Raw genomic sequence first — 115,343 nt, forward strand, 5'->3', positions numbered from 1 at the left:
CAAATAGTAAAAACTCGTACTGAGCACTATGGAGTACCAGATAGAATGGGATTAGTAGTTGGCCGTCTTCAAGGTCATCAAAAAGGCTTTGGTTTTGTAATAGCGGAAGAGGAAAGGCCAGATGTGTTTGTACCATCATCATATATGAATGGTGCTATGCATGGAGATAAAGTTGTTGTAAAGATAACCAGAGAAGAGAATAAAGGAAAAAAATGCGAAGGGGAAATAATAAGAATTCTTGAACGAGCACATAAGACTGCAATAGGAATTTTTGAAGATAGCAAAAACTTTGGATTTGTTGTTCCTGAGGAAAAAAGAATATACCAAGATATATTTATACCTAAAGAATGTAAAAATGGAGCAAAAACTGGAGATGTAGTAATTGTAGAAATAACTACATGGCCAGATAAGAGGAGAAATCCAGAAGGAAAAGTTAAGGAGATACTAGGTAAAAAAGGTGATAAAGGAATTGATATATTAACCATAATTAAAAAATATGGTTTACCAGAGGAATTCCCTCCAAAGGTAGAGGCATATGCAGATGGAATACCAGATGAAATACCAGAAGAAGAATACAAAAAAAGAAAAGATTTGAGAGACTTAACGATTGTAACTATAGATGGTGAGGATGCAAAAGATTTAGATGATGCGATATCCATTGAAAAACTGCCTAACGGTAATTACTATCTCGGAGTTCATATAGCGGATGTATCTAATTATGTAAAAGAAAAGAATCCTTTAGATAAAGAGGCTTTAAATAGAGGAACTTCAGTTTATTTAATAGATAGAGTAATACCTATGCTTCCTAGAAAGCTATCAAATGGTATATGCAGTCTTAACCCTAGAGTTGATAGACTTACTTTAAGTTGTTTTATGGAAATAGACCAAACCGGCAAAGTTGTTGATCATGAAATTGTAGAAAGTGTAATAAAAACTTGTGAAAGAATGACATATACCAATGTAACAAATATACTTACAGATCAAGATCCTGAACTTATGAAAAGATATGATTATTTAGTAGATACTTTTAAACTTATGGAAGAATTATGTGGTGTTTTAAATAAAAAGAGACTAGGCCGTGGAGCTATAGATTTTGATTTTGAAGAATGTAAAATAATTTTAGACGAAATGGGTAAGCCAGTAGATATTAAGCCATATGAAAGAGCCATAGCAAATAGAATAATTGAGGAATTTATGCTTGTATGTAATGAAACTATAGCAGAGCATATGTTTTGGGTTAACATGCCTTTTGTATACAGAATTCACGAGGATCCAGATGAAGAAAAGCTTGCTCATTTTAGTGAGTTTATACACAATTTAGGATATGCTGTTAGATTTGGTGAAGAAGTACGTCCTAAAACACTACAGAGTATAATAGAAAAAGTAAAAGGTAAAAAGGAAGAAACAGTAGTAAGTACTTTATTGCTTCGTTCCATGAAGCAAGCAAGATATTCACCAGATTGTGTAGGTCACTTTGGTCTTGCGGCTAAATATTATTGTCATTTTACATCACCGATAAGAAGATATCCTGACCTTATAATTCATAGAATAATAAAGGAATTTATAAACGGCCAAATAGATGAAAAGAGATCTAAGAGATTACTTGCAGAAGTAGAGTATGCGTCAAAGCAATCTTCAGAAACAGAAAGAACAGCTCAAGATGCAGAAAGAGAAGTAGATGATCTGAAAAAGGCTGAGTATATGAGTGAAAGAATAGGTGAGGAATACGAAGGTATAGTATCTTCGGTAACAAACTTCGGAATGTTTGTTGAACTTCCAAATACTATAGAAGGTCTTGTACATCTTAGCACTTTAGATGACGATTACTATATATATGATGAGAGGCACTTAAGCTTAATTGGAGAAAGAACTAAGAAAATATATAAACTTGGCGATGAAGTGAAAATAAGAGTAGCAAGAGTAGATATGTTTGCTCATGAAATATACTTTGAAATCGTTAAAGGAGAGGAAGAAGATATAGCAAAAGATGAGTACACAACAGATGGAATAGGAAATAGCGACTTAAACAGTGAAAATGTCAAAATGAACAACTATCACGTTGATCAAACAGCAGCTGATAAAGATAAAGAAGAAAATACATTAAAACAGGCATCAATGTCACCTATAGGTGCAGATGAATACACAACAGATGGAATAGGAAATAAGGATTTAAATAATGAAGGAGAATCAGCGGTAGTATTGACAGAAGAATTTCAAAGAAAATTAAGATAAGGACTATAGATGGGTTAAAATAGCTTTTTGTGAAGTGTTCTTTTAATTAAATGCAATAATAAAAGGTTTAATACTGAAAAAATTGAATTCAGTATTAAACCTTTTTTATATAAGTTTCTAAAAAACTTAATATATATTTTATGAATCTCGGTTGCTAAGATAAGCCTATTTAATTACTATGTATTTACTAGTTGTTATTGGTTTTTAATTTTTTGATAAGAGCATAAGTTCTTATATTGGATTTAAGCTTTGCTATAAATATATCAGTATCAATAGGTTTGTTAATATAATCATTTGCACCTGCGTTAAGCATATTAGATAAAATTTTGTTATTAGTAAGTGAAGAAAGCACTATTATGGAAGAATCAATATTATCTCTTCTTATTTTTAAAATAATATTTCTACCGAATTCTTTTTCAAGGACTATATCTATAAGATATAAGTCATATTTTTTATTACTCTCCATTAAACTTTTCCCAGAAGAATAAAAATCTATATTTGTTATAGCATATTTAGATAAAATGTCTTTTACTACAGTAAGATCAAATTTATTATCATCTACTATAGCTATACTGGCTTCTCTTAAGCTTTGTATTAACTTGTCTTCTGCGAGCATAAATTGAATATGTTTTAGTAGTTCATCCGATAGACAATCTTTAGTTATATAATCTGAAACACCTAGATTTAAAACTCTTTTTTTAGTTTCTTCTACATCACTACCAGTTACGACAAACACAGGTATATGGCTTTTAGTACCAGTGTCAATGGTTCTCATAAAGTTTTCAATAGTATCATCAGGTATAAGCAAAGATGTTATTATTAGATCTATCTTTTGATTAGAATCATGAAGTGTTTTATAAACTTCCTCAGCTGTACATACGGAAATGTAGTTAAACCCATTTTCCAGTAATGTATTTCGAACTATTTTCTTAATAAAATCACTTTGTTCCATATGTAGTATAGTATACATAATTATCTCCCACCCCCTATTTTGTTTATGTGTTAAGATTATATCATAGAGTTGCTAAGTAATGGAAATAAGTTTTTAACGAACTGAACTTCATAATAACAGAGGCTTGACATAAACTTACTTATATTATATAATTTAGTACTACGAATAAAATCTAAAGTAGGTGTTTTTATGGCTAAAAGTACATCAAACAATAAAACTCTAGCTGAAAACAGAAAAGCAAGGCACGATTATTTTATTGAAGAAAGTATGGAAACAGGTATTGAGCTTGTTGGAACAGAAGTAAAATCTATAAGATTAGGTAAAGCAAATTTAAAAGATAGCTATGCTGAAATAAGGAATGGAGAAGTGTATGTTTGCAATATGCACATAAGCCCATATGAGAAGGGAAACATATATAATAGGGACCCCCTTAGGGACAGAAAACTACTCCTTCATAAAAGCGAGATTGCTAGACTTTTAGGATTTACTACTCAAAAAGGTTATACACTAATTCCACTATCCTTATATCTTAAGAGTGGAAGAGTAAAAGTTAACTTAGCAGTAGCTAGAGGTAAGAAGAATTATGACAAAAGAGATGCTATGCTTGAAAAAGCAGCTAAGAGAGATATAGATAGGCAGATGAAAGAAAAATCAAGATATTAAAATTCATTAGACATATTAGTTTTATTAAAGAATATATATGATTAATAGTAATCTAAATTAATTTCTATGACTTACAAATAGGGTTTAATTATGTAACATTTACTATTGATTAATAATTAAATTTGATGTAATATGTAATCATCAGGTAATGATACTGATGAATCATTGAAAACTTAATATGAGTTTAAGTTTGCGTAAAAATATATACAGTTAAGATATTTAGATTCTGTAAGTTAGATGTATATTATTAATCTAACTCTTAATTCTTAACTCCTAACTATAAAATATGGGGGCGTACTTGGTTTCGACGGGGGTGCGTTGTATTTAGGAAGCGAGTCGAGGGAGCCTGTGGGCCCGCGTTAAAAAACTACGGGATTAAAGATAAACGCAAACGATAATTTTGCATTAGCAGCTTAGTCTGCTACGTCCTACCTTTGAGTCCCGCGGCTTAGGATAGGGCGTCGATAGCGGGGTACCGAGCTCTACAAAGCTTTGAGTAGAGAACGGAAATTATGAAGCTACTGAAGCCAGCAGCCTGTCCTTAGGCGTCTGGTGAAGGGAAGTTTAAACTAAGGACTGCACTCGGAGATGCCTAGGTATTACTGCTTTCGGACGTGGGTTCGACACCCACCGCCTCCACCAAATAAGAACTATAATTTTGATACATATAGAAAGCCCTTGATTTCAAGGGCTTTCAGTGTTTTTTGAGTGAAAATGCAGGGCGAAAATAGAGCTGGGAGACATGAAGGTATGGATTGAAATGGAATAAATGCACACCCTGTGGATTTTTAAGTAATTAAAATCAAATAATTCAGAGGTAAGTTTTTCAAAACTAAAGAAAACTATTGTTATTTTTTTATAACCATGTATAATATCAATGTAAGTGGTTTGTTAATATCTGAAGATATTAACGAACGGGTAGGGAGAGGGCGACAACATAAAGAGGAAAACTAAATATGCTACATGAAAAGATAAAAAGACGATTTGAGTTAAATGAAAGTGATGTTTCTATAAAGAAAGAACTCATGGCAGGAATTATTTCTTTTTTTACAGTAATCTACATCATTGCAGTTAACTCGTCAATTTTATCAGAAGCAGGAATACCTGTTGAAGCCGGTATGGTTGCAACAATTGCAGCATCATTTTTGGGATGTATGGTAATGGGTTTTTGGGCTAATGCACCTATTGTTCTAGTTCCTGGTATGGGAATTAATGCTTTATTTTCTTATACAATTGTTAAGTCTATTGGGCTCAGTGCTAGTGAGGCTTTAGCGGTTGTATTTGTTTCAGGAGTATTATTTACACTGATTGCATGTACACCACTTGTAGAAATTATAGCAGATTCTATTCCACATTCTTTAAAGGAAGCCATTACTGTTGGATTAGGGTTATTTTTAACTTTGATTGGATTGGAAAAGGGCGGACTAGTTATAAGAGGTAGCAATTCTATACTTGCGCTTGGACATTTAGGAAATCCGTATGTGCTTGCAACTATTATTACACTAGTTATCACAATAATCTTATTTATAAGAAATGTACCAGCAAACTTTTTAATAAGTATATTGATAGGTACAGTTGTGGCAGTAATATTAGGTGTTGTGCAGTTAAAGGATTTTAGTGGCACACATTTTAATGTAAGTAGTTACAGTAAAGTGTTTGCATCCATGTCATTTGCTAGTATTGGCTCCTATAAATTCTGGATGTCAGTATTCTCTTTAACTATGGTTTTAGTATTTGAGAGTATAGGATTAGTTCATGGACAACTTACATTGCTAACGCAACCCCAAAAGTATAAGCGTTCAATGCAAGCTGTATCAATATCAACTATATCATGTGGATTTCTTGGGACTAGCCCAACTGTCCCAGCGGTTGAAAGTGCAGCAGGAATTGCTGCCGGTGGCAAAACTGGAATAACATCCATTACAGCTGGTTGTTTATTTTTGATGGCAATGTTCTTTCTTCCTGTAATTAAAATTATTCCAGGAAGTGCTATAGCGCCAGTATTGGTTACTATAGGAGCTTTAATGCTTCAAAATGTAAAGAACATTGATTTTTCTGATTTATCAGAGGGAATTCCTGCTTTCTTAATAATAGTAATGATACCATTCACTTACAGCATTTCCGATGGAATAGCTTTTGGTTTCATTGCATATCCTATTTTAAAGTTAGTATTAGGTAAGGCAAAGAATGTATCAGTACCACTTTATATAATTGCCAGCCTATTTTTAATGAACTTTATTTTACAACGCTAAGATAAAAAAGTTAAATGTTTAAAGCCTTCTTAAAGTATACGCATAATTAGCGGGATATTTTAAGAGGGCTTTTTATATAGAGAGAATTAGACAATTAATAATTAATCCACCTATGAAATCATACTTTAGGCTGATTGCAAATCTTATAATTACCTATACAAGGCATTGGTTATAGGATAAAATTAATATATAGCCTATAAAAAGATTAAATTTTGAAGGAGAGACACCAATGTCTAAAGTCGTAGAAAGATTTATTAAATATGTAAAATATGACACTAGATCTGATGAAAATTCCGCAACAATTCCTACTACTCCAGGACAATTAGAACTAGCCAAAGACTTAGTAAAAGAGTTAGAACAGATTGGAATGGAAGATGTTTGTTTAGACAAGAATGGCTATATAATGGCAACATTACCAGCCAATATTGACAAAGACATTCCCATAGTAGGATTTATTGCACATATGGATACTAGTCCAGAAGTTTCAGGAGCAAATGTAAATCCTAAGTTTGTAGAAAATTACAGTGGTGAAGATATAATACTAAATGAGGAGCAAAATGTAATCCTCTCTCCTAAAGAGTTCCCGGAATTAAAAAATTACATTGGTAAGACATTAATTACAACAGACGGTACAACACTTCTTGGTGCAGACAACAAAGCAGGAATCGCTGAAATTATGACTGCTATGGAATTTTTAATACAGAATCCACAGGTTAAACATGGAACTATCAAAGTTGCCTTTACCGTTGATGAAGAGGTTGGAAAAATAGCAGAGTACTTTGATGTTGAAAAATTTAATGCTGATTTGGCTTATACCCTTGATGGAGAATCTATTGGCGGATTAGAATATGAGAATTTTAATGCAGCTAGCATAAAAATAACTATAAACGGAATAAGTTATCATACAGGAAAAGCCAAAGGAAGAATGATAAATTCTATAAGTATTGCATCAGAGTTAATGAGTATGTTTCCAAAAGAAGAAACTCCAGAAAATACAGAAGAATATGATGGATTTTATCATATAGGATCAATTAGTGGTAGAGTAGAAGAAACAAAGATTCAGTATTTTATAAGGGACTTTGATTCAAAAAATTTCGAGAGAAGAAAGCAGTTCATTATTGATCTAGTTCAAAATGTAAATAAAAAGTATGGTGAAGGAACGGCTGTAATTGAGATTACCGAGCAGTATAAAAACATGAAAGAAAAAATAGAAGCTGTAAAGTATATTGTTGATATAGCTATTGAGGCTATGAAAGAAGTAAATGTGTTTCCGGATGTTCGACCAATAAGAGGAGGAACGGATGGCGGTAAACTCTCTCACATGGGACTTCCTACACCAAATATATTTTCAGGTGGACATAATATACATAGCAAATATGAGTATATCCCGACATATGCCATGGAAAAGGCCGTAGAGGTAATACTTAAAATAGTTGAACTATTTGCGGAAATATAAAAAATGTTTGGGAGATGTGAAAAATGATATTAAACTATAAGCATATTAAGGCTAAATTTATGATCCCAAAAAAGAAATGTAAAATCATTTACAGAGATAAATTGTTAAATAAGTTAGATAAAGCTTTAAATACAAAGCTTACTATTATATCAGCTCCAGCAGGAAGTGGAAAAACTACTTCCGTTATTTCCTGGATAAGTTTGAGAAACTTATCTGACAATACAATATGGGTTTCCTTAGATGAAAGAGATGACAACCCAGAGGTATTTTGGAGCTGTTTTGTTGCAGTAATTGAGGAATTAAAGAATAATGGTATTAAATGTGATGCAATAAACTTTGATGATCAAGATGTCTCAATTGAATCAATAATAGAAGCACTGTTAAATAGTATTTCATTGATAAACAAGGATTTAATATTTGTAATGGATGATTTTCATTGTATAAAAAACAAAGATATTCTTTTAGGGATTAAGCATTTCATCGATAGTATTTCTGATAATATTCATCTTATAATAACCAGCAGAACAAAGCCGAATATAAATATCTCAAAATTAAGATTAGATGGGGAAGTAACTGAAATAGATAGAAACGAATTGAGTTTTTCTTTAGATGAAACTTCGGAGTTTTTAAGTAATATGGGAGTACAAATACCAGAGGAAGGTGTAAAGACGTTAAATGAACGCACAGAAGGTTGGATAGCGGGGCTACAGATTGCTGTATTATCTATGCAGGAAAAAAAGGACATGATGGAACTGGCTGAAAGCTTTTGTGGAAGTAATAAATATGTACAGGATTATTTTTGTGAAGAAGTTTTTAATAATCAATCAGAGGAAACGATAGAATTTCTATTAAATACATGTATTTTAGATGAGCTAACAGCAGATTTATGTAATGCAGTTAACTGTCAAAAAAATAGTCAACAAATTCTTGAGAAAATATATGAGGAAAATTTATTTATTGAAAAATTAGATTGTGACGGGAAATCCTTTAGGTATTATAGGCTTTTTAAAGAGTTTTTAATTAATAAGGTAAGTGGATTAAATAAAGATAAAATTTATGAGGCTAGTAACAGAGCTGCTGAGTGGTATGAGGGAAATGGACTCATAAATAATGCTATCAATCAGTATGTAAGAGTAGAAAATTTTCAACAGGTAGAAAAGCTAGTAGAAGAAGAATGTATAAAAAAGATTTTAAGCAATGATTATTTTTATGTAATGTATTGGTTAGAAAATATGCCGCAAGATATTATCATAAAAAATCCAAGACTTTGTATAACTTATATGTATATACATATATACGATGATACTAATTATAATAAATACTTAGAGCTTACTGAAAAGATAATCGAAAGCTATGTGGATGGAGAATATAGGAATGAGTGCTTAGGAACATTATCTATTGTTAAGGGAGACAAAAGTCTCATAAGATCAGAATATAAAAAAAGTATAAAATATTATGAAGATGCACTAGGCTATTTGAAAAATGACGTATTCTGGAGCGCAATAATAAACTTAAAGCTAGGAATAGCGTACTTTTATTCAAAGGATTTTGTTTCTGAGAGAAAAAGCTTTGATCAAGCAGCGCTTCTGAGTCAATCTTATCAAGATACTAGCCTGAATTTAGTAATAAATAGAGCGATAATTTTTACAAAATTCTTAAGAGGTCAATTGATTGAATGTGAAAATATATGTAATGAATGTTTAAGTAATAATGTAAGTGACGAGCTGAAAGAACCTTCGTTGATGGCAATTTTTTATATAATATTAGCATTAGTGTATTATGAAAAGAATGAAATTATTAAGGCAGAAGAATATGTACTAAAAGGTATAAAATTTGCGGAGAAACAAGGGGATTTCTATACTCACTATTACACATTATGTTTAGGGCACTATGTTTATCAAGGAATACTTATGCAAAAAGGCAGTAAAGGCGAAATAGATAAAATTAATGAAAAAATAGAGGAATTGTCACAAAAATATAGCGATAATAAACTGCTAGATAGGTATCACTTTCATAAGTTAAAGGATTATTTTGAGATATTCAAAATGGAAAGATTCATGGAATACGACAAGATCAATCTTGTAGAAAAGCGTGTTACAATAATGGACTTTAGATTTACAGAGGAAATCGTTGTCTTTGCAAAGATGCTTATATTTAAGGGTAAACATGATGATGCATTAATGCTATTAAATAAGGTTTTAAATTCCGATAACGAACAAGATAACAAATATTTAAGCATAAGAGCCCATATTTATAGAACAGAAATCTTTTGTCAGAAAGATCAATATGAAAATGCCACAAAGGATTTAAGAGAAGCTTTAAACATTGGATATGAGAATGGATTTGTTAGAGTATTTCTATTTAAGCATTTAAAAATAAGTAAAATATTATTGAAAACTATAAAAGCTATGAAATTTAACAAAGACTATCATAAGATGGGAGAATACCTAAATAAGATATTGGCTCTGTATTCAACTAAAGAAAATAATGAACTAATAAGTAAGAGAGAAAAAGAAGTTCTAATGCTTATAGAAAATGGTGCAAAAAACTCAGAAATAGCTCAAAAATTATTTATCTCAGAAAGTACAGCCAAAAGTCATATACTGAATATATTCAGTAAATTAGGTGTTCGCAACAGAATACAAGCCGTAGCAAAAGCTAAAGAAATAGGAATCATTTAGAACACACTTCTAATTAAACACACTATAGGAAATAACTAGAAAGTCAACTTTCGGTCAATTAACTCCTATAGTGTGTTTTGTAAATTCAGCATTTTTCGACATTAATATTTGTAGTCAGCTAAAAGTATGAGTTCGTATAATATGTATTTCAACCTATTGATTCATACTTTGAGATGATTTAGATAATTAAAAAAAATGTTATAGTATATAATACATTGACAATAAATTAACATAACTTAAAAAAGTTCTGCAGAGCTTTGCAAACCAATATTTAACAATAAACAACAGGCATAATAAAATCTTACTAAAAATTAAAAAGAAATTGCAATAACCAAGGAGGATAAAATATGGCTTCAAATGCAAGTTCAACTAAAAAGTTAACGTTGATATCATTAGTATTAATGATTTTCACTTCTGTTTACGGATTTAATAATATCCCAAGATCCTTTTATAAAATGGGATATGCTGCAATTCCATGGTATATCTTATCAGGAATAGCATTCTTTATTCCTTTTGCATTAATGATGGCTGAGTTTGGTGCAGCATTCAAAGATGAAAAGGGTGGAATCTACTCATGGATGGAAAAGTCTATAGGACCTAAATTTGCATTCATGGGAACATTCATGTGGTATGCTTCTTATGTAATTTGGATGGTAAACGTTGCATCAGGTTTATGGGTTCCAGTTTCAAATGCTATATTTGGACAAGATACAACAAAGAACTGGCATTTACTTGGACTATCTGGACCAAAGACTCTAGGAATATTAGGAATACTATGGATAATATTTGTAACATATGTATCAAGTAAAGGTTTAGATAAAATCAAAAAAGTAACATCATTAGGTGGTACTGCAGTTGCAGCACTAAATATAATTGTTTGGATTGGTGCTATAGCAGTACTTATAGGAAATCATGGACAATTAGCACAACCAATCGAAGGATTAAAATCCTTTACACAGTCACCAAATCCTAAATTTGTTGGAAATACAATAGTTTCATTAGCATTCGTAGTTTATGCAATATTTGCATATGGCGGTATAGAAGTTGTTGGAGGTCTTGTTGACCAAACTGAAAATGCAGAAAAAACATTCCCTAAGGGTGTTATTATATCAGCAGCGGTAATAACAATAGGATATTCAGCAGGTATATTCTTAGTTGGTATATTCACTAACTGGTCAAGCGTTATGAACACAGAAGGCGTTCACTTAGGAAACGCAAGTTATGTTGTTATGGCTAACCTAGGATACGCACTTGGTACTGCTTTTGGAGCAAGCCAAGCTACTGCTACTATGATGGCTCATGGCGTTGCTAGATTCGTTGGACTTTCAATGTTCTTAGCGTTATCCGGTGCATTCTTTACACTAATGTTCTCTCCATTAAAACAATTAATTGAAGGAACTCCAGCTAAATTATGGCCTGGAAAAATGGGAGAACTTAAAGATGGAATGCCAATAAATGCTATGTGGATTCAAGCAATTATAGTTTGTGCAATGATATTCCTAGTAGCTTTCGGTGGAGACTCAATGTCTAAATTCTTTGACATACTTGTTGCTATGACTAACGTAGCGATGACTCTACCATACATGTTCTTAGCTGGTGCTTTCCCAGCATTTAAGAGAAAGTCAGAAATCAAAAAGCCATTTGAAGTATTTAAAACTCAAGGAAGTGCTAATTTATGGACTTTGGTAGTTATATTAACAGTAGGCTTTGCTAACATATTCTCAATAATAGAACCAGCTATAAGTGGCAATATAGAAATCACGGTTTGGAGTATAGCTGGACCAGTATTCTTCTCATTAGTTGCATGGATAATGTATAGCAGTTATCAAAAGAAAAATATTGGACAAAATAAAGATATAGATAGTGCAATATAATCATAATTTAAAGTATAGAGGGAGTTTTTACTCCCTTTATTTTTAAAAAATATTATTTTAGGGGGTAATTTATATGAGCAAAGAGTTAACAAAAAAATATGAATATGCTTGGGATAAGTATTCTGATGATGAGTTAAAAAGTTTATTTGACCTATCTGAAGGATACAAAGAATTTATGTCAAAGTGCAAAACTGAAAGAGAGTGCGTACATGAATTTATAGCCAGAGCAGAAAAGGCTGGATTTAAGAATTTAGAAGATGTCATAAAGCAAAAGGGCTCATTAAAAGCTGGCGATAAAGTTTATGCTAACAACATGGATAAAGCCTTAGCTATGTTTACCATTGGAACAAATGCTTTCAGCCAAGGAATGAGAATATTAGGAGCGCATGTGGACTCACCAAGGATGGATTTAAAACAAAATCCATTGTATGAAGATACTGATTTGGCTTTATTTGAAACCCATTATTATGGAGGCATAAAAAAATACCAATGGGTGACTCTTCCTCTTGCTATACATGGAGTTGTTGTTAGAAAAGATGGCACAAAAGTAAATATTGTTATTGGAGAAGATGAAAAGGATCCTGTTGTGGGAGTATCTGATTTATTAATACATTTAGCAGCAGATCAGATGGATAAAAAGGCCAACAAGGTAATTGAAGGTGAAGACTTAAATGTATTAGTTGGAAGTATGCCAATTAGTGATAAGAATGCAAAGGATAGAGTTAAGCAAAACATATTAAGATTGTTAAATGAAAAATATGACATAACAGAAGAAGATTTTGTATCTGCTGAGCTTGAAGTAGTTCCAGCAGGAAAAGCAAGAGACTTTGGACTAGATAAGAGCATGGTTATGGCATATGGACATGATGATAGAATATGTTCTTATACTTCTTTTGAAGCTATGTTAAAAATGGAAAATCCAGAAAAAACTTGTGTAACTTTGTTAGTTGACAAAGAAGAAATAGGAAGTGTTGGAGCTACAGGTATGCATTCAAGATTCTTCGAAAATACAGTAGCTGAAATTATGGAGTTATGTGGAGAATATAGCGACATAAAGCTAAGAAGAACATTAAGAGATTCTAAAATGCTTTCATCAGATGTAACTGCTGCTTATGATCCGAATTTCCCATCTGTTATGGAGAAAAAGAATACTGCATATTTGGGAAAAGGTATAGTATTCAATAAGTACACAGGATCAAGAGGCAAGGCAGGTTCAAATGATGCTAACCCAGAGTATATAGCAGAAATAAGAGCTATCTTAGATAAGCACAATGTAACATGGCAGACTTCAGAGCTTGGAAAGGTTGATCAGGGAGGCGGTGGTACTATAGCTTATATATTAGCTGAGTACGGAATGAATGTTATAGATTGTGGTGTTGCTCTTCACAATATGCATGCTCCTTGGGAAATTGCAAGTAAAGCAGATATATATGAGGCTGCAAAAGGATATGAGGCTTTCTTAAAAGAAGTGTAGTAGGTAGCTAAATAACGCATTTGTATAAGTATATTTAAAATAAAAACGTGGTGTATCAATTTTAAAAATTGGAGCACCACGTCTTTTATTTTTATTTACTAAAACTTAATAAGAAATGTTACAGAAAATTTGTTATAATAGATTAAATTACAGGTATTATATTTAGCTATAGATTGGAGATGTTTTTATGCACTTTACAAACTATAACTCTATATCCTTTGCCAGCAATAAAAATAACGAAGATATAGTTTTTGCTTCTAGCACCTATGGATGGGTAATTGATGGAGCAACTGGACTTGCTAAAAAGAACGCTACAGGTTGTTCTAGTGACGCAGCTTGGTTTGTTAAAGCCTGGGATGAGTACCTTAAGAAGAATATAGATAATATTTCTTTGAATCTAAAACAAATAATAAATAATGGTATGGAATTTGTTGAAAGGGAGTTCTATAAACTAGATAAGACGAATTCAATAGACAAACTTAACATACCCTCTGCATCTATTGCTCTTATACGAATTAATAACAATAAAATTGAATATTTTTTACTTGGAGATTGTACACTAATAGCTGAAAATGTTGATGGTGAGCATATTAAGATAAAAGATAAAAGTGTAGAAAAACTTGATGGTATTGCAATAGAAGAGTTAAAAAGATATATAGAAGAGGAAGGTTTAGATTTTAGTGAAGCCAGAAATAGAGTGAATAATTTATTAATTAAACATAGATTATTAAAAAATACTCCTGAAGGTTATTGGGTTTTAGAGTTTAATAGGGAAGCTATTGATAATGCTATCATAGGGGAGTTGGAATTTGAACAATATAAAAAGATTCTATTAATGTCTGATGGCTTTGCAGCGATTGCGGATGTCTACAAACATATCGAATATTCAAGAATTATCCGAGCAGTAGAAGAATTAGGCTTAAACAGAGTATATGAAATTATAAGAAAAATTGAAAATGAAGATATTGATATGAAAAAATATCCTAGATTAAAAGTAGGTGACGATTCATCGGCAATTATTTTTTACTAATAATAAGGATGATTTCTATTTTTGTAGAAATCATTCTTATTTTGTATTATAGTTGTTTTCCTTGTGAGAAAATAGTGGTATAATTATAATAAAATTGAAATTTAGGAAGGTATATTACTTTATGCTAAAGATAACTATAGTCGAGCTATTATTTAGAGCTATTCCTGAATCATTTCTATTTATATGGACAAGCTATATTTTCGCGCATCTAAGTATTGAAAAAAAGAAATATTTTATATCAAGTGTTCTTTCTGCTGTAAGTATATACTTAATAAGACTATTACCTATTAATATTGGTGTTAACATTATTATTACTTCTGCAGTTTATATCCTTATAACTGCATCAATAAATAAAATACCTATTATAAAAGCAATATCATCTATAATGATCTCTTCAATACTATTATCGATGTGTGAATCTTTAAATGTATTTGTTTTAAATTGGCTAAAAGTTGATATGCAAATAATAGTAGACAAACCCTTAATAAAAATACTATATTTTACTCCTTCACTAATGTTATTTGGAAGTATTATTTTATTATTATATATATTAAAATACAGAAAGAAGGAAGATGATTAGAGGAATGTTTTTAATTGAAAGAATTTCAAATAAAGTAGGATACAAAGTTGCTTCTTCATTAAAATTAGACAAGGATCAAGAAGAGATTATTGCCTATGGAGCATTTTGTTTGATGCAGGTTTTATGGGCTATTTTTTGGGTTGTATTATTTGGAACAATCTTTAATGTATTAACAGATGCTCTAATTATTACCTTTGCTATTGCATTGCTAAGAAAATATTCAGGGGGAGCTCATTTTAGTTCTCCAAATAGTTGTGCAATAATTGGAGGAGTTGTCTGTACAACTTTAGCATTAATCGTTAATAAAATATTACCGCTATTCGATATTAAAATATTAATTGTTATAGGAGCCATATGTTTAATGGGTTCATACTTCATTGTTAATAAGCTTGCTCCTGTAGATAGTTCCGCTAAACCAATAAGAAAAGTTGAAACAAGACAACGTTTAAAAAGACAATCTATTTTAATCCTTAATGTACTGCTTATAATCATGGTTATATTATTATTTGTTCATTTTAAATATAACAATAGCTTTTCATTAGAAAGTGCAGAATCAATATGCATAGCCATTCTATGGCAGGTCTTAACACTTACATCTATAGGACATCAAATTTTTAACAAAATAGATAACTTTTTAAAATTTAAAAAAGGGAGGAACTAAAATGAAAAAGAAATTTATGAGAATTATCATGGGGTTAGGAGCTAGTGTACTTACACTTTTTGCTCTTTCAACATCAGCATCAGCATGCTTTATAGCATCATATCAACCTAAAGAGCCAAAATGTCTTAGAGAAGAATAATACTGTATAATATAAGGATCGTATTTTCGGTCCTTATATTATTAATAATAAAAATATGTGGGTGTGAGAATTATGGATAACTTTGAACATAGTAGAGAGAAAAATATAAATGATATTATATCTGTTGTAAAGTTAGCGTCATTACTTTTTTGTGCAATAATTGTTTATAATAGAATCTTGGTGAAGGATCAAGTAATTACGAGTACCATGGCTGATAATTTTAGCATAGTTGTATTTGGCGTAATAACAGGAGTAATAATGGTTATTTATTGGATATGGGCATTTCTTTCAACAAATAAAGCTTTGTCTAAATACAGTAAAGAAATCGAAATTGTCGAAAACTTTATATTTATCCTAATATTCTCGATTCTTATTGTTAAATCAGACGCTTATTTAAGCCAGTATAAATTTTTATTCTTATTTATAATTATTACATCAACTTTGCAATTAGGTATGAAGTATGGGATGGCTACTGCTATAGTTTCATCTATAATAATATTAATGATAGATTTAATATATGGTCCTAAAGGTCCTATTAACATGTATTTTGAAAATGATTTAATTTTAGCAGGTGTTTTTATTTTGACAGCTTGGCCCTTAGGATACTATGTGAAAATTGAAAATGAAAATATAAATAGAAAAAATGAGCAACTTAAAGAACTGAATAAGGAGTTAAATAAAAAGGATAGACAACGTAAATATATGGAAGGAGTACTCCTAAAAAACGAAGCTTGTTATAATCTGCTTATTCAGAATTCCAGAGATGCTATTTTTGTTCATCGTGATTATAAATTAATATTTTCAAATGAAGGTGCGGCAAAACTTATTGGTTTTATGAATGCAGAAGAGTTAATCGGAAAATCAATTTTGGACTTTATCCCCAGTGATGAAAAAGATAGCATGAAAGAAAAGTTTCTAAAGGTATATGATGAAAAAGCCACTATGCTGACTTTTGAAGATAAAATAGAAAAAAATAATGGGGAGATAGCTGTTGTACAAAATACATCTACCTATTTTATATATGAAGGTAAACCAACAACACTAAGCATATTTCGTGACATTACACCGGAAAAACAAGTAGAAAAACTACAAAAAGATGTAGAAAAGAATATAGAGTTATTAAAAGAAACCCGTGAATTTAATAAGTTTATCACAGAATTTTTCTCCAATATTTCTCACGAATTGAAGACTCCTTTAAATGTTATATTTGCTGCTGTACAGGTATTAAGTTTATACAATAATACTGGTGAAGGATTCAAAGATAAACAAGATAAGTATTTAGAAGTTATGCGGCAAAACTGCTATAGGCTTATGAGATTAATTAATAATCTATTGGATGTGACTAGAGCAGATTCAGGATTTCTTAAACTTAATGCTCAAAATTATAATATTATAAGTGTTGTAGAAGACATAACATTGTCTGTCGCTTCCTATGTAGAAGATAAAGGAATAAGTCTTATATTCGACACTAATGTAGAAGAAAAGGTAATGGCCTTCGATCCATATAAAATCGAACGAATTATTCTTAATCTGCTTTCAAATGCAATTAAGTTTACTAATCCTGAAGGTGTAATATATGTAAATATAATTGATATGGAGAGCAGTGTTACTATTTCTGTAAGGGATACTGGTGTAGGAATACCAGAAGACAAGCTTCAAGTGATATTTGAAAGATTCGGGCAAGTGGATAAAACATTAAGTAGAAATCGTGAAGGAAGTGGTATTGGGTTGTCACTTGTTAAGTCCTTTGTAGAAATGCACGGTGGAAAAATTCATGCTAAAAGTAAATTAGGCGTAGGAAGTGAGTTTATTATTGAGCTTCCTGCAGTGGTTTTAGAAGAAAATGAGGACGAAGGTTTTACGCACGAAACAAACACTGAAAGAATTAATATCGAGTTTTCTGATATATATAAATAACGATTACTGGGAAATTGTAGGTATATGCCAGTTAATTATTATAAATCTAAATAATATGTTTGACATCCTCGACAAATTTTGATATTTTCTTAGAGGAATATATTATTAGAGGAGGTACTCATGAGTACGAGTCAGACGCAAAATGTTAAAATTTTAAACTGTGATCCTTCAGCATTAGGCCTATTTGGACTAGCTATGGTAACCCTTGTAGCATCATCACAAAAGTTAGGGTTAACACAAGGAACTTCTTTTGTATTACCTTGGGCAATTTTTCTTGGTGGTTTTGCACAACTATTTGCTTGCTTAAATGATTCAAAAAGACAAAATGTTTTTGGAACAACTGCCTTTGGAGCATATGCATTCTTTTGGTTTGCAGTAGGAACTTCATGGATGATTAAAGGCGGAGTATTTGGACAAACTTTAGCATCTACAGTAGATGCTAAACAACTAGGATTTGCTTATATAGGATATTTAATATTTACTATATTTATGACTATAGGAGCGGCTGAAACAAATAAAATATTGTTTATAATATTTTTCCTTATAAACTTTTTGTTTTTAGGTTTATCACTTAGCGCATTTGGAATTATGCCTGAGTTTTCACACGAATTAGCTGCGTACTCAGAGTTATTTATATCAATTTTTTCTTTTTATGGTTCTGCAGCATCAGTTTTAAATCCACACTTTGGGAGAACGTTCTTACCAATAGGAAAACCTTTTGGAATATTTAAAAAGTAAGATAAAGCACCACATTGAGTATTTTTCTTAATGTGGTGCTCATTTTAATTATTTCAGTTTTGTTCCTTTTTCATCTTGAACTATTAAGTTTCTTTTCATAAGTCCACCTAAGGAATTTTTAAAGTTATTTTTACTTACATGAAAAGTATCATATATTTCATCTGGTGAACTCTTATCATTAAAAGGCATAAAACCACCGTGATCTTTTAGATATTCTAAAATAGTGTCTTGAAGTTCAGTTCTTTGAATCTTTCCAGCTTTTCTTGGAGTAAGGCCTAGTTTCCCATCTTCATAAATTTTGATTACAGTTAGATCAAGTATATCTCCATGGTTTATATCGCTATAGTATTCATTTTTTAAAATAACACCTTTATACATATTATCAACAGCTACCATAACGCTTTTGTTAGTTTGGAAACCATAAACTGTTCCAGTAACAGAATCTCCTATGTTGTATTTATCAGTGTCCTCTAAATATCTATCTATATCAGTAGTAGCAGCTATTCTTCCGGTCTTATCTAAATAGATATAAAATAAATAAGATTTATCATTTAGTAATCCATAAAGCTTCTCTTTAAATGGTACTAATATATCCCTTTCCAGGCCAAAGTCTACAAAGCTTCCTATTTTAGTAGTAGAAACTACTTTAAGATAAGCTAACTCTCCAGCTGTAGCTAAAGGCTTCTTTAAAGTAGCAATTAATCTATCCTTTGAATCTCTGTATATGAAAGCTTCCACTTCGTCGTCTATATTAAGTTCATTGCCTAGCGCACTCTTGTTTGGAAGCAAGATATCATCACCAGTACGTCCTGTACCTGCATCTAAGTAGTATCCAAAGTCTGCTTTTCTCACAACTTTTAATTTATTAAAATCACCTATGTTTATCAATAGTTATTACCTCACTTTGCTATGTTTATATTAATATTTTTCTCAGTACTTCTTATTTTAACACAATTTATCAAATTTATATTAATAATTTAAGGTATTAGTAGATAAAAATCAAGTTTATTGCCAAATTTTCGTATAAGGTTATAACTGAAGAATATGTCTAAAGTATGACAACTAGAGAAATATATACCTTATAGTAATTGGCGAATATTTATGAAACGTTAATAAAAAATGAACCAATCTGTTTATAACAGAATTGGTTCATTTTTTATGCCCGCAAGTTAATTTCTCTATATTAGAATTTATAAGCTTAATTTGATAAAATGATCGAGGATATTACAAATTTTACTTCAATTTTATATATTTTTATGCTACGAGTATATTATAAAAACTTGTGGGTAACAGGCAATAATATATACGTGATATTGAAGTAGTAAAGAGGGGTAACATGTATCAAAAATTCTTTATCTAATAAGATCTGGTGTTTTATTTACAATATAACAAGAAAGTTTAGAATTGTTATGCTTCAGCTTACAAATACTATTTTTAATGATTCTATGAAGAATAATTATAGATATTACAATATAATTCTATATTATAAAGACAAAATCCAGTAAAGGTGCTATAATATTTCCGTAAAAAGAGAGGTGGGAATTTAAAATGAGTGATATAGCAGGAAAAGGTTGCGAAGTGCTAGTTCCATACGAAGAACGAAAACCACTTCAGGAAATAGAACGAAGTATTACTAAAAGATACAGAAAACATATATGGTCAAAATTTGTAAAAGCAGTTAAGGACTTTAAACTAGTAGAAGATGGTGATAAAGTTGCAGTAGCTGTCTCCGGTGGTAAGGACAGTATACTGATGGCTAAGCTATTTCAAGAGTTAAAGCGCCATGGGCAAATGAACTTTGAATTGGAGTTTATTGCTATGGATCCAGGTTACCATCCAGACATAAAAAAACTATTAATTGATAATTGTGAGTATTTAAATATACCAATTCATATTTTTGAATCGGGAATTTTTGACGTAGTAGACAAAATTGCGCAGGATTATCCATGTTACATGTGTGCAAGAATGCGTAGAGGATCTCTATACAATAAAGCTAAAGAATTAGGCTGCAATAAACTTGCGCTAGGACATCATTTTAATGATGTTATTGAAACTACATTACTAAATGTACTATATTCAGGGAACTATAAAACTATGATGCCTAAGTTGAAGTCTACAAATTTCGAAGGACTTGAGCTTATTAGGCCACTTTACTATGTTCACGAGGATTATATTAAACGATTTATTCAAAACAGTGGCATTTGGCCATTAAATTGTGCATGTATGGTTGCTGCTGAAAAGATAGGAAACAAGAGATATGAAATTAAGGATTTAATTGAATCTTTAAAGAAAAATTTTAAGGACGTAGAAAAGTCTATATTCAGATCTGCACAAAATGTAAACATGGACTCTATCTTAGGATGGGAAAAGGGTGGAAAAGACTATTCATTTCTAGATTTTTATGATGAAGAGTAGCATTGGAGGGACAGTATGCTAAGAATATGGGGAAGATTGATTAAGGACGGTAAGGCTCTAAAAGATGATGTTGTTACAGCTGATATAGACGGAAGCTATCAGGATAACTTAAAGTTCTGTATAACTGAGCTTTGTAACAAATTTGACATATCTAAGCCCTACTGGCTGCCTAGCAACTTAGATGAATACAACAGAAGAAGTAAGACTAGTTTTAACCACTATAATTTTGTTGAAGAGCTGGATTTTGATAAGTTAGTAATAGAAGAATTAGATAATGAAGAGTAATAAGCCGCACCTATAGAAGAGGTGCGGTCTATTTGTATATTTAATAGAAAATTTCAAATTATATATTGAATTATTACAAATTAGTTGCTATACTAATCATTAGTAAGATAATTAAAATAAACTATTAGGGGGAATTTAATATGTCAAAAAATCCAAGAGAAATATTAAATAATTTTGTTGGAGGATTAGAATCCTTTGGAGCAACTAATAAAGAAGGCGTAGATGCTTTCATGAATTTACTTGGAACAGCTTATAAACCAGGAAAATTAGAGACAAAAGCAAAGGAATTAATAAGTGTTGCTATTGCAGTATACAATCGTTGTGAATATTGTATAGTGTTCCATGCATACAAAGCATTAGAAGCAGGCGCAACTCGTGAAGAAATAATGGAAGCTGCTATGGTTTCAGTTGCATTTGGAGGCGGCCCTACTATGGCTTACAGTGTTACATTATTAAAAGACAGCATAGATGAATTCGAAGGGGATTTCAAATAGTATAGTGGTAAAAAGACGAAAGTTAACTTAAACTTCGGGATATATTTATAGCTCTTTGTTGCGTAAATACTTTTTAATGAGTCTAAAGCTTGTATTGGAGAAAAACTAAGAATTTAGATAAACTCGCTACACTCAAACAGTATCTAATTTCTAAGTTTTTCTCCAATCCTTCGCTAAGACTCATAGAAAAAGTATTTAATCTTACTGCAGAACTATAAATATATCCCTTCGTATAAGTTAACTTTCTAGTTTTTAATCTCATAGGTATTTAACTCTGATACATGATTTAACTAAGGAATCCACAGGGGCATGTATGATGGTGTCCCTTGCGAATACCGCTACTTAGTTAAGCACCCAGGTTGAATATCTATAATAACTATTCCAAAGTTATTCATATAATTGGAGGTAAGTGATGTTAGATATAGTATTAGATAAGTTAAATGGACACGCTAAGGATGGTAAAGTATGCAGAATGTATATAAGTGTTGGGGACACAATTAATGCTGATGATAACATTTGTGATGTAGAAAGTAAAAAGGGGAGCTCAACTTTTAAATCTAACTTTTCAGGTGTTATAAAAAGCATAGAGATTTCAGAGGGAGACACTATAAGCTTAGGAACTGTAATAGCTAAAATAGAAGGAGAAGCTGTCGGGGTTAAAGAGGATAACAAAAAGATAGACAGTACCTCTAGTACTAAAAGTGCCTCATCTTTTAATTATTTCGCTGGATTAATGAAGCCTAAAAAAGAAGAAATAAGCTGTGATATAGCTATAGTTGGGGGAGGACCTGGTGGATATGTAGCTGCTATTGAAGGTGCTATGCTGGGAGCAAATGTAGTATTAATTGAAAAAGAAAATTTAGGTGGAACTTGTCTTAATCGTGGATGTATTCCAACTAAAACCTTAGTAAGGTCAGCAGAGGTATATGACAGCTTATGTAGAGCAGATGAATTTGGTCTAGTAGCAGAAAATGTATCAGTAAATATGAAAAAGATAATTCAGCGTAAAAACAATATAGTAGAAGAATTAAGAAATGGAATTCAATTTATACTTGAGAAACGTAATGTAAGAATCATAAAAGGTGAAGGTAAATTAGTAAAAGAAGATAGCCTATTTGTAAAAGAAAATAACACAGAGATAACTATTAACGCTAGAAATATAATATTAGCAACAGGTTCAAAAGCTGTGAAACTTCCAATACCAGGTGCAGATTCAGAAAACGTTATAACCAGTAATGAAGCTCTGAATTTGGATAAGCTTCCTAAAAAGTTAATAATAATAGGCGGCGGCATAATAGGTATGGAATTTGCATTTATGTACTCCAAGCTAGGTGTAGATGTATATGTGGTAGAGTATTTTGATTCAATACTAGCAACCTTAGATAAAGATATATGTGATGAAATAACTGTAATAGCAAAGGATAACAACATAAAGTTATATACTGGTTGTAAGGTCGAAGAAATATTAAAAGGCGAAGACAACCAATCAATAGTAGTATTCTCAAAAGAAGATACTAAAAAATATCTATCAGCAGATAAAGTTTTAATGGCAGTTGGTAGAGCTCCTTCAATAGACACTGCAGAGTTAGAGAAGTTTAATATTGAGTTAACTGCTAACAAAAGAGCCATATCAGTAAATGATAAAATGCAAACTAGTTTAAACAATATATATGCTATAGGTGATGCAACTAATATAATTCAATTGGCACATGTGGCATCCCATCAAGGAGTAGTGGCAGCAAGAAATATAATGGGAAAAGAATGCAGCATGAATTATGATGTAGTTCCAAGTGCCATATTTACACATCCTGAAATTGCTGTGGTTGGAGTATCAGAAAAAGAGTCAGAGAAAAAAGGTATTGAAATAGAGGTAGGTAAATTTCCTTTCGCAGCTAATGGAAAAGCCATGACCTATGGTGAAAAAGAAGGCTTTGTAAAAATCATAAAGGACAAGGCTACTGGAGTTGTTATCGGCGGCGCTATAATAGGACCTCATGCAACAGATTTAATAGCTGAATTAGCTCTAGCTGTGAAAAACAAGTTAACAGCAGAACAGATTACAGAAACTATACATGCACATCCTACTACAGCAGAAGCTATACACGAAGGAGCTCTTGCTTTAGAAGGGGGATCTCTACACTTTGTTAACTAAAGATATAAAAACAAAAATTGTTGTATCTACATCAGTTGATCCTTATTACAACTTATCCTTAGAAGAATACCTTTTAAATAATGTAGAAGAAGATGAGGTAATTCTTTATTTATGGCAAAATGCAAACACTGTAGTTATAGGTAGAAATCAAAATCCATGGAAAGAGTGCAAATGTAAAGAACTAGAACTGAATAATGGAAAAATAGCTAGAAGACTTTCCGGTGGTGGCGCAGTGTACCATGACTTGGGAAATTTAAATTTTACATTTGTGGCTAGTGAAGCTTTGTATAATCTAGAAAAACAGTTAAAGGTTATATTAAAGGCAGCTCAAAAAGAAGGGATAAATGCACAGTTTTCTGGAAGAAATGATATTGAGGTAAATGGAAAGAAGTTTTCTGGAAATGCTTTTTATTTTACGAAAACCTCAGCATATCATCATGGTGCTATACTTATTGATACCGATATAAGTAAATTAGGCAGCTATCTCCAGGTTTCAAAAGAGAAAATACAGTCCAAAGGTATAGATTCGGTGCAAGCTAGAGTTGTAAACTTAAAGAGTTTAAGGGAGACTATAACTGTAGAGTCATTTAAAATGAGACTAAAAGAAAGTTTTAAAGAGATATATGGAGGAAACCCTGAGGAATATATATTAAACGAAGAGATATTTAAATTAAATGAACTATATAATAAGTATTCTTCCTGGGAATGGATTTATGGGGAATCCCCCTCATTTGATATAAGCTTTAAAAATAGATTTACCTGGGGAGATATAGAAATTGGATTAACCCTAAAAAAGGCATATATAGAAAAGGCGGTTATATATTCTGATGCTTTAAATAGTAGCCTTATTTTAAGATTAGGTGATGTACTTGAGGGAATAAATTTTGACGTTTCAAAAATATGTGAAAAAATAAGATGCTTAAGCACTGAATTTAGTGAAGATGAAATAATAAATGATATATATAGTTGGATGAAAAGTAAAGTGTTACAATTTTAATAATGTGGATATTCATTGAGTTTTAAGTAGTAAATTTTTAATTTAATCTGGTATTTATATAAATATAAGGTGTATAAATATTCAAGTTAAGTTAAAATGTAGTTGATAACTCTATGAATATCCATTTTTTATAGATATAGTTATGAATTTTTATTAAAAAAACTTATAAAAAGTATTGTATAAACATGAAAGTGGATGTATAATAATACAAGAATTAATTTTGAATCATTAAGTGATAGAAATTTTGGGGGGAATCAAAATGTTAAAAGGAAGTTTAAAGAAGCTTATAGCAGTGTCTTTAGTTGTAGGTTCAATGTTTACTTTTGCTGCTTGTGGAAGCAATCAAAATACATCTAATAGTGGATCACAATCACAAACTATGGAAAGAATAAAGAAGAACGGAAAACTTGTTCTTGGTACAAGTGCGGACTATCCACCATATGAATTCCATAAATCAGTAGATGGAAAAGATGAAATCGTAGGTTTTGATGTTGAAGTGGCAAAACAAATAGCAAAAGATATGGGAGTAAAGCTTGAAATAAAAGACATGAAGTTTGATGGACTGCTTGCAGCTTTAGATCAAGGAAATGTTGATATTGTTGCTGCTGGAATGACTCCAACAGAAGAAAGAAAGAAAAATGTAGATTTTTCAAAAGTTTATTATAGAGCAGTTCAAACTGTAATAGTAAAAGCTTCTGATAAAGATAAGATAAAATCAGTAGATGATTTAAAAGGTAAAAGAGTAGGAGTTCAAAAAGGAGCAATACAAGAAGAAATAGCTAAGAAGCAAATGCCAAATTCTGAAGCTGTAGCTCTTGGAAAAATATCAGATTTAGTTTTAGCTCTTAAGAACAACAGAGTTGATGCAGTTATAGTAGAATTGCCAGTTGCAACTTCAAATGTAAATGCTAATAAGGACTTGGTTATATCAGATATAAAACTTCAAACTGAAGAAGCAGGTTCTGCAGTTGCAGTTAAAAAGGGAAGCGCAGATGTAGTTAGCGCAATAGATAAGACATTAGACAAATTAGTTCAAGATAAGAGTATTGATAAATACGTTACTGATGCAACTAACTCAGTAGAGACAAAATAAAGTGAGACCTTTAAGTTCAGCAATAATTGTTAGGTAGCTGTAGTTACCTAACAATTTATTTTCTGAGCACATTATTTTTTACCACTTTAATTTAATATAAGACGGGGAGGACGTAGTATTGGATTTCAGTTTTTTATCTAATTATTACATGTTTTTTGTTAATGGAGCCAAGTTTACAATATTCCTAGCATTCTTTACAGTTTTAATTGGTGTAATGCTTGGAGTTATTTTAGCTCTGATGAAGTTATCGAAGAAAAAGATTTTAAATTTAATAGCAACTGCTTATGTAGAATTTATAAGAGGAACTCCGGTACTTGTACAATTATATATTGTATTCTATGGTCTTCCGCACATAGGAATTAGTCTTCCAGACTTTGTTGCTGGTATAATAGCACTATCAGTTAATAGTTCTGCATATGTAGCGGAAATAATACGTGCTGGTATACAGGCTGTAGATAAAGGACAAATGGAAGCTGCAAGATCATTAGGTATGCCTCCAGCAATGTCTATGAGATATATAATAATACCTCAAGCTATTAAAAATATATTGCCTGCATTAGGTAATGAATTTATAGTTGTTATAAAAGAATCTTCTATAGCATCTATAATAGGTATACATGAGCTTATGTATAATGCTGATACTGTAAGAGGTAACACATTCCAGCCTTTTGCACCTTTAATTGTAGCAGCGATAATATACTTCTTAATGACATTTACACTTTCAAAAATTGTAGGTGCCTTTGAAAGGAGAATGAAGACAAGTGATTAAAGTAAATGGTTTGCATAAAAAATTTGATAAATTACATGTTCTTAAAGGAATAGACATAGAAATAAATCAAGGTGAAGTTGTTGTTGTTATAGGCCCAAGTGGTTCCGGTAAAAGTACCTTTTTAAGATGTCTTAATTTACTGGAAGAACCTACTGAAGGTGAAATTGTTTTTGAAGGTATATCTATAACGGACAAAGGTACAGATATAAATAAACTAAGACAAAAGATGGGAATGGTGTTTCAGCAGTTTAACTTATTCCCACATCTAAGCGTTTTAGAAAATATAACTATATCACCTAAAAAGTTGAAAGGCATGTCAGATGAAGAAGCTAAGAAAATAGCCTTTGATTTGTTAAAGAGAATAGGTCTTGACGATAAAGCAAATAGCTATCCAGGACAGTTATCTGGTGGACAAAAGCAGAGAATAGCTATAGCAAGAGCACTTGCTATGTCACCAGATGTTATGTTGTTTGACGAGCCAACTTCAGCTCTTGACCCAGAAATGGTAGGAGAAGTTCTAGATGTTATGAAAGAGCTTGCAGCAGAAGGCATGACAATGGTTGTTGTTACTCATGAAATGGGCTTTGCAAAAGAAGTTGGAGATAGAGTTATATTTATGGACCAAGGAAATATAATTGAAGAAAATGTACCAGAAGAATTATTCGGAAATCCACAACATCCAAGAACTAAGGATTTCTTAGGAAAAGTATTATAAGGGTACTAGGCCGAAAGCTAACTTATACTTCGAGCTATGTTTCAAAGCTTCAGTACGTTAAAAACTTTTAGTCAGTCTAAAGCTTGTGTTTTAGACGACCTAAGAACTTAGATAAACTCGCTCTGCTCAAACACTATCTAAGGTTCTAAGGTTGTCTTAAAACCCTTCGCTAAGACTGACACAAAGTTTTTAAATCTACCTTCAGCTTTGGAAACATAGCTCTTCGTATAAGTTAACTTTCTGGTTAGTTTCCCTATATATAAGCACAGTTTTGTATAAAGCTGTGCTTTTTTTGTATATATTACAGATTTATTCAAATACTATTACTAGGAGGGATGATCATGGAAGAAAAATCAAAAGTAATAAAAGTTAGAAAAAATAATGATGGAGACATAACAGATGTAATGCTGGAAAACGGAAATGTATATTCTATAGATGAAGCAATAATGATGGCAAAAGATAATTTGATCCAAGGAGTAAACGTTGGTACAGCTAGGAATGGAAGACATTATTTAAGAAGCAATCCTAATGATAAAGATAATGATAATTTAGACAATATGCCAAGTTTTTAGAAAATAATACGAACACCTCAAAATAAACAAAGTAAGATTAGCAAAAGCTAATCTTACTTTATATTATTAATCTGATGAGCATAATCTTAAGGTGTCCCTGGGGTTCCAACAGGAGCTGATGGGAATATATCTACAAATTTAATTGAATATATATCTCCCAGTACGTCAGTACCAGTATACTCGTCTCTTATAATTATATAACTTATACCCACATTTTCTAAAATTCCCACACGGTCTTGTAAGGTACCTGTTCCAAGTAAGAAGGTCACTCTTACCCTTTTACCTATCTGAGTTCTTAAGTAACCTTGAGTATAGTTAGTGTCTAATACCACAGGTGCACCGGGTGCTGTTACAAAAGGAGAAGGTGTTACCCCAACAGTGCCAGGTGCACCTATTCCTGAAGGTGTAGGACCTGGTGTGCCTCCTGGTGTAGGTGCGCCAGCGCTAGTGCCTCCAGGGATTAATTCAACGTTCTCCATATCAGGAGCTTGCATAGGACCTCCAGGGCTAGGAATTCCTTGACTCATTCCGCCTGGAAACATTCCGCCTGGGAACATTCCGCCTGGGAACATAGATGGACTAGGCATTGGCGGCATGGCTCTATATCCTGAGTTCATGTGATTTAAGTAACAGTTTGGAAACATAAGTTTACCTCCAAAAAATATTTATGAATTATTAGGTTTCAAAATAAAGTGCCGTAGGATTATAGAAGCAGTGCTTTACTACTGCTACCTGGAAACTGCCACTACCATTATATGGGAAGGTATAAGGGCATGGTCCGAAAGGGTTAAAGTACCATAGCGAAGCACCAACAGTAAATAGTCTGTTGCCAGAAAGGGCCCAATCAGCTATATCGTAATGTATCTGCTCTGGTGGGTTTGCCCAAATAGTTTGAGGATTAGCTACTCCTCCAAGCACTGGACGAACACAATCAAACTGTCCTTCTTGATAGATTACTCTTCTTAAGCTACCTTGACCTATCCTTTGATATTCACCAGATGAGACGTTCACTCTATTCATAACAACACTGGCAACTGCTTTCATGCCGTTCTCGCCTTCACCACCAGCCTCACACTTAACAATTCTGGCCAGAAGTTCTCTGTCATCCATATAATTCACCTCAATAATTAGTTACAATATCATTTTATTTATTAAAAGTCTAAAAGGTTCTGGTTATTTACGCTTTTGTATAAAAATAAAATTTCTTAACGGAGTACATAATAGCCTTCAATGGACACCTAAATGGTATAATAACCATATTCGCAACCTGCTAAAGTAACAGTACTTTGTCCTCAAGATTAATCAATCCCATTAACTATAATATGATAGAGGTATATAAAAGGTTACACATTAATTCGAGGTTTTGTAGGATCACATTCAGGTGATTTTACATCTGATACTTTAGATAACTTTGTAAGATAATAGCATTCTTCCCTGTACATATGATCTGTCGTAAGAGGCATTAAGGTACCAAGTACTTTTTTATCTAAAATTAGTTTTTCTAATTCCTTTAAAAACTTTTTGAAAGAATTCATTTCTAAATCAGCATCTTGATTTAACTTGTGAAGCGCAGGAAAATCACTCAATCCTGTTCTCATATACCCTCTAAATTCGTTAGACTTAAGATACAAATTATAAAATTTTTTACCATATTTTTTGCTTACTTTTATTAAATCTTTTTCAGACATATCTAAGCTGCGTTCTATAGAAGAAGCGTGGCCAGATCCGTCAAGTAACCATAGCAAATGATAATGTAAAGGGTGGGATAAGTTACTATGATCCTTCATCATACAACTTAAAATAAGTAAGTACTCATCTAATTCGTTAACCATGTGATTAATAAAGGTTGAAGGCAAATTAATCTTTATTTTACCTGCCAGTTGTTGAGAAAGAATCTGAAGTTTAAAGGCACGAAGATTATTTGCAGAATTATAAGCTGATGTGTTCAATAAATTAATCTCTTCTATTGTAGGCTCTCTTCGAGCTTTTTCAAGAAGGCTATCAAATAAGTGTATAAAATGATTAGCTGTCTGTATTTTATCTTTTTCTTCTGGTGATAGGGAGTTTAGAATAAAACGTGAATGGTCTCCTAGTATTTGGAGCCAAAAACGGTGTTCAAATAGTAGTTCATCTCTGTAATCAGTAAATTTCAAAAGATACCTCCAAAAAAAATCTCTACATTGTATAATATTCAGTTACTATAAAATTGTTACAAAAAAATGAAGCCTTTGCATATAAAAGTATAAATATGAAAAGGCTTCATTTTTAGATGGTTATTTTAATTCATTCATCATCTGAGTTGCTTGATTCTTTAGCAGCATAACCTCGTTATCCTGGGCATCCTTTGTTGTATACCATCCCTTTTGCTTCATAGCATCAAATACCTTGAATTGAATATCTTGAACACCATTAAAGTTGTTAACTAGCACATTTCTAAGATTTTGACAGGAAGTTTCAGTAATTCCTGTACTGTAGGCTGATATCACTTGTTTTTCGCTAGCGAGTAAATCGGTCATTAATTCTTTTTCATTCATAACAAATACCTCCCTATATATTCAATTATTGATGAGAATCAAGATATGTTTTTAATGAGTTAAAATTTTGCTTGTGAACCTGGCTAGCCTGATTACATAGGTTTTTTAACTGAGTATCGCTGCACATAGATGAATACTCATTAAACTTCTTATTCATAAGTGATTCATAATTTAGTTGATCTTCAACTACTTTTAAATTATTAGCTTCAATTTGTTTGTTTTGAGCTGCCATAAAATATAGCCTCCTTTTGTTTGAATTTATTACAAGGTTATTATTCTCATTGAAGTTCATAAATATTAGTCTTATTTTGAAACCCTATGATAAAAACTCATATTTTCTTTTACCTTAATGAGATATCCTATAGCATTAGTTATAAATAAAAAATGGAAATGTGTGTAAAAGTATAATAAAATGTACATATGGACAAATATATATAATATGGATATAATGCTAAGTTATATTAAGGTTTATTTTACTAAAAGTAATTTTGCTGGGAGGGATTTAAATGGATACAGTAATACTAATCGATTCCTGTAGTGATTTACCACTTAAATATATAGAGGAAAATAATATTCCTTACCTGCCTTTTACTTATGAACTTAAAGGCGTTGAGCGTAAGGATGATTTTTGGAAAACTGCAAGTTATAAAGAATTTTATGATGCATTAAGAGCTGGAGAGATGTCTACTACATCACAGGTGAATTTTAAATTATATTATGATGAGTTTAAAAAGTATGCGGAGCAAGGAAAATCAGTTATATATATAGGATTTTCTTCAGCGTTAAGCGGCTCCACAAGTAGTGCACAGCTAGCAAGAGAACAAATAATAGAAGAATATAAAAATGCTGATATAACAGTAATAGATAGTAAAAGCGCATCTTTAGGATTAGGGCTTTTGATTTACTACGCTTATGACATGCTTAAAAAAGGAGCCCCAAAAGATGAAATTATAAATTGGATAGAACAAAATAAACTAAAGGTAAATCACTGGTTTACGCCAGAAGATCTAAATCATCTAAAAAGAGGGGGAAGAATATCCGGTACTGCAGCCATGGTTGGAACCTTGCTTCATATAAAGCCAATATTATTTGTAGATAATCAGGGAAGACTTATTCCTGTTGAAAAAGTAAAGGGAAGAAAGAAAGCTTTAAAGACTCTTGTAGAAAAATTAAGTAAGAAAATAGTTAACCCGGAAGAAGAGGTAATAGCTATAAGCCATGGAGATTGCATTGAGGATGCTGAGTATGTAAGAGATTTAATTCTTGAACAATACAAGGTTAAAGATGTAATTATAAACAACATTGGCCCTGTAGTAGGCTCTCATACTGGAGCAGGCTTAGTTGCATTATTTTTTATGGGAGATTGTAGGGAATAAAGTTTAGTTTGAGTTGGGTATCTACACTTAAGGATTATAGAGATTCGATAGATCTTCTCATTCTAGAAATAGAAAAAATAATTAAATAAAACTTAGTATAAAAAAATTTTTAATTTTTGAAGCGGAAAAGGATGTTTAATCGTCTATATTTATGAAGACTTGAAAGTTAAATCTAGGACGCTTAAACATGAATATGAAAAATATATTAATATTGGAGTTAATGACTCTTGTTTACGTGGTGGAATAACTTGCATTTTAAGGATTCATTATCATTATAAGAATATATAAACTTTTTTGTTAAAACTACGAAAACTAAATAGAGTCATATAAATTTTGGATTAGTTTTATAGCAAAACACCGATATATGGTGTATAATATGAAGAAAATACTACAAAGTGAAAAATTTTCATTAAATTGTAAGTATATTTAAGAATGGGAGGGAAACTTAATGGTTAAAGGAAGAAGATTTTTAAGCACTATGCTTACAGCATTGGTTCTTTCTATATCATTATGTGCAGCGAATGTACAAGCTGCTACAGTTACAAGAACTGATGGGGGATCAGGTGGAAGAATAGGTACAGCAAATAAAGTTGCTACAGACTTATTTGGAAAGGCATCAAATGTAATATTAGTAAATGGATATGGATATGCGGATGCCGTAAGTGCTACACCTCTTGCAAAACAACTTAATGCACCAATACTTTTAACAGCAGGTGGAAGTACTTTAGAGACAGAAGTGTTAACTACAATTCAAAATCTTGGAGCATCAAAAGTTTACATAGTAGGGGGAACTGGTGTAGTATCTCCGTTAATAGAAGCCAAGCTAAAAGCAAGCTATCAAGTTGAGCGTATAGCTGGAATAACAGATACTTCAAGAATGGGAACAAATGCAGAAGTTGCTAAAAGAGTATTAAGCCTTAGTGGTAAAAAAGGTGCTGTACTAGTTAATGGACAAGATGGATATGCAGATGCATTATCTGTAGCATCAATTGCAGCACAAAAAGGATATCCAGTATTATTTGGAACTTCAAAAGCAGTGGCACCTGTAGTGAAAGATGTTGTAACTTCAAATAGCTTATCAGTACTAGCTGTTGGAGGAGAAGGTGTATTACCACAATCAGTAGTAAGTTCTGTTGGTGGAACAAAAATAACTCAAAACACTCCTGATAGATTCGCTACAAATTTAGCTGTGCTAAATTACTTTAAAAATACTGATGGTTTAGATTTCAGTAATGTTTATGTAGCAGCTGGTGGTGCTACAAACGATCAGTTCGCTGACGCTCTTGTTGCTTCAGCAGCAGCAGCAAAAACAGGTTCACCACTTGTACTAAGCGGAGTTGGAGCAAATGCAAGCCAAATAGCTTTAGCTCAAGAATATATTTTATCTAATGTAAAAGATACTTCTAAAGTTGTAATAGTAGGTGGTACTGCATCTGTTTCAGACAGTATTAAAGATAGTTTACAAGCAGGAGACAGTCTTGAAGTTATATCTATAGAGTAGATTAAAAATAAAAAAATACACAATAAATTATTGGTAAGGATAGTATTATAATAAATTTTTCACTATCCTGCCAAATTTTTTTCCTCATAAGGAGGAATTTTCAATTATGTGTAGAATATATTAGACAACAAAATTATACATAAGCAGACATTTGAATTTTTTAGTATCCTCATATATGCATAAATGGATATTGTGGTTAAATTTACTAAGGTACAAGGTATAGAAAAACTAGAAATGATGTTGTATAATAGAATCATAGTAAAGATATTCTAAAAAGTGAATAAATTAATATATCATGAATATAGTAGAAATGATATTTAAGTTATGATATAATTAAGAGTGAGTTTTGGAAATCTTATCTATTGATAGATTTTTTAATAAAAATTAAATAAATTTATACATAATTACTAGAATGTGTGGTATAAATATGTTATAATTAATCCTGTTTTAAAAATATGACCAAGCTACAGCGCTTTGCAGGGGGTTTGGATATATTTTAATAAAGTATATATTTAAAAATATATATATATATTAAGAATTTTAATTAAAATTCACTTAATCGAGGAGGGTATTACAATATGAGTAAAAAAGGTACAAAAGCACTAGCGAGTGCTACACTTATGTCCTTAGTTTTAACAACAGCTCTATCAGCTGGCCCAGTTAAAGCAGCACAAGGATCAGTAACAAGAGTTGGAGAAGCTGACAGATATGCAACTGCAGCTAAAGTTGCTACTACAAACTGGACAACTAGCGACAACGTAGTATTAGTATCAGGTGAAGGTTATGCAGACGCAGTAAGTGCATCAGCATTAGCTAAGAAATTAGACGCACCAATACTTTTAACTACAGCTGGTTCATTAAATTCAGATACTAAAGCAGCGTTAAACACATTAAAAGCTAAAAACGTATATGTTGTTGGTGGAAACGCTTCAGTTTCAGCTTCAGTAAGAGCTGACTTAAAAGCTAACTACAACTTAGTAGAATTAGGTGGAGCTAACAGATACGAAACTAATGCAGCTGTAGCTCAAAAATTAGTTGACTTAGGAGTAGATCCAAGCAACGCAATCATGGTTGGAGGAGAAGGATTCTCAGATGCTTTATCAGTAGCTCCAATCGCAGCAGCAAAAGGACAAATCCTTTTATTAGGAATGAACGATTCTAACTACATGAAACCAGTACTTGACTTCGTAGCTAAGAACAAGTCAAACGTTACTGTAGTTGGAACTAAAAATGTTATAAGCGATGCTATATTAAACACTGTTAAAGGAACAAGAGTTGACGGTGGAAAAGATAGATGGGATACAAACCAAAAAGTTTTATCTAACTTCAAAGATACAGTTAAAATGGATTCATTATATGTTGCTTCAGCAGCATACAATGCACAAGATAATGGATATGCAGATGCTCTAGTAGCTTCAGCTTTAGCTGGAAAGAAATCAGCTCCATTAGTATTAGTAGACAAAGATGGTAATGAAGGAACAGCTAGTGCTATAGCTTACATTAAAGCTAATGCTACAGACAAAACTGACCTTAACGTTGTTGGAGGAACAGGAGTTGTTTCAGATGCAACTGTTAACGCTATAAACGATGCTGTTAAGCCTGTAAATCCAGTATTTAATGGAACAATTACATCAGTTGAAACTGTTAAAGATCAATTTGTAAACGCAAAAGCTAATGATGAAACTTTAAAATTCACTGTTAACGGTGGAACACAAGTAACAGCTCAAGATGTAGTTAATGCTGGATATAGTATTGAATTCACAACAACTGAATCTGTTTTAGATTCAAATGATAGTAGAGTAAGCAAAGATGGAATATTATCTAAAGATAAATTACAATCATTCATTGGCACAGACTCAAGCAGAGACTTTAAGTACTCAGTTAAGATAAGCAAAAACGATGAAGTTATAGGTCAAACTGCCAATGAAACAGTAACTGTAATAAATGGAGATGCAACTGCTAATTCATTATCAGACATTACTGTTAAACATGGTGTTTATGGAAGTGAAACAACTAAAATAACTAGTGGTAAACTTTACAAAGGTGAGACAGCAACAGTTACTAAAGTTAAGGGAACTATAGCAAATGCTTCAGGCGTAACAATTACAAACAAGAAATTCTATTCTTCAGATCCATTTGTAGCTACAGTTGATGAAACTACAGGACAAATCAATGCTATAAATCCTGGAACTTTCACTTTAACTGTTAAGTCAGGAAGTGTATCTAAAGATTATACTTTCACTGTAACTAGTGATACTTCAAGAAAGGTAACAAGTGCAACAGCGTCTACTTCTTCAATTAAAATTGGTAAAGGCGCAGACACTACTTTCACTGTAGAGTTTAAAGATCAATATGGAGATTTAATAGAGGCAAAAAACAATTCATCAGCAACTGAGGATGATCAATTCCAAATATCTACTGAAGTTAAAGATGGTAGTACAACTGTAGCAGCTATAACTCTTCCTACTGATACAGATGATGGAGATGGAAAAGCAACAATAAAAGTTGAGGCTAAAGCTACTTCTGGTAAAGGAAACATAAAGGTTTACAACAAAAATGGAGTAATCTTAACTGTACCTGTAGAAGTTGTTGCAGATACAGCAGTTAACACTGTTAAACTTGAAGCAGCTTCAGATGATAGTGACTCTAAAGATCTTACAATAGATTTAGATCCAAAGTCAGCAGATGATAATGGAGATATGTATGTTAAGCTTAACTTAAATAAGTATGGCTTAAACGGAACTTATTTAGGAAAAGTAAAATCAGGAGAGGCAGTTACAATAACTGCAACAAATGATAGCAATAAGAAAATACTTGCTAGCTATAATTCTACAACTTCAACTACTAAAGATATAAGTGTAGATAGTGAAGGAAACTTTGCAATAGGAATTCCTGCTGCTAGTAAAGATGATTATAAAGCTGATAATTTCTATGATTTATTAACTAATGAACAAAAGGATAATACTATCGACAATGTAGCTACAGGAACAATAACTATTACTGCAAAATATGGTGACAAAACTTCTTCAATTACTGTAAAGATTAAGGATTCAACTCCTTCAATCTCAAGTGCTAACTTTAACACTGGATTATCAACTACATTTGGTTCAATACAATTAAAAGATGTAATTGATGCTTCTAAAATAAATGTAAGCACTTCACAAGGTGATGGTAAGGTTAGAGTAGCTCAAGATGGTACTATATTTATAAAAGCAGATGCTTCTAAGAATGAAGGTGGTATCAAAGACATAAATGATGATGCTATTTCATATGATGTTAAAAAGGATATTACTTTAGGTAAGATTAAAGTAGCAGCTAAGAGCGGAGATGTAGATACAGCACCAATAACAATATCAGGAGGTTCATTCACTGTTAATTCAAAAAGCAGTGTAACTAGTAGCCCATCAGGATATGTAAGAATTGGTATACAAAGAGTACACGAGAGCAATATAGTTAATTATGTTGATGTAAAAGTTGCTAATAACAACTAACATTATTTAATATAGAAGGGTAGCTAAGCTATCCTTCTATATACTGTTTATTGCAAATCACTTCAAAATGAAAATTCATATCGTAAGAGTTTTATAATATATCATTTCCTAAAAAATATTGTCATATCAAATGATTTTTAAAAGACTAATGGTAGTTTCCATTGGTCTTTTCGTTTTATATTATATTAAATTTGTAATAAGGCAAAATAACACTTAACGGCATATTATGAGCTGAATGTTTAAAAAAATATTAGATTTTCTTGAAACTTTGCTCCACAATTTGCTAAAAAATGTGATATTATATATAAGTATAGTATATTTGGCATTGGAGGGTAAATAAATGAAAGATGACTTATATGGTTTATATGGTAAGAATAATGAAGAGCCTTGGTACTCTATAATTCCTATTATATTAGTATCGCTTGTTCCTCTTATAGTTCATGGAAAATTGCTAGAACTTAGAGGAGATTACTATAAGTACTGGACTGGAGCTGCGAATTCATTAGACATTTTTTCTTATTATAAATCATGGGCAATAATAATTTTAGCTATTGCAGCACTTATTGTATTTATTATTAAACTTTCGACAAAGAGCATAGAAATTAGAAAAAATCACATATATATACCACTTTTTACATATATGATTTGTGTAATATTGTCATCAATATTTTCGGAGTATGGACAAATTTCTCTATTTGGATTTGTAGAGAGATATGAAGGGGTTATGGTTATATGTGCTTACCTCGTTATATTTTTTATATGTGCTAATTTATTTGATAAAAAGAGTGAATTTAAGGCTGTACTAATTTCAATAATAGTTTCAGCTATTCTTATAGGAACTATAGGTATTTTTCAATATTTTGGGCATGATTTCTTTAAGACAAGCTTAGGAAATAGTATTCTTATATCGAAAGGTTTAGGAATTAAATCAGAAGGTATTAAATTTAATTTTGGTGCAAAAATAATATATTCTACACTATATCATTACAACTATGTGGGAAGCTATATGGCAATGATTTTTCCTCTTACTTTTACTATGACTATTTTGTTAAAGAATAAGTTTTACAAAATTATCTTAGGAATAGTTTCTTTTTTAATGTTCTTAAATCTTATATTATGTCACTCCAGAGCTGGTATAATAGGTGGAGTAGTTGCTACAATTGTTTTGGCAATAATCCTTAGAAGATATATAATTAAAAACTGGAAATATGCTCTGGGCCTTTTAGTACTAGTTATTGTAACATTTATTGGATTCAATAAATATTCTGATGGAATGTTAGCAAATAGAGTTGCTTCACTTCTTAAAGATGGGGAGAGTATTAGAAAGGTTAACAGCGGTTTTTACATAAAGGATATTTATTCGGAAAATAATAAACTGAAAGTGGAAACAAGCAAATTTAGCTTTAATGTAGTAAATGAAGGAAAAAAATTAGGCTTTACCGATGAAAATAATAAACCTATAGATTTTGAATTGGATAGTAAAAATAACAGTATTTTGTTAAAGGATAGCAAATATTCAGATGTACATATAACTTTTACTGACTTATCTTTAAATAATGAAAATAATAACATGGAGTTAAATTTAGCGAATTCAAAACTACCTATTTTTATAGACAATGGTAAGTTTGAATTCTCTGATAAGAGAAAGGGAAATGTTGAGATTAAAAAAGTAGATAAGTTTGGTTTTGAAGGAAAAGAGAGACTGGGCTCAGCAAGAGGCTATATATGGTCGAGAGGTATACCACTAATAAAGAATAATGTTCTTTTTGGATATGGACCGGATACTTTTGCAGCAGTATTTCCACAGACAGATTTTATGGGTAAAATAATTGCTTATGACACTTCTAGCATGATTGTAGATAAAGCACATAATTTATATTTGCAGCAGGCAGTAAATACAGGGCTTATTTCTCTTATAGCATTTTTAGCTATGTTTGTTATGTATATTATAGATAGTTTTAAAATATATTTTAAAAATGATTTTAGTGATTTTTATTCTGTTATTGGACTAGCTATACTTACAGCAGTTTGTGGATATTTAGGAGCAGGATGCTTCAATGATAGTGTAGTTTCTGTGGCTCCGGTTTTTTGGGTGTTGTTTGGAATAGGTGTTAGTGTAAACTATAAGTTAAAGAATAATGATGAACAAAAGAATGAGTCTATAAATTAAGTTTATATACGAGAAAAAAGGTGTAACATGGCATACTATGTAAATGTTATGCTTTTTTCAAGTTTAAACAAAATAGAAAATATGATATAATAAATACATCAAAATATACATAATTTAGATGATAATTGTATTAATTTGTTGACATAAAGAGATTAAAAAACTTGATCATAATTTATCAATTCTATTTTTTAATTATTAAACCAAATATACAAGTTTTACGAATTGATTTGGAGGTATACAGGTGAAGACAACAGCAGTTATAATGGCAGGTGGAAAGGGAGAGAGATTTTGGCCTAAAAGTAGAAAGTTTCTACCTAAGCAATTTTTAAGTTTAACAGATGATGGCAAAACAATGATCCAACTTACAATAGAAAGATTAAAAAGCATAGTTGATATAAATGATGTTTACATAGTGACCAATAAGGATTATAAAAATTTAGTTTTAGAGCAAATAGAGGATATTCCAGAAGAGAACATATTATTAGAGCCCATAGCTAAAAACACTGCCCCATGCATTGGACTAGCAGCAGTTCATATTAAGAAAAAATACGAAGATGCGGTAATGCTTGTTCTTCCTTCAGATCATCTTATAAAATATAATGAAATATATATTGATACTTTAAAAAATGCAGTAGAGGTTGCAAAACAAGGGGACAACCTTATTACAATAGGTATAACTCCATCATACCCAGAAACAGGATATGGATATATAAACTTCGAAAGAGATGAAACCGATATAAGAAGAAACAATGTATATAGAGTAAAAAGATTTGTAGAGAAGCCAAATTTAGAAACAGCTAAAGAGTATTTAGCATCTGGAAGATATCTTTGGAATAGTGGAATGTTTGTATGGAAATCATCTACAATATTAGGCGAATTTGCGGGATTATTGCCTGAAATTTATGATGGGCTTAATAAAATATACGAAACTATAGGAACTGATGAGGAAGATATAATATTAAAGCAGGAATTTTCAAATTTTAATTCAGAATCAATAGATTATGGGATTATGGAAAGAGCAGACAATATATATACTATTCCAGGAAGCTTTGGTTGGGACGATGTGGGGAGTTGGCTTGCCTTAGAAAGAATAAATAAGACTAATGATGATGGGAATGTAATAAAAGGCAATGTAATCACTATAAATTCAAAAAATTCTATAATTCAAGGGCAAGACAAGCTTATTGCTGCAATTGGAATGGAAAATTTAATAGTCGTAGATACAGATGATGCATTACTTATAGCAAGTAAGGATAGCACTCAAGAAGTCAAAAAGGTAATAGAAAATTTAAAGATATGTAATAGAACCGAATATCTATAAGAAAGTAAATTTTTATTTTGATAAGGGAGAAATTTAGATGAAAAGAGCATTAATTACAGGAATAAATGGGCAAGACGGATCATATTTAGCAGAACTTCTACTTGAAAAAGGATACGAAGTTTATGGTCTTATGAGAAGAAAAAGTGTTGTTGATTATGGCAATGTCGAGCATATAAAAGATAAAATAAATTTTATATATGGAGATATGACGGATTTAGTATCTTTAGTTAATTCAATGAAAGTATCACAAGCAGATGAAGTATATAATTTAGCGGCACAATCTTTTGTAGGAACTTCATGGGAACAACCAATAGCAACAGCAGATATAGATGCACTTGGAGTAACTAATTTATTAGAAGCAATTAAAATGGTAAAACCTGCTGCAAGATTCTATCAAGCTTCCACTAGTGAAATGTTTGGATTAGTTCAGGAAATTCCACAAAAAGAAACTACACCATTTTATCCAAGAAGCCCTTATGGTGTAGCAAAGCTTTATGGACACTGGATAACAAAAAACTATAGAGAAAGCTATGATATGTTTACATGTTCAGGAATATTATTCAACCATGAATCTCCAAGAAGAGGTAAAGAATTTGTTACTAGAAAGATAACTGATGCAGTAGCTAGGATAAGATACGGTGTTCAAGAAACATTATATCTTGGGAATCTAGATGCAAAAAGAGATTGGGGATTTGCAGGGGACTATGTAAAGGCTATGTGGCTTATGCTGCAACAAGATAAGTCTGATGATTATGTAGTAGCTTCAGGAGAAACTCATATGGTTAGAGAATTTGTAGAGCTTGCATTTAAACATGCTGGAATAGATGTTGAGTGGGCTGGTGAAGGGGTAAAGGAAAAAGGAATTAATAAGGCAAATGGAAAGATCGTTGTTGTAGTAGATCCTAAGTTCTTTAGACCAGCAGAGGTAGAGCTTTTACATGGAGATTGCAGCAAAGCTAACAAAGTGTTAGGTTGGGAACCAGAGGTTTCATTTGAAGATCTTATTAAAATGATGGTAAATGAAGATTTGGAAAGAGTAAGTGAAGAGATTAGTTTTAATAGATATTTAGAAACAGCAGCCACAAAAGAAATGTAGGAGTGATTAATTTGAAAGCACTTATTACTGGTTTAAATGGATTTGTAGGAAAATATCTATCGAAATATTTATTAGAGCGAGGATATACTGTTTATGGAACCGTAATAGAAGATGATGTAAATATTGATAATATAAAAATTTTCAGAATGGATTTGCTTAATAAAAAAGAGGTGGAAGAAACTATAAAAAGTATAAATCCAGATCATATATATCATCTAGCCGGACAAAGCTCTGTTGCGTTATCTTGGAAAAACCCAACACTTACAATAGATGTAAATGTGAATGGAACAATAAATTTATTAGATGCAGTAAGAGAAAATAATATAGACACCAAAGTATTAATAATAGGGTCTAGTGATGAATATGGAGTAATAAGGCCAGAAAAATGCCCAATAAAGGAAGAACATATGCTAAATCCAGCAAGTCCATATGCAATAAGTAAGATGACACAGGAACAAATAGCAAAATTATATATAAATTCATACAAAATGAACTTAATTATGGTTAGAGCTTTTAATCACATAGGACCAATGCAAAGTAAAAACTTTGTGGTTTCTGATTTTGCTAGTAAAATAGCAGAAATAGAAAAAGGGGCAGAGCCTGTAATAAGAGTTGGAAATCTTGAAGCATATAGAGATTTCACAGATGTAAGAGATATAGTTAGAGGCTATGCTATGCTTATGGAAAATGGAAAATGCGGTGAAACATATAATATTGGATCTGGCAATCCATATAAAATACAAGACATATTAGAGATTTTATTATCATTATCCAATACTAAAATAATGGTAGAAATTGATCCAGATAAACTAAGACCATCAGATGTTCCAATAATACAATGTGATAACTCAAAGATAAAATCACACGTAAATTGGGAAATTCAATATGATATAAAAAATACACTTAAAGATACATTAGATTACTGGAGAAATATGTAGCATACGTGCTACATATTTCTTTATGAAAGGAAGAAAAATTTTGCGCGAATTAAAAGAGCTATATAATTATAGAGAAATGTTATCAAATCTAGTAAAAAAAGATCTTAGAACTAGGTATAAGGGGTCTGTACTTGGTTTCTTGTGGACTTTTGTAAATCCGTTATTACAACTATTAGTGTACACAATGGTATTTTCTGTGATTATGAGATCGAATATACCTAAGTATTATATTTTTCTATTTGTAGCACTAGTACCATGGATATTTTTTTCTACTTCAATTACTGCTAGTTCATCATCAATAATTGGAAATAAAGATTTAATAAAAAAAATATATTTTCCTCGAATAATAATTCCTATGTCTGTTGTAAATGGAGCTTTTATGAACATGATATTTACAATGATAGTAGTGTTTTTTGCATTAATTTTCAGTGGAATAGGTGTAAGTAAATATATTTTATTTTTGCCTGTAATAATGATATTAGAATATTTACTTGCTTTAGGAATTTCATTTATAGTATCGGCTTTGAACGTTTATTTTAGAGATTTAGAACATATATTAGGCATAATAACCATGGCTTGGATGTATGGAACCCCAATATTGTACGGCATTGATATGGTGCCAACTCAATTACGGCCAATATTTAATTTAAACCCTATGACACCAATTATATTAGCATTTAGAAATATACTATACTATAAAACTATGCCGGATTTATCTCACATGGGAATTATATTTATTTGGAGCGTAGGTTTCATTGTACTAGGTTATATTATATTCCAAAAGCTTCAAAAGAACTTTGCGGAGGAATTGTAATTATGGAAGTTATAAAAGTAAATAATGTACATAAAAGTTTTAAAATTTATTATGACAAAGGTTCAACTCTTAAAGAAAGAATACTTTTTAAAAATAGAAATAGACATGATGTGCATGAAGTATTAAAAGGTGTAAGTCTTAGCATAAAAAAAGGTGAAGTTGTAGGATTAATAGGCGAAAATGGTTCGGGCAAAAGTACACTTTTGAAATTAATGACTAAAATAATATATCCGGATAAAGGGAATATAGAGATTAAAGGTAAGGTTTCAAGTTTATTAGAACTTGGAGCAGGGTTTCATCCAGATATGACTGGACGGGAAAATATATATACTAATGCATCGATATTTGGACTTACAAGGAAAGAAATAGATGCAAGATTAGATAAAATAATCGACTTTTCTGAACTTGGAGAGTTTATAGACAATCCTGTAAGAACGTATTCTTCTGGTATGTACATGAGACTTGCTTTTTCAGTTGCTATTAATGTTGATGCAGAGATACTACTTATAGATGAAATATTAGCAGTTGGAGATACAAATTTTCAACAAAAGTGCTTTGAAAGGCTTAGAGAATTAAAACAAAAAGGAATTACTATTGTAATTGTTACCCATGATACAAATACTGTAGAAAAATTTTGTTCAAGTGCAGTTTGGCTTGAAAATGGAATTATAAAAGAAGAGGGAAAAACATACGAAGTAATAGATAAGTATCTAAAGTACATGAATTTTAAAAGAATAGAATCAATTGAACTTGCAAATGAAAAAGAGCAAGATAGAATAGAGGAAATAAATGAAAAAATAAAAGAATCACAACACAGTGATGAAATAAAAAAAGACGATATTACTGATAATGATCAGACTATAGAAAAAGATGAGAATAGAACAGAAATAGATTTTAACTCCAATAGATTTGGACTTAAATATATAGAAATAACAAAAGCAATTATTAGAAATAATGGTGGACAAACAACAACTGTTTTAAAAGGTGGAGAGACAGGAGAAATAGAAATTCATTATAAAGTTAATAAACCATTAGAAGAATATATATTTGGAATAGGTTTTTATACTTTAGAAGGAGTGTGTATTTATGCTTCTAATACTCAATTAGATAAATTGGTAATAAAGCATACTAAAAATGAAGGAATAGTAAAATGCCATATTGATTCATTACCTCTTTTGACGGGAGTATATGGACTATATGTAGCAATCGTAGATGAAAATGGTACGCCTATGGATTTTATCCGAAATTATTGTAACTTTAATGTTGTATCTGATGATCGTTCAAATGGATTTATAACAGTAGAGCACACATGGCAATTAGAAGAATAATTTTTGAAAAATGGAGGGTTTTATGGAAAATAAAAAATTTGACACTATAGAGCATGAAATTATTTATAATAAAATGATGAGTTACTATAATGGAAATAATGGTAAAGTTAAAGAAAATTATTCTCAAAATGTAGTTGGAGCAAATAATTACTCAAGTATAGAGACTATGAGAGAGTTCAAGGAATTATATGCACATAGATTAATTAAATCTCACCGAAAATATATAGGGAATATGATAGTGTTTTGGAAAAAAGTTGCCAGAAGGTGTCTTAAATGGTACATAAATCCGATTACAGAACAACAAACTATTTTTAATAATGCAACATTAGAATCAATAGAAAATTCATTAGAAAAGTTAAGTAATGTAGAATCAGATAATAAGAATTTATTAGTGAAAATAGCTGAATTAGAAAATCAAATGAACAGAATAACTGAATTACAAAGACAAATGACAAGAGTAACTGAATTAGAAAATCAAGTAAAAAAAATGAATGATATATTTAAATTAGAGTTATATGACGAACATAGTTTCTTTGAAAAAAAATCATATTCTCAAGCAGGTGAAGATACAATTTTAGCTTACATATTTTTTGCATTAGGAATTAAAAATGAAGAAATAACTTACTTAGATTTAGGAGCAAATCATGCAAAAGAATTAAGTAATACCTATTATTTCTATGAAAATGGAGCAAAAGGGGTTTTAGTAGAAGCAAATCCTAAATTAATTCAAGAACTATCATTTTATAGACATAAGGATATAGTATTAAATTCACTTGTTAGTGAAAAAGGAAATGAAGAATTAGATTTTTATATTTTATCAGGAGATGGATTATCTACACCAGATAAAAAACAAGCATTAGAAGCTTGTGAAATTAACCCTAATATATCAATAGAGAATACAATAAAGGTTAAATCTATAACGGTAAATAATATTATCGAAAAGTATTTTGGTGGTATAGCACCAAAATTTATATCAATAGACATTGAAGGACATGAGTTAGAAGTAATAAAATCTATAGACTTAGATAGATTTAGACCTCTTATTATAGTCATAGAAACTATAGAGTATAGACCTTATTTGCCTATAAGTGTAAAAAAATATGAAGCCATAGAATATTTAAAAACTAAGGACTATGTAGAATATGCTTTTACAGGAATTAATTCAATTTTTATTGATGCAAAGTATATGAGAAATTTAGGACAGGAGGGTTAAAATTTGAATATAGCAGTAGACGTACAGCCATTAATAAGTCCAACTTCTAAAAATCGAGGAATAGGAAATTATAATGTAGACCAACTGAGATTATTGGTAGAAAAAGACAAAAATAATAATTATATATTTTTTAATGCATATAATGACGATAGCATCTTTAAAATTTTAAATATAAATGAAAAAGAATATTATAATGTGAAAGATGTTCATATTTATACTGGTGAAGGACAGTATTTGATTCAAAGTGAACCCAATGGATTAAATAAAAAATATGAAAATATATTTGGAGAAATAGTAAAAAAATTTTTAAGAAATAATGATATAGATATATTTTATTTTACAAGTCCGTTTGATTATTGGGATATATTTAATATAGAATGGTTTGAAGATGTGACTACTATTGCAACTGTGTATGATATAATTCCATTTTTGTTTCCTAAAAGATATTTATCAAATAAGGATATAAAAAAATGGTATATGAGAATTATTGAATTTATTAAAAAAGTTGATAGAATAGAAGCTATTTCTAAAAGTGTTAAAGATGATTTAATAAAATATATAGGTATACAAGAAGAAAAGATAGATGTTATTTATGCAGGTATAGATAAAAGGTATGTTAAGTTAGATACTATTCCAGATGAAAAAGAAATAAGAAAAAAATATGGAATAAGTGATGAATTCATAATGTGTACAGGGGGAGCGGATTCAAGGAAGAATATGAATGAATTAATTATTGCATATTCTAAGCTATCTCAAGAATTAAAAAATAAATATATGTTAGCTATAGTATGTAGCTTGCATAAAGAAGGAGAGTTAGAGTTAAGAGAAATATCAAAAAAATATAAAGTTTCAGATAGAGTGGTTATGACAAATTTTGTTCCATTTGAACATCTTTTAAAACTTTATAATATGGCATCTCTTATGGCCTTTCCATCCCAATATGAAGGTTTTGGACTTCCAGTTATAGAGGCAATGGCTTGTGGTACAAAAGTACTTACATCTAATAACTCTAGTCTTGGTGAAATAGCTAATGAAGCAGCGGTACTTGTAGATCCATTTGATATTAATAGCATCACAAATGGTTTAGAAAAAGCATTAAAAAATTTAGATTCCGATGAATTTAAAGAAGAAATGGATAAACGAGTTAAATTATATACTTGGGAAAATACAGTGAGGCTTACTATGGATAGTCTAAGTAAGACAAAACATAATAAGAAAGTTAAGAGTACAGAGGAATCAAGAAAAAAAATAGCTATGTTTACCCCGCTACCACCACTAAAGTCAGGAATTTCTGATTATAGTTATGATATTATTTTAGCATTAACTAAGTATTTTGATATAGATGTTTATGTAGATGATAAATATAATTCAAATCCTTTTCTAAATAATCAATATATAAAAATTTATAATCACAGAGAATATGAAGTTAATGAAAATAAGTATTTAGATACGTTATTTCAAGTTGGAAACAGTGAATTTCATATTTATATGTTTGACTATATAAAAAAATATAGTGGCACAGTAGTTTTACACGATTATAATTTACATGGAGTAATATATTTTGCAACTGCAGCAAAAGGCAACCATGACGAATTTGAAAAAATATTATCTGAAGATAACAGTGAAGTAGTAAAAAAATACATAGATAATATAAGGTCAGGGAAAAGTGGCCTTAGAATACATGATGTAGAAGTGAATGGAATTGTTACTAATTATGCAAAAAAAATAATCGTTCATAGTGATTATGCAAAAAGAAAACTACTAGAAAGAAATATTTCTAGAGAGGTTACAAAGATAGCTCTTTATGCCAGTATAGAGGAAATACCAAACAAAATAAAACTTAGAGAAAAGTATGGAATAGATAAAAACGAATTTATAATAGCATCTTTTGGTTTTGTTTCAGATACAAAAAGAATAGATAAAGCACTAGAAGCTTTTAGTATAATTGCACAGGAAAAAAGAAACGTAAAATATATATTAGTTGGTGAAGCTAACAAAGAAATGGAAAAACAAATAATTGGTTTTTGTGAAGAAAAAAATTTAAAAAATAAGGTTATAATAACTGGGTTTACAGAATTGCAAGAATTTACTGATTACATTGGGTTGTGTGATGTATGTATAAATTTAAGATATCCTTATAATGGAGAAACTTCTGCTAGTCTTATGAGGATATTAGCAGCAGAGAAACCTGTATTTGTAAGTAATATAGGAAGTTTTAGAGAAATACCAAATGAGTGTTGCATAAAAGTTCCAGTGTCTAAAATACCATCAGATACAACAGAAGTAGATATTTTAACAGATGAATTAAGAAAAATGATTAATAGCATAGATTATGTTAATGAATTATCTAGAAATGCAAGAAAATATGCGGAAGAGGAATTAGATATAAATATAATAGCTAATAAATATAAAGATTTCATATTAAAGAATAAAAATGAAGTACTAACAGAGAAAATACTAAAAGATATAGCTATAAATGAAGTTAAGAGAGATAAAGAGATGGAGATTTATAGAATTTCAAAAACTTTAAGTATTATAAAATAGAATTGAATGAATAAGTTAATTAATAATTTTATTCCTATATATAAATTTTGAAGGAGAAAAAATGAATATAATAAGTTGTTTGAAAAAAATTCGTTCAAAATTAATTGGACCTACAATCACTCGTGTAGATGAGTTAGAAGGAAATATATCTTATAAATTAGATTTATTAAATAATTCAATGCATTTAGCAAATAAAAGTGAAAAATTAGAACAACAGTTAAATTTAATCATGGAAAAACTTGATGAAATACATTTAGATAGTTTAGATGAAAATGCGAAAAATAAACTTCAAGATAAAATGACAATTTATATAGATGTTATAAAAGAATTAATAAAAGATAAATATAGTTTAATAGACAAGTTAGATAAAGACTCATTAAAAGACTTTAAACTTACATGCCCAATATGTGGGAATGTCATAGATACTGATTCAACAAAAAAATATAATTCTGAATGTATATTTTTAGGCGGAAAACTAGAAAGATACACTTGTAACACTTGTAAAGCAATAGTCGGACCGATAAAAATGTTAAAATTAAATTCACAAGAATTATCAAAGGATTACGTGCATTCATATTCAGTATTTTCTGAAGGAGATTCCACACCAGCGGAAAAAGAAGCGTTTTATTCTTTAAATCCAACAAAAGAAGGATGTTATTTAAATTATGGATGTGGAGACTGGTCACATTCTATAGAAGAACTAAGAGCTGAAGGATATAATGTGTATGGATATGAGCCATATTCATCTACTTCAAATTCGTCATATATTATAACATCAGAAGAAATTCTTAAAAGTATGAAATTTGATGGTATTTTTTCAAATAATGTATTAGAGCATTTATCAGATCCTATTGAAAGATTTACATTTTTTAAAGGATTATTAAAAGATGATACATGTTTAATGTCTCATGCAACACCATGCTATGAATATTGCTATGAATATACTAGATTTCATCTGATTTTTTATACTGGAAAGGCTTTAGATTACCTTTGTAAAAAAACTGGATTTAAAATTGATAGAATAATAAAAAAAGAAAATCCACAAGATTTTATATGTGTGATTTACAAGAGTAGTACATTAAATTTAAAATCATGTGTATGTAAACAAGAGCAGTTAGAAAGTGTTGAATTTAATAAACTTTGCAGAGAACTAAAGGTAAAAGAATGGTTTGAACAATTTAATAAAGTAAATAATGCAGGAATACCTAATAATATTTTGCATAGAAAGAGTTGGGAATATGCTTATATTGTACAAGCATTATATGAGAGAGGAATGTTGGTGGAAAATAGCAAAGGATTAGGTTTTGCAGTTGGCACAGAGCCTTTACCAGCATATTTTGCTACTAAGGGATGTGAAATATTAGCAACGGACCTTGAACCTATTGAAGAATCTGCTGAAAACTGGATTCAAACAGGACAACATGCTGCAGGGAATATAAATGTTCTTAATCAACTTGGAATATGTGATAAAGAAACTTTTGAAAAAAAGGTTAAATATAAAAATGTAGATATGAATGATATACCTAAGGATTTAATAGAATTTGATTTTTGTTGGTCGAGTTGTGCAATTGAACATGTTGGAAGCTTAGAAAAGAGTAAACAATTCATTAAGAACATGTTGAAAACTTTAAAGCCTGGTGGAATTGCAGTACATACAACAGAATACAATTTAAGTTCAAATGATGAAACAATTACAGAGGGAGATAGTGTAATTTATAGAAGAAAGGATATAGAAGAGATTGTTAATTGGTTAAAGAATAATGGGCATGAAATAGAAGTAGATTTTAAGCGGGGAAATATGGAAGGCGATTTGTTCGTAGATCAGCCACCTTACTATAAGACTAATCCCAAATATCATATGTGTTTAAATATTGATGGACTTGATAGTACATCGTTTGGTTTAATTATACAGAAGAGAAAATAATGAATATAGTGAATAGTAGTAAGTAACTTTAAATAAAAATTCAACTTTAATATTAAAGAAGGATGTTATAAAACATGAAAATATACAAAAAAATATTAGAACATGATTTTGAAAAAATATACAAAAGCTTATCATTAATTATAATATTTATGTTTATATTGATTTCATCATTTTATTCATTTTCTAAGATTCCAACACCAATGGGGGAATCAGATGATTATATGTTAACTACGATATCCTTACAAAATAGGCTATCTTCATTTGTACTTGAATCTGATTTAGAACAGGCAAAAAAAGATTTTCCAAATCAATATGAATATTTAAAGAGTCAATATCCTAGCCAGTTCCCAATAAAGATTACGGAGCCTGTACATAAAGCACATGGATGGTATTTTGGAACATATTCTTTTTCTTGTATTCCGGCTAAATTAATATTAAAATCACTAAACTTAAATCAATCTTATGCATTTGTAATCACTAATGAAATTATGTATATAATTGCATTAGTAACTATATTTTTAAAATTAAGATCAAATTATAAAATTAAGTTTATTACAATACTGATGATTGCATTAAATCCTGCAATTTTCTATCTTACGTGGATGTCATCTGAAGTTATGACTTTTGCATTAGTTGTTTTGTCACTAGTTTTCTTTGCTAACCAAGAACATAAAAAAGCAGGATTTTTTGTTTCATTGGCTGGAACTTTAAATCCTACAATTATGGTATATGGACTCGCTATTATAGTTGATTATTTCATTAAATTAGTAAACGAAAATAAGTATAAGAGTAGATGTAATTTTAAGAATTTAATTAAATATAGTATAAAAGATATTGTATTGTTAGCCATATGTTTTATACCATCAATAATACCATTTATATATAATTATATTAATTTTAGAATCATAAATTTGTCATCTAATATGAGTTCATTTAATGAATATTGGCCAAGATTTTTTTCATATTTATTTGATTTAAATTTAGGTATTTTGCCGTATTTTACTATAGGTTTAATAATATATTTTGCATTATTAATAGTGGGTATATTTAAGAAAAATGCATGTACATATGTTTTTGCTCTAGCATTTTTAGGAACCATTGGAGCATATTCAATAATGTTTCATATTAATTGTGGAATGACTGGAATATCAAGATATAATATTTGGTCAGTGCCTATAATGATATTTTTTATAACAACACAATATGAAAATTTAATTAAGAAAATTATATGGAAAAGAACTGTGTATGTTGGTATGATAATTTCATCTTTTATTAGTTTATTGGTAATTGTAAACTATGGGGGAGTTTTCCCTAATAAAACTAGTGATATGAAAATGACACCAATAGCAGAATTTATTCTTGACAAGTGTCCGTATATATATAATCCATATTATAATACTTTTATGATACGAGTTGCACAAATTACTGAATATGGAGGATATAAGAAACCAGTAATTTATGTTCAAAATGAAGGATATGTAAGGAAGATTCTAGTGACTCCTAAAACTACACATTTATTAGATGGGGCATTTTTTAATGACGATAAAGCCTTAGTAGATTTAGAAAATCAAATTAAAGTAATAAATAATAAAGATGGATATCAATATATAAATTTCAGCAGTAATACCAAATTAAAAATAAAACCTCAAATTCGATATGATAAATTCTTATATACTATTAATAAAGATAATATTTTAAATGAAAATTTAGTTTATGGTAATCAATTAAGTCACAATGACCTTGTATTAATAGAAAATAATAAATTGGTATTAAAAAAAGGTGGAATTATATTTGGGCCATACAAGCAAGTTAACCAAGGGCAATATGTTATTACAATTAAAGGAGATAACTTAGAAAAATCTATCTATAATGTAGCCTACAGCTCAGGTAATAAATTAATTAATATAGAAAAGAAATCAGAAATGCAAAATGAAATTGTATATAAATTTAAAGTAAATAAAAAAATCCAAGATGTTGAATTTAGAGTGCTTAACAATCAAGATAAAGATATTATAGTATCATCAATATTGTTAGAAAAAGTGGAGTAGTATAAGAAGTAAATATCTAGATATCTATGGGGGAATGGTAGTGAAAAAATATTTGAAATTGATGAGAATACATCATTATTTAAAAAACATATTAATTTTTTTACCACTTGTGTTTAGTAAAAATTTATTTAATGTTGAATTGCTAAATAAAACGATTCTGGCCTTTTGTTCATTTAGTATTCTTTCATCTATAGTTTATATAGTTAATGATATTCAGGATGTTGAAAAAGACAGGAAACATTCCATAAAATGTAATAGACCGATTGCATCTGGTTTGGTATCAATAAAATCTGCATATGTGTTAGCAATATTTATAACAACAGTTGGAGTAATACTAAATTATGTTGCATGTGGATTTAATGTAACTGCTTGGATTTTTATAATGACGTATGTGATATTAAATTTTGCATATAGCATGGGATTGAAAAACATTCCAATTATAGACGTTACTATTTTAGTATTAGGATTTTTATTGAGAGTTTTATACGGATCAGCAATCATAGATATAGAAGTCTCTAAATGGCTATACTTAACAGTAATAGCTATGTCATTTTATTTAGCATTAGGAAAAAGAAGAAATGAATTGAAAACTGAAGGAAATGAAACTAGAATAGTATTAAAATATTATAATCAGGATTTTCTTGATAAAAATATGTATATGTGTTTAGGATTAACTAATGTTTTCTATTCATTATGGTGTGTAGATTCTAATACCTTAGCAAGATATTCAAGTAATAATATTGTGTGGACAGTCCCTTTAGTAATGCTAATTTGTATGAAATATAGTTTGAATATTGAAGGAAATTCAGACGGCGATCCAGTTAGTGTGTTGTTAGATGATAAGGTATTAATTTTCATGGTTTTTATATATATAATTATTGTGTTAGCAATAGTATATATATAGCTTACCTTTATGGAAGAATTAATAGATAGCAATATAAATTAATAAAAAACGAATCAATTTTACATTGAATTACAATTAAAGTTGTGTATCAGGTAGTTTATTTAACAACAATTGGAAGACAAGATCTGATTGATTCGTAATTCCAGTTATGTTAAAGCGTTAATAATATTTACAAAAATAGACATAGGTGAATTAAAAATGAATACAAATAGGGTACTGGGATTGGATATTGTTAGGTTTTTCGTAATTTTATTTGTTCTAAGTGTTCATTTTTCTCATTTGAAATGTACCTAGCATCGTTTTTGACAGACTACTTGATATATCCATACTTTATAAAGAATTATTTCAAAACTCAGCAGCAATTTCTTAAATATTATTTAATAATAGTACCATTATCTTTTTTCTTAAGTCATCTTATAGCTTTTACAAGAAGATATACAAGCAGTATAATTTCAAAACAATTTAAAATTGATAAATTAGGCTTAGATAAAGCTTAAATAAGCTCAATATAAAATGGAATAAAAGTGTATCACTTTATATTCAATGAATATTAATACTCTTAGAGCAGTTTTTGCTTAAATAAACATTAACTTACGTGCTCATTAGCATAATTATTTTTACTTAAAAAATATTTGGTACATGTTTTTATGTGGATTGGAAAAATCTAATTACATACTACAATGCTATGTAGTACGTCTTCATACTTATCTATATTATTGATAGTATTTTAGAAGTTAATCTATTTTATTAAATTTTGTGCTTTGAGCACGCTAAAGGAATGAATTTTAAAATGAAAATATATCAAATACTACCTTCTTTATCATATGGAGATGCAATAGGAAATGAAGTAATAGCAATAGATAAAGTAATAAACGAATTAGGTTATACTAAGATGGTATTGTCTGACTATGTAGATTCTAAAATAAATATACAGGCAAAAATATATAATAGAGATAAATTTTATTCTGAACTATCTAGTGAAGATATTGTAATATATCATAAAGCTATAGGTAGTCACTTTTCTGATGAATTTAAAGAATATAAATGCAAAAAAATAATGATATATCATAATATGACTCCTAAAGGATTTTTTCTTCCATATAACAAAAGAACAGCTTCAAAACTTGAAAATGGAATTAAGCAATTAGAGAGTCTTAAGGGATATGTAGATTATATACTTGCAGATTCGGAATTTAACAAATTAGAACTAGAAGAAATGGGATTTAAATGTAAAATAGATGTACAACCATTAATTATTGATTTTGAAGAATATGAGAAAGAACCTAATGAAGATATCATAAAGAGATATAGTGCTCAAGGTACTAATATAATTTTCACAGGAAGAATAGCCCCAAATAAAAAACAAGAGGATGTTATAAAAGTATTTTATTATTATAAGAATTATGTTGATAACAATGCAAGACTTTTCTTAGTTGGATCACATAATGGAAATGAGAAATATTGTGCAAAATTAAAAGGATTTGTCAAGGAACTAAAATTAAATGATGTATACTTTACTGGTCACATTCCCTTTCAAGATATATTATCTTATTATAAGATTGCGGATGTATTCTTATGTATGAGTGAGCATGAAGGGTTTTGTGTCCCTTTACTCGAGAGTATTTATTTTGATATCCCAGTTGTAGCATTTAGTTCAAGTGCTATACCATACACACTTGGAGATAGCGGTGTTCTTTTGAATTCTAAAAATTATATCGAGTATTCAGAAGTCATAAGGAAGATTATGAATGATACTAAATACAAACAACAGATTATTGAAAAGCAGAGAAAAAATTTACATAGATTTAAGAAGGAAATTACTGCTGAGATATTTAAAAATAACTTAAATGATTATATTTATAATATGAAAGGTGAAAACTTGTAATTATGTATTTTAGATATAAAGAAATTGAATTTCAAGAACTTCAAGATATAAATAATTTAGAATATCATAAGGTCTTTTTTAAGTTAAAGATGATGAGATTAATAAAACTATCAAAAAAAGTAATCACTAAATTAAAGATGATATATAAATCCAAGCTAATTAGGTAAGGTGGAATTTCCAAATAAGAGAATATTACTTGATTTAGAACCTTGTCGTAATAATCGTTCAGGCATAGAAATTTATACATATAATATAGCTAAAAATTTAGAGAGACTTATTTTCGATATTAAAGTATCTAAGATATTAAAGAAATATTTTTGATTTTAAAAAGTGACTGTTTATGTCACTTTTTTGATATAATGGATTATATCAGCGATAAAGGAGTCATTGCTTTGAATAAAATATTATTAAATGGTCTACATTATGAAAATAATGGAGCAGGAATTTCTAAATATAATGAAATGCTATTAAAGATGTTTATAGAAGAAAATTATGATGTTGATATATTGATTAGAGATGAATTTAAGAATAAATTAGTTTCCAATAATTTAATTTTTGCTAATAAAAACATTAGAGGAAGTAAAGATAGGATAATATGTGAGCAGTTAAAATCTATAGGTTTATATAAAGATTATGATGTAGTTCATTTTCCAGATTATGCAACACCTGTATTATATAAAGGAGCAAAAGTTGCAACTATTCATGATATGGCAATGTATACTATGAGAGATAAGTATACTGCTATGCAGAATATAACCAAGAATATTCTTTTAAAAAATACTATTAATTCTGCAGAAAAACTAATTTGTGTTTCTGAGTTTTCAAAGAAAGAATTACTTTATTATTATCCTAAGGTAGAAGATAAGGTAGAAGTAATTTACGAAGGTGTTAATATACCTAAGATAGACATAAGTTACGATGAAGAAATTAAAGTTTTAGATAAATTTGATATAGTGGATAATAAATATATCTTATATGTTGGAACTATTGCGCCTCATAAAAACATTAAAAATTTAATACAAGCATTTAAAAATATAACAAATGAAATCCCCGAATACAAACTAGTTATAGCAGGTAAAAAGGGATGGATGTATAATGATGTTTTTGAAGAAGTTAGAAAATTAAAGCTTGAAAATAAAATTGTATTTACAAACTTTGTAAGCAATTTTGAACTTGAAGTATTATATAAAAATGCCAATTTATTTGTGTCAGTATCATTATATGAAGGGTTTGGATTTCCACCATTAGAAGCTATGGGCAGAAAATTACCGGCACTTGTTTCTGATATTGAAATATTTAAGGAAACTTGTAGTGACTGTGCAATTTATTGTAATCCGAAGGAAGTAGATGATATTTCATTTAAAATATTACAAATACTAAATGATAAAAATCTTCAAAATGATTTAATTAGAAAAGGCAAGGAAAGAGTAGAATTTTTTGATTGGAAGAAGACAGCTAAAGAAACTTATAATTTATATTTAAAGATTATAGAATAAGATAGTAAACTCAAAGAGCAATTATGAAGTCTTAGGAAAAACTATATATTAATAAAAATTAATCCCTTTAGTGTATGCTAACCGGGATGTACAGAGGAGAATTGATTTTATGAAAGTAGCAATTGTGCATGAATGGTTCAGCGGTATAGGTGGTTCAGAGAAGGTTGTTAAGGCTTTTCATGAGCTTTTTCCAGATGCACCTATTCATGTTTTTATACATAATAAAGATAATATGCCGGAAGAATATAACAAAATGGATATAAGAACATCATATCTTCAAAAAATACCTTTTGCAAAAACAAGGTACCAAAATCTGCTTCCACTTATGCCTCATGCTGTAGAACAATATGATCTATCAGAATATGATTTAGTTATAAGCTCTTCAACCTGCTGCGCTAAGGGAGTTATAACTAAAGCAGATACATTACATATATGTTATTGTCATACCCCAATGAGATATGGTTGGGATTTATATCACCAATACATAGGGGAAAAGAGTAAATTAATGCAGTGGATTATAAGCTTTCAGATGCACAAAATAAGACTTTGGGACAAACTTTCGGCAGATAGAGTTGATTACTTTGTGGCAAATGCTAACAATGTGGCAAAAAGAATACAAAAAAATTACAGAAGAGATTCAAAGGTAATATATCCGCCTGTAGACACAGACTTTTATACTCCTTCAGATAAAAATGGAGAGTATTATCTTATAGTTTCTCGCCTTGTAGGATATAAAAGAGTAGATTTAGCCATAGAAGCTTTTAATGAATTAGGACTACCTTTAGTAATAATAGGAGGAGGTCTTGAGCATAAAAAGTATAAGTCTATTGCTAAAAATAATATATCTTTACTAGGAAAGCTTTCAGATGAAGAAATGCGAGAGTACTATAGAGGGTGTAGGGCCTTTATTTTTGCAGGTGAAGAAGACTTTGGAATAACCCCAGTGGAGGCACAGGCCTGTGGAAACCCTGTTATTGCATATGGTAAAGGTGGAACATTGGAAACGGTTATTGATAGACAAACAGGAATATTCTTTTATGAACAAAGTGTAGAATCCCTTAAAGAAGCTGTATTGAAAATGGAGCAGTCTTATAGTAATTTTGATAAAAGTGTAATAAGGCAGAATGCTTTACGATTTAGTGTAGAAAGATTTAAAAAAGAATTTATGGATTTTGTTAGTGAAAAGATAAAAGAATTTAATAATATGTAAAACAAAAAGTAAACATACTATTAAATTAAATTGTAAGAAAGAGAGATATATATGATAAAAGAAAATCAAAAGTATTTAAATAGATTTCAAGTTTTTTTAGATACTTTATGTATAATATTTTCTTTAATTTTTGCATGGTATATAAGATTCAAGAGTGGTATTCTACATATTACAGGTGAAGGTGGATACTTAACTTTTAATCAATACTTAAAGCCTGTTATATGTATAATTCCTATTTATTTGTTTATTTATAATGCATTTAATCTCTATACTCCCTATAGATTTAAGCGTATATATGAAGAATTTATAAATATATTAAAGGCCAATATAGCTGGTATTTTAATTTTTATACTTGTCTTATTTATGTTTAAAGAGATGGATTATTCTAGATATCTTCTTTTTATTTTTAATGGAATATCTATATTTTTCACTACTGCTGAAAGAATTTTTATAAGAGTATTTTTAAGGCATGTAAGAAAAAATGGATATAATATGAAGCATATTCTTATTGTAGGCTATAGCACTCTTACTATAGAGCTTTTAAAAAGACTTAAAAGAAATAAACAGTGGGGATATAATGTAGTAGCTATAATTGATGATAACAAGAATTTACATAAGGAAGATATAGAATATAGTGCTTTAAGTGAATATAAAAAGGCTTTTGGGGAAGTAGCTGCATCTATACAAGGAGCAGAAAATATAAATGGAATTAATAAATTGCAATTTTATTTGGATAACTATGGCATAGATGAAGTTTTTATAACATTACCTATTGATGAATATAATAAGTTAGAGAATATTATTAATATATGTGAGAAAAGTGGTGTAAGAACTCAAATTATACCTGACTATTATAAATATATTCCTGCTAAGCCATATGTAGAAGAGGTAGATGGGTTACCAATAATCAATATAAGGTACATCCCATTAGATAATTTAGCTAATAAGATGATTAAGAGATTTTTTGATATAGTTATATCCTTAATAAGTATAATTTTATTTTCCCCTATAATGTTAGCAACAGCTTTAATTATAAAAATAACATCACCAGGGCCAATTTTCTTTAAGCAAGAAAGAGTAGGGCTAAATAAGAAGAACTTTAATATGTACAAATTTAGATCAATGCATATGCAAAAGGATGAGGAAGAAAAAGTTCAATGGACAACTGAAAATGACCCTAGAAAGACTAAATTTGGTTCCTTTATAAGAAAAACAAGTATAGATGAATTACCACAGCTATTTAATGTGCTAAAGGGAGACATGAGTCTAGTTGGTCCAAGGCCTGAAAGACCTTTCTTTGTAGATAAATTCAAAGAAGAAATACCTAAGTATATGGTTAAACATCAAGTTAGACCTGGAATTACTGGATGGGCACAGGTTAACGGTTGGAGAGGAGATACATCTATAGAGAAAAGAATAGAGTGTGATATCTATTATATTGAAAGCTGGAGTTTTTGGCTTGATATAAAGATTATGTTTTTAACTGTGTTTAAAGGCTTTGTAAATAAGAATGCTTATTAAGAACGAGCGTTCAAGTTTATCTACTACGCAAAAGTAAAAAAGTTTTTTATTATAGGTTGTATTGATCAGTAAAAAGAAGTGATTATATTCTAGATAACCACTTCTTTTCATATACAACTATTTAATTTTTGTATCTATGAAGGCTAATCCTGCTGAGTTACTATTTTGATCAGTGCTACCTTTTGTAATTACAAAAACAAATCTAAGAGTATCAATATCTTCCACATTAATATCCATGTTTACAAGATCATCAAGAGAATTTACCTTATACTCCTTTATTAAAGCGTCATCCCCATAAACCTTAAGAATGCCTTCATTACCATATCGAGTTATACCGACCTTTCCAGTTATACTAGTATATTTTTGGTTAAGGTTAAAACTCATATATGTATTTAAGTTTGAATTATAGGAATTTGCCATTTGAAATCCATAATAGGTTTTGCTGCCGCAAGTAAAATTATCTTGTTTATAGAAATCTCGGTTATTAGGATCAAAGGCAGCATAATGAGGTGTTAACACTTCATTTAAGTAAGGGTGCTCTTTTAAGTTACCAAATGAATTTAGAAGATTATTAGATACTGAACCTTCACCGCCTAGAACTGTAATATGTTTTATATCTGAAAATTTTGAGTTAATTAGTTTGCTTGTTGCAATAGGAATAGGATCTTTTATTAGTATTATTGGTGAAGAGGTTTTTGCAGCTATTACAGATGCACTTAGACCATCCGCAAAACCTTCTCCAGAGGCTATATAGGTTTCAGTAAAATTTAATTCATTGTTAAACTTATGTATAACATTAGAGTTTCTCTCATATGCGTCAGTTCCGTCTATTCTTACGGCATTAGGAAGTTGATTAACTACAGTATCACTAATCAAGTCTTTCCCAGCAACTACATGAGTTTTCACTGATTTATTCTCATCAAAATAACTTTTAATATTGTCAGAGATCACATCACTTGGTGGAACTAAAACAATAGGTGCTTCTTTTTTCGCTGCTATTGAAGATATTGATAATGCATCTTTAAAGTCTTCTCCTGTTGTAACAAATACTTCTGAAGGTACAGGAAGTTTTTTAGCAACCTTTATTGAAGTTTCATATCTATCTTGTCCACTGATACGAGTAGTGGAAATTCTCATACCAGTCAGTGTTCTTTCTACTTCATTTGGTATTACACCAGTTCCTCCAATTATGAATACTTGCTTTACACCACGTTTCTTTAAAAGATCTATAGTATTATTGTCTAAGTAAGATTGGTTGTTGCTATTTACAGGAAGCAAGATAATTGGAGCATCATAGTGCTTTGCTAGTGGAGCAGCACTAAGAGAATCTGGGTAATTACCACCAGATACTAAAACTGCATAGTTAAAATCACCTATTATATTTCTATAAATTAATTTTCTACAAGTTTCATATCTATCTTGTCCACCTTGATGAGTATAATATACTGTGCTATCTGCGGCATGAGCACTAGTTAGGGTAAAAATGAAAATAATACTGAATACTAGTGCTATAGTTAAATTAATAAACTTAAATTTTTTCATCCCAAATATCCTCCCTTTTATTGTGTTAACTAAATTGTACCATATAATTAAGTATGTGGTAAATAGCAAGTTCGAGCAAGCCCTCTAAGCGAAAATGGGACATTTGAATATACTACATGGCAGGAATAACAGATAAAAGTCTAATGTTATAAAAAAGTCTTAATAAAAGACCCATTGAGGAAAATTTATCCTGAATGGGTCCTTTTCAAATATTGTGTAAATTTATTTTTTATATTTAATTTTGAGGTATATTTCTAGTTAACATTGTAGATAGCTGCTTTACTGGAAGTAAGGCTATTATTACCATACATATAGCTCCTTCAACTCCTATAAATATACCATTTACAACTAGTGAGTATAAAACTGGAGACATACCTTTAGGGGCAAAACTACCGAAGAATACTACTCCAGATATAAAGTGACATAAGAATCGTGTAAACAAGGCTATAAATGTCCCTAAAAGCTTATTATTTTTGAAATGGCCTGCAAGTCCTAATGCCATAAATGGTAAAGGGTAATCAAATAAAACTTGTACAGGGTGAAGTATATATGGATCCAAAATTAATGTTATTATTCCATATAAAAAACCCGTGAGGAATCCTACTTCAGAACCATAGAATATAGCCATTAAGATAATAGGAATCATACTTCCTAGAGTAACACTACCACCTTGAGGTAAGTGATATATTCTAAAAATCTTAAGTACGGTAGCTAACGCTAAAGCAATGCCTATTTGTGCAATTAAATGGGTAGTAAATTTTACTTTTTTTACTTTGGCTATAAATACAATGATAAGAATCAATCCAAGAAGTGCAAAAATAGATGTTGGATGTGATATAATTTCTAGAAAATTTTTATATAAAGACATAAAAAATACCTCCTTTGTACCATTGAGGTACCTGTATAACAAGAAATCCTATTCTTGTGGAATACGATTAGTATTTTAGAGAACATCGCTTTCCTACGCTGGCATTATCCAGATCAGGTACAAGGGTTAATAAAAAAGTTTATTTCTCAGCCGTTAAGGCACCCCTAGCACTAAATGTTTAATTATTTACTGATTATATTATAGTATATAACACAGAAGGTTTCAACAATCCTCTAGTTAAAGCTTGTGTCAATTTCTAGTGGACAATTTCATTTTCCAAATGAAAATAAAAAAAGAAATTTACAATGAAAAATAAGATATAAAACATAAAATTATGGGGAATTATAAATATACTAACTATAATTATAAAACTTTTAAGTTGATATAAATATATGTTATAGATACAGTGTACTATGGCTTTCTTCATATAGGAGGCATTATTATGAACAAGAAAAGTAAAAAAAGATCCCTAATTTCTATATTTATGATATTGGTTTTAAGTATATCTTCATTGATAATCCCAATTAATGCTAAATCAGAACAGATTATAAGAATAAGTGGTGTCGACAGATATGCTACTGCAGCACAAGTTGCTGTAGCAAATTGGCCAACTAGTGATACGGTGGTATTGGTATCTGGTGAAGGTTATGCAGATGCAGTAAGTGCAGTGGTTTTAGCAAAGAAATTAAATGTGCCAATACTTTTAACTCAATCCAATTCTCTAAACAATGATACTAAAAATGCACTAAGTTCTTTAAAAACAAAAAATATATATATTGTAGGAGGTAACGCATCAGTCTCCGAATCCGTAAGAAGAGGATTAAGATCTCAATATAGATTGACAGAACTTAAAGGTAACAGCAGGTATGAAACTAATGCAGCAGTTGCTAGAGAATTACTATCTCTTGGAGTAAGTTCAAGTGATGTTTTATTAGTTGGAGGAGAAGGTTTTTGTGATGCTCTATCAGTAGCTCCTATAGCAGCTTCTAAAGGGCAGATACTATTATTAGGGAGTAACAATATTGATGATATAAAACCTATTATAGATTTTGTCAAAACTAATAATTCTGCCGTAACAATTATTGGAACTAAAAATATTATAAGTGATAACATACTGAGTATTCTTGGAAAAGCTAAAAGAATTGATGGAGGACAAAATAGATTTAATACTAATCAAAAAATTTTAGAGGTAACTAACAGTTACAAATAAGTTATAAGAAGTCATAAAATATTAACAATAATTATAACTTAGAAAATTGTTGACAGCCTCCCATGTTCGTAAAGAGCATGGAGTGATGTATGAAATACATCCAAAATCCTTTGAATTGCTGGAAACCCCTAAAGCTAACTAAACTACAACGTAAGGATGAAATAAGCCTAAGCGTGATAGTTACGAAAGTGGAAAAAATTAGTTAGATAGCATAAGGTTAAATCCTAAGTGCAAATAAACCGAAAGGTTTTAATAATGGGCAATCAGCAGGTAAGCCTCGAAAAGAGGAAACTTCAACGACTATCCTGTGATGGGAGTACATTACAAGCTATTGGTAGTGGAAGTGGAGGACACCGATTAGGTGGTGATATAGTCTACGCTCATATGAAAGTATGAGAAGTTCATAAGTTTTACAAGACTTTGAGAACTGCTTAGTAGTAGCGATACTAGGTGAATGAGCATAAAACTTGTAACAAGTTATAAATATATAAAGATAATCTATAAGTGATAATGTAATCTTTTTAAAACTTACCTCATTATTATAATACCTAATAATTGGGAGATAATAATACTAGAAAGTGAGGTGAGAATATGATTAAAGCAATAAAAATAAGATTAAAGCCAACTAATGAACAGGAAATATTAATGTTTAAATCTGTAGGTTGTGCAAGGTTTGCATACAACTGGGGTTTAGCAAAATGGGAAGAAATGAATAAGCAAGGGATTAGACCTTCAAAAGTAAAAATAAGAACTGAATTTAATAATATAATTAAAAAAGATAGTAATTATGTATGGTTAAAGGAAGTATCTGCACAGGTTATGCAGCAAGTTTTTGAGGATTTAAATGATGCTTATAACAATTTCTTTAAGGGAATATCTAAGCATCCTAAATTTAGAAGTAAGAAAAAATCTAAAAAATCCTTTTATGTTAGATATGATGCTATTAAATTCAAAGATGGAACAGTTAATATAGAGAAAATAGGTAAGGTTAAATATAAAACAAATTATAAAATACCTATTTTACCTAAATATAATAATCCAAGATGTGAATTTGACGGCAAGTATTGGTATCTAACATTGAGCTTTGAACACAACGAAAACCAAGTTGAGTTAAATAAGGATTTATCTATTGGAATTGACTTAGGAATCAAGAATTTAGCAGTTATAAATTGTTTAGATAAACCAATAAAAAACATTAATAAATCTATGAAGGTTAGAAAGCTAAAAAAGAAATTAAAAAGATTACAAAGGCAAGTATCAAGAAAATATGAAGCAAATAAAAAAGGTAAGGAATTTGTTAAGACTAAAAACATAATAAAACTTGAAAAACAAATTAAACTTATCTATAGAAAGTTAAACAATATAAGACTTAACCATATTCATCAAGCCACTAATAAAATAGTTAAATTAAAGCCATATAGAGTTATTATGGAGGATTTAAATATCAGTGGGATGATGAAAAATAAACATTTATCAGAAAGCATACAAGAACAAAAATTCTATGAGTTTATTAGGCAGATAAAATATAAGTGTGAGTTTAATGGAATAGAGTTTGTTCAAGCAGATAGATTCTATTCTTCAAGTAAAATTTGCAGTTGTTGTGGAAATAAAAAAGAAGATTTAAAGCTAAAGGATAGAATTTATGTATGCGATAAATGTGGATCAGAACTAGATAGAGACAAAAACGCTTCAATTAATCTTGGTAATTATAAATTAGCGTAGTATCACTAAAAAGATAATGCTAATGTGTACCCTGCGTTGTAGGGGAATTTAAGCCCTTGGAGAACTATACCAAACTAAAGTAGATTGTATAAATAATTGAAATAGGGTTCGCAGGTAATGCCATAAAAATGATCAGCGAATAGGGAAGATTATTGGGTAACTATAATCAAAATAAAATTTATATATTTATAACTTTTTATAAGTTTTATGCAACGGCTTTTAAAGGTATTATTAAAACAGATAGGATGTATGTTGCCAATGCATCGGGCGAAGGTTTTCCAGACTCCTTAGTTGCCTCTGCTTTAGCGGGAAAATATAATTCTCCACTTATACTTTTAGACACTGAAGGCTCACCAGATACTTCAAATGCCATTAGTTATATTAAAGATAATAAAAGTAATAACACTAATGTAAGTGTCATAGGTGGAACTGGAGTTGTTTCAGATGCAACCTTTAATCGTATAAAGTCTGCAATTTCTACGGTGGCATTTAATGAAGAAATAACTTCTGTAGAAACTGTAATTAATCAAGTTGTCGACATAAGAACTAGTAATCAAGCTTTAAGGTTTACTGTTAACGGCGGGAAGTACGTCCCAATAGAAAGTATAGTCAGCGCTGGCTATAGTCTTACTTTTGTCACTGACAGCCCAGTATTTAGCTATGATACAAGTACGGATAAATCTCAAACAAGCAAAAATGGTATATTAGATAATACTGCTTTAACATATTTTTATTATGGAAGTACTGCAAATACTAGCACTGTTTTAAAGGATAATTTTAAATATCAAGTTCAAGTTTATAAAGGTGGAGCTCTAGTAGCATCTTCTGATTTAACTAGAGTTGATATTATTGATAGAAATACTACTGCGGCTCTCATAACAGATTATACAATAAGATTTCTCAGAAGGGACACTACAGGAGGATATGTTCCAATTAATAGTGGTGATAGGACAGCTGCAACTACATCAAGTAACCTATCTACAAAGGTTACAAGTGGAAAACTAGTTGAAGGGGAGAAAGCTTCTGTTAGTGAGGTTAAAGGGGCTTTAATAAATGGTGAAACTAAAGTAATAGTAAAGAATCTTAAGTTCTATAGTTCAAATCCATTTGTTGCAACAGTAGATGAGAATAGCGGTATTATAACTGCTAATAGTAGTGGAAATTTTAATCTTACAATTAAATCTGGAGATACACATAAAGATATTCCTATGGTTGTAGTAAGAGAAAGTAGAATAGTTAGTAGTGTTTCTGCTAGTGTTTCTTCAATTAGACTAGGGAAAAATGCTAATATTATGGTCTATATAAGGTCTTTAGATCAATACGGAGATGACATACAAGGTACTGTTATAGTTCCTACGGTATCTAATTCTACAGTGACTAATACAGAAACCACAAAGGATACAGAGTATGCAGTTAGATATGTAAAAAATCAGAATGGAGAGCGTATAGCCTATGAAAGAGTAGTAGCTCAGCCTAACATTGATGGTAAAGCTATAATTGAAGTTATAAATAATGCTAATACTCCAAATACAGGAGAAGGAGTATTAAATATAGTTAACAATAGAGGAGCAACCCTTTTAAGTATTCCGCTTACAGTTACTCCGTCAGTAGTAGTTAGCAGTACTAAACTTGAAGCTGCAAAGGATGGAGAATCAGAAAATTTAACATTAGACTTAAATCCACAGGGAGCAAAGGAAAAAAGTGATAGGTATGTTAGGCTTACTCTAAATAAATATTCTGCAGATGGAGTTTCTCTTGGCACGGTAACTAGTAACAGTGAGGATTTTGGAAAGTATAAGTTTTATATTACACAGAATATAAATAATAAAATATTCGATGATTCAAAGGCTACTGATAAATCGCTTATACCAATTGACATAAATCCAGAGGGAAGTATTATAGTAACTACCGCCTATGGAGTAATTAATGAAGGATTTACAGGAGCATTTACATCAACAATTATACCTAGCAATAGAGTAGAAAATAATAGAAATATAATAACCGTTCCTCATACAGGAAAATCAAATATAATTGCCAGGGCCTATGACCCTGTAAGTAAAACTGAAGGACAAATTTTAAGTAATATCAATATAAAAGTTGAAGATACATCACCAACTATTACCGCTGTTACTTTTCAAAGTAATATAGAGGGAAAACCATCTCTCCAATCTAAAATTACCAATGTAGTAAATATTAGTTTAAGAGATATAGTTAAAGAAGAAAATATCAAAATTAATAATTTAAACGGAGATGGTATTGTCAGAATAGCAAACAATGGAGCTATATTTATTAGATATGAAGATGGTATACCAGGTGCTATTAAAAATATAAGAAGTGGAGAACCGGCATATAATCCATCAGCAGATATACTGTTAGGATATATAGTGACAGCCCCTAGTAGCAGTGATGTGGTCTATGCTGTAGTGAATGCCGATGGAACTATTTCAGCAAAATTAGCAAGAGGTAAGACTACTGGAAAAATTGTCATAGGTGTTAGGCGAGCTCATGAAGATGTACCATTTACAACAACAACGGCTAATATATCTAAATGAAAGCAGGAGTAAAAAGCTCCTGTTTTTTTGTGTTTAATAAATGTATTTGAAAGTAAGTGCTAAATTTCTTTAAAAATGTTTTACATAAATAAGTTAATCAAGGAATTTGGTGATAAAATGTCCAATAAAATCTTTAAACTATGTTGACATAAATATGAAAAAGTTGTTTAATAAAACTGACCAGTCAGTATTAAAAATTATATACTTAAATATAGGAGAGAGGAGATAGAATGAATTTTTTAAAGGTATTATGGAGTGATATATGTAACATATTTCAGAACAGATTCATTAGAGCTTCTGTTGTAGCTATAATTATGATACCTCTCATATATGGAGGACTTTACTTAGCTGCTTTTTGGGACCCTTATGGAAAAACAGAAAATCTACCTGTTGCAGTTGTCAACCTAGACCAAGGTGGAGTAATGGATGAAGAAAAAGTTAATTATGGTAATGATATAGTAGACAAGCTAAACGATAACGATGATCTAGATTGGAAATTTGTAAAAACCCAAAAAGAAGCAGAAGAGGGACTTGAAGGTGATAAGTATTATTCAATGATGGTTATCCCTAAAGATTTTACTCAAAGAATGGCTGATGTAGATAAAGGTAAATTAGATAAGCCTCAAATAATATTTGTAGCTAATAAAAAGAAAAATTATGTTGTTGGTTTAATAAGTGATAAGGTTGCTAATGCTCTCAAGCAAGATGTTACTAAAAGTATGGTGGATAACTTTACTTTAAAGGTTTTTGATAATCTATATGAATTAAGAGATGGTATGGAAGCAGCTACCGATGGAACTGCACAGGTTAGAGATGGGGTAACTGATCTTAAGGATAAAGTTCCTGCTATGAAAGATGGAATGGATAAACTTTATGATGGATCCTCTTCCTTATCTGATAAAATGAAGGATGCTTCTGATGGAAGCAATAAATTGAGAGATGGTATTGGAACCTTAAACAGTAAAATGCCTGACTTGGTAGATGGTGTAAGTAGATTGCTTAAAGGATCTTCTAATTTAACGGATAAAGTAGGAGATGCCCTAGATGGTAGCAAAAAGCTAAGAGATGGAGTTACTTCTCTTAATGATAAAATGCCGGATATGACTGATGGTGTAAACAAACTTTATGATGGATCAACTAGTATGCAAGATGGATTACATGAAGTCCATGATAATATGCCTAAGATGGTAGAGGGTGTTGGAGATCTTAGAGATGGTGCAAAGAAACTTTATGATGGCTCTAAGACTTTAGCTGATAGTATAGGTCAACTGCAAGGTGGTGCCGCTCAGATGCAAGGGCAGGTTTTAAATGGCCTAAGTGGAGGGTTACCTACTAAAGAACAGATGGACGCATTATCAAAGGGAGCAGATGCTTTAAATGGTAAAATGCCACCTGAAGATATAAGTACTATAAAAAATTTAGCAAATGGGTTGGGTAATTTATCTAGTGCTGCTAATGATTTAAAAAATGGAGTAGAGCCAAAAGATGAAAATGATCCAAGTCCAGATAAAAGAATAGGTGATAGTGCAGGACAAATTGCAAGTATAAAAACTACGGATATTCAAAAAGCTAGCAGTAATTTGGGAGATTTATCTACAAAACTAGGAGCTGGTATTTCACAATTACAGGCTGCCATTGCGGCAGAAACAGATGAGGCAAAAAAAGCAGCATTACAGCAGCAATTACAGCAATATACTCAGCAGAAAGCTGGCGTTGATACAATAAAAGGTGGAGTTGATGGTATTTATAACACCTTAGGTACAGAAACTGCTCAAAATGGATTAAAGGTTTTAAATGGATCAAGTTTGATGAAGGATGGAGCCTCAAAAATAAAGAAGAAAACAGAAACAGACTTTGGAAGTGGATTAGATAAGCTATATGATGGCTTAAATGAACTTTATGATAAAAGTACAGATCTTCAAAGCGGAACAGATTCACTATATAATGGTTCTCAAAACTTGAGAGATGGAGTAAGTAAATTCAAAGGGACAGTTCCTGATTTAACTAATGGTGTAAGTACATTATCTGATGGAACCAGAGATTTATCCGATGGATTATTTAAGATTCACGAAGGCTCCAAGACATTAACAGAAAAGCTTGGAGAATTAAATCAAAAAGTTCCGGATCTTCAGCAGGGAGTACAGGAGCTGAACGATGGCTCTACAGACTTGTCAGATGGTTTGTTAAAGATGTGGGACGGTTCGACAAAGCTTAGAGACGGAATAAAAACTCTTAAAGATAAAATGCCGGATTTAGAAGATGGTGCTAATAAACTTTATGAAGGAATTGCTCAGCTAAATGACAAGCTAAGGGAAGGAGCTGAGGAGCTTTCGGACAATCTAATTCAAAGCAGTAAGGCTATGGGAACTTTTATGTCTGACCCAATTAATTTAAAAGATAAGCCACTATATGAAGTTGAAAAATATGGAGAAGGATTATCACCATACTTTATATCGCTGGCTTTATGGGTAGGGGCACTTATGATGTTCTTCGTAATTACAGAAAAAGTTCATACTGATGTTAAAGTTGGACCAGTATCAGTAGTTTTAGGTAAGTATTTATCTTATGTATCTGTTGGAATACTTCAAGCGATACTTATAAGTTTTGCAGTTATGAGGTTAGGACTTAGACCTTCAAATGTTCTAGTATTTTATTTGTTTAACATATTCTTGTCCTTTGTCTTTATAGCTATAATCCAAAATCTTATATTCTTGCTTGGAGATGTAGGAAGACTTATTGCAGTTATTGTACTAGTATTACAATTGACGGCTTCAAATGGTACTTTCCCTGGAGAGCTTTTACCAAAGTTCTTTAAAACAATAGGGCCATTTTTACCATTTACTTATTCTATATCTGCACTAAGAGAAATAGACTCTGGTATCAATCATGCAGTATTAGCTAAGGATGTGGCTATTTTATTTGGATATATGATTTTCTTCTTAGCATCATCAGTGCTTTTAAAGCGTCATTCAGACAATCTTAAGGCTAAGCTTCAGGAAAATGGATTAGGTATAAATGTAAAAGATGTAGAAGAACTGATGGAGGCGAAATAATCTTTAAGGTATAGATATTCAACCTGAGTGTTTGACTTATTAGCGGTACCCCTATGAATACCTTAGTTAAGTCAATTGTCAAAGTTGGATATCTATATATAAAGGGCTTTAGGTAAGCGTTTATATTTGGAGCCCGCAATATAAAGAAGTGGGGTGAAAGTAACATGAACAAGAAAAGGATATCAGTAATATTAGCGGCAGTTAGTATATTATCTTTTAATGCTGGTTTTACAGGAAAGACTGTATATGCTCAAAAGGCAGTGTATGCTGCAGCTACAGATAATAATACAGAGGAAATAGAATTTGAAGACAAAAATTTAGAAGATGCAGTAAGAGATAAAATAAATAAGATAAGTGGTCCAATAACTAAAAATGATTTAATAGATGTGAAGGAATTAAGTATAAGAAATAAAAATATAAAGAGCCTTAAGGGGATAGAAAATTTAAAGGATTTAGAAACCTTAGATGCAAGTATTAATAAGATAGAAAGTTTAGAGCCACTTAAAGCCTTAACCAATTTACAAAAGTTATATTTGTATGGCAATAAGATAAAGGATTTAACTCCTCTTGAAGGCTTATATAATCTTCAAAAAATAGATTTAATGGATAATAAGATAAGTGATTTGGAGCCAGTATCAAAGCTGACTCAGTTGTCTGAGCTAAATTTAACAAAAAATGAAATAGAGGATGTTAAAGATTTAGAAGTTATGCATACTTTAAAGGTTCTTATGCTTGGAGAAAACAAGATAAGTGATGTGTCTGGTTTATCTAAGCTTCAAAGTCTCCAAAGTTTGTATTTAAGTAAAAATAAGATAAAAGATATAAGTCCTTTAAAAGATTTGGCGAATTTAACTAAGATAGCACTAGACCAAAATCCTTTTAGTGATGGAAGTCCACTTTTAAGTTTGAGAGATTTGCAGCGTATATCACTGGATAAGGATAAAATTGATAACATAAAAGATTTTAATACAGATAACTTTCCGGATTTAGTTTGGTTAAAGTATAGAGGTCAAGAAATAACTGATTTTGATAAAGTAAAATACATTATAGATGATGCCAACACAGTAGTTATTTTTAAGGATAAAAATTTAGAGAAGGAAATCAGAAAAAGTATAGAGAAACCTTCTGGAGATTTAAAAAAGTATGATGTAGAGTTTATTGAGGATTTAAATCTGTTTGGGAAAAATATAAAAGACCTCTCTGGAATAGAGAGCTTGACATCCCTTAAATCTTTAAATTTAGGTAGAAATAGCATAGAGGATTTAAGTCCTATAAGAGGGTTAAGTAACCTTGAAAATTTATATATATTAAAAGCTAAAGTGGAAAATTTAGAGGATTTAGAGGAACTTACAAATTTGAAAGTGCTTCAGGTTTCAAGCTCTAAGCTTTCAGATATATCAGCTTTAAAATACTTAACTAATTTAGAGAGCTTAACTTTAGATGATAACAATATTGTAGATATAGAGCCTATATCAGATTTGACTAGCTTAGAAACATTAGATTTAAGTAAAAATCATATAAAGGATATCAATTGGTTAAAGAATTTAACAAGCATTAAGACTTTAAGCTTAAATGAAAATGGTATTTCAGATATAAGCTCTGTGAAAAATATGAATGACTTAGAAAGATTGTCTATAAATAAAAATAAAGTAGATTCACTAAAACCTCTAAAAAATGCCGCTGAGCTTGTTTGGCTTACAGCAGATGAGAATAAACTGACAAGCCTTGAAGGTATAGATAATTTAGTTAAGCTAAAGGAAATACATGCAGATTATAATAAGATAAATGATATCACTTCTATTAAAAGGCTAACAGATGTAGAGACATTAAGCCTTATGAGAAATAATATAAATGATATTACTGCATTAAGTGGATTGACTTCACTTAAAAATCTGTATCTCTATGAAAATAAAATAACTAATATAACACCACTTAGAGAAGCGAGAGATATAGTTAGATTGTACTTAGATAAGAATAATATAAGTGACATTAATGCGATATCTAATATGAAAGACTTACAAACTCTATCTATAAGTAAGAATAATATTACAAATATATCTGCTCTTAATGGATTGGAGAGACTTGATACATTAGATATCGGTGACAATAAGGTTTCAGATATAAGTGTAGTTAGCAGCTTAACAGCTTTAAAGAACTTAGTTCTTACTGATACAGATGTACCTAAATATATAATCAATTCACTTCCAAAGGAAATAGATGTAACAGAGTAATGGGGGGAAGGCTATGAATAAGAATAGAATAAAGATTTCACTGTGTTTAGCGGGAATAGTTGCTTGTGTTTATACTACTTCTGTTATGGCAGGACCAGTACAATATCAGGATACAAACACAATGTTCAATAAGGTTTTTGCAGCAAACATACAGGATACAACAGATATAAAATTTGCAGATAAAAACTTAGACAAAGCTGTAAGAGAGATGATTAACAAACTGGAAGGAAAGATAACCAAGGATGATTTATATGGAATAACTAAATTAGACTTGAGGAATAAGAAGATAAGCAATATTTCCGGATTAGAGTTTATGGAAAACCTACAAGTTTTAGACCTAAGCAATAATGAAATAGAAGACTTAACTCCACTTAAAAATTTAACTAATCTAGCTAAGGTTAACTTGAGCAAGAATAAAATATCTGATTTAAAGCCACTAGAGAAATTAACAAAAGTTGAAAAGCTAAACCTAAAAGATAACAAAATAAAAAATGTAGAGGCATTAGGAAAGCTTAAATCATTAGTTGAACTAGATTTAAGCAAAAATGAAATAGATAACCCTAAGTATTTAAAGGATTTAAAAAAGTTAAAGACCTTAAACTTAGCAGATAACAACGTAGAGGATACTGAAAAGCTCAAGGATATAACAAGTGTTGATACTCTAATATTAAGCAAAAATAAAATAGATGATGTAGAAGATATTTCTAATTTGAAGAATCTAACAGTGTTATATTTAGATGAAAATCCTATAAATGAGATAGGAACATTAAAGGATTTAAAAAAGCTTAAGAAATTAAATTTAGATAAAGACAAAATAGATGATTTAAAAGAACTTAAAAAATTTGCATCACTTCAATGGGTAAGATATAGAAACAAAGAGGTATTTGATTTAACTCAATTAAATGATTTGATTGAGGACCCTAATGTTATAGTAACCTTTAAAGATAAAAATCTTGAAAAAGAAGTTAGAGACAAGATAGAAAAACCTACTGGGGATATAAGAAAAGGGGAATTAGAAAGGGTAACAGAACTCAACTTATGGAATAAGGGAATATCAGATTTATCTGGTATTGAGAATTTAACAGATTTAAAGGTTTTAAATATAGGCAAAAATAGTATTTCAGATTTAAGCTGTATAAAGGATTTAGTAAGTTTAGAAAATCTATATATTACTAAAACCGATGTGAGCAGTTTAGAAGCGGTTAAAGGGTTAAGCAACTTAACTAGTATTGTAGCGAACAATACAAGTATATCAGATTTAACTCCACTTAAGGATTTAGTTAATTTAAAGAATTTATCCTTTGGTGAAGCTAATATATCATCCTTAGCAGGAATTGAGAATTTAGTTAATTTGGAATCACTTGACGTAAACAAAAATCATCTTGCTAAAATTGATGAAGTTAAAGCGCTAAATAACCTTACTACTTTAAATATTAATGAAAACAGCATAACTGATTTAAGTTCAGTAGCAGGACTTACAGAGCTTGAAAGAATATATGTAAATAAGAATGGTATAAGTAGTCTAGAAGCATTAAAGGATTTAAAAGAACTTAAGTGGATTTCAGCTAGTGAAAATAATTTAACAACTCTTTCTGGTATAGAAGGTTCAACTAAATTAAAAGAAGTACGTTTAGATAAAAATCACATATCAGATTTAAGTGCTCTTGGAAATTTAAAAGATATAGAAACTCTTAGTTTAAGAACTAACAATGTAAGTGATTTAGGTAGTTTGAGTAAGTTAACTTCTATGAAGAATTTATACTTAAATGAGAACAACATTGGAACTATTCAATCTCTTGCTGATATGAAAGACTTAGTTAGATTATATGTAGATAAAAATAATTTAACTGACATAGGAGTAGTTAGTGGAATGAAGGACCTTCAGACACTATCCTTTGGCAAAAATATGGTTTCAGACTTATCACCTGCAGGAGGCTTAAGTAAACTTGAGACTTTAGATGCTAGTGATAACTATGTAACTAATATAAGTCCTGTTGCTGGATTACCTAAACTTAAAGATTTAATGATAACAAATGATAAGGTTTCAGATGAACAAATAAATTCACTTCCATCTTCAGTTACAGTAACCAAGTAAACAAGCTAGGGACAGTTCGCAAATTTTCATCTTTAGACATGCTGGGGACAGTTCACAATTTTTCATCAATCCTTGATTAAGGATTGATGAAAAATTGTGAACTGTCCCTTACTTAATTTCAAGCTATCCTCTATTTTTAGAAATTAAGCTTGTGTTAATAAAATCTTAAGAATTAATTTATGAAAAATTTAGGAATTCAAATTATAATTGTAAATGTAGAAATATATTTGAACTTATGATAAAATTGTTTCATAATTGAACTATTTTTCTATGAAAGGAAATGTAATGAGTGACAAGGAAATATATGAGATTGCCCATGAATTAATGAAAATCCTTAAGCTGCTAAAGAAAAAAGCAAGCGGTAGCGTTAATTGCAAAGGGTTAAATATATCTTCCTATATGATATTACATCTATTAAAGGAAGAACCTAAGAAAACTTTAACTGAAATTAGCGAAAATCTAGGGCTCCCCAATAGTACTGCATCTGTATTAGTGGATAAGCTTGTGAAAGAAGGTCTTGTAGATAGAGTTCGGGATAGCGCTGATAGAAGAAAAGTTATTATATGTTTAACTGACCAAGCGCTGCAACAGGAAAAAGAGATAAAGGATGCACATATAAAAAGCTTTAGTAAACTTTTGAACTATGCTAATAGTAATGAACTGGATGATATTCTAAATGGATTAAAGATTTTATCAAGGGTAATAGAGGGGGAGGATGCTAAAGGAAGACTTGCATAAATAGTTTAGAATTTCTTCGCTTTTACAAGCGAAAAATTAATGGTAGTTAGCTACCTTATAAGAAATATAAGTTTGGTAGAAGGGGAAAGAGTATGGGATTAAAAGCAAAATTAAGTAAAATTAAGTTTAATAAAAAAATAATTATTATAAGTGTTGTTGCACTAGCTATTGTTGGTATAGGAGTATCATCATATGCTAAGGCACAGAAAGCCAAGGTTAAACAGGTAACTATGGCTAAGGTTACAAAGAAGAAAGTCCTACAATCTGTATCTGCAACTGGAAATGTAGAAGCAAAATATAGAAATGATATAGCATTAAATCCTGCACAGAAGGTTGTGAAGGCTTTAGTAACTGAAGGCCAACAGGTGAAAAAGGGAGATGTATTAGTAGAGCTAGATACTTCTGACTATGAAAGTCAGCTTGAAAAGGCAAAACTAAGTTTAGCTAATGCACAAGCTACATTAAACCAATTGACTAAAACAGGATTAGAGTCAGAAAGAAGTAACGCTCAAAATGGGCTATCACAAGCACAGATAACTTTGGAAAATGCACAGAGAAATTATGAGGATTTAAATAAAAAATATCAACAAAGTCAAGATCTATTCAAACAAGGATACATATCACAAAATGATTTTGATACTTCTAAAAAAGCTTTTGAGGATGCAGCTAATGCTGTTAAAGCAGCTCAATCTGGATTAACAAGTTCACAAACCGCATTTAACAATGTCAATTCATCTAGTGGGGACAAAGTAACTGCTCAAAAAACTCAAGTTGCTTTAGCACAGGCGGATATAGATAATTTGACTAAAAAGATAGAAGATAGCAAACTAAAAGCAAATACCGATGGAATAGTAATAAGAATGGATGCAAAAGAAAACCAGTTTCCTAAAGCTGGAGACATGGTTATAGTAGATGATAATTCATCATTTAGAGTATCTCTTGATATGACACAGTATGATTCGGTAAAGGTTGCTAAAGGGCAAAAGGCAGATATAAAAGTAAAAGGTTCAGATAAAAAATATACTGGTCAAGTAACCGATATAGGAGAAATAGCACAAACAAAGACTAATGGCACAGATCAAGATTATAAGGTTAATATTAAAGTAACTATGGACAATCCTGATGAAAATGTAAAAGCTGGATATGAAGCAGATTCAGAAATAATAATAAGCCAGAAGGATAATGCACTTGCAATAGGCTTTGACGGTATTAAAGAAGAAAAATCTACAGGCAAAAAATATGTTTATTTAGTGAACAGCAGCAACAAAGTTGAGAAAAAATACATAAAAGCTGGTCTTGAGACAGATTATGATGTAGAGATTATAGATGGACTTAAAGACGGAGATAAATATATTGTAAACCCTCCTGAGACTATTCATGAAGGTGATGTAGTTGCAGAAGCAGCAAACAAAAATGGGGGGACTAAAAAGTGATAATTAAGCTTGAAAATCTCGTTAAAGTGTACGATACTGGTGCAATCCAGTTAAAAGCCTTAAAAGGTGTTAATCTTGAAATAGAGGAAAAAGAATACGTAGCTATAATGGGTGCTTCTGGTTCAGGTAAATCTACATTAATGAATGTACTAGGTTGTTTAGACAAGCTTACTGATGGCAAGTATTATTTAGACAGTGTTGATATATCATCTCTTGATGACAACAGCATTGCAGCAATAAGAAACAAAAAGATAGGCTTTGTATTCCAGGCATTCAATCTTCTGCCAAAGCTTACCGCTTTGGCTAATGTTGAATTACCAATGATGTATGCAGGAGTGCCGAAGCCAGAGAGAGAAAGAAGGGCTAAAATAGCTTTAGGCAGAGTAGGACTCGCTGATAGAGTTCACCATAAACCAAATGAGTTATCTGGAGGTCAGAAGCAAAGAGTAGCTATAGCAAGGTCTCTTGTAAATGATCCAGCAATAATACTTGCGGATGAGCCTACAGGAAATTTAGATAGCACATCAAGCGAAGAAATAATGGGTATATTTCAGGAGCTTAATGATGAAGGAGTAACTATAGTTATGGTTACCCACGAGCCAGATATAGCTCAGCATACTAAGAGGGCTATTATGTTCAGAGATGGAAATATAATTTCAGATAATCAAGTAGATAACAGAACCATAGTCAGGGGGGATAGCTAATGAACGTAGCAGAAAGTTTTCAATCTGCACTGCAGAGTGTAAGATCTAATAAACTGAGATCCTTCTTAACTATGCTTGGTATAATCATAGGAATATCTTCAGTAATTACAATAGTATCTATAGGTGATGGAGCAAAACAATATATTACAGGTCAGTTTGAGAGTATTGGAACAAATTTAGTTAATCTTAAGATGAATTCTACTACTGATGATATAGAAAAGAGAGATTATTATACCTTAGATGATATACAACTTCTAAAAGAAAAAATACCTGAAGTTACCTCTGTCGTAGCTGATATTGGTGGTTCTGGTAATTTAAAAACGGAGAATAATAAATCAAAGCGTATGAGCGTTGTTGGTACAACTGCTGACTCAATGAAGCTTTACAGCATAAAAATTATAAAAGGAAGATATTTAAATGAAACAGATATAAATGCAGTAAAAAATGTGGCTGCAATAGATGATAAAACTGCTGTAAAACTTTTTGGAGATACTGATGTGGTAGGGAAAAGAGCTAAATTGAGTATGGGGGATAAAACTATCAATGTAAATATCATAGGGGTATTCCAAGATACAAATGCATCTCTTGGTGGACCTTCTGGAGATAATGCACCTGGCTTTATGGTGCTTCCTATAAGTATAGGGGATAAAATATTTAAGTATACTGATATAAGCAGGATGGCAGTAACACTTTCAGATATGAAGAATGCCGACCAAATAAGTGCTAAAATGATAAGAATTATTGAAAATAAACACCAAAATAAAGGTAAATATTCTGCTGAGCAAGGTTTTAAAGAATTAGATACTATAAACAAAGTGTTAAATATGTTAACCTTAGGACTTGGAGCTATAGCGGCTATATCACTATTAGTTGGTGGCATAGGAGTTATGAATATAATGCTTGTATCTGTTACAGAAAGAACTAGAGAAATAGGTATAAGGAAAGCCATAGGAGCAAAGACAAAGGATATTAAGATACAGTTTTTAATGGAGTCTGTAATATTATGTTTAATAGGAGGAACTATCGGAACTATAATTGGTATATCCTTAGGTAAGGTTGCTAGCTCCTTTATGCATGTAGATATTCCGGTGTCAATTAGAGTAATATTGATAGCCTTTGGGTTCTCGTCAGCAGTTGGTATTTTCTTTGGATTATATCCTGCAAGTAAGGCAGCGAAACTTGATCCTATTGAAGCATTAAGATATGAATAGTTAAGTTGGGGACAGTTCGCAATTTTTCATCGTTGTTTAATCTAAGTAGTGTACAAGTTAGGGACAGTTCACAATTTTTAATCTAATTTAGTAATTAGGTTAAAAATTGTGAACTGTCCCTGGATAAATGAGAGGAGGAAGTAGTGTGAAAAAAATTAAGGTTTTAGTAATGGCAGTATTGATGGTAGTTTCTTCTAGCAGCGCAGCTTTTGCGCAGGGAAATGTTTTTGATGTAGACGCAGCTATAAATTCAGCTCTTAAAAATTCTTATAGTATTAAGATGCAAAACTATAGTGTAGAAAGTGCTCAGAATGGAGTTGATAAAGCTCAAGATGCTGCTGATAAGGCAAGTGAAACACTAGCAATAAATGATAGTATGATGGATCTTAAAGGTAAAGAGAATAAAACTGAAGATGAAAAAAAATCATTAGAGAGGTTTGTGCCTTTAAATGATGATCAAAGATATGAGCTTACAAAAACTAAGGAATTAGGACCGTTAGAAGCTAAATATCAGCTGACAGTGGCTACAAATAACAAAGAAGTTGCAGAGAATACTCTTAAATTGAATATATATAGCCAATATAGCATCCTTATGAATTTAAAAGATTCAATGGACCTTGAACAAAACAAAGTAGATAACTTATTAGCTACTTATAAAAAGGCACAGCTTCAAATGGAGCTTGGAAGTATATCTAAAATTGATGCGAAAAAGAGTGAGGCAAGTTATGTAAGTGAAAAGCCTGTGTTAACTAAATTTCAGAGAAATATGGAAACATCACAGATGACTATGAATCAAGTTATAGGCGAGGATATATATAAAACCTATGATAGTTTTCCAAAGGATATAATTTTAGATACACCTAAAATTAAAACACTAGATGAATATTTAATTGATGCATTTAAAAATAGAGTGGAGATTGTAAATACTGAAGGAAACTTAAATCTAAAAAAAGCTGCATACGAACTGGCTAATAAAGAGTATCCTAATGAAAGTGAAAAAAACAATCAAAGTGCTAAATACGACATAGATGAAGCTCAAAATAATCTAGACATGTTAAAGTTAAATGTTCAACAGGAAATAACTGATAGTTATAATGAGCTGACTAAAAAGGCGAAGACTATTGAATATTCACAAAAAGCTTTTAATATAGCTAAGAAAAACTACGATGAGTCTTTAATAAGATATAATTTAGGAATGATAAGTAAAATAGATCTAAACTCCAGTGAGATAACCTATAAGCAAGCAGAAAATACTTTAAAAAGTTTAGAAAGAGATTTATGGTTAGCTCAATTAAAAATGGAATACCAGTGTGGAAAAGGAATTACAGCAGCAACTTCCTAAGCAGCATGAATTCAAAAAATATAGATGGAAACGGGTAAATAAAAAATTAAGGAGGAAAAACAATGAAAAAAATAATAACTCTTGTAACAGGTATAGCAATAATGTTTGGTACATCAACAGTATGCTTTGCTGATGCACCATCAAATGGAAGTAATCAAGCTAATCAAACAAGCAATATTCAGGTGCTTCCGCAGGTAGGAGTACAGGTAGGAAATACTTTAACATTAAGTTTAGATAATTGTCTTAATGTTATTGAAAAAGTAAACCCTAGTATAAAAATATCCGATGCAAAGATAAAAATACTAAAAAATCAATATGATTATGATAAGTCAAAGTCTATATGCCCTGATAGTGATGATGAAAGCAGTGTAGGATATAACATTCAGGCCTCATATAATTGGAAAAAGAGCGAAAATGATTTAAATAATGAGAAGCAGGATAGAGATGACAAACTAAAATCACTTAAAGTTGACCTTCAAAAACAATACTTTGGTGCGTTGGCTGATGAGAAAGATATAGAAAGCATACATGCAGCAATGGCTAACTTGGATAAAGATATAGAAAGAACAGATGCAAAGGTAAAACTTGGGTTAATTGACTCTACACAGTTAGATACTATTAAAGCAAAGAAAAGTGATTTACAATCTAAACTAAACAGTCTTCAAGGGAGCTTGGAGTCAGAACAATTAAAAATCAAGCAATATCTTAACATAGATTTAAACAAGGAAATTAGTCTATCACCTGCAAATAAAGAGCTTGTTAAATTTGATGAAAATGGCATAGATTTGAGAATAAAGAATGCTGTAAATAAAAATCACGACTTGGAAAAGGAAGAAAATAGTATATCTCTACTCAAATCTTTAAAAGGAATATATATGTCCTACGATACTATGAATGCTGCTAATACTGTAAGAGGTTATGATATAAATATTAACCAGGCCCAGGATAAACTTGCTAATGATAAGATTTCTACACAAATAAAAATATTACAATCATATTATGATTTGAAAAATAAGGATGAAATTGTACAAGCAGAAAAACTAAATTTAGACGTTGCAGAAGACAATTTTAACACTATAGAAATTAAGTTCAAATCAGGAATGGTAGATGCTATTGAAAGGGAAAATACTAGGATTGCTTTTGAACAACAAAAAAATAAATATCAAAGAGCGGTTAACGACTATATGGTAACTGCAGAGAGCTTTAAAAATTTACTAGTAGAGTAATAACTATGGGCAGTTCAGTATCTAGGCATTTTGTATGTCGAGAAACTATGACTGCCTTCTTACTTTGAATTTGTTTTTACTTTAGATTTGAGATAAATCCAATATATAATAACTTTGTATGGAATTAAATTTGATTTTATAACTCTGTTATGATATATTTATTTAGAATTATATAAATGGACAAGTGTACATATTTATCGGAGATATCATTGATATAATTAATATTATATTACACATAATTTTACGTAGTTAATATATGTCAGTATTTAAAACTTGGAGGTATACCATGAAAAAGGAAATTCAAACCAATGAGTCGAATAATGTTGAAAAATTAGTTGATAGTAGATCAGAAGTTTCCACAATACTTTCGCTTTTAGAAAGAGATAAAGCAGTAATTTCTGAAGTGCAAAAAGAAGTTTTAGAAGAAGAGATAGGAGAATTACCGGCTATAAAAGAAGGCGATATAAATGTTACTGGAGTGTATGCCTATGATCAAGGAGAAAATATAGAAGTTAAAGTTTTTGTAAGAAACGGCTTATCTAAAAATGTTAACTTTGAAAATATACCTTTTATAATTGTTAACTCCAAAGGTGAGGTTTTAGCTCGTCAAATGTTTAACATGAAGGAGTTAGGAGAAATACCAGCTTATTCAGCAAGACCAGTTAAACTTTATTTTGATAAAAATAATGTATATGTTGATAAAATTCCTATGGATGATTGGAGTATTACTTTTGGTCCAAGGTTACAGATAGAAGAGAATGTGACTATAGAATATGAAAATTTACCAGATAAAACTGAATTAGAGGACAGAGTGGTTTTTGATAAATTTTTATCTGAACAACCTCAACTAAAAGCTGGAGAGTTCAGTATTTCTACTTTCAGTGTAGGAATTCAAAAAGATGGAACTATACTTGTAACAGTAGTAATGAGAAATGGGGCAGATGAGTCAGTAAATATAGAAAAAGTTCCAGTAACAGTGAAAGATGCTGAAGGAAATGTAGTAAAATCTAATTTATTTGAGCTAGATAATTTTACAGTAAGCCCATTTAAGGCAAAAGTTTGCAGTTTTGCTTTCCCAACTGGAGTTCAATTACAAGAAGACACTTCTTTAAATGATTGGAAGGTTCAGTTTAATCTGCAAGAGTTAGCTAAGCCAGCTGCTGAAAATATAGAATAATAATGTATAGTGACATCCTGAGAGTAGTTTTTCAGGATGTTTTTTGTAGTTTAAATTATAAGTAACTAATGAATGCATATATCGGTCATTAGTCTTTATTTATTTAAATATTAAATGAAAATATTTAAATAGGTTGTTTTTTTATTCCTTATTTATATGATACTATATTTATAGAGATTTTAGATGTCTGCTTAAGGAGGGTGTAATGGGAAAGAGAGAAAATAAAAAGACAAAGAGGGTATTACTGATTATAATTCTAGGGATAATTATTGCTTGTGGTGTATTCTTTAAACTCATAACGTGGAATTCAGAATATACTGCTCCAAGTGCAAAGTTATCTCAAGAATTTATAGCCAATGTGGTAAAGTCTCAAAGTACTGGAATATTAGAATTAAACAATGAAGACTTAAATTCGATAATAAAGATTTATATTGATAAGAAAAACTACGGGAATTTAAATATCAAAGCTGTTCACGGAGAAATAGCGGACAAGGAATTAAATTTTTACATTCCCTTTAGTTATAAGGGAGTAGATTTTCTTTTTTCATCAAAAGGTACTTTAACCTTTAAGGATAATAAGGTGAAGTATAACCCAGAAAAACTTTATGTTGGGAAGGTGCCTATACCAAGAGAGTATGTTTTAAATAAGCTTAGTGGTTTATTGCATGGAGGCATTTCTGTGGAGGATTCTAATATATGTTTAGATGCAAGTGTGATACCACTAAAAGTAAATAACGTCTATGTAAAAGATAGCAAGATTGTTCTTGAAGTTAAAAAATTTGATACTACCTATAATAGCAAGTTGAAATTTTTAGAAGAGTTACTTAAGTATATTCATTAATATATTGATTAGTTAAATTCGAACAACATACAGCCAAAAGGCTGTTTTTGTTTTAGTTTTAATATGTTAAAATATAAATAGTAAATTTTAGCATATATTTAATTTTAAACTTATGGGGGAAGTATGGGAAGCATTATAGAATTAGAAAATATAAATAAGATATACGGGAAATCCATTAAAACTCAAGTACTTTATGATGTAAATTTATCCTTTGAAGAAGGGTCATTTAATTCTATAATAGGATCTTCAGGTAGTGGCAAAACTACTCTGTTAAATATAATGGGTACTTTAGATAGGCCTACTAGTGGACAAGTATATATTGATAATAAAAGAATAGATGGTATGAGTAGAGCTGCATTAGCTTCTCTTAGGAATAGAAAAATAGGATTTATATTTCAATTTCACTATCTGCTACCGGAATTTAATGCCATAGAGAATGTGCTTATGCCTCATACAATAAAGAAATTTTTTTATGGGAAAAAAATTCGTGAAAAGGGTGAAGAACTTCTGAATTTGGTAGGATTATCTGAATTTAAGAATAAAAAAGTTTGCGATCTATCAGGAGGTCAACAGCAAAGAGTTGCAATTGCTAGAGCCCTTATGAACGAACCTAAAATTATATTGGCTGACGAACCAACAGGGAATTTAGATTCCAAATCTGCTAAGGCTGTATACGATGTATTTAGAGAGATAAACAAAAGATTTAAAACTACTTTTATAATTATAACTCATGATGATAGGATAGCTAAAGAAGCAGATAGAATAATAAAAATAAGGGATGGTATGGTTTCTGACATAAATTATGCTAATGAAAGGAAATAGATAATGTTTGCATCACTAAAGATAGCATGGAGGTTCCTAAAAGATAGTAAGGCACAAACTATGATTATAATATTAGGAATAGCTATAGGGGTATCCGTCCAAATATTTATTGGACTTCTAAGCAAAGGACTTGAAACTACATTATTGAACAAGTTCATAGGTAACTCACCACATATAACAGTATATTTTGCCAAGGGAGGAATGGAAGAATGGCAAAGTAAAAAGATCAAAATAAAAGCTGTGAGCAAGGATATAGATGTAGTGTCTCCCGTAGCTGAACAACAAGCTTTTATAAAGCTCACAGATATAAAAGAACCTGCTAGAATAAGAGGATTTATACCTGAGGATCTTAATAAGTTATATGGTATTAAAAGTAAAATTTATGAAGGCAAAATGATAGAAAGTAACGGACAAGCATTAATTGGTAGAGAGCTTAAAGAAAGGCTTGATTTAAAACTAGGAGATAAACTTAACATAGTAACAATAGATAAAAGGAATATTGAGCTTACAATAGTGGGTTTTTATGACTTGGAATCAGCAGGACTAAATAGATTTTGGATCTTTACAGATTTAAAAACTGCCCAAGATTTAATAGGCTTTGGCGATAAGATTACCTCTATAGAGATTGGCGTTGTAAACCCATATTTAGCGGATAGTCTATCGAAAAAGGTTAGCGCCTCTCTTAATGATAAGGATTTAAAAGTACAAAATTGGAAAGATGAGAATAAACTTTTACTCAGTGGAATAATAGGACAAAAGATATGTACTGTAATAATCCAGTTTTTTGTTCTTCTGGCGGCTGTGCTAAGCATAGTAAGTGTGCTTGGTATAACTGTAACCCAAAAGTATAAGCAAATAGGTATATTAAAGGCTATGGGAATAAGAGATGGTTCTGCTGCATTTATATTTTTAATGCAGGCCTTTATTTTAGGGGTTATAGGGACTGTGTTAGGAGCAGAACTTGCCATGATGTACATAAAAGGCTTTAATACATATATAGTAACAGCGGAAGGAAAGCCTGTAGTAGATATTATTATAGATAATAAGTTTATAATTGTTTCTGCTTTAATTGATATAGCAGCCTCAACCTTAGCTGCATTTTTACCTGCTGTAAAAACTTATAGATTAAGCCCTGTTGAGATAATAAAAAATGGAAACTAGGATTGAATAAGAAATAAATTAATAAAAAAGAAAAAATATTAAACCTAAAAAGGTAGAACAGTAAAGGTGATAAAATATGATAGATTTACATAGTCATATATTACCGGGCATAGATGATGGAGCAAAGGAAATGGCCGTAACCATGGAAATGCTGCAAATTGCAGTTAAGGATGGTACAAAGAAGATTGCAGCCACTCCTCATTTTTATACAGGTTACTATGAAAATATCTATGAAGATGTGTATAAGCTTGTAAAGGAAATTAACGTTAAGGCCAAAGAAAAAGGAATAGATATAGATGTAGTTCCAGGACAAGAGATATTTTTGGACAAACATACATTAGAGTTCTACAAAGGTGGAGTTATAAAGGGAATAGGTGAAACAAGATATATGCTAATAGAACTTTCAATGGAAAGAATGCCTAAGGATGCCTTGGATATTATATATGAGCTTAGAATAGAAGGAGTAGTTCCTATAATTGCTCATCCAGAAAGATATAATTATATAATAGAACAACCTTCTAGAATAAATGAATTCATAGCAGAAGGTTGTCTTTTTCAAATAAATTCAGGAAGTATTAGTGGTATGTTTGGTAAGAGAATACAAAAAATCTCTCAAATGTTTATTCAGCATGGAGTATGTGATTTTATAGCCTCAGATGCTCATTCTAGTGGCATGAGATCACCAAAAATGAAAGAAACTTTAGAACAGGTGGAAAGCTTAAATCATGTTTTATATGAAAATGTCATGGATAATGCTGAAAAGCTCTTAAATAACTCTGAAATATATTCAAGAGCGGAAAAAATTAAAGAAAAAAAAGGATTATTTAGTTTTTTCAAGAGATAGAGAATTAAAAACAGTTAAGATAATTGGCGAAGGAAGTAGAAGTACATTTGGAAGTTAAAGAACTTTCAAATGTATTTTTTTTGTAAAATTTATATTAATACATAAAGAATTTTTTGAAAATAATAATATAAGAGTGTAAAAGAAATTTACAATATTACTAGAAGAAATTATAATGTTATTAAGAACTAAACGTTATCAGATTTACTAATTGAGAGATGAAAGCTAAAAGGACGGTACGTTATATTTGCTGACAACATAAGGGATGTGACAATATAGTTAAAAAAATGTCATTATATACCTTAATTTGCAAAGACTACATAGCGAATACATATTAAGTAGTTTTAAAGTGAGGTGATAATGGTGTTTTTATTTAAGAGATCTCTTGAAGAACGAGTAGAAAAAGCTAAAAAAAATAAAGAAGAATTGAATAAATTAATTGAAATATATAAACCTTTTATAGCTAGTACTATTCAGAAAAAAACAGGAAGATTTCTGCGATATGGATATGATGATGAACTTACCATTGGTATGATGGCATTTAAAGAAGCTGTAGACTCATATGATAAAAATAAAGGAAAATTTTTAAGCTTTGCTAAAATGGTCATTAATCTTAGATGTATAGATTATTATAGGAAAAATGAAAAACACAAAGAAATGGTGTATTTGGAAGGACTTTATGAATCGGAAAATGAAGTAGCATGTAGTCAGATAGAAAATAAGGCAATTGAAGAATATCAAAATCAAGAAGAAAATAAAATGAGAAAATTGGAAATTCAAGAATACGAGAAGGAATTAAAAAAATGGGGAATTGAATTTTGGGAGTTGGTACAAGCTTCACCAAAGCAACAAAAGCTTAAAAATCTTTATAAAGAAGTTGCTCAATTTATTGTACGTGAATCAGATATATTAGATAACTTAGTAAGTACAAAAAGATTACCGATAAAAGAAATACAGAAAAATATTCCTATTCATCGTAAAAAAATAGAGAGAGGGCGAATTTATATTATAGCATTGGTAATTGTGCTAATCGGGGATTATAAATTTATACGAGAGTACATAGAGTGAAGGTGAAAGTATGAAAGGAATAGTATTACAACGGTTAAAGGATAAAATTATTGTATTAACGAAAGATGGAGATTTTATAGAAATAGATAAGCCTGATGATTTTGTAGATATTGGAGAAGAAATTGTAATTAATAGGCCAGAAAAAGATAAAAAACTAATTTTTAGACGTTTTATCTATGCTGCAGCTGTATTTTTAATGTTTTTTATAGGAGGTTATGGTGCATATGGTTATTATACACCTAAAGGATATGTAAATGTAGATATCAATCCAAGCATTGAAATTGCTTATAATTCATATGGAAAACCTATAAAACTGCGAGCCTTGAATGAGGATGGAAATAAGGTTATTAAAAAGGTAGATAAGTCTCATCTCAAATCCGTAGATATTGTAATTAATGAAATTATTAAAATATCTGAAGAAGAGAGGTTTATCTCAAAGGAAAAGGAAAATACAATTATAATAACTGTAACGGAATTGGATAAGAAAATCGATGATCAAAATTTAGAAAAAGCAGTAGATAATTATATTAAAGAAAGTAAAATAACGGCAAAAATAATTCTTTTAAAAGGAAACAAAAAAATATATGAAAAGGCTAAAGAGCAGAGCATATCTCCTTGTAAACTTATTTTAATAGATCAGGCCAAAGAAAAAAGTTCAGGAAATGAATTAAATGATATTGATAAAAAATCTGTAAAAGAAATTATAAATATAATAAATGAAGAAGAACATAAATCTAATGAATTGCAAAAAGAAAAAACAGATAAAATAAAATCAAATGCAGATCAAAAAATAAGTATGGAAAAAGAAGAGGGTAAGTCTGACAATACACAATATGCAAAGAAAGAAAATGATACATCAAAAGAGAAAATAAAAGAATATAAAAATCAGCAAAAAGAAAAAGACAAAGAATATAAAAATCAGCAAAAAGAAAAAGAAAAAGAAAATAAAGAAAAAGCAAAAGAACAAGAAAAAGAAAATAAGGAAAAAGCAAAAGAACAAGAAAAAGAAAATAAAGAAAAAGATAAAGAACAAAAAAAGAACAACATAAAAAATAAAAAAGATTTTACATAGAATTTTGTGAAACTGAATTAATACCAAGCTACTCTAAGCCTTATGTCTGATATAAATTATTTATCATGCATAAGGCTTGGAGTTTTTTTTATATTATCCCACTAATTTAACATTAATATACGAATTTATATAATAAATGGTAATGTAATTTAGTCCAACGGCAAAAAAGCACCTTTAATCTTGTATTTTGTAAGTGCACTCATAACAGAAAAAATAAAAAAATATTAGCTGCTTTGTACATAAATATAGCCATGATAAGGGGCTTTGTACCTTATACACTGATATGAATTGGAGGAAAAAAGATGAAGAAAAACACAAAAAATGTTTTATCAGCATGCACTGTAGCTTCAGTATTGATAACAAGCTCAGTGGCAGCGGGAACTGTAAAAGCAGCAGGGGTAACACCGCCAGAAAATACTAATGGATATGAAACAGCAGTTAAAGCTTCTCAGGAGAAGGGGGCAAGCAAGTCGTATTATACAGTAAAATTAAATGGAAAAGAATTGAAGATAAGTAAAAACTCAAGTGGTAAGAAGGATTCTAAAAAGGACGATAAAAAGGATGACAAAAATGAGGATAAAGAGAATGGTAACAATGGTGAACAAAATTTAAGATTATTTGATGCTCAAGTTAGAAATTTGGTACAGTATGCTGAACAAAAGCATCCACAAGGCTTACATGCAATTGCTGATGTTTCCCAGTCAAATCATAAGTTAACTATAGAATTAGCTAATCCTAATGCAACATTATATGGAGCTTATAGTAACTTTGTTAAAAAGTACAATTTACAACATGCTTTAGGTCAGGCTCAAGGTATTCTATTTGATGAGGAAAATGGATATTCTGTGACTAAGGTAGTTAGAGTAGGTCATGGTAATGCAACTATCTATGATGCTAACGTTCAAGATAAAACGGTTAGTGACTTAATAGAGAGTATAGTGCCATTAAATGAACAAGCATTAAAGTCTACAAAATATAAAGACTTAAAAGGTAATTATAAAGTTTATCTAAAGTACAAGGGTAAAAACATAAGTACACCTTATATAGTACAAGTTGATTAAAAAGCACATAATTAATTTCTGTAATACCCACATATAAATATGAAAGCCAACAGCATCAGGTTCTGTTGGCTTTTAAAGATAATAACTTAAAAGATTATATAAAATTTACCGAAAGGAAGAGTATTTATGTTAAAAAGAAATAAAAAATTTAGCTCATATGTTCTTAGTATATTTGTTATTACAAATTTTATAGCATTTAGTACATCAAAAGTCTCAGCGGCATCAAATAGATTATGGGGGCAAGATAGATATCAAACATCAGCAGCAATATCTAAAGAAGGTTGGACAAATTCTGAATATGTAGTAATAGCAAGTGGTGAAGGTTATGCTGATGCACTATGTGCTGCTCCACTAGCAAAAAAATATAATGCACCAATACTTTTAACTGAAAGTGCTACTTTAAATGACAATGTAAAACAAGAAATAAAAAGATTAAATGCTAAACATGTTTTTATAATAGGAAAATATGCTTCAGTTTCACAAAAGGTTGAAAATGAAATAAAGTCCTTAGTGGCTGATATAAAGCGTCTTGGCGGGGATGATAGATACGAAACTTCAGTTATAGTTGCAAAAGAACTTGAAAATATAAATGGAATTACAGTTACATCAGGACATGGATTTGCTGATGCCCTTTCTATAGCCTCTATAGCTGCACAAAAAGGTATGCCTATACTTTTAACTGGTAAAGATAAGTTGCCAGAAGTAGTAAAAAATTATATAGAAGAAAATAATGCAAATATAAAAAATTCATACATAGTGGGTGGACAAGGAGTTATAAGTGATAACACCGCACAACAAGTATCTAAGACAGCAATAAGACTTTATGGTCAAGATAGATTTGAAACAAATTTAAACGTAATGAAATATTTTAAGCAAGACCTTAAATTTGATGATTTATATGTTGTTCAGGCAGATGGACCAACTGGAAATGAATTTGCAGATGCTCTATCAGGATCAGCTTTATCAGCAAAAACCTCATCGCCAATAATATTAACCTACAAAACTATTCCATCTGCAGCAGAAAGCTTTATAAAAGAAAATATAGAAACAAAATCTAATATAATTGCATTAGGTGGAGTTGCAGCAGTACCAGAAAGCATTGTAAAAATTCTTGAAAATTATATTGATTCAAGCAGCTTGCCTCAGACTTCTGATGGTTCTGATGGCGATATACAATTTATTTTTGCAGATGCTTCCGAATCTTCATTTAATGTTTATCAACAAAATGAACAGACTATTGACATAGTAGATAAAATATCAAAAAGTAATTTAACCAAAATAAGAATTTATTCAGCAACCGCAAAAACTTTAACACTTTCAATAAATGGATACAAGGCAGATGAAAATGTATCAAGCGGATGGACAGATTTTGAAGTTCCAACAGCATTTATGGGATTCGATAACGGAGCTCCTGGTATATCTCAAGTAGGTCTTGATAATTTAGAACTTAAAAATAGCATTGATGGAAAGCTTAATTTGATAGTAGGAAATGACACAGATGCTAAAAGTTTAGTTATAAAATATAGATAAATTTAAATATACAAGGAGGATATACATCCTATGAGTGAAGAAATGACAATAGATTTAAAGAACTTCTTTTACATAATTAAAAAGAGAATAAAACTAATACTTATAATAACTATTGCATGTACACTTATATCAGGGATTTTAAACTTTTTCGTTATTAAACCTACATATGAAGCAAGTGCAAGTATTGTTATAGGAAAAACTGATAATGATCCAAATAATAAGTCACAGTATAATTATAATGATATTATGATGTTTCAAAAACTTGTAAAGACTTATGCTGAAATAGGAAAGTCTAGAGCTGTTGCTGAAAATGCTTCGGCAAAATTGAAAAATATATCAGCAGATAAACTTGAAAGTATAATTAATGTAACACCACAAAACGATACTCAAATAGTTGAATTTAAAGTGAAAAATAACAGTCCACAAGAAGCATATCTTATAATGAATGCTGTTACTGATGCTTTTATACAAGAATCAAAAAGAATATACCCAACTGGAAGTATACAAGTAATGGATGGAGCTAAGATTCCACAAAGACCTATTAAACCAAATAAGACTTTAAATGTAGCTATAGCATTTTTCATTGGACTTGTGGCATCTTTAGGGCTTACATTTGCACTTGAATATATGGACAGTACTATAAAAACAGAAGAGAATATAAATAGATATTTAGATATTCCTGTTATAGGTATAATACCAAGGGACAACAATTAATTAACTAATAAACGGAGTGAATGATATGGAAAACAAAAGCATTGTAACAGTAAAAAATCCCCAATCTCCTATTGCAGAGGCATATAGGACCTTGAGAACAAATATTCAATTTTCATCCTTTGATAACAAGGTTCAAATAATAGTTGTAACAAGTTCAGAGCCAGGAGAAGGAAAGTCTACCACTGCTGCAAATCTTGCAGTGGTTATGGCTGAAAGTGGAGCTAAAACTATATTGATAGATTGTGACCAAAGAAAGCCATCATTACATAAGATATTTTCATTATCTAATCAAGCTGGTATATCAGATTTACTCGTAGGCAATGTAGAATTTCAAGAAGCAGTTAAAAGTACTGAGATTCAGAATCTTGATGTTCTGACTTCTGGTACAAGGCCTCCAAATCCAGCTGAACTTTTAGCTTCATCAAAAATGAAGCAATTTTTAGAAGGATTAAGACAAAATTATGAATATATTATAGTAGACACACCTCCAATAATAGCTGTAACAGATGCTCAGCTTCTTTCAACCTATGCTGATGGCTGTCTTTTAGTAGTTGCTTCATCACAAGTAGACAGGAAAACGGCAGAAAAAGCTAAAGAACTTTTACAAAAGGTTAACGCTAAAATATTAGGGGCAATACTTAATAAGTTAGAAGTGAATGAAAAAAAATATTACTATAACTATTATTATGGAAATGAAGATCATAAACTTAGAAAGAAAAAATAAAAGCGGAAAAATAATACATAATTCGTTTTTTATATTTGAATCTGGCATTCCAAAATAACAATCTATATGTGATTAGAGAAAACACATATAGATTGTTATTTTTTTGATTTTTTTTAATTATACCCCATTGATAGAAAAAAGTTTGCGTATGTATATAATAAAGGGAGGAGAGGTATAAAATGGTAGAAATCAGAGGGGAAAGTTTAAAGTATATTGTTGGGCCTTTGAAAGTTTATGAAAAAAGTACAAGCTATTATATTACAAAAAGAATTGTGGATTTTTTAGGAGCATTATTTGGAATTATTGCATTAAGTCCTTTGATAATTATAACGGCTATAGCTGTAAAGTTGGACTCCAAGGGACCTATATTATTTGCACAGAAAAGAGTAGGACAAAACGGAAGAATATTTCATATGTATAAGTTTAGATCTATGGTAACTAATGCAGAAGAACTTTTACACAAGCTTAAAGATAAGAATGAAATGACAGGTCCTATGTTTAAGATGAAGAATGACCCAAGAATAACTAGAGTAGGAAAATTTATAAGAAAAACAAGTATAGATGAGCTTCCTCAATTATTTAATGTGCTAAAGGGTGAAATGTCATTAGTGGGGCCAAGACCTAATCTATCAAGGGAAGTAGAAAAATTTACGGAACGTCAGAAAATTAAACTTTTAGCTAAGCCAGGATTAACTTGTTATTGGCAGGTTATGGGTAGGAATGATATAGATTTTGAAGAATGGATGGAACTAGATATAAAGTATGTAAAGGAAAGAAACATTTGGATTGACATAGCTCTTATATTGAAAACGGTGAGGGTGTTGTTTGGAGATGAAGGAGCAAGGTAGTATTTTAAGTTACATGATAAATTAATTAGGAGTGATTAATATTGAAAATTGTAGTGGCAGGAACAGGATATGTTGGATTAGTTACAGGTGCATGTTTAGCACATTTAGGACATAGTGTAACTTGCGTGGATACGAACGAAGAAAAGATAGAATTAATGAAACAAGGAATATCACCAATATATGAACCTGGATTAGATGAAATACTTAAAAAAAATTATGAAGAAGATAGATTAGATTTTACAACTGATTATAAATCAGCATATAAAGATGCAGATGTAATTTTTATAGGTGTAGGTACTCCAGAAAGAGAAGATGGTTCCGCTAACCTGGATTATGTATATAATGTAGCAGAGCAAATAGCTGAAAATGTAGAAAAAGATTGTTTGGTTGTTGTTAAATCAACAGTTCCAATAGGAACTAATGATAAAGTAGAAGAATTTCTAAAGGAACATTTAAAAAATGATGTTCAAATAGAAGTGGCTTCAAATCCAGAGTTCTTATCTCAAGGAACAGCAGTTAAAGACACTTTGTATTCTAGTAGAATAGTAATAGGTATTAAATCAGATAGAGCTAGAGATACTTTGAGAGAAGTGTATGAAAGATTTAATCAACCAATAGTTGTAACCAATAGAAGAAGTGCTGAGATGATAAAATATGCATCTAATGATTTTTTGGCATTAAAGATATCATTTATTAATGAAATTGCGAACTTTTGTGAAATTGTTGGAGCGAATGTTGAAGATGTGGCAAATGGAATGTCTTATGATCCGAGAATAGGAGACAAGTTCTTAAAAGCAGGAATAGGATATGGAGGATCTTGTTTCCCTAAAGATACTAAGGCACTTCATTGGCTTGCTAATGATAATGGATATGAGTTAAAAACTATAAAAGCAACAATAGAGGTAAATGAAAATCAAAAATATAAATTATTTAGAAAAGCTAAACAGAGATTCAAAAGTTTAAAAGGAATGAAAGTGGCAATTTTAGGGTTAACATTTAAACCAGGAACAGATGATTTGAGAGATGCACCTTCAATACCAAATGTTAGAAGACTATTAGATGAAGGAGCAGAAATCGTGGCATATGATCCAGTAGGAGAAGAAAACTTTAAAAAACTATTTCCAACTGAAATCAAATATGCAAAAACTCCAGCAGAAACTTTAAAAGATGCAGATGCAGCATTTATATTTACAGAATGGAATGAAATTAAATCTTTACACTTAAATGTATACGAAGAATTAATGAATACTCCTGTTATATTTGATGGAAGAAATTGTTATGAAATTAACGATGTAGAAGAAAAAGCAATAGAATATTATTCTGTCGGAAGAAAGGCTATTTTAAACTTAAAAGAAGATGCTAAAAGTGAAGCAGCTATGGCAATAGTATAGGATAATGCATAAGGGGATTGGAAAATGAAGCATGTATTTATTATAGGCTCTAAAGGAATACCCGCAAAATATGGCGGATTTGAAACATTTGTTGAAAAACTAACAGAAGGACAGAAAAGTAAACAAATAAAATATCATGTTTCTTGCTTAGCAGATGATTATAAGAACTTCAAACATAATGGAGCTAGATGCTTCAACATAAAAGTACCGAATATTGGACCTGCAAAAGCAGTTTATTATGATATAGCAGCACTAAAAGAAAGTATTAAATGTATAGAAGATAATAAAATAAAAAATTCAATCGTATATATTTTAGCATGTAGAATAGGACCATTTGTCGGATATTATAAAAATAAATTAAAAAAGTTAGGTGGGACTTTAATTGTTAATCCAGATGGTCATGAGTGGAAGAGAGCTAAATGGAATAAAGCTATAAGACAATATTGGAAAGTTTCAGAAAAATACATGGTTAAACATGCAGACTTATTAATATGTGATTCAAAAAATATAGAGAAATATATAAAAGAAGATTATAAACAATACAATCCAAGAACAACTTTTATAGCTTATGGAGCTGATACTGAAAAATCAAAATTAACAGATGAGGATAGTACTTTACTTCAATGGTATAAAGAAAAAAATGTTAAAAAGAAAGAATACTACTTAGTAGTTGGTAGATTTGTTCCAGAAAATAACTATGAAACTATGATAACTGAATTTATGAAATCAAAAACCAAAAAGGATTTTATATTAATAACTAATGTAGAGAAAAATAAATTCTATGAGGAATTAAGAGAAAAGACAAGCTTTGATAAAGATAAAAGAATAAAGTTTGTTGGAACAGTTTATAACCAAGAATTATTAAAAAAGATTAGAGAAAATGCATATGGATATTTTCATGGACATGAAGTAGGTGGTACTAATCCCTCTTTATTAGAAGCACTAGCTACAACGGATTTAAATATATTATTAGATGTTGGATTTAATAGAGAAGTAGGAATGGATGGTGCTTTATATTTTAATAAGAAAAATAGGAATTTAGCTAATCTTATAGATAAATTAGATAATATTGATGAAGGATATATAAAAACTTTGGGCACTAAAGCTAAAAGTAGAATACAAAAAGAGTATACATGGAGTTATATTATAGACAAATATGAAAATTTATTAACTCAAGATTATTAATCTAATATATAACTAAAATATAAAAAGGATTGAACTTATATGAAAGATAAAGTTTGTGCATTAATAATAACCTATAACATAGATGAAAAGATAATAGAAGTAACTAATTCAATTATTAATCAAGTAGAAAGTTTAGTAATTGTAGATAATGGATCTAAGCCACAAACTATAAAGCTGTTAAAAGAGCTAAATGAAAATCCTATAGTTAATGTAATATTTAATGAAGAAAATTGTGGAATAGCAAAAGCATTAAATCAAGGGGTAGAACTTGCAAAGAAAAATAAATGTGATTGGGTTTTAACATTAGACCATGATAGTGTATGTGGAAAAGATATGGTTAAAGATATGCTATCTTGTGCAGCAGAATATAAAACTAAAGAGAATATAGGAATTTTAACTCCTAGAATATTTGAAACACATAAACAAGATTTCATATCTAAAAAGGGACATGAAGACTATAAATATGTTAAAGTTAAGGATTGCATTCAATCAGGATCGCTTATCAAACTAAGTGTGTTTGATAAAATAGGATATTTTAATGAAGAGCTATTTATATATCATGTAGATTTTGATTTTTGTCAACGTTTATTAAAAGCTAAATATGACATAGTTCAATGTAACAATGTAACACTATATCATGAAGAAGGATATAAAATACCTAAAAAAATTTTAGGAAGAAAAGTGTTTTATAACAATTATAGTTCTCCAGCGGTTTACTATATAACTAGAAATACAATATACATGTGTAGGACATATAACATAATTTATATAAAGAGAGTGATTAAAGATTTTCTTTTCATAGTATTATTTGATAAGAAAAGAAAAGAAAGACTTTCATATTTCTTAAAAGGAATTCATGATGGACTCCTAAACAAATATGGAGAACTAAAAATAATATAAATATGGGGTGATGATATGAAAGGTATTATACTAGCAGGGGGTTCAGGAACAAGACTCTATCCTGTGACAAAAGCGATGTCAAAGCAAATGGTGTCAATATATGATAAACCAATGATTTATTATCCAATGTCAGTTTTAATGCTTGCAGGGATTAAAGATATATTAATTATTTCAACACCGAGAGATATAGTTAATTTTAAAGAACTTTTTAAAGATGGACAAGAACTAGGCTTGAATATTCAATATGCAGTTCAAGAAAAGCCTAATGGACTTGCAGAAGCCTTCATCATTGGAGAGAAATTTATAGGTGATGATAATGTAGCTATGATTTTAGGTGATAATATATTCTATGGACAAAGCTTTTCAAATCATCTAAAAGAAGCAGCAACATTGGAAAATGGAGCATACGTATTTGGGTATTACGTACAAAACCCAAAAGCTTTTGGTGTAGTTGAATTTGATGATAACGGTAAAGTTATTTCTCTAGAAGAAAAGCCTGAAAAACCAAAGTCAAAATATGCAGTTCCAGGTCTTTATTTTTATGATAATTCAGTAGCTAAAAAAGCTAAAGAATTAAAACCATCTGAAAGAGGAGAACTTGAAATAACTGATTTAAACAAATCTTATATGAAAGAAGGGACTTTAAAGGTTCAGCTATTAGGTAGAGGTATGGCTTGGCTTGATACAGGAACTCATGCATCTATGCTTCAAGCATCTAATTTTGTTGAAGCAGTTCAAAATACTCAAGGAACATATATAGCGTGTCTTGAAGAAATTGCTTATAGACAAGGTTGGATAAGCTCACAACAAGTTATTGAACTTGCAAAGCCATTAATGAAAACTGGATATGGTAAATATTTAGTAAGCATAGTAGAAGAAATGGAAACAAAAAAGGCAAGAGAAGAAGTTGCAGTGGCAGAAAAATAGTATTTAGATGGAGATTATCAAAAGTATTATGAGAAAATGTATAAATAATAATTTAGTAGAATATTGAGTATAAGGAGAATAATATGGTATCTATTATTATACCTACTTATAATAGAGCAAGCACATTAAAGAGATGTATTGAAAGTTTATTAGATCAAACATATTCAGATTTTGAAATAATAATAGTAGATGATAACTCAAGGGATAACTCAGAAGCAATAATAAAAAATATAAGTGATCCAAGAATAAAATATTTAAGGCATGAAAAAAATTTAGGAGCCAATGCGGCTAGAAATACAGGAATAAAACATGCAGTTGGTGAATTAATTGCATTTCAAGATAGTGATGATGAATGGTTTAACAATAAGCTTGAGATACAGATGAAAGAACTAAATGAAAGTGGAGCTGACATTGTAGCAAGTTCATTCATTAGATACATGGAAGGAAAAAGAAAAGTTCTCCCAAAAGAAAACATTAATGATGAAGAATTAAGTAAGAGACTATTATATAAGAATTATATTAGTACTCAAACTATTTTAGGTAAAGCTAATTGCTTTAAAGATAATGAATTTGATAATAAGTTGCCTAGATTTCAAGATTGGGAGTTAATGATAAGATTATCACGCAAATATAAAATACATTTTATAAAACAACCTTTAGTAAATGTTTATGTACAAAAAGATAGTATTACAAAGCAACCACAGAAAGCTATTGATGCAATAAATATAATAATGAATAAACATAAAGAAATTATAAATGAGGATAAAAGGGCTTTAGCAGCATTTAATAGTTTATTAGGAGATATTTATTTGCAAATGAGAGATTTCAGTAAGTGCTATTATTATAAATCACTTAAGTATAATAAAATAAATTATAAAACCTATATAAGATTAATTATATATATGATAAAAAAGATAAAATTTAATATTAGTAGTATGAAGGTATAGAGTATTAAGGAGGAGTAGATGAGTTGAGTAAAATTTGTTTTATTATGAATAATATATTTACTTTAGGTGGAGTTCAAAGGGTTGCATCTGTATTAGCTAGTGAATTAAGTAAAGAACATGAAATAAGTATATTATGTATTTCAAAGGAGCATGAAATTAATCATGCTTTATATAATTTAGATGCAAAAGTAAATGTAGAATTTAATTCTACATTGGACAAAACCAATATACTAAGTAAATCTTTAAGAAAAATAATCAAAGACATTAATAAAAAGACTGGAATATTGAACAAAGAGAAATATTATGAAAAGTTATGCAATATATATTTTCCGGGTAAGGTAAAGAGAAACTTTACTAAATATTTAAATGATAAACAATATGATATAGTTATAGGGGTTGAAGGATTATTTAGTATCTTATTAGGCTCTATTAAAGAAAATTTAAATTCAAAAGTTCTAGGATGGCAGCATAATTCTTATGATGCATATTTAAAAAATCCAAATAGATACTATTGGAATTTAGATATATTATTTGATAAATACATAACACAACTTGATAAGTATATAGTACTAACTGATAATGATAAAATTACATTTAAAAAACAAAAAAATATAGAAAGTACCGTTATCTATAATCCAAGAAGTTTTAGTAGCAATGAAAAATCAGATGTAAGTAAAAAGCAATTTTTAGCTGCTGGAAGATTTAATTACCAAAAAGGATTTGATTTATTAATAGAATCTTTTTATGAGTTTTCTAAAAAAAATAATGATTGGAATTTAGTTATTGTTGGTGAAGGGGAAGAAAAATCTAAAATCTTAGAAAAGATTAATAAGTATAATTTAGATAATAGAATATCAGTAGAAAATTTTACAGATAACATTAAAAAATATTTTTTAGAGTCATCGGTATTATTATTACCATCTAGATGGGAAGGAATGCCTATGATAGTCTTAGAATCACTTGAAATGGGAGTACCTATAATATCATATGATATCACAGCAGTTGAATCTTTGGTGACTAATGGAAAAGAGGGACTGATAATTGATAAATTTCATACAAAACTATTTGCAGAAGCAATGTGGAAAGTAAGTGAATCATATGATATGAGATGTGAGCTATCAAAAAATGCTATTAGAAAATCTAAAAAATTTGAAATAGGTAATATTATAGGTCAATGGTCTAAGTTGTTTTTAACACTTAAATAGAAAAAAGAGGATATTATATGAAAATCGACAAAAAATATAAGGGAATTATTATTTTAAATACTGTTAACTGTGTATTTTTTCTAATTCTATTTATATCAAGTAAGTTTGGAGATTTAAAGTGGATCTTTTATATACTATTTATAGGTATTTATATTATTTATTTATTAAGAAAAAGCAATGTAGTGATAGTTAAATATCTAATAAGCTTTCTTCTAATTAGTAGTATGTGTTTAGATACAATTTACATAAAGACATTAAATGATACTCCTATGGAAATAAAATACGTGGTTGATATTATTTTATCCTTACTACTTTTTAAAATTATTGTTAATATAAAAAAGTACAAATTAATATTAAAAGATCCTTTATTTACATTAATTATGATATCTATTATATTTAATCTTGCTTTATTTACAATATATAATGAAGGTTTTGACGATTTAATTAATGGATTTAGAATATATTATAGATGTATTCCTATATATCTCGTATTATCTATTGACGAATTTGATTTTAAGATAGAATATTATTTATATTATATTATTAATATAATAGCTTTTGTATTTGAAACTTATATACGTATGCATCAAGATAACAGAACAGGTTTATTTGGTGCTGCAGGAACTAGTGCATTTGCAATCTTTGTACTAATTATGCTTGTTATATCATTAGTAAAATATTTAAATAAGAAGAAATCACTTAGAGGTATGTTATTTATTTTATTTATAACTATTATGTATTTTGTAATTTCAGAAAATAAAGCATTTATATTCATTACAATTTTTCTAGTAGCTAGTAATGCTATTGTAGCTAGTGGAATAATTAGGAAAAAGGTAACAATACTTATATCAACAATAGTTATTGCACTAATAGGGATGAATATATTAATTGCATTATTCCCAAATTTTAGAGATATGTTTAATCCTAATACTATGGAGGATAGTATTTCTTCGTATTTACTAAATAACAATAATAGTAACTTTGAAATGGGAAGAATAGAAGCAATAAGCTATTTGACAGAAATAGAATTAAATACAGAGGGAAAAAAACTTTTTGGAATAGGACTTGGAAGCGCATTGCCACCAGAAAATTGGTATTGGGATAATAAGTCTAACGGAAGGAAAATTATTGATTTTCAAGAATCGCAACTATACAGTAAATATGGAGAAAAATCAGCATACTATCTTACTTCAGTCGGTGTTTTGTTTATTGAAACAGGAATTGTTGGGATTTTAGTTTTGATCTTTATTTACAGTATTGTAGTCAGAAGGTGTAGTTATATTATAAAAAATTCTAATAACATTTACCAAAGCATAATTGGTTTTATAGGAATTTTTACAGTGATATCAATAATATTTCCGATCTTATATGGAGGGGCATTATTAAATAGAGAGTTTATGGTTTTATTATTTATCATAATAGGAAATGTAACTTATACCTATAATATTATTAAAAAGAATAGAAAATTTAATAAAAATTAGTTTATAACTATATAGGTTTTAGTCCAAAATATTCAATTAAGAATTTTCAGTATTAAAACTTTCATATGTATAAAGAATAAAATAAATCCTTATCTAATAGAGAGGTTATGTGGTGGACTAAAAAATCTATAATTAATAATATCTTTTTGAGTTTCTATCTAAAATTAAAATAGAAGTAAGAAATTTTATAGCCAATACAAATAAAGTCCCTACTCGAGCAATAGACAGGCTATATGTTAGATTATAGTATAAATTTGTATATAAAATGATATGCCAATTAGGAGGAGTTTATGTGTAAAGTTAGTATTATTATACCAGTTTATAATGTACAAGCATATTTAAAAAAATGTTTAGACAGTGTACTTAATCAAACTTTTAAAGATATAGAGATAATTTTAATTAATGATGGATCTACTGATGATAGCTTAAATATATGTGAAGAATATTCTAAAAGGGACAATAGAATCAAAATTATAGATAAAGAAAATGAAGGAGTTTCTAAAACGAGGAATCTAGGATTACTACGAGCACAGGGAGAATATATATCTTTCATAGATTCAGATGATTGGGTAGAACCTAATATGATTGAAGAACTCTATAATTCTGCAATATCAAATAATGCAGAATTTTGTATGTGTAATTATATCAAAGAAAGTAATAGTAAAAGTCTATACATAGATTCTGGCACGTATAAAAAAGTTTTGGAAGGAAACGACATAAAAAACTACTTATTAATTCCACTAATTGAAAGAGAAGATAACCAAAAGGAACATATTTTAGCAGGCTTTAGGGGACCTTGGGGCAAACTTTTTAAGAAAGATATAATAGAAAAATACAATATAAAATTTAAAAAAGATTTAATTATAGGAGAAGATTTTATATTTAATCTGGAAATCTTAGCGTGTACAAAAAAAGTCGTTATAAATGAAGGATTTTACTATCATTATTTAACTAATGATAATTCTGCAACTATGAGATATAAAAAGGATTGTTGGAACTCAATCTACAGAAATACAATTTTATATTTGGAAGATTTTTTGAAGAAGAATAAATTATATTTAGAAGCTAAGGATAAAGTAAATAAATTGATTATTAAATATTTTTTGATGTCCATAATGAATGAAGGTAGAAAAGATAACCCAAAAAAAATTATAGAAAAGATAAACACAATTAGAAATATGTGTGAAGATAAGATTATCATAGATTCTCTTAAAAGTGTTGATTGGAGTTTATATGGAAAAAGAAATAATTTTATTTTATTTCTAGCAAAATATAGACTTTCGCATTTAATTTACATAATAGCATGATATTTATATAAGAAAGAGTAGGGAGATATATGAAAAAAGTTTTAGTTATTGCGTACTTTGCTAAAAATTTTGGAGATGATCTTTTTTTAAAAATACTATTTGAAAGATATAATAATGTTGAATGGACAATGAATGTAAATGATGAAAATTACAGAAAAGTTTTTGCTAAATACAAAAATGTAAAGATAATAAATACATTTTGTCATAAGGTATTTAGAAAACTTAAGTTAGAAAAGTTATCATATAAGAAGTATGATGCAGTTGTTTTTATTGGTGGTTCTATATTTATGGAAATAGAAAATTGGAAGCGTACATATACTTATAGGCAAAAAATTTTTAGATCCTTTAATGAAAAAAACATTTTTTTTATAGGGTGTAATTTTGGGCCATTTAAGTCCGAAGAATTTTTTGAAAAGTATAAGAGTTTATTTGAGAAGTGTAAGGACATTTGTTTTAGAGATAAGTATTCATATGACTTATTTAGCTATTTAGATAATGCTAGAGTTGCCCCTGACATAGTATTTCAGTTAAAAACTAAAAAAATAGAAAAATTAAAAAATTCCTTGGGTATATCTGTAATAGACTTAAGAGATAGAAAAGAACTAATAGAATATCAAAAAATATATATTAATAAAATAGTCGATATAATAAAAGAAGCGATAAATAGAGAAATTAAAATTACTTTATTTTCATTTTGTGAAAGGGAAGGTGATATGAAAATTATAGAGGAAATAACTAATAATTTAGATAATAAATATAGTAATTATATAAATATAGAAAATTATGATGGTGATATAGAAAAATTTTTAGATAAATTTAAGGCTATGGAAAATATAATTGGAACAAGATTTCATGCTTGCATTTTATCACAAGTGTTTGGACAAGGGTTATATCCAATAATATATAGCAGTAAAACCTATAATGTACTTAAAGAGATAGATCTGATAGATGAATATACATATATACAAGACTTAGAAAATTTAAATGAAAAGCATATATTAGATACAATTTCTAAAAATAAGATAAAAGATAGTAAAATTTTTCTTGAAGCAGAAGAACAATTCGAGGTGTTGGACAAGTATGTTAAATATTAGAAGTAAAGAGATAAGCTCAAATAAACTAGCGTTTATACAATTAGCAACTATGATTTTTTTAACATTAATAACTCAAGCAGTAACTTTAATAAAAGCTTCTGTAACAGCTGCAAACTTCGGAGCAACAGTTCAAATGGATGCCTTTAATTTTTCTAATAGTATAGGTACTTTTATATTTAGTTTTATTGGAACAGGAATTACTACGGTTCTTATTCCTGCTATGATTAATAAAAGGAATAAGAAATCCATTAATAATTTCATAACAATCTTATATAGTGTATCGTTAGTATGTATATTTTTAATTTTTTTAGGAAAAAGATATGTGGTTTCGGCATTTTCTTCAGGATCAAGTGAATTTATAGAAGTTGCATGTAATATTATGTTAATAACCTTGGTAACTCAATTTTTTAATACGATTCTAGGGGTAACTAACGCTGTGTTTCAATGCAATGGAAAATTTAATGTACCTAAAGTTATTACTCTTCTGACCAATATATTACTAACTGTATTAGTGGTTACTCATGTAAATTTATCTATATATGAATTTGCTTTTTATATATTTATTACTATGTTTCTAAATGCTGGAATACAATATTATCTTGCACATAAAGAAGGATTTAAATACAAACCTATAATTAATTTTAATGATGAAGAATTAAGGGATATGCTAAGAATATTTATTCCAACAATGTTTAGCTCTGGCTTATATCAGGTATCTTTGCTGACTAACTCACTTATATCATCAAATCTAGGACAAGGGAAAATATCAATCCTTACATATTCAAATACAATAATATCAATGATTAATATGTTATTGATAGGAAATATAATGACATATATATATCCTAAGATTACCAAAAACATTAATAAAGAGAATGGACAAAAAGTGTTATTTGATTACTGTACATTTTTTAATGCACTTATGTGTTTAATAGTGGTAGGCTTTATTATTATAGGGAAAGATGGAATAGTATTACTATATCAAAGAGGAAAATTTGATAAATCTACTACAAATATGGTATATACTTGTTCATTAATATATATGATAGGTCTTCCAATAAATGTTATTAGAGATGCGATGTACAGGTACTTTTATGCAAAAGGCAATACTAAAACAACTTTTGTAAATAGTTTATATGCCAGTATTTTTAATATTATAATTAGTATTGTTTTATCTTTTTTCATAGGGTTATACGGAGTAATATTAGGAACAGTTATTACTTCAATATATTCATTAACTAGCATATTAATTAGGTTTAAAAAGCAATATCAAATAAAGTGTAATAAAAAATATATATTAGTAGAGAACTTGAAGATTGTTTTGGTAAGTGCTGCAGTTCTAATAATAGGTATAATAATAAAAGATGTTTTTAAAATTAATAATATTATATTATCAATACTAGTTTATAGTATTATAGCTGTTGTGTTATATATAATAGGATTATTCGCAGTTAAGAGTGAAGTATATAAAATTAAACTCTAGATACTTTCAAAACTACTAAAACAGTATAAGTATTAATATAGAAATTAGGTAAGGAATTATTAGTTGGAGGTATATATGAATATAAGAAAATTCTATATGCGTGTAATAGGTATTATTATATTAATAATATTTACTATAATTAGTATAAGCGTTATTAATATAATAAAAAACCATAATCTAAATAATTCAAATTATGATGTAGTTATATATGGCGGTACCTCTGCTGGAATTATGGCTGCATATCAAGTAAAAGAAATGGGTAAAAGTGTAATTGTTATAGAGCCAACAAATAGAATTGGTGGTATGACCACTAGTGGTTTAGGAGCAACTGATACTGGAAAAGGTTCAGCGATTGGAGGTCTTGCTCTAAAGTTTTATAAGGACATAGGCAGTAATTATGGAAAAGGTTACGCAGTATGGAAATTTGAACCCAAAGTTGCGTTAAAGGTTTTTAAAAGTTTTGTTACTAAGTACAAAATACCTGTTGTTTATAATGAAAGATTGAAACTAAAAAGTGGAGTAGTAAAATCAGGAACTGAAATAGTTTCAATTACTATGGAATCTGGTAAGGTTTATAGAGGTAAGGTATTTATTGATGCAACTTATGAAGGTGATTTGATGTCTGAAGCAGGAGTTTCTTTTACTACTGGAAGAGAGTCCAATGCTAAGTATAAGGAAAATTCAGATGGTATCGAAAGTAGTAAAGCAACAAATCACCAACTACCTGATGGAATTGATCCATATGTAATTAAAGGGAATTCTAATAGTGGATTAATTCCTAATATAAATAGTAATCCAATAGGATTGGATGGTAGTAATGATAGTAAGCTACAATCTTATACTTACCGTTTATGCCTTACAAAAATTCCAAAAGATAGAATTAAAATTGAAAAACCAAAAGATTATAATGAATTAGAATATGAACTTTTGTTTAGAGCAATTGAAAAGGGTCAAACAAACTTTGCTGCATTTAATTCATTACCAAACGGAAAAGTAGATTTAAATAATGCTGGAGGAATTTCTACAGATTATATTGGGGGAAACTATAATTATATTGATAGTGATTATGAAACACGTGAAAAAATAGCTGAAGCGCATAAAATATATGAAGAAGGGTTGTTATGGACTTTGCAGAATAGCCCTCGTGTTCCTGAAAATATTCGTAAGTATTATTCTCAATGGGGATTGGCAAAAGATGAATTTACGGAAAATTCATATTGGCCTACTCAGCTTTATGTTCGTGAAGGAAGAAGAATGGTTAGTGATTTTGTTATGACAGAACAGCATATAGAAAGACAAAAAACATTAGAACATTCTATTGGAATGGGATCCTATACTATGGATTCTCATAATGTACAAAGATACATATCTAATGGATACGTAAAAAATGAAGGTAATATTGAATTAAAGATAAGTAATCCATATCCGATTAGTTACGATGCAATAGTACCTAAAATTAAGGAGTGTAATAACCTTTTAGTTCCTGTATGTTTATCAGCTTCCCATATAGCATATGGTTCAATACGAATGGAACCAGTTTTTATGATACTAGGACAGTCAGCTGGTACAGCTGCAGCTTATGCTATAGAAGATAAGGTAAGTGTTCAAAAGGTTAACTATAATAAGTTACATGATAGGTTAATATCAGACGGCCAAGTTTTACAATAGCACTATTATTTATAGAAAGCTCGAACTGATAGGCTACACTCCTAAAGGGGTCAGACTATAAAAATATTGAATAGTGATATAAAGGGAGAAAGATTTTATGAGTATTTTAGTTTGTGGAGGAGCAGGCTACATAGGAAGCCACATGGTAGCTGAACTCTTAGAAAAAGGTGAAGATGTTGTAATAATAGATAATTTTCAAAAAGGTCATAGAGATGCCATTCTTGGTGGTAAAGTTTATGAAGGAGATTTAAGAGATAAAAAAATATTAGATAAAGTTTTTACTGAAAATAGCATAGAAGCAGTTATTGATTTTGCTGCAGATTCTTTAGTAGGTGAAAGTGTAATTGAACCATTAAAATATTTTAATAATAATGTTGGTGGTACTATAAATTTATTAGAAGCAATGAGAAATTATAATGTTAAAAATATAGTCTTTTCATCCACAGCCGCTACCTATGGAGAACCGGATAGAGTACCTATAGAAGAGGAGGATAAAACTTTTCCAACTAACCCTTATGGTGAATCAAAACTAACAGTAGAGAAAATATTAAAATGGTGTGATAAAGCATATGGAATTAAATATACTGCTTTAAGATATTTCAATGCTGCTGGAGCGCACGTAAGTGGTAAAATTGGAGAAGATCATAAACCAGAATCTCACCTAATTCCAATTATACTTCAAGTTGCTTTAGGACAAAGAGATAAAATAATGATTTATGGTGATGATTATAGTACAGAAGATGGAACTTGCATAAGAGATTATATACATGTAACTGATTTAGCCAATGCTCATTTACTTGCAGTGAATAGATTAAAAAATGGTGGACAAAGTATTATTTGTAATCTAGGTAATGGAACTGGATTCTCAGTAAAACAGATTATAGAAGTATGTAGAAAAGTTACAGGATGTAATATTGAGGCTGAAGTTGCACCGAGAAGAGAAGGTGACCCAGCTATTCTTATTGCTTCAAGTGATAAAGCTAAGAAACAATTAGGTTGGAATCCTAAGTATAATTCAATTGAGACTATTATAGAAACGGCGTGGAATTGGCATAAGAATCATCCTTATGGATATGAAAAGTAATCATTTATTAAACTTATTTTACAAATAATTATATTTATTGATAAATTATAAGCTTACTTTTGACTAAAAATTGGATGTTAGGCATATATATGAATTAGGTAAGTAGTTATATATATTTAAGATTTAGAATACTCCAATAAACCTAAATTTACACTATATTAACGTAAATTTAGGTTTTATTTCATAATGCCAATTCACCATCTTTAAATGATATTTTTTACTCATTATATACAACTCATATGTTGTATTTGAAACTTTGGAGGTATAGTTGTTGTAAGATGAAAAAGAACTATATTAAATTAATTAGTGTACAACTTATATGGACAATTTTCTTTATGATATCTTCTGAATCAATTGGAGATGTTAATAGTTTTAATTACACACAAGGAAGTGACTATAATGTGATTAGAAAAGTTAATAAACAGCATCCAAGAATTGCTGTCAACGAAAATGATTTTGACAATTTAAAAAAAATCATAAATACTGATGAGCATGAAAAGTTATGGAATAAAAAGTTAATGATTTCTGCAGAAAAGATATTAAATTCTCCAACGGTTAAGTATGAAATAAAAGACGGTATAAGACTTTTGGGTATAAGTAGAGAGGTACTCCAACGAGTATATATTTTAGCACTAATGTATAGATTGCATGGGGAATATAAGTATAAGGATAGATTGTGGAAGGAAATTGAAGCGGTAAGTAGATTTAAAGATTTTAATCCTAAACACTTTCTTGACACAGCAGAAATGACTAATGCATTAGCTATTGCATATGATTGGCTTTATTATGATTGGAGTTATAAGCAAAAAGAAGTTATAAGAAACGCGATAATACAAAAAGGATTAAATCCTGCTTTAAAAATATATATGAGTAATTCGGAAGATAGTTGGTGGAAAAACAGCGAGGCAAATTGGAATCTTGTTTGTAATGCTGGTATTGCTGTGGCGGCGTTAGCTATATCAGATGAAGAACCAGTAATATCTAAAAGTATTTTAGAGTATTCTGTAAAATACATCTCTAATGGTATTAAAGGATATGCACCAGACGGTGCATGGAATGAAGGATCAGGGTATTGGGAGTATGGCACTATGTATTTAAGTCTATTCTTATCATCAATGAAAAATACTTTCGGGACAGATCTTGGATTATTAAATAGTCCAGGATTAAAAGAAACAGGAGATTTTATAAATTATGTATCAGGTCAAGGAAAATATGGTTTTGGTTATGGAGATAGCAGTGGAAAAAGAATTTCAGGACCAGAGCTTATGTGGTTAGGTAAAATATATAATAAGCCATATTATATATGGAGGAGGACTATAGATGCAGATAGTAATCCAACACCGTTAGATATGCTGTGGTATGACAATAAAATTAATGATGATATTATAAATTCGAAAATGCCATTAGATAGATATTTCAGAAAAGTAGAGATAGCAACTTTTAGAAGCTCATGGAATGATCCAATGGGAATATTTGCAGCAATTAAAGGCTTTAATTTTGAAAATAGGAATCATACTGACCTTGATAGTGGAGATTTTGTACTAGAGTCTGATGGGGTACAGTGGGCTGAGGAACTAGAAGGCGATAACTATAATTTACCGGGATATTTTAGTACGAATAAAAATAACTTAAATCGATGGGATTATTATAGAAAAAGAGCAGAAGGGCAGAATACCATAGTTATAAATCCTAATAAAGGACCTGATCAAAATCCTAATGGAATAACTAAAGTAGTTTCTTTTAAGAGCATGACTGATAAAGCATTTTCTATAATTAATACAACTTCAGCATATAATGATGCTGTTAAGACTTTAAGAGGATTAATGATATTTGATAATAGAACGAAAGTTTTATTGCAAGATGAAATAGAGCTTAAAGATTTTGGAGATGTTTGGTGGTTTATGCATACCAGTAAGAATATATCTATAGAAGATAATGGACAGACTGCCGTATTAAGTGATGGAGATAAGAAGCTTTGGATTCATATTATATCTCCAGATAAAAATTTAAGGTTTACTGAAATGGATGCAAAACCTCTTAGTTCCTCACCAAATCCAATAGGCCAGAATAAAAATGAGGGAATAAGAAAGCTTGTCATTCATGTAAATCATGTAAAGAAACTAAATATTGCTATAATATTTGTTCCTGAAGATAATAATACCATAATTGGCAATACTCCTAAATTTACACCTTTATATTTATGGGATAAGTAGCAAGCTTAAGATGGTATTCGCCAGAGAAATGTTAGAATGTTGACAAGTTAATATGTATAACTCAGTAATATAATGTTATGGTGGAAATAAATAAAAACGTATGTACAGCACTAGGTATTACATACTGGTGGCACAGTAGAGTACTTGGTCAACTCAAAGTACTTATTTTTGTCGAAAATATGATATTTAATATATTTTTTAATTAATTTGAAAAATATATTAAATATAATTAACAATAATTAAAAGTTTGTGTCTAGTTTTTGTTGACAATTTCAAAAATAGTATTGTAAATATAAAAAATTGTAATTTTTTTAATGTACATTTAGAAGATGCAATAATATTAGAATCACATAGAGACTAATAAAACAAGAATATAATAAATAAGGAACTAGGAGGATAAAAATGTTAAATTCTTTTAAAAATGTATGCATGCTTAAAACATTATATTATAATATCAAGTTATTAAATACTGTAAAGTCTAAGATTTTAATAGGTAAGAATTCTATAATTATGTTAAATAAAACAAGTAAAATAATCATAAGAGAAAAATTATCTTTTGGTGTTCTATTTTGTAATAAGCAAAAATCATTATTAAATGTTGGACATAATGCTACTTTAGATATTAAAAATTTCAGAGTGGGAAATGGATGTAGAATATCTGTAGGCCCTAATGCTATTTTGAAAGTAGGAAAAAATGTTTTCATTAATGAAAACACAAGAATAATGGCATCTAAAAAAATCGAAATTGGTGATAACACTACAATATCATGGAATGTAAATATAATAGACAGTGATAGACACAATATATATTATAATGATGTGCAACAAGAAACAACTAAAGAAATAATAATAAAAAATAATGTATGGATTGGTTTTAACTCTTCTATACTTAAAGGTGTAACTCTTGGAGAGGGAGCTATAATTGCTTCAAATTCTGTTGTAACTAAAGATGTACCTCCATATACCTTAGTCGCAGGAGTACCAGCTAAAGTTATTAAAGAAAATGTAAAATGGGAAAGTTAATCTTATTTTAGTTAATGCGCAATAGAAACAAAGAACTAAACCGCTATCAAGCGGTGGCGGGTTTAACTTCAATTCAAGGCTTTGAGTTTAAAATCTAAGATATTTATAAATTTAAAGTGATAGTTATTAACAATAACTACTACTTTATTATCATGAATACTTCTTTTTATTACTTATATTGGCAACCATATAAGGACAAACCCAAATCAAAATAAAAAGGAGTGTTAACATGTCAGAATTAAGAAAACAAATGAAAATGTATATGGGGTTAAAAGGTTATAGCCCTATAACAACAAAGTATTATCTTACTTACATTAGTAACTTTTCTAAGTTTTACAACAAGTCACCTCATCTATTAGGTGAAAAGGAAATATGTGGTTATTTACATTATTGTATCACAGAAAAACATTTAACAGAAGGCTCTACTAATGCAATTTATGCTATCTTAAAAATTTCTACGCAAAAGTTTTAAATCAGTTATGGGATATCAATAGAATTCCAAGGATAAAGGAACCTAGAAAACTCCCAGTTGTACTATCTCCACAAGAAGTTAAAGCTATTTTTGATACTACAGAAAATATTAAACATAAGGCAATAAAAAAGGCTGAACTTACTAAAAATGCAACAGTTCATACCTTAAGACATTATGGGGAGAATTATATTATGGTGAGTGCATAAGGAAAAAATTTGTAAATATGAAGAATTTGCTTTAATTACTCACCATAATATGTTCTTGGTATTATCTATCTACAGAGATTCTTCAACCAATTTAACAAATCTCCATCTTGATCCCATTTAGGTATTTCTTCGGCAGTTAGATCCATATAGGCACTTTCTAATGATTTCCTTTTTACTTCACTATCTGCCCTTGCGTACTTCTATAGTACAAACATTCGAATGGCCTAGGAAGTCACGAATATAAATCAGATTAACGTCTGCCTGTAACAAATGCATGGCCTTGCTGTGGCGAAATACATGTGGAGTGATATTACAGTCATTTTTAAAACCTACATTCTGTTTCGCTTGTTCCACATATTTATTGATTATGTAGGAGCCCCCCCATCTAGATAGCTTCTTTTTCTGGAGGTTACGAAAAACCGGCTGTGTTCTGTTTGCTGAAGTTTTTAGGTTTTGTTCTTCTAGGTAGTCTATAAACAGAATAAATGTTTTTCCCATAATGGGAACTTGTCTTAATTTACTGCCTTTTCCCTTTAATGTAATAACGGGTGGACTGTTTAACCGTACATCTGAGGATTGCTTTTTTTAATTTTTTTTATCCTACCGCAGTAATTAGAATTAATATACGTATATATATAATATAGGAATAGGTGGTGATATTTGGTATAAATTAAAAAATTAGTTCTTGAAGCAAATAAATTAATTGTCTGGAGGATTAAAGATGAAGACTTATTTAGTTACAGGTGGAGCAGGTTTTATAGGTTCAAATTTTGTTATATATATGTTAAATAAATACAATAATATAAAAATAATTAATTTAGACAAGCTTACCTATGCAGGAAACTTGGAAAATCTTAAAAATATAGAAAGTAATCCTAACTACATATTTGTTCAAGGAGATATATGTGATAAAGAACTAATAGAGGCATTATTTGAAAAATATGATATAGATTACGTAGTAAATTTTGCAGCTGAATCACATGTAGATAGAAGTATAAGAGAACCAGAAGTATTTGTAAAAACTAATGTATTAGGAACAGTTACATTATTAAATGCAGCAAAAAAGGCATGGGAAATACAGGATGGTTTTAAAGAAGGTAAGAAATATCTTCAAGTTTCTACAGATGAAGTATATGGATCACTTGAAGAAATAGGATTTTTTATAGAAACAACACCATTAAATCCACATAGTCCATATTCATCAAGTAAAGCAGGTGCAGATTTAATGGTAAAGGCTTATGCTGATACATATAAGATGCCAATAAATATAACAAGATGTTCAAATAACTATGGTCCATATCAATTTCCTGAAAAGTTAATACCATTAATAATAAATAATTGTTTAAATCACAAGGATTTACCTGTATATGGTGATGGATCCAATATAAGAGATTGGTTATATGTAAAAGATCATTGCAAGGCAATAGATATGGTTATAAACAAAGGAAGATTAGGAGAGGTTTATAACATAGGTGGACATAATGAAAGAACCAATATCCAGTTAGTTAAGACAGTTATAAACTACTTAAATGAAAATGTAGATAAGAAAATAACAGAGAGTCTAATTAAATATGTAGAAGACAGAAAAGGTCATGACAGGAGATATGGAATAGATCCAACTAAGATAAGAGAAGAATTAGGATGGTATCCTGAAACTACTTTTGAAATTGGAATCAATAAAACTATAATGTGGTATTTAGATAACAAGGATTGGATGAATAATATAACCTCAGGAGAATATCAAAAGTATTATGAAAAAATGTATGAAGAAAAGTAGGAGGTATATTCATGGGACAATTTAAATTTACAGTAACTCCTATTCAGGGATTGTATATTATTGAACCTAAGGTATTTGGAGATAATAGAGGTTACTTTATGGAAACATATAATTACGAGGATTTCAAAGCTCAAGGCTTAGATATGGTTTTTGTTCAAGATAACCAATCAAAGTCGAGAAAAGGAGTACTTAGAGGAATGCATTTTCAAACTAAATATCCTCAAGGAAAGCTTGTTAGGGTAATAAAAGGTGAAGTTTTTGACGTAGCAATAGATTTAAGAAAAAAATCTAAAACCTATGGGCAGTGGTATGGAGTGCTTTTAACTGAAGAAAATAAAAAGCAGTTTTATGTCCCAGAAGGCTTTGCACATGGCTTTCTAGTAACTTCTAATGAAGCAGAATTTGTATATAAGTGTACAAACCTATATCATCCTGAGTATGAAGGCGGTATTGCTTGGAATGATCCAGATATAAATATACAATGGCCTTTAGAGGGAATAGAAGAAGTTTTATTGTCTGAAAAAGATAAAAATGCTTCAACTTTAGAAGAAAGCAAAATAGAATTTTAGTTTCTAGGAGAGTAGTAAAATGAAAATATTAATTACAGGCTGTAGAGGACAATTAGGTAGTCAAATTATTAATATATTAAAAGAAGGAGCATCAGAATTAGGTATTATACCACAGGATTATAGAAACGCTGAGATTATAGGAGTAGATATAGAAGAATTAGATATATCAAATTTAGAATTAGTAAAAAGTTTTATAAATGAAGTTAAACCTGATATTGTTATAAATTCCGCAGCTTATACTAACGTAGATGGCTGTGAAAATAATCGGGATTTAGCTTTAAAAGTGAATTCGCTAGGACCGAGAAACTTAGCTATTGCTTGTGAACAATTAGATGCAAAACTTATACACATATCAACAGATTATGTGTTTCGAGGTAATGGAACTGTTCCATATAGAGAATATGATCTAACTAATCCAGTAAGTGTGTATGGGGAAACAAAGCTGCTTGGAGAGAACTATGTTAGAGAGTGCTGCCTAAGATATTTTATAGTAAGAACTGCATGGCTTTATGGATATAATGGAAATAACTTTGTAAAGACAATTATGAAAGCTGCAAAGGAAAAAGGACATTTGGAGGTAGTGAATGATCAGAGGGGGAATCCGACTAATGCAGAGGATTTAGCACATCATATTTTAAAAATTGCTTTGACTAATGAGTATGGAATATATCATTGCACAGGTACTGGTGAGTGTACATGGTATGATTTTGCAAAGGCGATAGTTGAGTTTGAGGGAATAGAGTGTACTGTTAGTCCAACTACATCTAATAAGATAAATAGGGCTGCTAAGAGGCCAGCTTTTTCGTCGCTAGATAATATGATGTTGAGATGTAGCGTTGGAGATGAGATGAGAGATTGGAGAGAGGCGTTAAAAGTTTTTCTTGAAAATGTAAAAATATAATATATGACAATTTTTTTAGAACGATACTAAAGTTGAAGGGGTGTAATATTAATGAAAGTAAGAAAGGCAATAATTCCAGCAGCGGGATTAGGTACAAGATTTCTACCAGTAACAAAAGCTCAACCAAAAGAAATGCTGCCAATAGTAGATAAACCAACAATTCAATATATAATTGAAGAAGCTGTAGCTTCAGGTATTGAAGAAATACTAATTATAACAGGAAGAAACAAAAGGGCTATAGAAGATCACTTTGATAAATCTGTTGAACT

91 protein-coding genes, 1 other RNA gene, 2 pseudogenes and 1 riboswitch (2 of these 95 running past the window's edge) are annotated in these 115,343 nt (G+C 29.9%); of the genes and pseudogenes, 84 read left to right on the forward strand and 10 right to left on the reverse strand.

Going from position 1 to position 115,343, the window contains the following annotated elements:
* Nucleotides 1-1,995 (forward strand): annotated as a pseudogene (gene rnr / locus ACZ5N4_RS00870) (ribonuclease R) (its annotated part extends 147 nt beyond the left edge of the window); the annotation flags it as partial.
* 424 nt (nt 1,996-2,419) lie between these two features.
* Here the strand turns inward: rnr and ACZ5N4_RS00875 are convergent.
* On the reverse strand, nt 2,420-3,202 hold the full coding sequence (locus ACZ5N4_RS00875; protein ID WP_464206310.1) for a response regulator: 783 nt from the start codon (nt 3,200-3,202) through the stop codon (nt 2,420-2,422).
* Between the two features lie 171 nt (nt 3,203-3,373).
* Here ACZ5N4_RS00875 and smpB point away from each other — a divergent pair, with 171 nt between their 5' ends.
* From smpB to ACZ5N4_RS00940, 13 genes are all read left to right on the forward strand, one after another.
* Nucleotides 3,374-3,847: an SsrA-binding protein SmpB gene (gene smpB, locus ACZ5N4_RS00880; protein ID WP_464206312.1), complete on the forward strand. Its 474-nt coding sequence runs from the start codon at nt 3,374-3,376 to the stop codon at nt 3,845-3,847.
* 288 nt (nt 3,848-4,135) lie between these two features.
* Nucleotides 4,136-4,489, forward strand: a transfer-messenger RNA (tmRNA) gene (ssrA, locus tag ACZ5N4_RS00885).
* 314 nt (nt 4,490-4,803) lie between these two features.
* On the forward strand, nt 4,804-6,099 hold the full coding sequence (locus ACZ5N4_RS00890) for an NCS2 family permease (RefSeq protein ID WP_464206314.1): 1,296 nt from the start codon (nt 4,804-4,806) through the stop codon (nt 6,097-6,099).
* Nucleotides 6,100-6,328: 229 nt separating this feature from the next.
* A complete protein-coding gene (gene pepT / locus ACZ5N4_RS00895; protein WP_464206315.1) occupies nt 6,329-7,555 on the forward strand; it encodes a peptidase T in 1,227 nt (408 codons plus the stop codon).
* 23 nt (nt 7,556-7,578) lie between these two features.
* The gene (locus tag ACZ5N4_RS00900; RefSeq protein WP_464206317.1) at nt 7,579-10,236 is read left to right on the forward strand and encodes a LuxR C-terminal-related transcriptional regulator; all 2,658 of its coding nucleotides are present in this window, start codon (nt 7,579-7,581) and stop codon (nt 10,234-10,236) included.
* Between the two features lie 347 nt (nt 10,237-10,583).
* On the forward strand, nt 10,584-12,110 hold the full coding sequence (gene yjeM, locus ACZ5N4_RS00905) for a glutamate/gamma-aminobutyrate family transporter YjeM (RefSeq protein ID WP_464206319.1): 1,527 nt from the start codon (nt 10,584-10,586) through the stop codon (nt 12,108-12,110).
* A gap of 73 nt (nt 12,111-12,183) precedes the next feature.
* Nucleotides 12,184-13,584 (forward strand): aminopeptidase, encoded by a 1,401-nt coding sequence (locus ACZ5N4_RS00910; protein WP_464206321.1) that lies wholly within the window; start codon nt 12,184-12,186, stop codon nt 13,582-13,584.
* A 187-nt stretch (nt 13,585-13,771) separates the two neighbouring features.
* Nucleotides 13,772-14,614 (forward strand): protein phosphatase 2C domain-containing protein, encoded by an 843-nt coding sequence (locus tag ACZ5N4_RS00915; RefSeq protein ID WP_464206323.1) that lies wholly within the window; start codon nt 13,772-13,774, stop codon nt 14,612-14,614.
* 121 nt (nt 14,615-14,735) lie between these two features.
* A complete protein-coding gene (locus ACZ5N4_RS00920) occupies nt 14,736-15,194 on the forward strand; it encodes a hypothetical protein (protein ID WP_464206325.1) in 459 nt (152 codons plus the stop codon).
* A gap of 4 nt (nt 15,195-15,198) precedes the next feature.
* Complete coding sequence (locus ACZ5N4_RS00925) at nt 15,199-15,855, forward strand: accessory gene regulator ArgB-like protein (RefSeq protein WP_464206326.1); 657 nt, start codon at nt 15,199-15,201, stop codon at nt 15,853-15,855.
* A 1-nt stretch (nt 15,856) separates the two neighbouring features.
* Nucleotides 15,857-15,994, forward strand: a complete 138-nt coding sequence (locus ACZ5N4_RS00930; protein ID WP_464206328.1) for a cyclic lactone autoinducer peptide — start codon at nt 15,857-15,859, stop codon at nt 15,992-15,994.
* Nucleotides 15,995-16,066: 72 nt separating this feature from the next.
* Nucleotides 16,067-17,911: a PAS domain-containing sensor histidine kinase gene (locus ACZ5N4_RS00935; protein ID WP_464206330.1), complete on the forward strand. Its 1,845-nt coding sequence runs from the start codon at nt 16,067-16,069 to the stop codon at nt 17,909-17,911.
* 120 nt (nt 17,912-18,031) lie between these two features.
* Complete coding sequence (locus ACZ5N4_RS00940) at nt 18,032-18,649, forward strand: acetate uptake transporter (protein WP_464206332.1); 618 nt, start codon at nt 18,032-18,034, stop codon at nt 18,647-18,649.
* A 48-nt stretch (nt 18,650-18,697) separates the two neighbouring features.
* Here the strand turns inward: ACZ5N4_RS00940 and ACZ5N4_RS00945 are convergent, their stop codons facing one another.
* Nucleotides 18,698-19,537, reverse strand: a complete 840-nt coding sequence (locus tag ACZ5N4_RS00945) for a CvfB family protein (RefSeq protein WP_464206334.1) — start codon at nt 19,535-19,537, stop codon at nt 18,698-18,700.
* A 660-nt stretch (nt 19,538-20,197) separates the two neighbouring features.
* On the opposite strand from ACZ5N4_RS00945, the gene ACZ5N4_RS00950 reads away from it, so the two are divergent.
* The 9 genes from ACZ5N4_RS00950 (at nt 20,198) to ACZ5N4_RS00990 (ending at nt 28,141) form a co-directional block, all read left to right on the forward strand.
* Nucleotides 20,198-21,064 (forward strand): tRNA 2-thiocytidine biosynthesis TtcA family protein, encoded by an 867-nt coding sequence (locus ACZ5N4_RS00950; protein ID WP_464206336.1) that lies wholly within the window; start codon nt 20,198-20,200, stop codon nt 21,062-21,064.
* 15 nt (nt 21,065-21,079) lie between these two features.
* Complete coding sequence (locus ACZ5N4_RS00955) at nt 21,080-21,349, forward strand: hypothetical protein (protein WP_464206338.1); 270 nt, start codon at nt 21,080-21,082, stop codon at nt 21,347-21,349.
* A 140-nt stretch (nt 21,350-21,489) separates the two neighbouring features.
* Nucleotides 21,490-21,843: a carboxymuconolactone decarboxylase family protein gene (locus ACZ5N4_RS00960; protein ID WP_464206340.1), complete on the forward strand. Its 354-nt coding sequence runs from the start codon at nt 21,490-21,492 to the stop codon at nt 21,841-21,843.
* Nucleotides 21,844-22,255: 412 nt separating this feature from the next.
* Complete coding sequence (lpdA, locus tag ACZ5N4_RS00965) at nt 22,256-23,995, forward strand: dihydrolipoyl dehydrogenase (RefSeq protein WP_464206342.1); 1,740 nt, start codon at nt 22,256-22,258, stop codon at nt 23,993-23,995.
* Nucleotides 23,985-24,992 carry a lipoate--protein ligase gene (locus ACZ5N4_RS00970; protein WP_464206344.1) on the forward strand — a complete coding sequence of 336 codons (1,008 nt, stop codon included), beginning with the start codon at nt 23,985-23,987 and terminating at the stop codon, nt 24,990-24,992. Before lpdA ends, ACZ5N4_RS00970 begins: the two co-directional genes overlap by 11 nt.
* A gap of 259 nt (nt 24,993-25,251) precedes the next feature.
* Nucleotides 25,252-26,085: an ABC transporter substrate-binding protein gene (locus ACZ5N4_RS00975; RefSeq protein WP_464206346.1), complete on the forward strand. Its 834-nt coding sequence runs from the start codon at nt 25,252-25,254 to the stop codon at nt 26,083-26,085.
* A gap of 118 nt (nt 26,086-26,203) precedes the next feature.
* The gene (locus tag ACZ5N4_RS00980) at nt 26,204-26,854 is read left to right on the forward strand and encodes an amino acid ABC transporter permease (RefSeq protein ID WP_464206347.1); all 651 of its coding nucleotides are present in this window, start codon (nt 26,204-26,206) and stop codon (nt 26,852-26,854) included.
* Complete coding sequence (locus ACZ5N4_RS00985; RefSeq protein ID WP_464206348.1) at nt 26,847-27,569, forward strand: amino acid ABC transporter ATP-binding protein; 723 nt, start codon at nt 26,847-26,849, stop codon at nt 27,567-27,569. Before ACZ5N4_RS00980 ends, ACZ5N4_RS00985 begins: the two co-directional genes overlap by 8 nt.
* A 341-nt stretch (nt 27,570-27,910) precedes the next feature.
* Nucleotides 27,911-28,141 carry a DUF3892 domain-containing protein gene (locus ACZ5N4_RS00990; RefSeq protein ID WP_464206350.1) on the forward strand — a complete coding sequence of 77 codons (231 nt, stop codon included), beginning with the start codon at nt 27,911-27,913 and terminating at the stop codon, nt 28,139-28,141.
* Between the two features lie 86 nt (nt 28,142-28,227).
* Here the strand turns inward: ACZ5N4_RS00990 and ACZ5N4_RS00995 are convergent, their stop codons facing one another.
* The 5 genes from ACZ5N4_RS00995 to ACZ5N4_RS01015 all read right to left on the reverse strand — a co-directional run bounded on the left by ACZ5N4_RS00995 (nt 28,228) and on the right by ACZ5N4_RS01015 (nt 30,907).
* A complete protein-coding gene (locus ACZ5N4_RS00995) occupies nt 28,228-28,785 on the reverse strand; it encodes a hypothetical protein (RefSeq protein WP_464206352.1) in 558 nt (185 codons plus the stop codon).
* 31 nt (nt 28,786-28,816) lie between these two features.
* Nucleotides 28,817-29,251 (reverse strand): cell wall hydrolase, encoded by a 435-nt coding sequence (locus tag ACZ5N4_RS01000; protein ID WP_464206354.1) that lies wholly within the window; start codon nt 29,249-29,251, stop codon nt 28,817-28,819.
* Nucleotides 29,252-29,484: 233 nt separating this feature from the next.
* Nucleotides 29,485-30,294 carry a DUF2935 domain-containing protein gene (locus tag ACZ5N4_RS01005; protein ID WP_464206356.1) on the reverse strand — a complete coding sequence of 270 codons (810 nt, stop codon included), beginning with the start codon at nt 30,292-30,294 and terminating at the stop codon, nt 29,485-29,487.
* Nucleotides 30,295-30,414: 120 nt separating this feature from the next.
* Nucleotides 30,415-30,675 carry a spore coat protein gene (locus ACZ5N4_RS01010; protein ID WP_464206358.1) on the reverse strand — a complete coding sequence of 87 codons (261 nt, stop codon included), beginning with the start codon at nt 30,673-30,675 and terminating at the stop codon, nt 30,415-30,417.
* Nucleotides 30,676-30,700: 25 nt separating this feature from the next.
* Complete coding sequence (locus ACZ5N4_RS01015) at nt 30,701-30,907, reverse strand: hypothetical protein (protein WP_464206360.1); 207 nt, start codon at nt 30,905-30,907, stop codon at nt 30,701-30,703.
* 274 nt (nt 30,908-31,181) lie between these two features.
* Here ACZ5N4_RS01015 and ACZ5N4_RS01020 point away from each other — a divergent pair, with 274 nt between their 5' ends.
* The 18 genes from ACZ5N4_RS01020 (at nt 31,182) to ACZ5N4_RS01105 (ending at nt 59,455) form a co-directional block, all read left to right on the forward strand.
* Nucleotides 31,182-32,051: a DegV family protein gene (locus ACZ5N4_RS01020; protein ID WP_464206362.1), complete on the forward strand. Its 870-nt coding sequence runs from the start codon at nt 31,182-31,184 to the stop codon at nt 32,049-32,051.
* A gap of 448 nt (nt 32,052-32,499) precedes the next feature.
* The gene (locus tag ACZ5N4_RS01025; protein ID WP_464206364.1) at nt 32,500-33,552 is read left to right on the forward strand and encodes a cell wall-binding repeat-containing protein; all 1,053 of its coding nucleotides are present in this window, start codon (nt 32,500-32,502) and stop codon (nt 33,550-33,552) included.
* Between the two features lie 578 nt (nt 33,553-34,130).
* Nucleotides 34,131-37,043: a cell wall-binding repeat-containing protein gene (locus ACZ5N4_RS01030; protein WP_464206366.1), complete on the forward strand. Its 2,913-nt coding sequence runs from the start codon at nt 34,131-34,133 to the stop codon at nt 37,041-37,043.
* Nucleotides 37,044-37,383: 340 nt separating this feature from the next.
* Nucleotides 37,384-39,213 (forward strand): O-antigen ligase family protein, encoded by a 1,830-nt coding sequence (locus ACZ5N4_RS01035; RefSeq protein WP_464206368.1) that lies wholly within the window; start codon nt 37,384-37,386, stop codon nt 39,211-39,213.
* Between the two features lie 241 nt (nt 39,214-39,454).
* A complete protein-coding gene (locus ACZ5N4_RS01040) occupies nt 39,455-40,534 on the forward strand; it encodes a mannose-1-phosphate guanylyltransferase/mannose-6-phosphate isomerase (RefSeq protein ID WP_464206370.1) in 1,080 nt (359 codons plus the stop codon).
* Between the two features lie 37 nt (nt 40,535-40,571).
* Nucleotides 40,572-41,630, forward strand: coding sequence for a GDP-mannose 4,6-dehydratase (gmd, locus tag ACZ5N4_RS01045; RefSeq protein ID WP_464206372.1), 1,059 nt, complete (start codon nt 40,572-40,574; stop codon nt 41,628-41,630).
* A gap of 2 nt (nt 41,631-41,632) precedes the next feature.
* On the forward strand, nt 41,633-42,568 hold the full coding sequence (locus ACZ5N4_RS01050; RefSeq protein ID WP_464206374.1) for a GDP-mannose 4,6-dehydratase: 936 nt from the start codon (nt 41,633-41,635) through the stop codon (nt 42,566-42,568).
* Between the two features lie 40 nt (nt 42,569-42,608).
* Nucleotides 42,609-43,382, forward strand: coding sequence for an ABC transporter permease (locus ACZ5N4_RS01055; protein ID WP_464210783.1), 774 nt, complete (start codon nt 42,609-42,611; stop codon nt 43,380-43,382).
* A 2-nt stretch (nt 43,383-43,384) separates the two neighbouring features.
* On the forward strand, nt 43,385-44,710 hold the full coding sequence (locus tag ACZ5N4_RS01060) for an ABC transporter ATP-binding protein (RefSeq protein ID WP_464206376.1): 1,326 nt from the start codon (nt 43,385-43,387) through the stop codon (nt 44,708-44,710).
* A gap of 22 nt (nt 44,711-44,732) precedes the next feature.
* Nucleotides 44,733-45,923, forward strand: a complete 1,191-nt coding sequence (locus ACZ5N4_RS01065) for an FkbM family methyltransferase (RefSeq protein WP_464206378.1) — start codon at nt 44,733-44,735, stop codon at nt 45,921-45,923.
* Between the two features lie 3 nt (nt 45,924-45,926).
* Complete coding sequence (locus tag ACZ5N4_RS01070; protein WP_464206380.1) at nt 45,927-48,467, forward strand: glycosyltransferase; 2,541 nt, start codon at nt 45,927-45,929, stop codon at nt 48,465-48,467.
* A gap of 61 nt (nt 48,468-48,528) precedes the next feature.
* Nucleotides 48,529-50,391: a methyltransferase domain-containing protein gene (locus ACZ5N4_RS01075; RefSeq protein WP_464206382.1), complete on the forward strand. Its 1,863-nt coding sequence runs from the start codon at nt 48,529-48,531 to the stop codon at nt 50,389-50,391.
* Nucleotides 50,392-50,465: 74 nt separating this feature from the next.
* Nucleotides 50,466-52,439: a hypothetical protein gene (locus tag ACZ5N4_RS01080; RefSeq protein WP_464206384.1), complete on the forward strand. Its 1,974-nt coding sequence runs from the start codon at nt 50,466-50,468 to the stop codon at nt 52,437-52,439.
* A 34-nt stretch (nt 52,440-52,473) separates the two neighbouring features.
* The gene (locus tag ACZ5N4_RS01085; RefSeq protein WP_464206386.1) at nt 52,474-53,343 is read left to right on the forward strand and encodes a UbiA prenyltransferase family protein; all 870 of its coding nucleotides are present in this window, start codon (nt 52,474-52,476) and stop codon (nt 53,341-53,343) included.
* 790 nt (nt 53,344-54,133) lie between these two features.
* Entirely contained in the window at nt 54,134-55,228 is a 1,095-nt protein-coding gene (locus tag ACZ5N4_RS01090) for a glycosyltransferase (RefSeq protein WP_464206388.1), read from the forward strand.
* 392 nt (nt 55,229-55,620) lie between these two features.
* Nucleotides 55,621-56,724, forward strand: a complete 1,104-nt coding sequence (locus ACZ5N4_RS01095) for a glycosyltransferase family 4 protein (RefSeq protein ID WP_464206389.1) — start codon at nt 55,621-55,623, stop codon at nt 56,722-56,724.
* A 109-nt stretch (nt 56,725-56,833) separates the two neighbouring features.
* Nucleotides 56,834-57,934 carry a glycosyltransferase family 4 protein gene (locus tag ACZ5N4_RS01100; protein WP_464206391.1) on the forward strand — a complete coding sequence of 367 codons (1,101 nt, stop codon included), beginning with the start codon at nt 56,834-56,836 and terminating at the stop codon, nt 57,932-57,934.
* A 51-nt stretch (nt 57,935-57,985) separates the two neighbouring features.
* Nucleotides 57,986-59,455: an undecaprenyl-phosphate glucose phosphotransferase gene (locus ACZ5N4_RS01105; protein WP_464206393.1), complete on the forward strand. Its 1,470-nt coding sequence runs from the start codon at nt 57,986-57,988 to the stop codon at nt 59,453-59,455.
* A 117-nt stretch (nt 59,456-59,572) separates the two neighbouring features.
* On the opposite strand, the gene ACZ5N4_RS01110 is transcribed toward ACZ5N4_RS01105, so the two are convergent.
* Both ACZ5N4_RS01110 and thiT read right to left on the reverse strand, forming a co-directional pair.
* Nucleotides 59,573-60,997: a cell wall-binding repeat-containing protein gene (locus tag ACZ5N4_RS01110; protein ID WP_464206395.1), complete on the reverse strand. Its 1,425-nt coding sequence runs from the start codon at nt 60,995-60,997 to the stop codon at nt 59,573-59,575.
* 235 nt (nt 60,998-61,232) lie between these two features.
* Entirely contained in the window at nt 61,233-61,865 is a 633-nt protein-coding gene (gene thiT / locus ACZ5N4_RS01115) for an energy-coupled thiamine transporter ThiT (RefSeq protein ID WP_464206397.1), read from the reverse strand.
* Between the two features lie 73 nt (nt 61,866-61,938).
* A riboswitch (TPP riboswitch) is annotated at nt 61,939-62,041 on the reverse strand.
* Nucleotides 62,042-62,307: 266 nt separating this feature from the next.
* Here thiT and ACZ5N4_RS01120 point away from each other — a divergent pair.
* The 39 genes from ACZ5N4_RS01120 (at nt 62,308) to ACZ5N4_RS01310 (ending at nt 111,621) form a co-directional block, all read left to right on the forward strand.
* Nucleotides 62,308-63,075, forward strand: a complete 768-nt coding sequence (locus ACZ5N4_RS01120) for a cell wall-binding repeat-containing protein (RefSeq protein ID WP_464206399.1) — start codon at nt 62,308-62,310, stop codon at nt 63,073-63,075.
* A gap of 591 nt (nt 63,076-63,666) precedes the next feature.
* Nucleotides 63,667-64,797, forward strand: a complete 1,131-nt coding sequence (locus ACZ5N4_RS01125; protein ID WP_464206401.1) for an RNA-guided endonuclease InsQ/TnpB family protein — start codon at nt 63,667-63,669, stop codon at nt 64,795-64,797.
* Nucleotides 64,798-64,949: 152 nt separating this feature from the next.
* A complete protein-coding gene (locus ACZ5N4_RS01130) occupies nt 64,950-67,349 on the forward strand; it encodes a cell wall-binding repeat-containing protein (RefSeq protein WP_464206403.1) in 2,400 nt (799 codons plus the stop codon).
* A 230-nt stretch (nt 67,350-67,579) separates the two neighbouring features.
* Nucleotides 67,580-70,402, forward strand: a complete 2,823-nt coding sequence (locus tag ACZ5N4_RS01135) for a YhgE/Pip family protein (RefSeq protein WP_464206405.1) — start codon at nt 67,580-67,582, stop codon at nt 70,400-70,402.
* A 164-nt stretch (nt 70,403-70,566) separates the two neighbouring features.
* Nucleotides 70,567-72,633: a leucine-rich repeat domain-containing protein gene (locus ACZ5N4_RS01140; protein WP_464206407.1), complete on the forward strand. Its 2,067-nt coding sequence runs from the start codon at nt 70,567-70,569 to the stop codon at nt 72,631-72,633.
* A 13-nt stretch (nt 72,634-72,646) separates the two neighbouring features.
* Entirely contained in the window at nt 72,647-74,728 is a 2,082-nt protein-coding gene (locus ACZ5N4_RS01145; RefSeq protein WP_464206410.1) for a leucine-rich repeat domain-containing protein, read from the forward strand.
* 270 nt (nt 74,729-74,998) lie between these two features.
* Nucleotides 74,999-75,466 (forward strand): MarR family winged helix-turn-helix transcriptional regulator, encoded by a 468-nt coding sequence (locus tag ACZ5N4_RS01150; RefSeq protein WP_464206412.1) that lies wholly within the window; start codon nt 74,999-75,001, stop codon nt 75,464-75,466.
* A 92-nt stretch (nt 75,467-75,558) separates the two neighbouring features.
* Entirely contained in the window at nt 75,559-76,899 is a 1,341-nt protein-coding gene (locus ACZ5N4_RS01155; RefSeq protein WP_464206414.1) for an efflux RND transporter periplasmic adaptor subunit, read from the forward strand.
* Nucleotides 76,896-77,603, forward strand: coding sequence for an ABC transporter ATP-binding protein (locus ACZ5N4_RS01160; protein ID WP_464206416.1), 708 nt, complete (start codon nt 76,896-76,898; stop codon nt 77,601-77,603). The genes ACZ5N4_RS01155 and ACZ5N4_RS01160 overlap by 4 nt, the downstream gene beginning before the upstream one ends.
* Entirely contained in the window at nt 77,603-78,814 is a 1,212-nt protein-coding gene (locus ACZ5N4_RS01165; protein ID WP_464206420.1) for an ABC transporter permease, read from the forward strand. Before ACZ5N4_RS01160 ends, ACZ5N4_RS01165 begins: the two co-directional genes overlap by 1 nt.
* 145 nt (nt 78,815-78,959) lie before the next feature.
* Nucleotides 78,960-80,156, forward strand: coding sequence for a TolC family protein (locus tag ACZ5N4_RS01170; RefSeq protein ID WP_464206422.1), 1,197 nt, complete (start codon nt 78,960-78,962; stop codon nt 80,154-80,156).
* Nucleotides 80,157-80,218: 62 nt separating this feature from the next.
* Nucleotides 80,219-81,382, forward strand: a complete 1,164-nt coding sequence (locus tag ACZ5N4_RS01175; protein ID WP_464206424.1) for a TolC family protein — start codon at nt 80,219-80,221, stop codon at nt 81,380-81,382.
* A gap of 286 nt (nt 81,383-81,668) precedes the next feature.
* The gene (locus ACZ5N4_RS01180; protein WP_464206426.1) at nt 81,669-82,559 is read left to right on the forward strand and encodes an SLAP domain-containing protein; all 891 of its coding nucleotides are present in this window, start codon (nt 81,669-81,671) and stop codon (nt 82,557-82,559) included.
* Between the two features lie 205 nt (nt 82,560-82,764).
* Nucleotides 82,765-83,400: a hypothetical protein gene (locus ACZ5N4_RS01185; protein ID WP_464206428.1), complete on the forward strand. Its 636-nt coding sequence runs from the start codon at nt 82,765-82,767 to the stop codon at nt 83,398-83,400.
* 123 nt (nt 83,401-83,523) lie between these two features.
* Nucleotides 83,524-84,222, forward strand: a complete 699-nt coding sequence (locus ACZ5N4_RS01190) for an ABC transporter ATP-binding protein (RefSeq protein ID WP_464206430.1) — start codon at nt 83,524-83,526, stop codon at nt 84,220-84,222.
* A gap of 3 nt (nt 84,223-84,225) precedes the next feature.
* Nucleotides 84,226-85,383, forward strand: a complete 1,158-nt coding sequence (locus ACZ5N4_RS01195; protein ID WP_464206432.1) for an ABC transporter permease — start codon at nt 84,226-84,228, stop codon at nt 85,381-85,383.
* A 76-nt stretch (nt 85,384-85,459) separates the two neighbouring features.
* Nucleotides 85,460-86,227, forward strand: a complete 768-nt coding sequence (locus ACZ5N4_RS01200; RefSeq protein ID WP_464206434.1) for a tyrosine-protein phosphatase — start codon at nt 85,460-85,462, stop codon at nt 86,225-86,227.
* 357 nt (nt 86,228-86,584) lie between these two features.
* On the forward strand, nt 86,585-87,292 hold the full coding sequence (gene sigI, locus ACZ5N4_RS01205) for an RNA polymerase sigma-I factor (protein WP_464206436.1): 708 nt from the start codon (nt 86,585-86,587) through the stop codon (nt 87,290-87,292).
* 10 nt (nt 87,293-87,302) lie between these two features.
* Nucleotides 87,303-88,364 (forward strand): anti-sigma factor domain-containing protein, encoded by a 1,062-nt coding sequence (locus ACZ5N4_RS01210; protein ID WP_464206438.1) that lies wholly within the window; start codon nt 87,303-87,305, stop codon nt 88,362-88,364.
* A 302-nt stretch (nt 88,365-88,666) separates the two neighbouring features.
* On the forward strand, nt 88,667-89,425 hold the full coding sequence (locus ACZ5N4_RS01215) for a hypothetical protein (RefSeq protein ID WP_464206440.1): 759 nt from the start codon (nt 88,667-88,669) through the stop codon (nt 89,423-89,425).
* Nucleotides 89,426-89,551: 126 nt separating this feature from the next.
* A complete protein-coding gene (locus tag ACZ5N4_RS01220) occupies nt 89,552-90,955 on the forward strand; it encodes a cell wall-binding repeat-containing protein (protein ID WP_464206442.1) in 1,404 nt (467 codons plus the stop codon).
* A 30-nt stretch (nt 90,956-90,985) separates the two neighbouring features.
* Complete coding sequence (locus ACZ5N4_RS01225; protein WP_464206444.1) at nt 90,986-91,669, forward strand: YveK family protein; 684 nt, start codon at nt 90,986-90,988, stop codon at nt 91,667-91,669.
* Nucleotides 91,670-91,694: 25 nt separating this feature from the next.
* A complete protein-coding gene (locus ACZ5N4_RS01230; protein WP_464206446.1) occupies nt 91,695-92,393 on the forward strand; it encodes a CpsD/CapB family tyrosine-protein kinase in 699 nt (232 codons plus the stop codon).
* A 179-nt stretch (nt 92,394-92,572) separates the two neighbouring features.
* Nucleotides 92,573-93,241 (forward strand): sugar transferase, encoded by a 669-nt coding sequence (locus ACZ5N4_RS01235; protein ID WP_464206448.1) that lies wholly within the window; start codon nt 92,573-92,575, stop codon nt 93,239-93,241.
* A gap of 41 nt (nt 93,242-93,282) precedes the next feature.
* The gene (locus ACZ5N4_RS01240; protein ID WP_464206450.1) at nt 93,283-94,632 is read left to right on the forward strand and encodes a UDP-glucose dehydrogenase family protein; all 1,350 of its coding nucleotides are present in this window, start codon (nt 93,283-93,285) and stop codon (nt 94,630-94,632) included.
* A 24-nt stretch (nt 94,633-94,656) separates the two neighbouring features.
* The gene (gene cps2T / locus ACZ5N4_RS01245; protein ID WP_464206452.1) at nt 94,657-95,817 is read left to right on the forward strand and encodes a beta 1-4 rhamnosyltransferase Cps2T; all 1,161 of its coding nucleotides are present in this window, start codon (nt 94,657-94,659) and stop codon (nt 95,815-95,817) included.
* A gap of 39 nt (nt 95,818-95,856) precedes the next feature.
* Complete coding sequence (locus tag ACZ5N4_RS01250) at nt 95,857-96,717, forward strand: glycosyltransferase family 2 protein (RefSeq protein ID WP_464206454.1); 861 nt, start codon at nt 95,857-95,859, stop codon at nt 96,715-96,717.
* 15 nt (nt 96,718-96,732) lie between these two features.
* Entirely contained in the window at nt 96,733-97,644 is a 912-nt protein-coding gene (rfbA, locus tag ACZ5N4_RS01255; RefSeq protein WP_464206456.1) for a glucose-1-phosphate thymidylyltransferase RfbA, read from the forward strand.
* A gap of 83 nt (nt 97,645-97,727) precedes the next feature.
* Nucleotides 97,728-98,591, forward strand: a complete 864-nt coding sequence (locus tag ACZ5N4_RS01260; protein ID WP_464206458.1) for a glycosyltransferase family 2 protein — start codon at nt 97,728-97,730, stop codon at nt 98,589-98,591.
* 44 nt (nt 98,592-98,635) lie between these two features.
* The gene (locus ACZ5N4_RS01265; protein WP_464206460.1) at nt 98,636-99,796 is read left to right on the forward strand and encodes a glycosyltransferase family 4 protein; all 1,161 of its coding nucleotides are present in this window, start codon (nt 98,636-98,638) and stop codon (nt 99,794-99,796) included.
* A 17-nt stretch (nt 99,797-99,813) separates the two neighbouring features.
* A complete protein-coding gene (locus tag ACZ5N4_RS01270; protein WP_464206462.1) occupies nt 99,814-101,277 on the forward strand; it encodes a hypothetical protein in 1,464 nt (487 codons plus the stop codon).
* Between the two features lie 290 nt (nt 101,278-101,567).
* Nucleotides 101,568-102,584 (forward strand): glycosyltransferase family 2 protein, encoded by a 1,017-nt coding sequence (locus ACZ5N4_RS01275; protein WP_464206464.1) that lies wholly within the window; start codon nt 101,568-101,570, stop codon nt 102,582-102,584.
* A gap of 29 nt (nt 102,585-102,613) precedes the next feature.
* Entirely contained in the window at nt 102,614-103,678 is a 1,065-nt protein-coding gene (locus ACZ5N4_RS01280; RefSeq protein ID WP_464206466.1) for a polysaccharide pyruvyl transferase family protein, read from the forward strand.
* Nucleotides 103,665-105,161, forward strand: coding sequence for a murein biosynthesis integral membrane protein MurJ (gene murJ, locus ACZ5N4_RS01285; protein WP_464206468.1), 1,497 nt, complete (start codon nt 103,665-103,667; stop codon nt 105,159-105,161). Before ACZ5N4_RS01280 ends, murJ begins: the two co-directional genes overlap by 14 nt.
* Nucleotides 105,162-105,236: 75 nt before the next feature.
* The gene (locus ACZ5N4_RS01290) at nt 105,237-106,829 is read left to right on the forward strand and encodes an FAD-dependent oxidoreductase (protein WP_464206470.1); all 1,593 of its coding nucleotides are present in this window, start codon (nt 105,237-105,239) and stop codon (nt 106,827-106,829) included.
* Nucleotides 106,830-106,926: 97 nt separating this feature from the next.
* On the forward strand, nt 106,927-107,913 hold the full coding sequence (gene galE / locus ACZ5N4_RS01295) for a UDP-glucose 4-epimerase GalE (RefSeq protein WP_464206472.1): 987 nt from the start codon (nt 106,927-106,929) through the stop codon (nt 107,911-107,913).
* Between the two features lie 278 nt (nt 107,914-108,191).
* On the forward strand, nt 108,192-110,126 hold the full coding sequence (locus ACZ5N4_RS01300) for a hypothetical protein (RefSeq protein ID WP_464206474.1): 1,935 nt from the start codon (nt 108,192-108,194) through the stop codon (nt 110,124-110,126).
* Nucleotides 110,127-110,528: 402 nt separating this feature from the next.
* Nucleotides 110,529-111,149 carry an acyltransferase gene (locus ACZ5N4_RS01305; RefSeq protein WP_464206476.1) on the forward strand — a complete coding sequence of 207 codons (621 nt, stop codon included), beginning with the start codon at nt 110,529-110,531 and terminating at the stop codon, nt 111,147-111,149.
* 229 nt (nt 111,150-111,378) lie between these two features.
* Nucleotides 111,379-111,621, forward strand: a complete 243-nt coding sequence (locus tag ACZ5N4_RS01310; protein ID WP_464206478.1) for a phage integrase N-terminal SAM-like domain-containing protein — start codon at nt 111,379-111,381, stop codon at nt 111,619-111,621.
* Between the two features lie 386 nt (nt 111,622-112,007).
* Here the strand turns inward: ACZ5N4_RS01310 and ACZ5N4_RS01315 are convergent.
* Nucleotides 112,008-112,388 (reverse strand): annotated as a pseudogene (locus ACZ5N4_RS01315) (tyrosine-type recombinase/integrase); the annotation flags it as partial.
* A 160-nt stretch (nt 112,389-112,548) separates the two neighbouring features.
* Here ACZ5N4_RS01315 and rfbB point away from each other — a divergent pair.
* The 4 genes in view from rfbB to galU are tightly spaced (at most 51 nt apart) and all read left to right on the forward strand, a layout consistent with a single transcriptional unit that may run on beyond the window.
* Nucleotides 112,549-113,604, forward strand: coding sequence for a dTDP-glucose 4,6-dehydratase (gene rfbB, locus ACZ5N4_RS01320; protein ID WP_464206480.1), 1,056 nt, complete (start codon nt 112,549-112,551; stop codon nt 113,602-113,604).
* Between the two features lie 11 nt (nt 113,605-113,615).
* Complete coding sequence (gene rfbC / locus ACZ5N4_RS01325) at nt 113,616-114,173, forward strand: dTDP-4-dehydrorhamnose 3,5-epimerase (protein ID WP_464206482.1); 558 nt, start codon at nt 113,616-113,618, stop codon at nt 114,171-114,173.
* A 19-nt stretch (nt 114,174-114,192) separates the two neighbouring features.
* Nucleotides 114,193-115,074 (forward strand): dTDP-4-dehydrorhamnose reductase, encoded by an 882-nt coding sequence (rfbD, locus tag ACZ5N4_RS01330; RefSeq protein ID WP_464206484.1) that lies wholly within the window; start codon nt 114,193-114,195, stop codon nt 115,072-115,074.
* A 51-nt stretch (nt 115,075-115,125) separates the two neighbouring features.
* Nucleotides 115,126-115,343, forward strand: partial view of a UTP--glucose-1-phosphate uridylyltransferase GalU gene (gene galU / locus ACZ5N4_RS01335; RefSeq protein WP_464206486.1) — the start only. It continues 727 nt past the right edge of the window; 218 of the gene's 945 nt are visible here — the first part of the coding sequence; its start codon is at nt 115,126-115,128; its stop codon lies off the right edge, out of view.

The sequence above is a fragment of the Clostridium nitrophenolicum genome (assembly GCF_055391695.1).

What these genes read in the sequence shown, in the direction of transcription:
- ACZ5N4_RS00875 (WP_464206310.1), bottom strand. Translation starts at nt 3,202, where the DNA reads ATGTATACTATACTACATATGGAACAAAGTGATTTTATTAAGAAAATA.
- smpB (WP_464206312.1), top strand. Translation starts at nt 3,374, where the DNA reads ATGGCTAAAAGTACATCAAACAATAAAACTCTAGCTGAAAACAGAAAA.
- ACZ5N4_RS00890 (WP_464206314.1), top strand. Translation starts at nt 4,804, where the DNA reads ATGCTACATGAAAAGATAAAAAGACGATTTGAGTTAAATGAAAGTGAT.
- pepT (WP_464206315.1), top strand. Translation starts at nt 6,329, where the DNA reads ATGTCTAAAGTCGTAGAAAGATTTATTAAATATGTAAAATATGACACT.
- ACZ5N4_RS00900 (WP_464206317.1), top strand. Translation starts at nt 7,579, where the DNA reads ATGATATTAAACTATAAGCATATTAAGGCTAAATTTATGATCCCAAAA.
- yjeM (WP_464206319.1), top strand. Translation starts at nt 10,584, where the DNA reads ATGGCTTCAAATGCAAGTTCAACTAAAAAGTTAACGTTGATATCATTA.
- ACZ5N4_RS00910 (WP_464206321.1), top strand. Translation starts at nt 12,184, where the DNA reads ATGAGCAAAGAGTTAACAAAAAAATATGAATATGCTTGGGATAAGTAT.
- ACZ5N4_RS00915 (WP_464206323.1), top strand. Translation starts at nt 13,772, where the DNA reads ATGCACTTTACAAACTATAACTCTATATCCTTTGCCAGCAATAAAAAT.
- ACZ5N4_RS00920 (WP_464206325.1), top strand. Translation starts at nt 14,736, where the DNA reads ATGCTAAAGATAACTATAGTCGAGCTATTATTTAGAGCTATTCCTGAA.
- ACZ5N4_RS00925 (WP_464206326.1), top strand. Translation starts at nt 15,199, where the DNA reads ATGTTTTTAATTGAAAGAATTTCAAATAAAGTAGGATACAAAGTTGCT.
- ACZ5N4_RS00930 (WP_464206328.1), top strand. Translation starts at nt 15,857, where the DNA reads ATGAAAAAGAAATTTATGAGAATTATCATGGGGTTAGGAGCTAGTGTA.
- ACZ5N4_RS00935 (WP_464206330.1), top strand. Translation starts at nt 16,067, where the DNA reads ATGGATAACTTTGAACATAGTAGAGAGAAAAATATAAATGATATTATA.
- ACZ5N4_RS00940 (WP_464206332.1), top strand. Translation starts at nt 18,032, where the DNA reads ATGAGTACGAGTCAGACGCAAAATGTTAAAATTTTAAACTGTGATCCT.
- ACZ5N4_RS00950 (WP_464206336.1), top strand. Translation starts at nt 20,198, where the DNA reads ATGAGTGATATAGCAGGAAAAGGTTGCGAAGTGCTAGTTCCATACGAA.
- ACZ5N4_RS00955 (WP_464206338.1), top strand. Translation starts at nt 21,080, where the DNA reads ATGCTAAGAATATGGGGAAGATTGATTAAGGACGGTAAGGCTCTAAAA.
- ACZ5N4_RS00960 (WP_464206340.1), top strand. Translation starts at nt 21,490, where the DNA reads ATGTCAAAAAATCCAAGAGAAATATTAAATAATTTTGTTGGAGGATTA.
- lpdA (WP_464206342.1), top strand. Translation starts at nt 22,256, where the DNA reads ATGTTAGATATAGTATTAGATAAGTTAAATGGACACGCTAAGGATGGT.
- ACZ5N4_RS00975 (WP_464206346.1), top strand. Translation starts at nt 25,252, where the DNA reads ATGTTAAAAGGAAGTTTAAAGAAGCTTATAGCAGTGTCTTTAGTTGTA.
- ACZ5N4_RS00990 (WP_464206350.1), top strand. Translation starts at nt 27,911, where the DNA reads ATGGAAGAAAAATCAAAAGTAATAAAAGTTAGAAAAAATAATGATGGA.
- ACZ5N4_RS00995 (WP_464206352.1), bottom strand. Translation starts at nt 28,785, where the DNA reads ATGTTTCCAAACTGTTACTTAAATCACATGAACTCAGGATATAGAGCC.
- ACZ5N4_RS01000 (WP_464206354.1), bottom strand. Translation starts at nt 29,251, where the DNA reads ATGGATGACAGAGAACTTCTGGCCAGAATTGTTAAGTGTGAGGCTGGT.
- ACZ5N4_RS01010 (WP_464206358.1), bottom strand. Translation starts at nt 30,675, where the DNA reads ATGAATGAAAAAGAATTAATGACCGATTTACTCGCTAGCGAAAAACAA.
- ACZ5N4_RS01015 (WP_464206360.1), bottom strand. Translation starts at nt 30,907, where the DNA reads ATGGCAGCTCAAAACAAACAAATTGAAGCTAATAATTTAAAAGTAGTT.
- ACZ5N4_RS01020 (WP_464206362.1), top strand. Translation starts at nt 31,182, where the DNA reads ATGGATACAGTAATACTAATCGATTCCTGTAGTGATTTACCACTTAAA.
- ACZ5N4_RS01025 (WP_464206364.1), top strand. Translation starts at nt 32,500, where the DNA reads ATGGTTAAAGGAAGAAGATTTTTAAGCACTATGCTTACAGCATTGGTT.
- ACZ5N4_RS01030 (WP_464206366.1), top strand. Translation starts at nt 34,131, where the DNA reads ATGAGTAAAAAAGGTACAAAAGCACTAGCGAGTGCTACACTTATGTCC.
- ACZ5N4_RS01035 (WP_464206368.1), top strand. Translation starts at nt 37,384, where the DNA reads ATGAAAGATGACTTATATGGTTTATATGGTAAGAATAATGAAGAGCCT.
- gmd (WP_464206372.1), top strand. Translation starts at nt 40,572, where the DNA reads ATGAAAAGAGCATTAATTACAGGAATAAATGGGCAAGACGGATCATAT.
- ACZ5N4_RS01060 (WP_464206376.1), top strand. Translation starts at nt 43,385, where the DNA reads ATGGAAGTTATAAAAGTAAATAATGTACATAAAAGTTTTAAAATTTAT.
- ACZ5N4_RS01065 (WP_464206378.1), top strand. Translation starts at nt 44,733, where the DNA reads ATGGAAAATAAAAAATTTGACACTATAGAGCATGAAATTATTTATAAT.
- ACZ5N4_RS01075 (WP_464206382.1), top strand. Translation starts at nt 48,529, where the DNA reads ATGAATATAATAAGTTGTTTGAAAAAAATTCGTTCAAAATTAATTGGA.
- ACZ5N4_RS01080 (WP_464206384.1), top strand. Translation starts at nt 50,466, where the DNA reads ATGAAAATATACAAAAAAATATTAGAACATGATTTTGAAAAAATATAC.
- ACZ5N4_RS01085 (WP_464206386.1), top strand. Translation starts at nt 52,474, where the DNA reads ATGGTAGTGAAAAAATATTTGAAATTGATGAGAATACATCATTATTTA.
- ACZ5N4_RS01090 (WP_464206388.1), top strand. Translation starts at nt 54,134, where the DNA reads ATGAAAATATATCAAATACTACCTTCTTTATCATATGGAGATGCAATA.
- ACZ5N4_RS01100 (WP_464206391.1), top strand. Translation starts at nt 56,834, where the DNA reads ATGAAAGTAGCAATTGTGCATGAATGGTTCAGCGGTATAGGTGGTTCA.
- ACZ5N4_RS01105 (WP_464206393.1), top strand. Translation starts at nt 57,986, where the DNA reads ATGATAAAAGAAAATCAAAAGTATTTAAATAGATTTCAAGTTTTTTTA.
- ACZ5N4_RS01110 (WP_464206395.1), bottom strand. Translation starts at nt 60,997, where the DNA reads ATGAAAAAATTTAAGTTTATTAATTTAACTATAGCACTAGTATTCAGT.
- thiT (WP_464206397.1), bottom strand. Translation starts at nt 61,865, where the DNA reads ATGTCTTTATATAAAAATTTTCTAGAAATTATATCACATCCAACATCT.
- ACZ5N4_RS01120 (WP_464206399.1), top strand. Translation starts at nt 62,308, where the DNA reads ATGAACAAGAAAAGTAAAAAAAGATCCCTAATTTCTATATTTATGATA.
- ACZ5N4_RS01125 (WP_464206401.1), top strand. Translation starts at nt 63,667, where the DNA reads ATGATTAAAGCAATAAAAATAAGATTAAAGCCAACTAATGAACAGGAA.
- ACZ5N4_RS01135 (WP_464206405.1), top strand. Translation starts at nt 67,580, where the DNA reads ATGAATTTTTTAAAGGTATTATGGAGTGATATATGTAACATATTTCAG.
- ACZ5N4_RS01140 (WP_464206407.1), top strand. Translation starts at nt 70,567, where the DNA reads ATGAACAAGAAAAGGATATCAGTAATATTAGCGGCAGTTAGTATATTA.
- ACZ5N4_RS01145 (WP_464206410.1), top strand. Translation starts at nt 72,647, where the DNA reads ATGAATAAGAATAGAATAAAGATTTCACTGTGTTTAGCGGGAATAGTT.
- ACZ5N4_RS01150 (WP_464206412.1), top strand. Translation starts at nt 74,999, where the DNA reads ATGAAAGGAAATGTAATGAGTGACAAGGAAATATATGAGATTGCCCAT.
- ACZ5N4_RS01155 (WP_464206414.1), top strand. Translation starts at nt 75,559, where the DNA reads ATGGGATTAAAAGCAAAATTAAGTAAAATTAAGTTTAATAAAAAAATA.
- ACZ5N4_RS01165 (WP_464206420.1), top strand. Translation starts at nt 77,603, where the DNA reads ATGAACGTAGCAGAAAGTTTTCAATCTGCACTGCAGAGTGTAAGATCT.
- ACZ5N4_RS01175 (WP_464206424.1), top strand. Translation starts at nt 80,219, where the DNA reads ATGAAAAAAATAATAACTCTTGTAACAGGTATAGCAATAATGTTTGGT.
- ACZ5N4_RS01180 (WP_464206426.1), top strand. Translation starts at nt 81,669, where the DNA reads ATGAAAAAGGAAATTCAAACCAATGAGTCGAATAATGTTGAAAAATTA.
- ACZ5N4_RS01185 (WP_464206428.1), top strand. Translation starts at nt 82,765, where the DNA reads ATGGGAAAGAGAGAAAATAAAAAGACAAAGAGGGTATTACTGATTATA.
- ACZ5N4_RS01190 (WP_464206430.1), top strand. Translation starts at nt 83,524, where the DNA reads ATGGGAAGCATTATAGAATTAGAAAATATAAATAAGATATACGGGAAA.
- ACZ5N4_RS01195 (WP_464206432.1), top strand. Translation starts at nt 84,226, where the DNA reads ATGTTTGCATCACTAAAGATAGCATGGAGGTTCCTAAAAGATAGTAAG.
- ACZ5N4_RS01200 (WP_464206434.1), top strand. Translation starts at nt 85,460, where the DNA reads ATGATAGATTTACATAGTCATATATTACCGGGCATAGATGATGGAGCA.
- sigI (WP_464206436.1), top strand. Translation starts at nt 86,585, where the DNA reads ATGGTGTTTTTATTTAAGAGATCTCTTGAAGAACGAGTAGAAAAAGCT.
- ACZ5N4_RS01210 (WP_464206438.1), top strand. Translation starts at nt 87,303, where the DNA reads ATGAAAGGAATAGTATTACAACGGTTAAAGGATAAAATTATTGTATTA.
- ACZ5N4_RS01215 (WP_464206440.1), top strand. Translation starts at nt 88,667, where the DNA reads ATGAAGAAAAACACAAAAAATGTTTTATCAGCATGCACTGTAGCTTCA.
- ACZ5N4_RS01220 (WP_464206442.1), top strand. Translation starts at nt 89,552, where the DNA reads ATGTTAAAAAGAAATAAAAAATTTAGCTCATATGTTCTTAGTATATTT.
- ACZ5N4_RS01225 (WP_464206444.1), top strand. Translation starts at nt 90,986, where the DNA reads ATGAGTGAAGAAATGACAATAGATTTAAAGAACTTCTTTTACATAATT.
- ACZ5N4_RS01230 (WP_464206446.1), top strand. Translation starts at nt 91,695, where the DNA reads ATGGAAAACAAAAGCATTGTAACAGTAAAAAATCCCCAATCTCCTATT.
- ACZ5N4_RS01235 (WP_464206448.1), top strand. Translation starts at nt 92,573, where the DNA reads ATGGTAGAAATCAGAGGGGAAAGTTTAAAGTATATTGTTGGGCCTTTG.
- cps2T (WP_464206452.1), top strand. Translation starts at nt 94,657, where the DNA reads ATGAAGCATGTATTTATTATAGGCTCTAAAGGAATACCCGCAAAATAT.
- ACZ5N4_RS01250 (WP_464206454.1), top strand. Translation starts at nt 95,857, where the DNA reads ATGAAAGATAAAGTTTGTGCATTAATAATAACCTATAACATAGATGAA.
- rfbA (WP_464206456.1), top strand. Translation starts at nt 96,733, where the DNA reads ATGAAAGGTATTATACTAGCAGGGGGTTCAGGAACAAGACTCTATCCT.
- ACZ5N4_RS01260 (WP_464206458.1), top strand. Translation starts at nt 97,728, where the DNA reads ATGGTATCTATTATTATACCTACTTATAATAGAGCAAGCACATTAAAG.
- ACZ5N4_RS01265 (WP_464206460.1), top strand. Translation starts at nt 98,636, where the DNA reads ATGAATAATATATTTACTTTAGGTGGAGTTCAAAGGGTTGCATCTGTA.
- ACZ5N4_RS01270 (WP_464206462.1), top strand. Translation starts at nt 99,814, where the DNA reads ATGAAAATCGACAAAAAATATAAGGGAATTATTATTTTAAATACTGTT.
- ACZ5N4_RS01275 (WP_464206464.1), top strand. Translation starts at nt 101,568, where the DNA reads ATGTGTAAAGTTAGTATTATTATACCAGTTTATAATGTACAAGCATAT.
- ACZ5N4_RS01280 (WP_464206466.1), top strand. Translation starts at nt 102,614, where the DNA reads ATGAAAAAAGTTTTAGTTATTGCGTACTTTGCTAAAAATTTTGGAGAT.
- murJ (WP_464206468.1), top strand. Translation starts at nt 103,665, where the DNA reads ATGTTAAATATTAGAAGTAAAGAGATAAGCTCAAATAAACTAGCGTTT.
- ACZ5N4_RS01290 (WP_464206470.1), top strand. Translation starts at nt 105,237, where the DNA reads ATGAATATAAGAAAATTCTATATGCGTGTAATAGGTATTATTATATTA.
- galE (WP_464206472.1), top strand. Translation starts at nt 106,927, where the DNA reads ATGAGTATTTTAGTTTGTGGAGGAGCAGGCTACATAGGAAGCCACATG.
- ACZ5N4_RS01300 (WP_464206474.1), top strand. Translation starts at nt 108,192, where the DNA reads ATGAAAAAGAACTATATTAAATTAATTAGTGTACAACTTATATGGACA.
- ACZ5N4_RS01305 (WP_464206476.1), top strand. Translation starts at nt 110,529, where the DNA reads ATGTTAAATTCTTTTAAAAATGTATGCATGCTTAAAACATTATATTAT.
- ACZ5N4_RS01310 (WP_464206478.1), top strand. Translation starts at nt 111,379, where the DNA reads ATGTCAGAATTAAGAAAACAAATGAAAATGTATATGGGGTTAAAAGGT.
- rfbB (WP_464206480.1), top strand. Translation starts at nt 112,549, where the DNA reads ATGAAGACTTATTTAGTTACAGGTGGAGCAGGTTTTATAGGTTCAAAT.
- rfbC (WP_464206482.1), top strand. Translation starts at nt 113,616, where the DNA reads ATGGGACAATTTAAATTTACAGTAACTCCTATTCAGGGATTGTATATT.
- rfbD (WP_464206484.1), top strand. Translation starts at nt 114,193, where the DNA reads ATGAAAATATTAATTACAGGCTGTAGAGGACAATTAGGTAGTCAAATT.